The organism is Pseudoxanthobacter sp. M-2 (assembly GCF_046156265.1).
GTDB lineage: Bacteria > Pseudomonadota > Alphaproteobacteria > Rhizobiales > Segnochrobactraceae > CAMDHY01.
In genome coordinates, this window is the sequence record NZ_JAWDIR010000033.1 from 224,591 (window position 1) to 334,623 (window position 110,033).

Sequence of the window (110,033 nt, forward strand, 5' to 3'; positions counted from 1 at the left end):
GGGCAGGTTCACCACCGGCACGATGGCGCCGAAGGCGACCGGAAACTGCGCGTAGTCCTGCTTCTGGGCGTCTGTGGCTGCGAAGGGGACGTCGGTGAGGGCGAAGGCGACGGTCTCGTCGTCGAGGGCCTCGCGGCCGGCGGGCGAGCCGGTCGGCTGATAGGTGACGATGTCGCCACCGGGCTTCTGGAAGCCCTCGATCCACTGCTCGACGAGCGGGAAGACGGTGGTGGAGCCGGCGCCGGTGGCGACCGTCTGGGCGGCTGTGGGGAGGGTGAGGGCGGCGGTGATCGCGATGGTTCCGGCGATCGTTCCGGCCGAGGCGAGCGCGCGAAACATCTGATGTTCTCCCTGCCCCGACCGGGCGGCTCGATGGTTTGCAAATTCGCACGGCGGCGGCAAGCGAGAGATTCCCCTCCCCCCTCGTGGGGGAGGGTTAGGTCGCTGCTACCGTCCCCGTCGCCGACCGCCCGGCCGCGTGTTCGTCACGGCGAGGTCCGGGCGGCCTTTCGGGCGCTCGTCGCCCTCGCGCAGGGGGACGGTCCTGTCGGTGCCGGGACCCATGTCGTCGAGGGAGGGCTTGGCCGCCTTGCCGCGACCGAGGGCTTCCTTCGACGGCATGTTGCCGGTGGCGCCGTACTTGCGCTCGCCCTTGAAGCGGCCGGCGGTGCCCTCGACGTCGGACTGGCGGGCGAGCGGGTCGTCGGCGACGGCGAGCTCGGTCGCCTGCAGGCGCTTCAGCTCGTCGCGCAGGCGGGCCGCCTCCTCGAACTCGAGGTTGGCGGCGGCGTCGCGCATCCGCTTCTCGAGGTCGCCCATGTGGGCCTTGAGGTTGTGGCCGACGAGCGTGCCCGGCGCCGCCAGGCCCGCCTCGACGGTGACGTGGTCGCGCTCGTAGACCGAATCGAGGATGTCGCCGATCGAGCGCTTCACCGATTCCGGCGTGATGCCGTGTTCCTCGTTCCAGGCGAGCTGCTTGGTGCGGCGCCGCCCGGTCTCCGCCATCGCCCGCTCCATCGAACCGGTCATGCGGTCGGCATAGAGGATGACGCGGCCGTCGACATTGCGGGCGGCGCGGCCGATCGTCTGCACCAGCGACGTCTCGGAGCGCAGGAAGCCCTCCTTGTCGGCGTCGAGGATGGCGACCAGGGCGCACTCGGGAATGTCGAGGCCCTCGCGCAGGAGGTTGATGCCGACGAGGGCATCGAAGGCGCCGAGGCGGAGGTCGCGGATGATCTCGATGCGCTCCAGCGTGTCGATGTCGGAGTGCATGTAGCGCACCCGCACCCCGCGTTCGTGCAGGTACTCGGTAAGATCTTCGGCCATGCGCTTGGTCAGCACGGTGACGAGCGAGCGGTAGCCTTTCGCTGCCACCGCCTTGACCTCGCCGAGCAGGTCGTCGACCTGGCTCTTGGCCGGCCGTATGTCGATCGGCGGGTCGACGAGGCCGGTCGGGCGGATCACCTGCTCGACGAAGACGCCGCCGGACTGGTCGAGCTCCCACTGGGCCGGCGTCGCCGAGACGGCGATCGTCTGCGGCCGCATGGCGTCCCATTCCTCGAAGCGCAGCGGCCGGTTGTCCATGCAGGACGGCAGGCGGAAGCCGAACTCTGCGAGCGTCGCCTTGCGGCGGAAGTCGCCGCGGTACATGCCGCCGATCTGCGGCACGGTGACGTGGCTCTCGTCGACGAAGACGAGGGCATTGTCGGGCAGGTACTCGAACAGCGTCGGCGGCGGCTCGCCGGGCAGGCGGCCGGTGAGGTAGCGCGAGTAGTTCTCGATGCCGGCGCAGGAGCCGGTCGCCTCCATCATTTCCAGATCGAAGCGGGTGCGCTGCTCGAGCCGCTGCGCCTCGAGGAGCCGGCCGGCGCGGGTGAGCTCGACCAAGCGGCCCTTCAGCTCTTCCTTGATCGAGCGGATCGCCTGGGCGAGCGTCGGCCGCGGCGTGACGTAGTGGGAATTGGCGTAGATCTTCACCGACTTCAGGCTGTCGGTCTTCTGGCCGGCGAGCGGGTCGAACTCGACGATCGATTCGATCTCGTCGCCGAACAGCGTGACGCGCCAGGCGCGGTCCTCGTAGTGGGCGGGGAAGATCTCGATGGTGTCGCCGCGCACCCGGAAGGTGCCGCGGGCGAAGCCGATGTCGGCGCGCTTGTATTGCAGGGCAACGAGGTCGGCGAGGAGCTGGCGCTGGTCGACCGCCTCGCCGACCTCCACCGCGAAGGTCATCGCCGTGTAGGTCTCGACCGAGCCGATACCGTAGATGCACGACACCGACGCGACGATGATGACGTCGTCGCGCTCGAGCAGCGAGCGGGTGGCCGAATGGCGCATCCGGTCGATCTGCTCGTTGATCGAGGATTCCTTCTCGATATAGGTGTCCGTGCGCGGGACGTAGGCCTCGGGCTGGTAGTAGTCGTAGTAGGAGACGAAGTACTCCACCGCGTTGTCGGGGAAAAAGCTCTTGAACTCGCCGTAGAGCTGCGCCGCCAGCGTTTTGTTCGGCGCGAGCACGAGGGCGGGCCGCTGGGTGCGGGAGATCACCTGAGCGGCGGTGTAGGTCTTGCCGGAGCCGGTGACGCCGAGGAGCACCTGCATGCGCTCCTTCTGGTCGACACCGGCGACGAGCTCCTCGATCGCCTGCGGCTGGTCGCCCTTCGGCTCGAACGGCGAGACGAGCCGGAACGGGATGCCGCCTTCCGACTTCTCCGGCCGGACCGGCCGGTGCGGCGCCCACGAGCCGTCGCGGAATTCCGGGCGGCCCTTCTGGATGAGCTCTTCGAGCGCGGCGACGGTGGCGGTGACGGCGTTCGCCGGCAGGGTCCCGGCATCCTCGAGCGAGATGTCGAGGCCGGCGACGGGGTTGAGGCCGCCGGCGACGCGCTCCTTGGCCGTCTTGCCGCTGCCGCCCGTCGAGGTACCGCGGGCCGTGCGCGACGGGCCGGCCTTCGATGGCTTGGCCTTGCCGGCGGGTGTGGGCACCGCCGGTTCCGCCGGCAGCCGGTCGGCGTCGGCGATCTCGGCCGCCCAGTCGGCGATCGAGCCGCCGAGGGGGACGCCGGACAGTGGCGCCTGCGGCGCTTCGCCGAAGCCGTCGGGGCCGCGGTCGAGGATCGTCTCGGGGGTGCGGGGCCGGACCGAGGAGCGGGGGAGGGAGGGGCGCGCCATGGATCAAAAGTAGAACGCCGGCGCCCCCGGGAAAAGGGCGCCGGCGCGATTTTGTTCGGTGCGGGGTCCGCGGACGACCCCCGCGCTCACGCCGCGAGGCAGGTGCGGGCGATCGCCGCCACGTGGCGGTCGTCGGTGCCGCAGCAGCCGCCGAGGATGGTGAAGCGGCGGTGACGGGCGCGCAGCGCCGCGTAGTCTCGGCCGAGCGTGTCGGGATCGCCGGCGTCGAGATCGGTCGAGGAGTCGAGCTCGGCATGGCTGCGGGTCGAGGCGTTGGCCCGCACGCCGCGCAGCCGGGCGAGCCACGGCTCTCCGGCCTCCACCGCGGCGTCGATCATCGCGGCGAAGTGGGTCGGGTGGGCGCAGTTCACCATGTAGTAGGCCGGCGCGCCGTCGCTCTCGCGCTCGACGAAGCCGATCGCCTCGCCGAGGCTCTCGCCGCTCGGCAGGCGCGCGTCGGTCTCCAGGGTGAAGGAGATGCACGAGGGCAGCCCGGCCGCAGCGGCGGCGCGGGCGTAGCCGGCGGCCTCGGCGGCGTTGGTCATCGTCATCGCCGCCACCATGTCGGCGCCGGCCTCTGCGAAGAGCTCGGCCTGGAAGCGTCCGTAGGCCTCCGCCTCGGCCACGGACATCGCCGCCCCGGCGACATAGCCGTCGCCGCGCGGGCCGACGCAGCCGCCGACCACGACGGGCGTTGCTTCGGTCTCGAATTCCTGCCGCAGCGGGTGCAGCATCGCCACGGCGGCGCGGTTGAGATCGGCGAGCGTGGCGCGGTCGTAGCCGAGCTTTGCGCCCCAGTCGGGACTGGCCCGCCAGGTGACACTGTCGAGGACGAAGCCGACGCCATGGGCGCGGGCGATCTCGAGGTAGCGGCGATAGTAGGCCTCGAGGATCTCGCGCCCGCCGGGACGGTCGAGCATCGTCACCGAGGCGAAGTGCGGCAGCTCGAGGCCGTCGTGAAAGATCAGCGTCGTCTCGAGCCCGCCATCGGACAGGAAGGGCTTGTCGGCGAGCTGCGGCAGCGCGTGGCGCCAGCGGGGAGCGGCGGCGGCTCGGGCGGCGCCGGCCGCGTCGTCGTAGATTTTCATCAGCATTGGCTTCATCCAGCAATATCGCACAGTCATGGAGCCGCCGGCACCTCGCCCGGCGGCTGGAACACCGCCGAAACTGCCCGACGGCCGTCTCTCCGACCAGTCGACCCGTGGTACAGGTCGCAGAGATGCTTTTCGCCATGGCCACGATGCGCGAGCATGGTGGTGATCCGGTTCACATCCTCGTCCACTGCACCCGCGGTACACTGACACGATCGTGAAGGGACGCGAAGATGCACAGGGAGCCACGCCGCGGAGCCGAGACCCGCGAGAAGATCCTCGAGACAGCGGAGGCCGCCGTGCTGGCGAAGGGATTCGCCGCCACCTCGATCGAAGAACTGATCGCCGCCGTCGGCATCACCAAGAGCGGTTTCTTCTATCATTTCAGGGACAAGAACGCCCTCGCCCGGGCGATGATGCAGCGCTATCTCGAGCACGACAACGCCGTCCTCGACGAGCTCCTGCGCCGTGCCGACGAACTCGACGAAGACCCGCTGCACGGCATGCTGGTCGCCCTGAAGCTGTTCGCCGAGACGATGGCGAACCTGAAGGAGGCGCATCCCGGGTGCCTCGCCGCCTCCTTCTGCTACCAGGAACAGCTGTTCGACCGCGAGGTGCGCGATCTCAACGCCGCCGGCGTGCTCGCCTGGAGGAAGCGCTTTCGCGAGCGCTTCGCCGTCATCGCCGAGCGCTATCCGCCGCGACGCCCCGTCGACCTCGACGCGCTCGCGGACATGGCCGCCTCGACGGTGGAGGGTGGGCTTCTGCTCGGCAAGATGCTGCACGACCCGAAGATCCTGCCGGCGCAGATCCTGCTCTTCCGCGAGCTCGTCAAGGCGACGTTCGCGCCGGACTGAACGGCGCGGCGGCTCACAGCGTCGTCGCGGCGTTCCCCTTGAACAGGATCGGGCCGGTCGGGCGTCCGGTGGGCGAGCCGGTGGCAGGCTCGAGCGTGATCTCGAAGAGCTGCTCGGGTCGTGTCTCCGGCAGGCCGCCGGTGGAGAGCCGGACGGTGCGCGGGCGGTCGAGCAGGCCGATCGAGACGGGGCCGCGCTCGTCGCTCCACTTCGTCCACACCTCCAGCGCCCGGCCGCTCGGCACCGGGACGTTCTCGAGCGGCAGCAGCTCGGCCGTGCCGTCGGCGAAGACGTTGACGACGGCGCCGATCTCGCCGGTCTCAGCGACGAGCACGGCGATGTAGGTCGGCGGCGGCGGGGCCAGAGCCATGCGGCCGAGGCCGACGGCGAGCACGATCGCCGCGGCGGTGGCGACGGCGGCGAAGCCGCGCCACAGCGTCAGGCTGTGCCACCATTCGGCGAGGCCGCCGGTGCGCGGCGGAGGGGGCGCGGTCGGGGGCGCAGTGACCGGTCGCGGAGCCACGGCGGGGGTGCTCGTGACGGCGACGGTCGCCGCGGCAGCCTGCGGCGGCAGGTCGGGGGCGGTGGCGAGGGCCGTCTCGATGCGATGCCAGAAGGCCGCGTCGGGTACGACCGGGGCGGCGCTCGCGTCGATCTCGGCGAAGCGGGCGCGCCAGCGGGCGACGGCTTCCGCGAGCGCCGGTTCGGCGGCGAGCCGGGCCTCGAACGCGGTCTCGGCAGGCCCTTCCAGCAGGCCGGCGACGTACTCGCCGGCCAGCATGTCGTCCTCGGGGCCGATCGGGGTGCCGGCCGGGGGTGCGGGAGTGCTCATCCCATGCACTCCCTGAGCGCCAGCAGCGAGCGGCGGATCCACGTCTTCGTCGTGCCGAGCGGCACGCCGAGCTTTCCGGCGATCTCGCCGTGCGTCAGCCCGTGGGCGTAGGCGAGCAGGAGGACGCCGCGGCGGCGCTCGTCGAGGGTCTCGAGGCAGCGGCGCAGCAGGCTGGTGTCGGAGAGCAGCGAGACGACGGCCTCGGGATCGGGGGCGTCGTCGGCGACATCCGGCAGGTCGTCGTCGGGCGAGACCTCGCGGCCGGAGGTGCGCAGCAGCGTCAGGCAGCGGTTGCGCAGTATCACGTAGACCCAGGTGCGGCCGCCGCCGAGCTCCGGCCGGTAGCTCGCGGCACCCCGCCAGATGCGCAGGAAGGCGTCCTGGACGGCCTCCTCGGCAAGGTCGCGCCGGCGCAGCATGCGGGTCGCGACGCCGAGCATCGTCGCCGCCTCGACGTCGTAGAGCCGGCGCAGCGCCGTCCTGTCGCCGCCGGCACACAGCACGATCAGGCTGGCGTGTTCGTCCGCGTCTGATGCGCGCGCGGTCGTCCGCGTCTTGTCGGCCACGATCACGTCTCCCGTCCGGCGCCACGCGGGCACACCGATCCGCCTCGGACTACGCACCATCCGACGGTGTGGATGCAAGCGGACGAAAAAATCAGCCTCTCCCGCATCCGCCGGCGCCGCCGCCGGGTAGCCGCTTCAGGACGACCAAGGAGCGGTCGGCCGGATCGGGCGCGGCGGCATCGTCGCCGGGCCTCCCCCTCGCGGCGCACTGGCAGGCCGGAGCGCCGGCGACGACAAAATCCTGGAGGTGACCCATGTCTCATCGCAACGACAGCCCGGCCGCTCGGACCGCGACCCGCCCCGGCCGCCTGCACCCGCTCGTGCTCGGCGGCGTCGCCGCCACCGTCGCGGCCCTCGCCGCCTCCGCTGCGCCGGCCGGCGCCGCGACCGTGTTCGCGCTCGTCGGCGACGACCGGCTGGCGATGGTCGACCCGTCGACGCGCGTCGTCGCCGCCCCGGTGGCGATCGAGGGTGTCAAGGGCCGCATCCTCGGCATCGACGTCCGCCCGGCGGATGGCAAGCTCTATGCGCTCTATGCCGACGGCACGATCGCCGTCGTCGATCCGAAGCGCGGCCGCGCCGAAGCGAAGGCGAAGCTCGAGACGATGCTGCCCGACGGCGTGATGGCGACCGTCGACTTCAACCCGGCCGCCGACCGGCTGCGGGTGATCGGCTCGGACGGCACCAACCTCCGCGTCAACGTCGACGACGGCAAGGTCGTCACCGACGGCACGCTCGCCTTCGCCGAGGGCGACATGCACAAGGGCGAGGCGCCGATGATCGTCGCCGGCGCCTACACCAACTCGGTCGCCGGCACCAAGGAGACCGCCCTCTACGACATCGACGGCACCATCGGCGCGCTGGTGAAGCAGGCGCCGCCGAACGACGGCGTGTTGAACGCCGTCGGCAAGCTCGGCATCATGCCGAAGGCGGTGGCGTTCGACATCGTCTCGGACGGCAAGGGCGGCAACACCGCCTGGATGGTCGCCGACGGCCGGCTCTACACGGTCGACCTCGCCAGCGGCCGCGCCACCGAGACGGGGGCGCTGCAGGGCGTCGAGGCGGACGTGCGCGACATCGCCGTGATGCCTTGAACTCAGGCTGAAAGCGGTCGCGACCGCCTGCAAAAACGGCTTACGAATCACATCGATCGCACGTAAGCTTCGATTGTCGTCAACGAACTGAAAGGAGGTGATCCGGTGTCTCATTGTCACAAGCTGCGGTCGTCGGATCGCGCGGTCACGGTTCTCTCCTTCGGAGGTCCGGTCGCGTAAGTCGACGTTCGTCCGGCTCCGCCGGACCGCAGTTCGACAATGGAAGGGTCGTCCCTCGGGGCGGCCCTTCTTTGTTTCTGCGACGTAGCCCGGCCCGCTCCTGACGGCTGCGAGCCACCGCCGCAGGAACGCCGCATTGACAGCCGAGCGTCGGCCGTCACACACACGTGTCGCCGGTGGCGCCTCCCCCGCCTCCCGCTCTCAGGGCTCGTTCCATGTCGTTAGAGGTCGTCGAGGCGATCGGCTTCGTCGCCGCCTTGCTCACCACGCTGTGCTGGCTGCCGCAGGCCTTCAAGATCCTGCGCGAGCGCCAGACGGCGGGGATTTCGCTGCCGACGCAGATCGCCTTCACCTCCGGCGTCGCCTGCTGGCTCGTCTACGGCATCGCCCTCGGCAGCCCGTCGGTGACGATCGCCAACGCCGTCACCCTGATGACGTCGGGGGCGATCCTGGCCTTGAAGCTGCGCTACGGCTGATCGCCCGCGTGCCGCCACATCGGCGGCGTAGGGAACGATCGTCCCGGGCGTTGCTCGTCCGCCGGACCGCATGGGTCCTCGCGGCCCGGCGCCCGTGGAGACCGCCATGCCGTCCGATTCAGCCATCCGGGACGCCCACACCGCCCTCACCCGCTTCGGCCTCGGGCCGCGGCCGGGGGAGTGTGCGGCCATCGCCTCAGATCCGCGCGGCTTCGTGCTCGCCCAGTGCGACCGCCCCCAGGCGGCGCTGATCACCGCCGCCGGTCTGCGGTCGACGCCGGAAAACATGGCGCTCAACCTCAAGGATCGCCGTGAACGCCGGGTGGCGCGCAAGCTCGAGAACGAGCAGATCGAGGCGGCGAAGGCGGCCGCGAAGGCCTCCGGTGGCGGTGACATGGCGGGTGCCGGGATGGCCAGCGGAGATATGACTGGTGACATGGCAGCGGGCGACATGGCCGATGGTGGCATGGCCGGCGACCTCGCTGCCGTCGACGACGGCACCGTCAAGCGTGACGACGCCGCCCGGCCGGAGCGGCTTCGCCAGCCCGGATTTTCCCCGACGACGGTGCGGATGGAGGCGGCGGTCCGCTTCGATCACGGCCTCGCTGCGACCGACGGGCTGACGGAACGGCTGGTGCTGTTCTGGTCGAACCATTTCGCCGTTTCCACCGCCAAGGGCGGCACCGTGCCCTCGATCGTCGGCTCCTACGAGCGCGAGGCGATCCGCCCGCACGTCTATGGCCGCTTCCGCGACATGCTCGAGGCGACGGTCAAGCATCCGGCGATGCTCGTCTATCTCGACAACTTCAAGTCCGTCGGGCCGAACAGCCGGATCGGCGAGCGCAAGTCCATCGGCCTCAACGAGAACCTCGCCCGCGAGGTGCTGGAGCTGCACACGCTCGGCGTCGACGGCGGCTACACCCAGGCCGACGTGACGAGCTTCGCCAAGGTGCTGACCGGCTGGACGATCGACCGCAACGGCGGCCGCGTCGAGGGCACCGGGGCGATCTTCCTGCCGCGCCGCCACGAGCCCGGCGACTTCACGGTGCTCGGCAAGGTCTATGGCCAGAAGGGGCCGAAGCAGCTCGACGCGGTGCTCGACGATCTCGCCCGGCATCCGGCCACCGCCCGCCACATCGCCCGCAAGCTCGCCCGCCATTTCGTCGGCGACGCCGCGCCGCCCGAGATCGCCGAGGCGACGGCGCGCGCCTACCTCGACAGCGACGGCGACCTCGCCGTGACGACGCGGGCGCTGCTGTCGTCGGACGCCGCCTGGGCGGCACCGCCGGCGAAGCTCCGCGATCCCTACCTGTTCACGATGGCGAGCTTCCGGGTGCTTCGGATGACCACCGACAGCGAGAACGAGAAGGCGGCGTTCAACATGATGAACGCCCTCGGCCAGAAGATCTGGACACCGCCCTCGCCGGCCGGCTGGCCGGACGCCGACGACGCCTGGCTCGCCGGCGACGCGCTGCTGGAACGTCTCGACTTCGCCACCGTCATCGCCCGCCGCATCGATCCCGAGCTCGACGTGCCCGGTCTCGCCGCCGACGTGCTCGGCCCGCGCTACGACCAGCCGACGCGCGAGGCGGTGACGCGTGCCGAGAGCCGCGAGCAGGCGGTGTCGCTGATGCTGCTCAGCCCCGGTTTCCAGAGGATCTGATCATGGACCGTTCCTCCGCCGGCCTTCTCGTCCCGCACGCCGTCACCCGCCGCGGGCTGCTCGGCATCACCGCCACCTTCACCGCCTGGGCGGCGCTGCCGCGCTTCGCCCACGCCGGCGGCCGCGACCCGCGCCTCGTCGTGCTGGTGCTGCGCGGTGCCATGGACGGGCTGTCGACCGTCGCCCCGGTTGGCGATCCCGATCACGAGCGGGCGCGCGGCGGTCCGGTGCTCGGCTCCAGCGACCAGGCGCCGGGACTGGCGCTCGACTCCTTCTTCGCGATGTCGCCGCGCCTGCCGACGCTGGGGGCGATGTACCAGTCCGGCGAGGCGCTCGTCGTCCACGCAGTGGCGAGCCCCTACCGCGAGCGCTCGCACTTCGACGGCCAGGACGTGCTGGAGAGCGGCCTGCCGGCCGTCGGCGTCGCCGACACCGGCTGGCTCGGCCGCACGCTCGCCCTTTTGCCCGAAGGCGAGATGGTGCAGTTCACCAACGGCGAGGGCTTCGCCGCCGGCGCGCAGGTGCCGCTGATCATGCGCGGCCGCTCGAAGGTCGTCTCCTGGATGCCGGCCGGCTATCCGGAGGCGAGCGAGGACACCCGCGCCCGCCTCCTCTCGCTCTACCGCCACACCGGCGACGAGCGGCTGGCGATGACGCTCGAGGAGGGCCTGCAGCTCGGCATGGTGGCGGGCAGCGAGAAGGAGGCCAGAGCCGCCTCCCGCAGCGCCGCCGACGCCGACATCAAGGGCCGCAGCCGGCCCGCCGTGCAGGCGGCGCGGGTCGCCGGCCGGGTGCTCTCGAAGGAGGACGGGCCGCGCATCGGCACGCTCGACCTCTCGGGCTTCGACAACCACTCGCGCGGCGATCCCGTCGACGGCCAGCTCGGCGACAGCCTGGCGGTACTCGACGCGACGCTGGCAGCGCTGAAGGAATCGCTCGGCCCGGCCTGGCGCGACACGGTGGTGATGGTGGTCACCGAGTTCGGCCGCACGGTCGCCTTCAACGGCTCCGGCGGCACCGATCACGGCACCGGCACGGCGCTGTTCCTGCTCGGCGGCGGTGTCGCCGGCGGCCGCGTCGTCGCCGACTGGCCCGGCCTGTCGCCGGCGGCGCTGCTCGAGGGCCGCGACCTCCGCCCGACGACGGATCTGCGCAGCGTCGCCAAAGGCGTCCTGCGCGACCATCTCGGCGTCAGCGAGCGGGCGCTGGCGGAGAGCGTGTTCCCCGGCAGCGCCGACCTCAAGCCGGTGTCCGACCTGCTGCGCAGCTGAGCCTCCCGCGCCGTCCGACTCCTGCTGCGCGACGGATCGGCGGCGTCATCGTGCGATGCTGCCGATCACGTTATGGTGCGGCGTCTTCCGCAAGGCCGCGCGCGGTTTAGGGTCGACGCGGCAGGGCGACGAGGCGTTGGCGGGGAGGGTGCGATGGCGGTGACACGGGCGACGGCGTGGCGGGGATCGGCGCTCGCCGCGATCGTCGTGACGGGACTGGCGGCGCCGGCCGTGGCGATGAACGACGGGCCGATCACGCCTGCCCCGACGCCGGCGAGCTGCCCGCGCGGCCAGGCGCTCGATCCGCAGACGAAGACCTGCGTCAAGATCCAGGCGCTGCAGACCGCTCCGACGGAGCGCTTCGCCATGGCCTTCGCCTTCAACCGGGCGGGGCGCCATGCGGATGCGGTTGCGGTGCTCGACCCGATCGCCCACCGCCGCGACCCGCTGGTGCTGACGGAGCTCGGCTTCGCCTTCCGCAAGCTCGGCCGCTTCGACACCGCCGTCGGTTACTACCGCGCCGCGCTCGCCGTCGATCCCGCTGCGGCGCGGACGCGCTCCTATCTCGGCGAAGGCTACGTCGCGATAGGGCGCCTCGACCTCGCCCGGGTGGAACTCGCGGAGATCGAGCGTGAGGTCGGGACGGACGCGGCGCCGTATCTCGTGCTGGCCCGCGCGATCGCGGCGGCGGAGGGGCGGGGGTAGAGGCGCTCGCCGTTCTTCCTTCTCCCGCGGCGCGGAAGAAGGTGCCCGCAGGGCGGATGAGGCGCGCCGCGCAGCGGCGCGGCGTTGCCGCAAGCCGCAGCCTCCGGCGCACTTCGTGCGCCGGCCCTCATCCGGCGCTGCGCGCCACCTTCTCCCACCTCGCGGTGGGAGAAGGGTTAGACGCCGCGCGCCCCACCCGCCGATTGCGGCGGCGCCCCCGCCTCCCCACTTGACGGCGGTCCGATCTCTGCGCCGTCCGGCGCCGCATCCCCGGAGCCCCGATGCTCGCCGCCGCCAGCCAAGCCTTCGCCGACATCCTGACGCCGCCGTTCCGCTCCGTGCTGCTGAAGTCGCTGGCGCTGACCATCGGCCTGCTGGTGGTGATCTGGCTCGGACTGCAGGGGGCATCGGTCTACTTCATCGACGTCACCACCTACCCGTGGGTCGAGACGATCCTGGTGATCCTCACCGGCATCGGCTTCTTCATCGGCCTCGGCTTCCTCGTCGCGCCGATCACCTCGCTGCTCGCCGGCCTGTTCGCCGACGAGGTGGCGGAAGTCGTTGAGCGGACGCACTACCCGGACGATCCGCCCGGACGCGCCCTGCCGTTCGGCGAGCAGCTTGTGACGACGCTGAAGTTCACCGGCGTCGTCATCCTCGGCAACCTCGTGGCGCTGCTGCTACTGCTGGTGCCGGGCGTCAACATCGCCGCCTTCTTCGTGGTCAACGGCTATCTGCTGGGACGGGAGTATTTCGAGGGCGCGGCGATGCGCTTCCGGACGCCGGAGGAGGCGCGCACCCTGCGCAAGCGCCACGCCGGCACGGTGTTCGTCGCCGGGCTCTTGATCGCGCTGGTGCTGGCGGTGCCGATCCTGAACCTCGTGACGCCGCTGTTCGCCACCGCCTTCATGGCGCATTTGAACAAGCGGCTGTCGGCGCGCCCCGCCTGAAGGGCGCGCCGAAGCACGGGCGGGTGGGTCTCAGCCGATCGAGGCTGCCCGCCGCGGGGCGAACCCGCGCCGCAGCACGACGATGAGGAAGACCGCCATCGCGGAGATGGCACAGAGCGCGCCGGCGATCGTCACCGGCATGAGCGCTTCGTTGCCCTGCAGCATCAGGGTGAGGCCGCCGGTCATCAGCACGAGGCCCGAGACCGCGAGCGCGAAGTGGATGACGGCGAGAGCCGTTCCCTCGGCGGACGGCTCGACCCGGTAGTAGAGGCCATACAGAAACAGCGAGGCCCAGCCGAGCAGGTTCACGTGGGCGTGTACCGGCATCAGCGTGAAGTCGTGGGCGATCCCCATTTGGATGCCAAGCCCCATGCCAGCGAGGCCGGCGAGGATGGCGACGATGAAGAACCAGTAGGCGAGACGCATCATTTTCCTCGGGTTGCACGAGAGCGTCGGGGGCGTGCAACGGCACGGGTGCTCTCGGGCGTCCGGAGCGGTACCAGCCGGCGAGGACGAAGGCTGTGATCGTGGTCACAGGCGAAAATGGCGCGGCGCGGCTCCGGAAATGGCCCTTGTCGGACCCTGGCGGCGTCCTACCCTATACGTCAGCAGCTCGTATAATCGGATGCTGCACCTTACGTTTACGTCACTTTGACGAGGGGCGGTCGAGGGGCTAGAAGCCTTCCAGTGACGATCCCGGGCGCCTCGGCGCCGGCCCCGTCCCCATCGGAAGCGCGCTCCGAAGGCCGAAGGAAGATCATGACGCCGAACGCCAAGGCCAACCGGCCGCTCTCCCCGCACATCCAGATCTATCGCTGGACGCTGACGATGGCGATGTCGATCGTCCATCGCGCCACCGGGATCGCCCTCTATGCCGGCACGGTCCTGCTGGCGTGGTGGCTGGTGGCGGCGGCGATGGGGCCGGAGGCGTTCTCGTGGGTGGATGCCTTCTTCGGCTCGCTGATCGGCCGGCTGATCCTGTTCGGCTACACCTGGGCGCTGATCCAGCACATGCTGAGCGGCATCAAGCACTTCCTCTGGGACTTCGGCGCCGCCACCGATGCCGTCGGCCGCGAGCTCGTGACCCGCATCACCGTCATCGGCGCGGTGGCCCTGACGATGATCGTCTGGGTCGTCGCCCTCGTCGTCCGCTGAGCCGGGAGGACAAGATCATGATGCGCACCCCGCTCGGCCGCGTCCGCGGCCTCGGCTCCGCCAAGTCCGGCACGGACCATTTCTGGCGCCAGCGCCTCACCGGCCTCGCCATGGTGCCGCTCACCGTCTTCATGGTGCTGCTGATCGTCGGCGTGCAGGGCGACAGCTACGAGGCGACGCGCTCCGTGCTCGAGAGCCCCTTCGTCGCGGTGCCGCTGCTCGCTGTCGTGCTGGTCTCGTGCTGGCACATGAAGCTCGGCATGCAGGTGATCATCGAGGACTACGTGCACGGGGAGGGGACGAAGCTCGCCGCCCTGATCGCCAGCACCTTCTTCTGCGCCCTGGTGGCGCTCGCCGCCGCCTGGGCGGTGCTCAAGATCAGCTTCGGAGGCTGACGCAATGGCCGGAAACAATGGCACTGGCAACGGCGCCGCCAACGGGGCTGCGGCGCCCGGGGTGAACGGCCGCGCCTATCCCTTCACCGACCACACCTTCGACGTCATCGTCGTGGGCGCCGGCGGTGCCGGCCTGCGCGCCGTCGTCGGCTGCTCGGAAGCGGGCCTGCGCACCGCCTGCATCACCAAGGTGTTCCCGACCCGCTCGCACACGGTGGCGGCGCAGGGCGGCATCTCGGCGGCGCTCGGCAACATGGGGCCGGACGACTGGCGCTGGCACATGTACGACACCGTCAAGGGCTCCGACTGGCTCGGCGACCAGGACGCCATCGAGTACCTCGTCCGCGAGGCACCCGCCGCCGTCTACGAGCTCGAGCACTGGGGCGTGCCGTTCTCGCGCACCGAGGAAGGCAAGATCTACCAGCGGCCGTTCGGCGGCATGACCACCGACTTCGGCAAGGGCCGCGCCCAGCGCACCTGCGCCGCCGCCGACCGCACCGGCCACGCCATCCTGCACACCCTCTACGGCCAGGCGCTGCGCCACTCGGCGGAGTTCTTCATCGAATACTTCGCCATCGACCTGATCATGGAGGAGGGGGCCTGCCGCGGCGTCGTGGCGCTCTGTCTCGACGACGGCACGCTGCACCGCTTCCGCGCCCACAAGACGATCATCGCCACCGGCGGCTACGGCCGCGCCTATTTCTCGGCGACCTCCGCTCACACCTGCACCGGCGACGGCAACGCCATGGTGCTGCGCGCCGGCCTGCCGCTGCAGGACATGGAGTTCGTGCAGTTCCACCCGACCGGTATCTACGGCGCCGGCTGCCTGATCACCGAGGGCGCCCGCGGCGAGGGCGGCTACCTGACCAACTCCGCCGGCGAGCGCTTCATGGAGCGCTACGCCCCGTCGGCGAAGGACCTCGCCTCGCGCGACGTCGTCTCGCGCGCCATGACCATCGAGATCCGCGAAGGCCGCGGCGTCGGCAAGAACGCCGACCACATCTTCCTGCACCTCGACCATCTCGACCCGGCGATCCTGCACGAGCGCCTGCCGGGCATCTCCGAGAGCGCCAAGATCTTCGCCGGCGTCGAGGTGACGAAGCAGCCGATCCCGGTGCTGCCGACCGTCCACTACAACATGGGCGGCATCCCGACGAACTTCCACGGCGAGGTGCTGTCGAAGGTCGACGGCGATCCCGACCGCGTCGTCCCCGGCCTGATGGCGCTCGGCGAGGCGGCGTGCGTCTCCGTCCACGGCGCCAACCGGCTCGGCTCCAACTCGCTGATCGACCTCGTGGTCTTCGGCCGGGCCGCTGGCCTGCGCTGCGCCGAGACGGTGACGGCGGGCGAGAAGCAGCCGGAGTTCGCCAAGGGCGCCGGCGACTACGCCGTCCACCGCCTCGACAAGGCGCGCCATGCCAGCGGCTCGACGCCGACGGCGGAGCTGCGGCTCAGGATGCAGCGCACCATGCAGGCGAACTGCGCGGTCTTCCGCACCGGCGAGGTGCTGGAGGAGGGCCACAAGCTCATCCACGAGGTGTGGGGCGGCTCCGACGACGTGCGCGTCACCGACCGCTCGCTGATCTGGAACTCCGACCTCGTCGAGACGCTGGAGTTCGAGAACCTGATCTCCCAGGCCGTGGTGACGATGGATTCGGCGCGCAACCGCCAGGAGAGCCGCGGCGCCCACGCCCGCGAGGACTTCCCCGACCGCGACGACCGCGAGTGGATGAAGCACACGCTGGCCTTCGCCGACGAGGAGAAGCGGACGGTGTCGCTCGACTACCGCCCGGTGCACACCTACACGCTGTCGAACGAGATCGAGTATATTGCTCCGCAGAAGCGGGTGTACTGAGGTCTCTCTCCCTTCTCCCGCGCGAGCGGGAGAAGGTGGCGCGTAGCGCCGGATGAGGGCCCGCTCCGCGCAGCGGGGCGGGGGCGGCCTCACCCATAAATCTGCCCGTTACGCTTCAACATGTGGCACCGGCGCGCTGCGCGCCGGCCCTCATCCGCCCTTCGGGCACCTTCTCCCAGCAGGCTGGGAGAAGGGAGTAGAGACACAGCTGTCCCTGCTCGCGAAGCGGGAATCGCTCTTGCCGCACGTAGCGCTCCCCTGCAGAACTCTTCGGACCGAGTTCGGAGCACGAGCATGCGGCTCTTCCTTGTTGCAGTCCTTGCCGCGGCAGCCGTGCCGGCGTTCGCCACCGATCAGCCGTCTCAGCTGGCCGGGGATCCGCTGATGGGATGCTGGCTCGAGCGCCGCTTTGTCGATTCCGATTCACCGGGATGGACCAGCCTCTGCTTCAGCGGCGACGGCGTCGGCACGTACGCCGATTTCGACGGAGGGCATGGCGTCGAGGGGTCGTTCGGTTACGAGGCGAAGGACGGCGAATTGCGGCACTGGGAGCCGGATACTGCACAGGATTCCGCAACCTGTGCCTTCAGCATCTCCGGTAGCAGCCTGACCGTGAAGGGATGCGGCGTTCGCGGGACCTACCAACTGAAATGCACGGACGTCAGGGTCTCCGACGGCTACGTGTCGTGCCCACCCGTGGCGAAGTGAAAGCGGCAACCATGCCACTGAGGTCGATCATTTGTTCGATTGTTCACCTTCGGGCACCTCGATCCATGCTGCGCCGTCGCTCTGCCCTCAGAAGCTCGCTCCTCCCCGGCCTCGTGGTCATGGCGACGGGCGTCGGGCACGCCGGTGACGCCCCGGCCCCATCCGCCGCCGATCCGTTCATCGGCTGCTGGCAGGTCCACCCCTCCGGTTCCTCCGATCCCTCGGCCTTGATCAAGTACTGCTTCGGCGGCAATGGCGTCGGGACCTACATGGCTTTCGAGCACGGCGACGGATGGGACGGATACTTCGGATACGAGCCGCAGGGTGGCCGGCTGCGAATCTGGTTCCCCGGGTCCACGGATCTGCAGGACGCCGGAGACACCTGCGATGCGCGCTTCGACAGGACGAGCATGACCCTGTCAGAGTGCGGCCGGGAGGGGGTGTACGAGCTTCAGTGCAGGGACGTCCGGATCGGTGAAGTGGGTGACGTCTACTGCACGCCGCGGCCGCAGTAGTGGCGACGCATTGGTACCTGCGGGCGCGTTTCCCTTCTCCCGCGTTCGCGGGAGAAGGTGGCGCGCAGCGCCGGATGAGGGCCGCACCGCGGAGCGGGGCGGGGGCGGCGATCATGGCCTCCGCTCTCGGTCTTCCGGGCGCAACGCCGGCGCGCTACGCCCGCCGGCCCTCATCCGCCCTTCGGGCACCTTCTCCCAGCAGGGCTGGGAGAAGGGAAAACTCGGCGTCGCAGTCGCCGTTCTCCCTCGCCCCGAAAAGCCCCGCTTCTGCCGTCGCGCGTCCGCAAACCCGACCTTCGTCCGCCGCAACCCGCGCCTAGCGTCGCCTCCCGTCGTGCCCGCGTCCGCGGGGCGGCCGGTGCTTCTCGTGGCCTGCGGCGGTGGCTTCGGCCCGCCGGGGTGCGGAGACTTCCCCATGACGCCATCCGATCTGCCCGTCGCCGGCGAGCCCGCCCGGCCACCGAAACGCCTGTTCTCCATCGCCTCGCCGGCGGCGAAGTTCTTCCTCGTCGGCGGCCTGATCGTGCTCCTGCTCGTGCCGCTGATGCTGGTGAAGGGCCTCGTCGACGAGCGCGCCGCCTACGCCGACGGTGCGCGCGCCGAGATCGCCCAGGGCTGGGGCGGCACGCAGACCCTGATTGGCCCCTTCCTCGTCGTGCCCTACACCGTCGCCGAGACCGTCACCGTCGACGGGCGCGAGACGCGCCGCGAGGTGCCGCGCACCCTCGTCGCCCTGCCGCACCGCTTCGCGGCGACCGCCACCGCCGGCACCGAGGTGCTGAAGCGGGCGATCTACGCCGTCACCGGATATCGCGCCGAGGTGGCGCTCACCGGCGGCTTCGACGCGCTGACGCGGGCCGACTTCCCCGGCGATGTCGTCCGCATCGACTGGAACCGGGCGGTGCTGTCGCTGTCGCTGTCGGATCCCTCGGGACTGCGCGACGGCGTCGACCTCGAGCGGCCGGGCGCCGCCCCGCTCGCCTTCGAGCCCGGACTCGGCACCGGCGGTGGCAGCGGAATCCACGTCCGGCCCTTCCCCGGCCTCGATGCCACGGTCGAGGGCGTGCCGCCGCTGCCGTTCACCATTCCGCTGAAGCTCTCGGGCACGGACTGGCTGGCGATGGCCCCGGTCGGCCGCGACAGCACGGTGTCGATCGCCTCGGACTGGCCGCACCCGAGCTTCTTCGGCTCGTTCCTGCCCGAGAGCCGCACCGTCGAGAAGACCGGCTTCACCGCCGCCTGGACGGTGCCCGATCTCGCCCGGCCGGTGCCGCAGACGCTGTCCAGCGTCGAGGCCGTCCTCGACGGTTTCTCCGGGGCGACGCTCGGCGTCCGCTTCCTCGATCCCGTCGACTTCTACGCCCTGGTCGACCGGGCGGTGAAGTACGGCATCCTGTTCCTCGCCGTCGCCTTCGGCGGCGTCTTCGCCATGGAGCTCGCGAGCCGCGGGCGCTTCCATCCCGTCCAGTACGTCTTCGTCGGCGTCGCCTCGGTGCTGTTCTACGTGCTGCTTCTGGCGCTCGCCGAGGTGATCGGCTTCACACCGGCCTATGTGGTCGCCTCGACCGCCCTGGTGGCGCAGCTTGCGACCTATGTGGGCGTGGCGCTGGCGAGCCGCCGGGCGGGGCTGGCGATGGCGGTGATCCTTGCTGTCGCGCTCGCGCTCCTCTACGCGCTCCTGCAGACGCAGGCCTATGCGCTGCTCGTCGGCACCGTCGCCGCCTTCGTCGTGCTGACGGCTGCGATGTTCCTGACGCTCAGGGTCGACTGGTCGGGCGCACGGCTGGCGGTACCGGCTCCGCCGCCGCCGGACCCCTCTGAGGCGTCACGGGCGATGGCGCCACTCTAGCCTTCGCATCTGCGAAGACAGTGCGTCGCGCCGCATCGACGACGCGGCCCGAATGACCTAGAACCATTCCTGTCCGGCGCCTCTTCCAAGGGGCGCCGGGCGGTCCGAACCGCCCGTCGGAACATGCCGAGGAAGACGCGTTTCCATGGTTGAGCTCGCCCTGCCGAAGAACTCGCAGATGAAGCCCGGGAAGACCTGGGAGCGTCCCGCCGGCGCCAAAACGGTGCGCGAGTACCGCATCTACCGCTTCGATCCCGACACCGGTGAAAATCCCCGCATCGACACCTTCCAGGTGGACGTCGAGGATTGCGGGCCGATGGTGCTCGACGCCCTCATCTGGATCAAGAACAAGGTCGATCCGACGCTGACCTTCCGCCGCTCCTGCCGCGAGGGCATCTGCGGCTCGTGCGCGATGAACATCGACGGCGTCAACACGCTCGCCTGCACGCGCGGCATGGACGAGATCGACGGGGCGGTGAAGATCTACCCGCTGCCGCACCTGCCGGTGATCAAGGACCTCGTCCCCGACCTCACCAATTTTTACGCCCAGCACCGCTCGATCGAGCCGTGGCTGCAGACGGTGACGCCGACGCCGCAGAAGGAGTGGCGCCAGAGCCACGACGATCGCGCCAAGCTCGACGGCCTCTACGAGTGCATCCTCTGCGCCTGCTGCTCGACATCGTGCCCGAGCTACTGGTGGAACGGCGACCGCTATCTCGGCCCGGCGGTGCTCCTGCAGGCCTATCGCTGGCTGATCGACAGCCGCGACGAGGCGACCGGCGAGCGCCTCGACAACCTCGAGGACCCGTTCCGCCTCTACCGCTGCCACACCATCATGAACTGCGCCAAGACCTGCCCGAAGGGCCTCAATCCGGCAAAGGCCATCGCCGAGATCAAGAAGATGATGGTCGAGCGGCGGGTGTGAGCATCTTTCCTCCCCCCTTGGGGGGGAGAGCCTGCCCCGGACTTGATCCGGGGTGGCGGGCGAAGCACGCCGGAGGGGGCGCCGCGCGCAAGCGCGGCGTCTTTGCGTTTTGGGGGGTGAACGCGTCCCTCCCCTGCCAGGGGAGGGACAGCCGGCGAAGCCGGCAGGGTGGGGCCTGTCAATCCGAACACAGGTTCGCGTCGGGATTGACTGGCCCCCACCTGCCGCGCCTGACGGCGCGGCTGTCCTCCCCCCTGGCAGGGGGAGGACGCGTCAGCGCAGGGGTTGGGCTCTAACTCACGCCGCCTGTGACGCGATCTGGACACGCGCCGGCAGCGCCACGCGCCGCCCCGTCGCCGTCACCCGCCCTTCGGCGCCGTCCAGCGCACCGGCCGCGAACTCCCGCGCCAGGAATCGCCGGCGCTCGGTCGGGCCGGGCATGACGAGCCCGGTCGTGGCCTCGCCCGAGAAGCCGAAGCGAGCGTAGTACTCCGGGTCGCCGACGAGGATTACCGCCGCGTGGCCGGCCACCTCGGCCCGCGCCAGCGCGAGCCGCATCAGCGCCGCGCCGACACCGGCGCCGCGGCAGGCCTCGTCGACCGCGAGCGGCCCCAGCAGCAGCGCCGGCCGGCCGCCGGCCGAGACGTTCCACAGCCGCACGGTGCCGACGAGGCGGCCGTCGCCGTCCTCGGCGATCAGCGCAAGGCCCTCGGCCGGCGCACGGCCGGTGCGCAGCCGCTCCGACGACTTCAGGGTGCGCGCCGGACCGAGCGCGGCGTCGAGCAGCGCCTCGCGCGCCGGCACGTCGCTGGCCCGCTCGTCGCGCAGGACGATCGGCTGGCGGGTGTCGGAGACGGAAACCGAAACGGAAACGGCCGCGAGGCCGGCATCGGACAGTGCGTGAAACATGACGCAAACCCCCGCCGTCGGCCGCGCAAAGGCGGCGACGGGCATGCAGAACAGGTCGGGAGGGGGTGCCGCCCGGTCGCCCGGGCGGCGGTTTCTCAGAAGCCGTCGGCCTGGATGGCGCAGGCCCCGAAAACCGGGGCCTTTCCGCCGTCGGCCTGTCGACGGTCCGCCTAGATCACGTAGGCCTTGAGCGGCGGGAAGCCGTTGAAGGCCACCGACGCGTAGGTCGTCGTGTAGGCGCCGGTGCCCTCGATCAGCACCTCGTCGCCGATGGCGAGCGAGATCGGCAGCGCGTAGGGCGCCTTCTCGTAGAGCACGTCGGCCGAATCGCAGGTCGGGCCGGCGAGCACGCACGGGGCGGTCTCGTCGCCGTCGTGCAGGGTGCGGATCGGGTAGCGGATCGCCTCGTCCATCGTCTCGGCGAGGCCACCGAACTTGCCGATGTCGAGATAGACCCAGCGCGTGTCGTCGTCGGCGTGCTTCTTCGAGATCAGCACCACCTCCGCCTTGATGACGCCGGCACCGCCGACCATGCCGCGGCCGGGCTCGATGATCGTCTCGGGCAGGCGGTTGCCGAAGTGGCGACGCACCGAATCGAGGATGGCGCGGCCGTAGGCGTTCACCTGCGGCACGTCCTTCAGGTACTTCGCCGGGAAGCCGCCGCCGAGGTTGACCATCTTCAGGCCGATGCCGCGCTCGCCGAGCTCGCGGAACAGCGACGCCGCCGAGGCGAGCGCCTGGTCCCACGCCCCCGTGTTGCCCTGCTGCGAGCCGACATGGAACGACACGCCATAGGCCTCGAGGCCCGAGCGGTGCGCGTGCTCGAGCACGGTGGGCGCCATCGACGGGTCGCAGCCGAACTTGCGCGACAGCGGCCACTCGGCGCCGGCGCCGTCGCAGAGGATGCGGCAGAACACACGGCTGCCGGGGGCGGCGCGGGCGATCTTGTCGACCTCGGCCTCGCAATCGACCGCGAACAGGCGGATGCCGAGCTGGAAGGCGCGCGCCACGTCGCGCTCCTTCTTGATGGTGTTGCCGAAGGAGATGCGGTCGGCGGTGGCGCCGGCATCCATCGCCATCTCGATCTCGGCGACCGACGCGCAGTCGAAGCACGAGCCGAGCTCGGCCAGCATGCGCAGGATTTCAGGCGCCGGGTTCGCCTTCACGGCATAGAACACGCGGCTGTCGGGGAGCGCGCGGCGGAAGGTGGTGAAGTTCTCGCGCACGACGTCGAGGTCGACCACCAGGCAGGGGCCGTCGGGGCGTCGGGTGCGGAGGAACTCGGCGATACGGTCCGTCATGGTCGGAACTCCCGTACAGAGACGGTTGACCGTCCGGAGCGTCGCCCTCGACCGCCGCTGTGGAGACGGTGGCCGATTGCCGAGTCGATCCGGACCGCCGACGCCAAGAGCGTCGACGAGCGATAGGCGCCGTAGGCGAACGCGTGAACCTCAACGGGACAGATCCCGCAAAGGTTTCGTGTGAACGCCATCGCTTGGAACGGGAATTCCCGATCCGCACAGCCGGCAAGGATGTAGTCGCCTCTTTAGTAACGCCGACCTTTGGAGGGCCGACAGAGACCAAAAAAGCCCGCTACGTCGTTGCTTCAAGTCGCGTCCGCTGATGGAGGATCAGCTTAGACCCGGTTAATCCGGTCACCGGTCTGCCCAGTCGGGGTTTCCGACTGACCGGCACGCGACCACAGGCACGTGCGAAATTGGGCAATCGCGATTTAGTACCCTTCGCCCCCCTGCACAAGGGCTTTGCGACCCCCAGCGAAAATTTCATCGGATCGCCACATTTGGTCGTGCTGTCAGGGCTTCCGGTCTCTATAGCTAAAGCGCGGAAAAAACAGGGAAAACTACATCATGGAGACGCTCGTTTCCGAGACCGGCATGGTGGTGTCGCCGCACCGCGCAGCGACGCGCGCCGGCGAGGAGGTGCTGGCCGCCGGCGGCTCGGCGATCGAGGCGATGATCGCCGCCGCCGCGACGATCGCCGTCGTCTATCCGCACATGAACGCCATCGGCGGCGACGGCTTCTGGCTGATCGCCGAGCCCGGCCGGGCGCCGCTCGCCATCCTCGCCGCCGGCCGCGCCGGCTCGGGCGCCCACCACGACCGCTATGGCAAGCTCGGCCACGACGTCATGCCGACGCGCGGGCCGCTTGCCGCCGCCACCACCGCCGGCACCGTCGCCGGCTGGGCAATGGCCCACGAGATCTCGGCCGCCACCACCCGCCGCCGCCTTCCGCCGGCGGACCTGCTGGCGGCGGCGGTCCGCCATGCCCGCGAGGGCATCGTCGTGCCGGCGAACTTCGCTCGCGACGTCGCCGCCAAGCGCGGCGAACTTGCCGACGTGCCTGGCTTCGCGGCGACCTTCATGCCGGGCGGCGAGCCGCCCAAGGCCGGGTCGAAACTGGTCTTCGAGCGGCTGGCCGACACGCTGGAGCACCTCGGCCGGGCGGGCTTCGAGGACTTCTACCGCGGCGACGTGGGTGCTGCGCTCGCCTCCGACCTCGAGCGCCTCGGCAGCCCGGTGACGCGCGCCGACCTCGAGGCGACGCGGGCTGTCACGGCGGCGCCCCTGTCGGTGCGGCTGCGGCAGGCGACGCTCTACAACACGCCGCTGCCGACCCAGGGCTTCGCCTCGCTGATCATCCTCGGCCTGTTCGAGCGGCTGGGTGTCACGCGAGCCGAAAGCTTCGAGCACGTGCACGGCCTCGTCGAGGCGACGAAGCAGGCGTTCCTGCTGCGCGAGAAGGTGTGGACCGACCCGCTGCACGCGCCCGCCGACGTGGCGGCGGCGCTGGAGCCGGCGGCGCTGGAGCGGATGGCCGAGCGCATCGACCGCCGCCGCGCAGCACCCTGGCCGGCGAAGGCGAACCCCGGCGACACCGTCTGGCTCGGCGCCATCGACCGCACCGGCCTCGCCGTGTCGTTCATCCAGTCGATCTACTTCGAGTTCGGCTCGGGCTGCGTGCTGCCGCAGACGGGTGTGCTCTGGCAGAACCGCGCCAGCGCCTTCTCACTCGATCCACGACACCGGGCGCCGCTCTTGCCCGGTCGGCTGCCGCCGCACACGCTCAACCCGGCCCTCGCCCGCCTCGACAACGGCCGCGTGCTCGTCTACGGCACAATGGGGGGCGAAGGCCAGCCGCAGACGCAGGCGGCGGTGCTGACGCGCCACCTCGACTACGGCATGGACGCCGGTGCCGCCATCGCCGCGCCGCGCTGGCTGCTCGGCCGCACCTGGGGAGCGGAGTCCGTCAGCCTGAAGCTCGAGCCGCGCTTCGATCCGGACCTCGTGGCGGCGCTGGAGCGCGCCGGCCACGAGATCGAGATGCTGCCGGACGCCTATTCGGACACCGTCGGCCACGCCGGCCTGATCACCCGGCGACCCGACGGGCGGATGGAGGGGGCGCACGACCCGCGCGGGGACGGGGCGAGCGAGGAGGGGTAGCGGGCGCGAGCGGGCGGCGGGCCAGCACGACAGCTCTACCATCTCGTGCTGCTGAAGATCCCGTATAGTCTTCCATTATCGTCGGAGAAGCGGGACTTGCGAATCGGCGCCCCGATGAACACGTCGCCAAGATCGTCCTTGTCGAAGCTTCCGACGCCGGCAATCGAGTAGCCGGTTTCCTCGTAGAGAGCGGCTACGATGCGGAAACCCTCGCCGCGCTTCAAGGCGACAAGGTGAAGAAATGGGACCCATGGTTTCTTTCGGCCGAAAACGATGAAAGCTGTTGAACGGCCGTTCCCCCCAAATCCAGTACGCGCCAGGTAGCCCGGTGTGCCGACGACGAGGTCGTCGATGCCGTCGCTGTTGAGATCAGGGGCAATGCTCGCCTCGTCCATGCTGACGAGAGACGGGGAGAGCATCGGGGCCACGCCCTTTCTCGTGAGCTCGATACCGAATCCGTCGTCCACGCCAAGGTCGGCCAGCGCGAGATCGCCACTGCGCCGCTTGTTGGTCCCGAAAATGACGTGACCGATGCTCGAGCGCGCTTCGATGCCGAGGAAGGCTGTCGACAGCACGAGGTCGTCAATCTTGTCGCCGTTGACGTCGCCTCCCGTCGACACGCCCCCGATCGACGAACTGATCCCCGGCTCATGCTGAAGCCCCGAAATCGCAAAGCCCTCCGCGCGTTCCAACTTGCGCAAGTTGATCGTCTCGCCGAACTGCTCGCGGCCGTAGATCACGAAGGCCTCACCCGCCACCCGGCCGTCGCTTTTGGAGAAGGCCGGCGCCGTGACCACGACGTCTTCGAACCCGTCGCCATCCAAGTCCGACGCGTTCGACACAGAGAAGCCGAAGTGCGGTCCATCGCCGAGCAACTTCACCCCGTCCTGCGAACCAAGAAGGGCGAGATCAATCACGGGTGGAAATCCGCTTTCGCGGCCGAATATGACGAAGACCTGCTGCCGGCCGTTCAACCGGCCGAGATCGCCGGGCGCGATGACGATGTCATCATATCCGTCGCCATTGACGTCACCGCCGCCAGCCAGCGCACCGCCGATTCGCCGATCGGTGTCGCCCGTCAGTCGGAAGCCGTCTGTGCCATCGAGCTTCGAAACATCGACAATCCCTGGATTCTTGCGTCGACCGAAGACGACATATGCGTTTCCGCCTGTCGAATTTGGTTCTCCAACCAGAATGTCAGACAGGCCGTCACCATTCATGTCCCCCGCCGACGAGACCGCTGCTCCGAGCGTGCGCGATGTCGATCCACCGAAGATATGCAAGCTAAATCGTGGGTCGTCATAGGGCATCGGGAATTCTGAAGGGAAAAACCGCTTCGTCAGTCCCAGCAAAACGAAGGCAGATCCCGTTTCTGCTTTCTTTATCCGATCAGAGATTGGTGCTCCGACAATGACATCAGCGACATCATCGCCATTGAAGTCGCCAGCTGCAGCCACGTCGTAGCCGAAAAGACCGCCGGTCGTCATTCCCATGTAATCGAACGACGCGACACCTCCAGCCGGCAGATCGAGTTCTGGCGCCCTCGCGGAGACTATCAGCGTCACCGTATTCGATAGTTCGCTCTTGTTTCCGGCCAGATCGGTCAAAATGGCGGAAACCTGGAAGATGCCCGTCGTGGGATCGATCCCAGTCGACCAGCGGCTACCGTCGCCGCGGGCGACGGCCCGGTATCGCGGCTTTCCATCGAAGTAGACGGCAACCTCGCCGGCATCCTCCGTCACGCCGTGGATGGACACAAACTTGTCGATGAGCTCAGGGGGTTGGTCCACGGTCGGGGGGGACGGTGCCTGCGTGTCGATCGTGACTTTGATTTCCTCGTCAGCGAAGAGCCCAACTCCGGGCTCGAGGACTTGCGCTGCCTCGAAGCGGTAAAGGCCGTCCCGAAGCTTCGGCAACTTGATGCTGAATTTCCCGGACGAGGATGCCTTGCCTTGCGCGATGATCTGGCGATCCCGAGTGATCACGACGGTCGATCCTCGACCTGCCCGCCCCTCGAAGGTGGGCGTCGTGTCGCGCGTGTAGCCGTCATCTCGAAACGGACCCGTATCGGACGATTTCGAGAGTGCGACGGTCGGCCGTTGCGGTTGCGCTCCAACCCGATCCGCCGCCCCCGTCGCTGGCCCATCTGCCGCTGTAGCCTCGGGCGACCAGACACGCACTTCGCTCGAGGCCGCCGCCATTGCCAACTCAGGCTTAGGCATCAGCAACGATGCGGACAGAAGCGCTACCGCGACTGCGGGTACCGTCAAAAAAACGCGAGACATCTGAAAACAATAGCCCCGGAAGCCAGCTCAGTCCGAAAGGCTACACGCGAAGGTAGTGCCGATCAACAGGGTTGAATTGTCCCGCCGGCCCCTCCCGCCTCAGTGCACCCTTCGCCCGCCCCGGCCGCCCCCGCCCGCCTTCTCCTCGAACAGCGAGGCGAGCTGCTCCGTCATGGCCCCCGCCAGCTCGTCGGCGTCGACGATCGTCACGGCGCGGCGGTAGTAGCGGGTCACGTCGTGGCCAATGCCGATGGCGATGAGCTCAACGGGCGAGCGCGTCTCGATCTCCTCGATGACGGCGCGCAGGTGCCGCTCGAGATAGTTGCCGGCGTTCACCGACAGGGTGGAATCGTCGACCGGGGCGCCGTCGGAGATCATCATCAGGATGCGCCGCGCCTCGGGGCGGGCGAGCAGGCGATTGTGCGCCCAGGCGAGCGCCTCGCCGTCGATGTTCTCCTTGAGGAGCCCCTCGCGCATCATCAGGCCGAGGTTGCGGCGGGCGCGGCGCCACGGCGCGTCGGCGGCCTTGTAGACGATGTGGCGGAGGTCGTTGAGGCGGCCGGGGCCGGCCGGCTTGCCGGCCTGCAGCCAGGCCTCGCGCGACTGCCCGCCCTTCCAGGCGCGCGTCGTGAAGCCGAGGATCTCGACCTTGACGCCGCAGCGCTCGAGCGTGCGGGCGAGGATGTCGGCGCAGGTGGCGGCGACCGTGATCGGCCGGCCGCGCATCGAGCCGGAATTGTCGAGGAGCAGCGTCACGACGGTGTCGCGGAACGAGGTGTCGCGCTCGCGCTTGTAGGCGAGCGGCTGCATCGGGTCGGTGATGATGCGGGTAAGGCGGGCGCTGTCGAGCCAGCCCTCCTCCTGGTCGAACTCCCAACTGCGGTTCTGCTGCGCCATCAGGCGGCGCTGCAGGCGGTTGGCGAGCCGGGCCACGACGCCCTGCAGGTGGGCGATCTGCTTGTCGAGGAAGCCGCGCAGCCGGTCGAGCTCGGGGGCGTCGCAGAGGTCCTCGGCGCGCACCGTCTCGTCGAACTTCGCCGTGTAGACCTTGTAGTCGATCTCCGGGCGGCGGTTGGAGAAGGGCGTGTCGTTGCGCGGCGTCTCGCCGGCCTCGCGTGGATCGGCGCCATCGTCCTCCTGCGCCTCGCGCTCGACCGCCTCGGCGCCCTCGCTCTCGCCCTCCTGCTCCTCGACCTCGCCGGCCTCGCTCTCCTCGGCCGCGGCGGCTTCCGAGGATTCGCTCTCGCCGGACTGCGCCTCGCTCTCGTCGGCGTTGGTGTCAGAGTTGTCGTCGCTCTCGCCGTCGTCCTCGTCGTCCTCGCTCTGGTCGCCGAGCTCCTCGCCCATGTCGAGCGAGGTTAGGAGGTCGCGGATGACGCTCGCGAAGGCGCGCTGGTCCTCGAGCGAGCGCGGCAGCCGGTCGAGCACGCCGCCGCCCTTGTCCTCGATGAAGTCGCGCCACAGCTCGACGAGCTTGCTGGCGGCCGCCGGCGGCGCCATGCCGGTCAGCCGCTCGCGGACGATGAGGGCGACAGCGTCCTCAAGCGGCGCGTCGGCGCGGTCGGTGACCTCGGCATAGTTGCCGCGGTGGTAGCGGTCCTCGACCATCGCATCGAGGTTCTGGGCGACGCCAGCCATGCGCCTCGCGCCGACGGCCTCGCAGCGCGCCTGCTCCACCGCGTCGTAGACGGCGCGGGCGGCGCGGCCTTCCGGTGACAGCGTCCGGTGCAGCTTGGCGTCGTGGCAGGCAAGCCGCAGCGCGATCGAATCGCCGAGACCGCGCAGCACCGCGACGTCGCGCGCCGTCGGCCGGCGCGGCGGTTCGGGCAGCCGCGCACGGCCGCCCGACAGGCCCGGCCGGTCGGTGGCGAAGGTGACGTCGAGCTCCGGCGCGCGGGCGATCGCCCGCATGGTGGCCGTCACCGCCCGCTTGAAGGGCTCCGTCGGCGACTGGTCGCGTGAGGATGCCATCGCTTCAGACCTTCTCCTCGACAGTCACGTCCGTGCGCAGCCGGCAGGGCACGGAGAGCGCCGTGAGCTGCGCCACCGTCGGCGCGAGCCCGAGGTCCTCGCCGACGACGTCGCGCAGCAGGGGTGCCAGCAGCCCCGTCTTGCGCAGCACCGCCGCTGCGTTGTGGCCCGACGAACTCATGACCAGCATCTCGTCCCCCGGCTTCAGCCGTTCCTCGAAGCGGGCGATGTGCCAGGCGTCGGCGTCGCCGCCGAACACCAGGTGATGTTTCGCCGTCCCGACCCCGAAGTGCAGCGCATGATCGAGGGTGAATGCCTCGATCCGGCTGGTGAAGCGCTCGAAGCGCGTCTCGTTGCCGAGGGTGATCCGCGGCGTGACGGAAAACTGCGGCACGAAGGCGATGGTCGCCCGCACCCGCGGCAGCAGCCCGGCAAACAACAGGGCGCCGAAGCCGCCCATGCTGTTGCCGATGAGGCAGACGTCGTCGTGCTCGGCGAGCAGCGGCGCCAGCACGCGCACCACCTGTTCGTGGGTGCGCTCGTACCAGGTGCGCTGCTTGTCGATGACGAAGAGGCGCGTGCCGCCGTCGTCGATCTCGGCGAGCGTGCGGGCGAACTCCTCCACCGGCTGGCCGTGCATCTGCAGGCCGATGCCGGTGAAGGAGACGGTGGCGCGCCCGGTGGACCCGGGCACGACCGTCACCTTCAGGTGCTCGTCCTCGAAGATCGCCTGCATCGCCATCCCGGCGCCGAGCGTCCCGCGTGGGCCGGGGCTCAGCTCATCACGACGTTGGCGGACGACTCCGGCAGCTCGGTGCCGAAGCAGCGCTGGTAGAACTCCGCCACCAGCGGCCGCTCGAGCTCGTCGCACTTGTTGAGGAAGGTGAGCCGGAACGCGAAGCCGAGGTCGCCGAAGATCTCGGCGTTCTCCGCCCAGGTGATCACCGTGCGCGGGCTCATGACGGTGGAGATGTCGCCGTTCATGAAGGCGTTGCGGGTCATGTCGGCGAGGCGGACCATGCGCGAAGCCGTCTCGCGGCCGGGGCCGGTGCGCAGCTTCGGCGCCTTCGCCAGCACGATGTCGACCTCCTTGTCGTGCGGCAGGTAGTTCAGCGTCACGACGATCGACCAGCGGTCCATCTGGCCCTGGTTGATCTGCTGAGTGCCGTGATAGAGGCCCGAGGTGTCGCCGAGGCCGACCGTATTCGCCGTCGCGAACAGGCGGAACGCCGGGTGCGGGCGGATGACGCGGTTCTGGTCGAGCAGCGTCAGCCGGCCCTGCAGCTCGAGCACGCGCTGGATGACGAACATCACGTCCGGCCGGCCGGCGTCGTACTCGTCGAAGACCAGCGCGGTGTTGGTCTGCAGCGCCCACGGCAGGATGCCGTCGCGGAATTCCGTCACCTGCTGGCCGTCGCGGACGACGATGGCGTCCTTGCCGACGAGGTCGATGCGGCTGATGTGGCTGTCGAGGTTGACGCGCACGCACGGCCAGTTGAGGCGGGCGGCGACCTGCTCGATGTGGGTCGACTTGCCGGTGCCGTGGTAGCCGGTGACCATGACACGGCGGTTGTGGGCGAAGCCGGCGAGGATCGCGAGCGTCGTCTGGCGGTCGAACAGATAGTCCGGATCGAGGTCCGGAACGTGCCCGGCGGGCTCGGAATAGGCCGGCACTTCCAGGTCGGAATCGATGCCGAACACCTGGCGCACCGAGATCTTCATGTCCGGCAGGGTGGCGCTGTCGTGGGCGGTCGCGGTCGTCATCGGTCCTCCGTCGCGCCCGTCGCGAGGCGCGGGGGCTCGTCTTCCGTTTGCTGGCGGGCAGGGAGGTGCCCGACGGTTCAGCCTCTTAGCAGAATCCCGCGCCCTTGAGCACGCCGTAAGCCTGAATCACCTGTCGCAGCCGCTCCTCGGATGCACGGTCGCCGCCGTTCGCGTCCGGGTGGTGGCGCTTCACCAGGAGCTTGTAGCGCGCCTTGATCTCGACCGCCGTCGCCGACGCCTCGATGTCGAAGGTGTCGAGGGCGCGGCGAACGATGGCGCTGACCGGACGGGCGGCCTCCGCCTGCTCGGGCGGCGGCGCGCGGCCGCCACCGAACAGGTCGAACGGGTCCCGCGCCGCCGTTGCCGTCGCCCGTTTGGAGGCGGCCTCGCGGGAGCCGGCCTGGTCGACGCCGACCTTCCAGGTCGGCCGGTGACCCGTCAGGGCGTCGCGCTGGAAGGCCGCGACCGAGGCGTCGCTCATGCCGGCGAAGTAGTTGTAGGACTGATTATATTGCTTCACGTGCTCGAGGCAGAAGCGGTGGTACTCGCCCTCGCGGTGGCGGCCCACGGGCGCCCGGTGGGGCGCGCGCTCGCCGCAGCCCGGCCACTCGCACGGCGGCAGCCCGTCGCGCTCGAGGCGCGCCCGGTCCGGCTTGATGCGGATGCGGTCGAAGAGTTTTGAATCGAGCTTCATCGCGACGGCATTATGGGGAGACGGAGGGGGCCGAACAAGCGCGCCGCGGAGCCGCGTTCACGGTTTCGTGAGCTCTCACCGAGCCCCCGCCGCCAGCCGCGCGTCGAGGCGCTCGCGCACCGACGGCCACTCTTCCGCGAGGATGGAGAAGAACACCGAGTCCCGCCAGCGGCCGTCCGGCAGGCGCAACTGGTGTCGCAGCACCCCCTCACGTGTTGCACCGAGCTTCGTCATCGCCGCCTGCGACTGCTTGTTGCGCAGGTCGGTCTTGAGCTGCACCCGCTCGAAGCCGAGGTCGAAGGCATAGCCGAGCATGAGCCGCTTCGCCGCCGGGTTGACGAGCGTGCCGTGGGCCTCCGGCACGTACCACGTGTAGCCGATCTCCAGCGCGCCGTGCTCGGGGCGGATGTCGAACATGCGCGACATGCCGATCACGGCCTCGTCGCTGCGGCGGACGACGACGAACGGCACGTGCACGTTCGGAGCGGAAAGCGCGTAGGCGATGTCGAGATAGGCCGGCAGGCCGCCGGCCGGCAGTTGCACGATCCCCCACACCCGCTCGTCCTCGCCGAGCGCGAGCAGCGGAGCGCGGTGACGCTCCTCGAGCGGCTCGAGGCGCACGACGGCGTTCTCCAGCACGACGGGCAGCACGGGGCGGACGTCGAGGGGCGGGGGAGAGGCAGGGGAGGGGGCGGGCGTGGCGGAGGGCATGGTCGGGCAATCCGGTGACGGGATGGGCGGCGACGGCCGCGGTTAGGGTTCCTAGCCGCGCGAGCGGGGGGCGGACTTCAGGCGGCGCGGCTGAAGTGGGGCATCTCGAAGGGTTGCACAGCCGGGGCGAACTTGTCCGCCATTCTGGCGAGATCGATCTCGTCGGCGGCATAATAATAGTTGGTGAGCGCGTAGCGATGGCCGACCCGGATCGGCAGCCCGCTGTGGATCAGCGACGAATCGAACAGGACCAGCGTGCCGGCTGCGCCCTCGATCGGCACCACCTCGTCGCCGAGCCGCGCCAGGAAGGGCTCGATCTCGTCGTCGTCCCAGCGCACGTCGGGAAAGGCGAAGCTGGTCGCGGCGATGGCGTCGGTGAACGGCTCAGGCCGCGCGGACCGCCGGACGATGCAGAACGCACCGTTCCGGCGCACGCAGTCAGTGAGGTAGACGAGGCTCTTGAACTGGCGCCCTTTGCGATCCCGGTGCCAGCGGCCCCCCGATCGCGTCTTCTTGCCCGGAGTGGCGCGAAGCCGATTTGCGAGCGTGAACAGCGCCTTCTGCTCGCTGCCCATGTAGGCGGCGGCGATCCCCTCCAGGGCAGCGTCGTGCTTGAAGGCGGCGATGGCGGGCGAGATGTGTTCCGCGCCGAAGACGCGGTCGTCGCCCTTGTGCTGCACGCGGTCGCCGTGCCCATCGATCCACGTGTCCAGCAACGGCTGCAGGGCCTCGGCCTCCGCCCGGTCGAGCCAGTTCGGAACGACGGCAAACCCGTCGCGCTGCAGGTCTGCGAGAGCGTTCGCCGCGCGTGAGTTGCCCGCCAGTGTGGTCGGCATCGGCGTCATGGTGCCTCCAGTTCCTCAACGGCGCCACCGCCGAGGAGTCGACCCGCAAGCCTTCAAATCTGCGTGAGACTGTTGACCGGTCGGTGAGGTGTGGCAAGCGCCAACGAGCGGCTCAACTGAGCGCGAATGTGAAATTCGGTCCAAGGTTCGACGGTCGCGATGGCTGTCGCACGGATCGCCGGCCGTGACAACATCGTCCGTGTCGCGTGAATTCGAGGGAAACGTGGCCTGCGCGAGCGAGTGCGTGATACTCGGAGGGCTATCCCCCGCCCTTCCATTCGCCTCCGGGATGTTGCACCCTCTGCCCGCTTCCGGGTACAGCTTCTCTCTCTTCATGTTGCTCATGACGTCCACGTTGTTTCGCGGCCGTCGCGGAGATATTTCGTATGGCCAAGCCAAAGAGTGACGTTTCCAAGAAGGTCCCGACGATATTCAAGCACGTCGAGGCGCGGCTGCCGGGCTTCAAATTTCATACGGTTCTGGATGTGGGCGCAAACATTGGGCAGAGTTGCCTTTCGTTTGTTGAGCACTTGCCGGACGCGACGATATATTCGGTGGAGCCGGTGCCGGAGACGTATGCCGCGCTGTGCACGGCGGTTGCTTCGCATCCCCGAATTCGCACCTTCAACATCGCCCTCGGAGATGAACCCGGCGAGGCCCAGATGGCAGTTGCGGGCACATCGGCAGGCAACCGCATCGACGGCGGTACATCTCCGGCGGAATCGCATCTCGACGTCAAGGTCGATACCGGCGATGCGTTCTGTAGTCGGGAGCAGATCGACCACGTGTCGTTCTTGAAGATCGATACCGAAGGCTATGATCTCAAGGTATTACGCGGATTTGGCGATAAGATTCGGGATATTGATTTTATCCAGATCGAAGTCGCCATGAACGACTACAACAAGCTGCATGTTCCATTTTTCGAGGCGGATCAGTTCCTGCGATCCAAAGGGTTCTTGCTGTTCCACATCTATGCGCAGGCGTTCGAGTTCCACGGAGGAGGACGACCCGTCGTGCGTCGCGCCAACCCCGTCTACATCAATGAGAAGCTGGCGAGCGTCGAAACTCTGCCCCTCTAGGAGTTATAGTCCTAGGTAGCCACGATCGAAGTTCTCCTCCAGCTTCGCCGCTGAGAAAATCTCGTCCATCTTACCCCTGACACGCTCAATGTGCTCCTTGGAGACAGGGTCATGCACGTCTCTGTTGTCAAATTTTCTGAAGTACTCATCTGTGTGCCGCGGCAAGTCTTTTGAGGCCGACATCGCCCCTCTTCCCCGCAAGCGCTTTCCAGAGAATTCCTCGTAACTCTTGATACCGTAGTGATTGATGCAGGCGGGTCGGAAGTGCACTTCCGACCAGTCCTGATGCGGCTTGGTCTGCGTCAGTCGAGCGGGATAGGGCGTGCCGTCGGCGTATTGATAGTTGATCGCCTCGAGGTTCTTGTGCGTCGGAAAATGCGCCGAGAAGCCTTCGAGATCCTCATCGAATCGGAACATGGACTTCAGGGTTCTGTGTTCGCGCAGCCGGTCCTCCGCCCTGTGCTGGTAGTTCTCCATCACAAGGCCGCGCGGCCTCGTCTCGTGCCCATCGGAGCCGAAGAATTTCCAGTTGAACGAAATCGCCGGGACCCGGTCGAATCGTTCAATGTAATCTGAAACAGACGAGTCCTCGTGCAGGATCAAAAACTCGTCAGCGTCTGCAACATACACGTAATGGCCGGGCGAATTCGCTTCCAGCCATACTCTCGCAAGCCGGAAGGCATTGCGCTGCGGTACATTTTTGTCGGGAACCGTGTGTCCGATATAGTCAATGATGCCCGCAGCCTTCAAGTGGGAAAGCAGCAATATGCTCTCGTCACTATTATCGTTCGTGACGATCAGAACTTTGTCAAAACCAATTGCGATATAATGCGCTACGAACTCCAGGATGTACGGGCATTCATTCTTCATCGAGGAGATGATCGTGGAACGTGTCATGCGGAGCTCGCAACCCTTTCGCGAAACCGACTGCCCTCAGGCAGTCGGTAGATCGCCGCCGGGAACTTGCGCGGCGGGCGCTTCCCGTGTCAAGCCTAGCGGGCCGTACGCGAAGGCGCGCTACAGTCGTAAAAGCAGTCGGTTGGCGTCAGTTTTCTGAGGATGTCGGGACAATAAACGTGTTGCTGAAAGAACGCGACTGCGAGAACGTCTTGCTGAAGCCAGGTCGCAAGCCCGCTGGTCGCCTTCTGGTGGTCTTTGCTGCGGCGAACGCAGCCAAGTTTACTTTCTACAACAGTTGCCGAGACCTGGAGTCGGACGTCCTTTTCATCCGGGATCCAAACCTGAATCACTGGTTTCAAGGCGGCATATTCCCGGGCCGCGACCTTCTCGAATCGGTGGACGACCTGAAGGCGCTGTTCACGTCCTATGACTACGTGGCGACGTTCGGATCGTCGATGGGCGGGTACGCCGCGCTGGCTGTCGGTGCCTTGGCCGGGGTGCAGAGGATCGTGGCGATCGGCCCGCAGACGCTGCTCGACCCGGCGTTCTCCCGATCTCCCAAGTCCAGGGTGAAACTCGTCCTGCCGGACATCAGCGACATTCTCGTGGGAGTGGAGAGCACCGAGGCGACCGTGCTCGTCGGAATGCTCGACGGCGTCGACCTGTTCAATTCCGCGAGAATGGCCGACAGCCGAAATCTGCGCACCTGTCTCTTCCGCCGGGGTGACCACTTTCTGCCGAAGCAGCTGTCTCGATCGGGGGCGCTGGCGGAGATCCTGCACTTCGCGACCGAGCCTCGACTGCAGAAGCTCACCCTCGCGGCCGGCGGCTACGACGAGGGGCACGACGTCCAGAGTGAAGCGATGCAGGCGCTCATGAGCGCCCTCGAAAGGCTTCACCGGCGGCAGGATTATCACGGTGCACGGGTCGTATTGCGGCCACTGCTGAAGAAGCGGCCGGTCGCTCCGGTTTTGCGCTATACGTGGGCTGCAGCCGCCTTCAAGGACGAACTCTTCGATGCCGCGCTGCGGGAACTGACGCCGATCGCCCGGCGATATGATCACTGCATCGAGTACAATGCGCTGTGCGCCGAGGCGGCCCTGCGCTGCGGCGACCCCGAGCTGGCGGTGGAATGCGCCCGTCGCGTGCTGGCGGTGCGATCGAGCAACGAGAGGGCCCGGCAGATCGTGCTCGGTGCCGGCAACCTCGCGATCAACGCCTCGGACGTGCAGATCTCGGTTGGCCTGCCGCCGGTCGGATAGCCCCGTCGTCGCTCAGGCCGGGTGGCCGACGGGTCCGGCCGGGTCTGCCGGGCGCCGGCTTCTCGCCGCCGTCGTCGCTTTCGTGCTAGCTTCGCGCCAGGGTGCATCGGGGGATGCGCCTTCAAGAGACAGGCTCCGGTCGAGAGCCTGCGTCGGTCTTGGGGGAGACTGCCATTCGCCCGACACGGGGGAGCAGGGGGAGCACGAGGCCGCCGGCCTCGGGTCGCTCCCTCGGGGGTGGAGCGGAGAGCGTCGGCGCGCCGGGGGGTGACGAGCCGGCGGGCGCGGGAGGGGCCGGCGTCGACCGGCCGCGGACGGCGTCCGTGCAACCCGCCGAAGCGCCTTCGCTTCGGCCCCCGCGGATTTTCCGCATTGTCGATGTCGCCCGGACGGAGGTCGCCCAACCGGTCCGCAGGGACGACGAGGACGAGGATCCGACGCTGACGATTGAAGAAGAGGCCGAGGAAGACGCATTCGCATTTCTCGACGAGGACGACGACGAGGACGCGGTGCGCCCGCCGAGTCCCGCGCCCGCGCCGCCGGCGTCGAGGGCAGGCCCGTCGGAAAAGCCGCGCCGGGGCACGCCGCCGCCCGTGGTCGCGTCGGCAGCGCGTCCGTCGTCAGACCCGTCTGATGACCGGAAGGAGGCGGCGTCGCCACCGGAGGCCCCCCGCCGCAGCTTCCGGCGCGCCGCGCGGCTGGAGGACGAGCCGCCGGCCGTGGCGCCTTCTCCAGTAACGCCGTCTCCCCTGGCGGACCGTGAAGCCGAAGCGACGTCGCGCGCTCCGCGCGGCGAGATGGCACGGCGCGCCGAGGCGGGGCCGGCCGCGGGACTGCGGGCGCTGCGCGCCAGTGCGACCGAAGCTGCCGAACGGGGCGACGGTGAACGGCTGGCGGCGATCGTCGCCGACTACCTCGCTAGCCCCGGTCTCGACCTTGCCGATCGCGTCGAGCTCTCCCGCTCCCTCGCCGCGGCTGCCCTGACGACGGCGGCCGTGCGCAAGGTCTGGCTGAAGCTCCTGCGCGATCTCGACAAGCAGGTCGGCGGCAGCGAGGAGCAGGGGAAGGCGGCGGTGCCGGCGCTGTCGCCGGTGCTGCGGGCGCCGAACCTGTGGTCGCTCCCCGAGCCGCAGCGGCGCGAGGCCGTTCGGCTGCTCCTCGCCATCAACCCCTACACGGCGATCGCCAAGGCCCTGAGCGAGGACGATCGCGACCGGCTGGCGCTGTTCCCCCTCGTCCACGGCGAGGGCGAGAGCCTCGATCGGACCATCCGCTTCGCCCTGAAGCGCCGCCGGATCGGCCGCATCGCCGCCCTTGCGGTCCAGAAGGTCGCCGACGGCACGCTCACCGTCGAGGACGTGTTCGCCGTCGATGGCCGGCTGGGCGGCGACGAGCGCTTCCTCAAGGGCGTCGTCGCGGCGATCGTCTCGTCCGGCGCCTTCGAGGTCGCCATGCGGATGTTCGTCGATCCGGATGCCCCGGCATCGACGCCCAGGGTGCTGCGCAGCCTGGTGGAGCAGCTCTATGCCGCCGGCGAGCTGCCCCTGATCGAACGTGTTCTCGTGCGCTCCGCCGCCATGGGTGGCTCCGAAGCCGCTGCCGTGACGGCGGCCGCCGCGCGCCGCCTCGGCCTGCCGACACTCGCGCTCGCCCGGACGGTCGCGCGCAGCGGCGCCGCCCTCGATGCCGCCACCTGCGTCGCCCTGCATCACGATCTGCTGGCGGCCGGCCATGCCCGCGAGGCGCAGGCGGTGCTGGCCGCCCACGCCGGCACCGATGCCGACGCGGCCCACCGTGCCTGCAAGATGGCGGAGCGCCTCGACACCGCCGACGTCGCCCTCGCCCGCTGGTGCCAGGCCGAGGAACAGTGGCCGCAGCCGCGTTTCAAGGCGGGCGTCGGGCGCTGCCTCGCCTCCGCCCTGCGCCTGTCCGAAGCGGAGGACGTGCTGTGGGGGCTCGCCGACACCCAGCCCGGCCGTGCCGGCCACTGGCGCGACCTCGCGCGCGCCTTTCAGGAGATCGGCGACTGGGAAGCCTGGGGAGACTGCCTCGCCGAGGCGCGCCGGGCCAATCCCGACGACCCCTGGCTCGCCCACGCCGAGCGCTGGGCGGAGAGCGAGCGCGGCCGCGCGGTGGCGATCACCGACGACCCCGCCACCGCTCTCGACGACATCCACTCGGCCCGCATGCTCGCCGGCCGGCTGATGATCGAGGGCCGGACGGCCGACGCGGTGGCGCTGCGGCGCGCCGTGCTCGAGCGCACGCAGGACCGCCGGGATCACCACCACTACGCGCTCGCCCTGTTCCAGTCCGGCCGCTTCGACGACGCCGCGGCGGAGGTGGAGCGCTGCATCGCCCGCTTTCCCGGCGAGGCCGGCCTCTACGTCAAGCGCGGCCAGGTGCGCGAGCGCCGTCTCGACTGGGCCGCGGCCCTCGATGCCTATGTGCAGGCGCAGGCACTCGATCCCGCCAACGCCGAAGCCGCGCCGGGCGTGGCGCGCTGCCTCGCCTATCTCGGGCGGACGGACGCGCTCGAGACGTGGCTGCGCCGCTTTCCGAGCGGCGAGCCCCGCTTTGGCTGGATCCACGCCTTGCGGGCCTTCGGGGCGGCGATGGCCGGCCGCGCGGCCGACGCCCGGGCCGCGCTGGAGCCGCTCTACGCGTCGTTCCGCTCGCTCAGGACGGAGATCGAGGCGGCGATGCGCCAGCGCCCCGCCACCGTCTGGACCCCGGACGGACTGCGGGTGCATCCGCTGCGGCGGGCGGCCGACTGCAACGCCCGCTTCCTCGACATCCTCGCCCTCGTCGAGCGCGCGGCGAGCGTCGCCCTGGTCGGCAACGCGCCCACCGTGCTGGGCGCGAAGCTCGGGCGGAGGATCGACGCGCACGACTGCGTCATCCGCCTCAACGATTTCCGCACCACCGGCTTCGAGGCGGACGTTGGGCGCAAGACGTCGCTCTGGTACACGCGCGCGCACCGCCTGGCGCGGCCGGACCCCGGCAGCCTCGGCAGCGCCCACATCCTCGCCCAGAACGACACGCTCAACCAGTATCCGCCCGTCGACGAATATCTGAAGGGTCGCCTGCGCGTCGACGTGCCCTTCGCGCGCGCCACCTTCCTGCCGTCCTACGTCCTGATGGCCACCGACGGTGCTACCTATACCAAGCCGACGACGGGCTTCCGGATCATCCAGTTCCTCGAGTTCTTCTGCCAGCGCGAGTACGACATCGCCGGCTTCGCGTTCTTCAAGGGCTCGGGGATGCACTATTTCGACGTCGGGGAGGACCGCCTGCAGGTCGGCGAGATGCACGCGGTCGACTTCGAGCGCGACTTCGTCGAACGAGTGCTGTGCGAGGGGCGCTTCCTGAAGCGACTCTGACGCAGTGGCGGCCGGTTGGCCGCGAGGGCCTTCCCTCCGGCATGCCCGCTGTGGCAAGCCGCTTGCGTGGCCGGCTTCATCGCGGCCGGATGCGAAGGGTGTGACGGTTCATGCAGGGCGTGCCTCGGGGGGTCGTCGACCCCATGCCGACGTCTGACGGCGCCCGTGAGCCCGGTGCCGCCGTCGCCGCCGACCTTCGACGCTTCATCATCGAGGAGGCGCTGCCCCTGTGGGCGGGGCCCGGCCGGGACCGGCGCCATGGCGGCGTCCACGAGCGGCTGCATCTCGACGGAACGCCGGATCTCCTCGCCGCCAAGCGGCTGCGGGTGCAGGCGCGGCAGATCTACGTCTATGCCCACGCCGACGCCCTCGGCTGGTATCCGGGCGGACAGGCTGTCGCCTTCGACATCCTCGAGTTCATGCTGGCGGCGGGCCGGGCGCCCGACGGGCGGCCGGGCTACGTCCACCTGCTGACGCCCGACGGCTCCGTCGCCGATGCCCGCCGGGACGCCTACGATCACATGTTCGTGCTGCTTTCGCTCACCTGGCTCGCCCGGGCGAGCGGCGATGCCCAGGTCCACCGGCTCGTTGAGGAGACGCTGGGCCTGATCGAGGCGCTCTTCGACGACGGCGCCGGCGGGTTGATCGAGAGCGTGCCGCCGACGCTGCCGCGGCGGCAGAACCCCCACATGCACGCCTTCGAGGCGATGCTCGCGCTCCACGAGACCTTGTCCCATGAGGCGGCCCCGCCTCGGATCGCGCGGCTGCGCGAGCTGCTGGAGCACCACTTCCTGTGCGCCGAGACCGGGTTGCTGCTCGAGCACTTCGACGCGGCGCTCGGCCGTCTCGCGACGCCGGAGGGCGACGTGGTCGAACCCGGCCACATGGTCGAGTGGGCGTGGCTGCTCCGGCGCCACGAGGCGATGTTCGGCCTGCCGCGTGGCTCGCTGGCGAGCCGGATGCTCGACGATGGCCTGCGCTTCGCCGACCCCGCCACCGGCTTCCTGCCCGACGAGGCGCGGCGGGACGGCGCCACGCACCGCGCGACCCGCCGGTGCTGGCCGCAGACAGAACTCGCCAAGGCCTGGCTCGCCGAGGCGGAGGCCGGCCGCGATGGTGCCGCAGCGGCCGCCTGCGCGGCGCTCGAGCGACTGCGCGACGGCTATCTGGCCTCGCCCGTCGCCGGTGGCTGGATCGACCAGTTCGACGGCGCGGGCCGTCCCATTGCCGAGCACGTGCCGGCGAGCACGCTCTACCATGTGTTCGGCGCGGTGGTGGAAGCCGACCGTGTGATCGGCCGCGGGCCGTAGCGGCCGCCTACTCGGGAGGCGCCTCGTCCAGGGCGACGGCGCCGCTCTCGACGGCCGGCATCTGGCCCTCGACGATGGCGCGGGCCCGCGTGTTGTTCGACCGGACCGCGAGCACGCGCCGCGCGAAGGCCTGCGCCCTCGTCTGGTCGCCGGTATGCAGGGCCGCCTCCGCCGCGAGCATGTTGTAGTCGACGGAGTTGGGGAACATGTTCGCCGCCGTCTTCAGCTCCCGCATCGCCGGGCCGAAGAGGTCGTCCTTGAAGGCGGAGGCGCCCCAGAGATAGTGCGCGAGCGCCCACGGTGGCTCGGCTGCCAGGAAGGGCCGCACCAGGGCCCGGGCCGACCGATAGTCCCGCTTCTCGAACATCAGCGGGACGACGGCGCGGATCATCTCGCAGCGTGCCTGGTCGAGGCCGGCCCGTGTCACGTAGGCGTGCGGTGCCGGATCGAGAGCGGCGCCCGCCACCGCGGCGGCGAACAGCCGCGTCAGCGCCTCCGACTTCGCCAGCGACTTCGGCAGGAAATGGTCTTCGCCCTCGAAGCAGTAGACCTCGGCCCCGCCGAGATCGGCGAGGCGGATGACGTTGAAATAGTCGACAGCGTCGAGGACGCCCACCATCATGTGGATCTGTCCGGGCGGCGAGGCGGCGACCACGGCGGAGAGGTCCGGCTCGCGCAGGGTCACGTCGCGGCGCGGCGAGCGGCTGTAGCTGTGGTTGAGCTGCGTCTGCGGGCCGAGCGCGAGGATCAGCGAGGCGCCGATGCGGCTTCCGAACAGGATTGCGGCATAGCCGCCCATCGACGCACCGGAGACGACGACGCGCTCATAGGGCGCCGCCAGTTTGCGCAGGAACTCGACCGAGGCTTCGATCCCCGGCGGCTCCAGGAAGCCGTCCTGGAACCATGCGTTCTTCCGTGGATCGCGCACATACAGCACGTCGCACGGCAGCCCGTGCGTCGTGTTGTAGAAGGTGAAGGACCGGGCGTTGGCGGCGGCGAAGACGACCAGGAGCGTCGCTGACCCTCCGCTGCAGCGCTCCAGAAGGACGCACTCGGAGATTGCTTCTTGTGACTTTTCGGCGGCATCCATCGGCAGTCGAAAACCCTCTGGTCGGCGTGCGAGCAGGCTGCGCGGTCGGGGGATCCTCGAGGCCGTGTCTTGGGCGAGCACCGCGGTCGAACGGCGGTCATCGCCTGGGCTGACCGTGTCCGCACGATCGGGGGGCCCCCACCTCCCGTCGATGCGGATCGGCGCCACATCCGACGGGCACCGAGCGAGTGTCGATGCGCCGCCACAAGGCTGAACGCGCGCCCCGCGCGCGGGCCTTCCGCCGCATTGTCGTCAGTGCGCGCAACGCGCGCAAGCACCCGCGTGGCGAAGCGCGCGGCCGACCCGACGGCCGCCCGCCCGGCGGCTGCTCCGGTTGGCATGCTGCGTCGCGAAGAGCACCGCGGCGCTGCAATCAGTGATAGCGGCGAGGAGAGTCATGCCAAATCGCGAGCAATTCGGGGCTGCGCTCGCAAACACCTGATCGCGCGCCCTCTTGTCCCCCCGGCGCCTTCGTGGCAACGTCTCGCATCCGCGAAATGACTTCGTAGCGAACTGTGGATTTTTCAGATGGCCAAGCTCATTGCCGAAATTGGTTGTAATCACAAGGGCGATATGGACATCGCCAAGGAGATGATCAGCGTCGCGGCGAAGATCTGCCGAGTGGACGCTGTCAAATTCCAGAAGCGCAACAACCGTGAACTGCTGTCGCCGGCGGAATACGACACGCCGCATCCGGTGCCGTCGAACGCCTACGGACGAACCTATGGCGAGCACCGGGAATTTCTGGAGCTCTCCGTCGACCAGCACGCCGAGCTGAAGCGCTATTGCGAGGCCGAGGGCATCGTCTACTCCACCTCGGTCTGGGACCTCACCTCGGCGATCCAGATCGCGGAGCTGAAGCCCGACTTCATCAAGATCCCCTCGGCGACGAACCTGAATTTCGAGCTCCAGGGCTGGCTCTGCCGCAACTACCCCGGCGAGATCCACGTCTCCACCGGCATGACGACGCTCGCCGAGATCGAGAACGTCGTCGCCTTCTTCGAGGCCGAGGGCCGCGCCAAGGACGTGGTGCTCTATGCCTGCACGTCCGGCTATCCGGTCGCCTTCGAGGATCTGTGCCTGCTGGAGGTGAAGCGCCTCAGCGAGCTCTATGCCGATCGCGTCAAGACCATCGGCTTCTCCGGCCACCATCTCGGCATCGCCGCCGACGTCGCCGCCATGACGCTGGGTGCCACCTGGGTGGAGCGCCACTTCACTCTCGATCGCACCTGGAAGGGCACCGATCACGCCGCGAGCCTGGAACCGGATGGGCTGCGCCGGCTGAAGCGCGACCTCACCAACGTCGCCAAGGCCCTGCAGTTCAAGCACAAGGAAATCCTCGACGTCGAGGCGGTGCAGCGCGCCAAGCTGAAGCGCGAGCGGTCGCAGCCCACACGCAACGTCGCCTGACGGCCCGCGCCGTCGGGGAGAGCCGGTGAGCGTCGTCTGCATCGTTCCCGCGCGGGGTGGCTCCAAAGGCATCCCGCGCAAGAACCTTCGCCCTGTCGGAGGTGTTCCGCTCGTCGCGCGCAGCGTGGCGGCGGCGCGCGCGGCTGCGCGCGTCGACGATGTCGTCGTCTCGACGGACGATGCCGAGATCGCCGCCGTCGCCGAAGCCTACGGCGCCCGTGCCGTGATGCGTCCCGACGCACTGGCGACGGATACGGCGAGCTCGGAGGCAGCCCTCCTGCACGTGCTCGAGGTGCTCGCCGGCGAGGGCGCCCACCCCGATCTCGTCGTCTTCCTGCAGTGCACCTCGCCTTTCACGACCGCGGCCGAGATCGACCGCTGCGTGGCCGCCCTCGACGATCCCCGCGCGGCGGCGGCATTTTCCGTCACCGCCGATCACGGCTTCCTCTGGACACCGGGTCCGGACGGCTTCTTGGTCGGCATCAACCACGTCTGGACGGAGCCCCGGAAGCGGCGTCAGGACCTGCCGCCGCAGTTCCGCGAGACGGGCAGCATCTACGTGATGCGGACGGCGGCCTTCCTCGAGCGGCGCACCCGCTTCTGCGGCCCCGTCGTCGCCGTGCCGATCGACGTGCCGTGTGCCGAGATCGACAGTCCGCTCGATCTGCAGGTCGCCGAGGCCGTCGCGCGCGTCGTCGAGGCGGGGGACGACAAGCCGCCGGCTGCCGAGCGTGCCGCCGGCATCCGGGCTCTCATCATGGACTTCGACGGCGTCCACACCGACGACCGTGTCATGGTCGGTGTCGACGGCGACGAGTACGTGACCTGCAGCCGCTCTGACGGCATGGGCGTCGAGATGCTCCGCAAGAGCGGGCTGCACCTCCTCATCCTCTCCAAGGAGGTCTCGAGCGTCGTCGCGGCGCGCGGGCGCAAGCTCAAGGTCGAGGTGCGCCACGGCATCGAGGACAAGTTGCCCGAAATGACCCGCTGGCTCGCGGAAAAGGGCGTACCGTCTGCGCAGGCCTGCTATATCGGCAACGACATCAACGACGCCGCCTGCCTCGAGGCGGCCGGCCTCGCTGTGGTGCCGGCCGATGCCCACCCGGACGTCGTCGCGCTCGCCGACATCGTCACGCGCAAGCGTGGCGGGCGCGGCGCGATCCGGGAACTGGCGGAGCTGCTGCTGGCGTCGCGACCCGGTGCGCCGGGCCCATGAGGACCCGCCGCACGGCGGGCGCATAACAAGCCGCCCGCCAGGCGGATGAGGGGGAATGCACGTGGGTGGTCGGTCGACTGCGGCGGGTTCTCGCCGCGGGGCGGCTTCGGACGACAGGGATTTGGCTTCGGAGACGGCGATGAAGTCCGAGACGACGGCTGGCGAAGAGTTCTACCGCAAGGAACTGGCTGCGGAGTTCGCCCGCAACCAGGCGCTCGAGCACCAGGTCGAGCGGCTCCTCGCCGAGATCTCGAAGCTGAAGGACGAACTGGCGGCGCTGACGCGCGACGGCAAGGGCCGTTCGGCCGGTCCGAAGGACGCCGCCCGGGCGGCTCCGGAGATCACTGCAGCGCCGCCCCGGGCTGCGGACGCCGCACCCGCAGCCGCGCCGGCGCCGAAGACCCGCACGCGGACGGCCGCGGTGCCGCCCGCCCCGCCGGTGCCGCCCGAGGCCCCGCCTGCGGTTGCCGCGCCTGCTGCGGTCACGAAGGACGTCGACAAGACGAAGAAGGCGCGTCCCGACCGCGTCCTGGTGAGCAAGCTCGGCCGCTCGCACGTCAAGGAAAGCCGAAGCCCGGAGAAGCCGCCCTGCCGTCCCGCCGCGGACGGCGAGCCGCTGTTCCAGGGGACGCGGGAGTTCGCGCCGACCGAGGAACTCGCCCAGCACTCCTGGACAGTGGCGCTCGGGGCGCAGCCCACCGGCACAGCGTTCCGGCTGCGCTTCGCGGCCCGTGCGGTGGACGTCCCGGTGGTCTCGGTGCGCCTGCGCTACGCCGACGACGTGCAGCGCACGCTGCGCTTCCAGATCGACTTCCAGGCGGGCACGATCCGGCGCGCCGGCGGCCGCCTCGATGCCGAAGTCCGGGTCGCCGGGGTCAAGGCGCTCGAGGGTGGCTGGCTCCTCTGCGAGTTCGACTTCGTCGTCGGCCGCGACGAGCCGATCGGCTTCGTGCTGGTGTTCGTGGATCAGGCCAACAAGTCGCCCTGGCAGATGCAGGGCAAGCCCGGCCAGCGCTTGCTGATCGGTGCCGCCACAGTGTCGGCGCAGGCACCGGGCGGGGCCGCGGCGGATCCTTCCCCAACCGAAGACGACACCACTCCCCGCGCGCGCGTCGTCCGCCGCAAGTCGGCCGCCGCCGAGGCCGCCACGCCGGCCGGGCTGCAGATGTCCGAGCGCGACCGCACGATGACGCCGGAGACGCTCGGCGGCCGCGCGGTGACGCCCGCGCGCTGGCAGAAGCTCGCCGAGCAGCGCCTCGCCCACGAGCGCGACTTCGCCGCCTCCGGCGAGTGGGACAAGATCCTCGCGATGAAGGACATCTACAAGGGCAAGCGCGCCTTCATCCTCGGCAACGGGCCCTCGATCAACCAGCAGGACCTCACGCTGCTGCGCGACGAGATCACCTTCGTCGCCAACTGGTTCATCAACCACAAGCGGTTCCGGCGCATCAACCCGAAGTTCTACTGCGTGTCGTCGCACGAGATGTTCGGCGGATGGGGCAAGACGCCGGACCTGAACGCCGATTTCGCCCGTCTCGTGTCGGAGAAGCAGACGGAGCAGACGTTCTTCTTCTCCAATCGCTTCGCCTCCTACATGCGGGAGCTCGGTCTCGTCCCGGAGAACCGCCTGCGCAGCCTGATCTTCGATCGCCCGAAGTTCGTGATCGACGAGATCAAAACGCAGAACTACGAGCTCAACCGCTGCATGGACGACGGCTATACCGTCCTGCTGACGTTCTGCGTGCCGCTGTGCGTGCATTTCGGCATCACCGACATCTACCTTCTCGGCTGCGATTGCGACTACGGCCTGACGGCGCCGTCGGATCCGAAGGCCTACTTCTACCGCCCGGAGCAGCACACCAGCGCGACGACCTCGTTCGACAGCCTGGTGCGGATCTGGACCCCCGGCGGGCCGATCTTCCAGACCTACGAGATCGTCGCGAGAGAGGCCGAGATGCGCGGCACGCGGATGTGGAACGCCACGCGCGGCGGCCGGCTCGAGCTGCTGCCGCGCGTCGAGTACGAATCGCTGGTGTCGGGCTGATGCCGGGTCTGCGTCAGGGGTGGCGTCGGAGATGAGCACGACCGGCTCCCGCAAGGCGTCGCGCGGCCAGCGAAGCTGCGTCGCGACCGTCGTTTCAGATCCGTTCGTCTACGGCGCCATCGTCATGCTGGCGAGCTTCCGGCGCGAGAACCCGTGGTTCGACGGCGACTTCGTCATCCTGCACGACGACACCTATTCGCCGCTCTCCGCGAAGAATCGCGAGCTGATCAGCCGGGCAGCCGCCAACGTGACGTTCCACGCGGTCGATTCCAGCCGCTTCGAGCGCATCTTCCGCTTCGCCGAGGAGGTCGTGCACACGCCGAAGCGCCTGCGGGCGGCCTTCCTGATTTTGGAGGCGTTCACCCTCAGCGACTACGAGCGTGTCGTGACGCTCGACAGCGACATGATCGTGCTGGGTAGCCTGCAGCTGCTCTTCCAGCTCGAGCACGAGTTCTGCGTCGTCCGCGCCTATGACAACGTCCTCGACCTGCCGCTGCCCTACTTCAACACCGGCACGATGATGATCCGCGGCAACATGCTCGATGGCGACATGCTGGAGACGATCTCGCACTCGCTCGAAGGCGTCACCGTCAACCGCGACCACGGCAAGGCGGACCAGGCCGTCCTCAACGTCTTCTTCCGCGACAAGATCAAGACCTACCTCGACTCCCGCTACAACTTCAGCAAGCGGCTCGTGCCGACGAGCGACGTCGACGTGATGAAGTTCCTGCGCGAGCGCGACGTTCGCGTCCTGCACTTCCTCGGTGAGAAGCCTTGGAACCTGAAGATCAAGGACAGCGAGCGCGACTATCGTCGCCTCGAGGACGTCTGGCTGAAGTATTTCTTCAGCGTCGCCTCCGCCGATGCGCGATTCCGGTTCGCACGCGAGCTGATCTATCAGGAGCGGCTGCTGCGCGACCATCTCATCCAGAGCTTCGCGGCGGACAAGCCGAAGAAGGCCCTGTGGCGCGACCTCGAAGAGCAGCTCGTCCGGCGGACCTACGAGAAGCGGAGCTGATCTCTCGAGCCTGAGGGGTCGCGCCGGCCGCGCCGCTACGTCACGCTTTCGTCCCGGCGCCGCTACAGGGCGAAGGCGGTGGCGAAGGGGTGGAAGCGCACCGTCGCACCGACCTCGGCGTCGCCATCGTCGGCCGCAAGCTCCGCCAGCCCGTCGGCGGCGGCGAGCGGCAGGAGGCGCGCCGAGCCGCCGCGCCCGAGGCTCACGATACGCGGCCGTCCGTCCCCAGTGCGGCCGACGATCGCCGCCGGCAGGAATTCCGTCCGCCCCGGCCGGTGGCGGATCGGCTCGGCCGCCTCGGCCGGAAAGCCGCCACGCGACGGTGCCGCCGCCCCGGCGAGCCGGGCCACCAGCGGCCGTCCGAACAGCAGCAGCCCCACCATCGCCGCCACCGGATTGCCGGCCAGCGCCAGCACGGCGGTCTCGCCGAGGCGGCCGACGGCGATCGGCTTGCCGGGGCGGAGCGCCAGCTTGAGCGAGCGGCACGTGCCGCCGGCCTGCCGGATGGCGTCGGCGACCGCGTCCGCCTCGCTGCCGGCGACGCCGCCGGAGCTCACCACGAGGTCGAGATGGCGGGCGGCGCCGGTGAGAACGCCCGCCACCGCCTCGACGCGGTCCGCCACGGCGCCGAGATCGACGACCTCGAAGGCCGGGCCGGCGATCAGCGCCGTCAGCATCGGCCGGTTGCTGTCGACGATGCCGTTCGGTCCCGGCTCGACACCGGGCTCGACGAGCTCGTCGCCGGTCGACAGCACGCCGACGCGCAGGCGCCGCCGCACGGTCAGCCGTCCGATGCCGGCGGCGGCGAGGATGGCGAGATGCCGGGCGTCGAGCACGGTGCCGGCCCGCAGGATGACGGTGCCGGGGGCGACGTCCTCGCCGCGGCGGCGGATGTTGGCGCCGGGCTCCGGCGGCTGCGGCACCGTCAGCCGGTCACCGGTGCGGACGGTGCGTTCCTGCGCGATGACGGCGGCGACGCCCTCCGGTACCCGTGCGCCGGTCAGCACGCGGACCGCGGCGCCCGGTGCGGCGGCCACCTCGGCGGCGTGGCCGGCGGCGGCTCGGCCGATGACCCGCAGCGTTGCCGCGCCGCTGCCGAGGTCGGCGGCGTGCAGGCCGTAGCCGTCGACGGCGGCGTTGTCGAACCGTGGCAACGGCACCGTGGCAGTGATGTCGCCGGCGGCGACGCGGCCGCGGGCGGCGGCGAGCGGCACGTCGTAGACGCCGTCGACCGGCGCAACGCCGTCGAGGACGATCGCCGCGGCCGCCTCCGGCGACAGAAGCTCCGTGGCGGGAGTGAGAACACGGTGATCGTCGGCGCCGGCCGAAGGGGCGGGCGAGGCGTCGGGCGAGGCAGCGGACATCGGCGGGCTCCGGCGCACCGGCGAGACGGGGCGTCGCTCCGCTATAGTCCGGGCTTCGTGCTCGCGTCGAATCGGCTCGGCCGGGGGTGCCGCACGACCGGTCGGCGGGTGCGATTGACGAGCCTCGGCTGCCGGTGCCTGATGCCGCCGAACTCTCGATTCTACGGTGCCCGATGCCGACCCCGACCAGACAGAACCGCGTGCGGCTGCGCCGTATCCGGCACATGGACTACGACCTCGTCCGCAACGTCTCCTTCCAGTCGCTGTCGTTCTTCGGCACCATCGCGCTGCTCGTCGCCGTCGCCTTCAACATGGGCATGTTCGCCCGCTTCGGCATGCTGTTCATCTCCGTCCTCAACCCGCGGGACATGGTGATGACGGCGTTCGTGGTGATCGCCTTCCTGTCGATCTTCTACGGGGCCTCGCTCGCGCTCGTCTCCCAGGCGACGCTTGCCTACGAGATCCTGACGGTGCTGCGCCGCCGCCGGCCGAAAGGCATGATGTGGCACTTCCTCGTCGCCGCCGGGGCGAGCCTGATCATCGCCGTCCTGCTGATCGGCTTCTTCTACCGCTTCGCCACCTATCGCGGCATGACGGTACCGCCGGCCTTGCTGATCGTGCTGGCCCTCTCGCTGGTCGTCCTCGTGCTCTCGTCGGCCTTCATCACCGCGGCGAGCCGGCGGACGGTGATCGCGCTCGGTGCCCTGCACGTCGCCTCGCTCGCCTTCACCAGCGTGGTGTTCGGCAACATCGTCACCGTGATGCGCGAGAACTTCCCGAGCACCATCGTCTTCAACGACGGCAAGGAGGTGGTGGCCGGTGTAGTGCTCGTCACCAGCGACGCCGTGTTCTACCGGCTGCCGCTGGAGGGCGGCGGCTTCACCTCGCACTATGCCCGGTCGGCCGTCGTCGCCAACATTCGTCAGTGACGACCGTCTGCCGGCGGGCCGGTCCGTGGCGCAGCCGTGTTATGGCAGGCTGATGTGTAAGGCAGCGATTCGCTGCGGGCGGCCATGACCGAGCCGGCCCGCCTCATCTCGCCGGAGCGGCGCGGCGATGACGTCGACACGGCCCTGCGGCCGCAGCGTCTCGCCGACTTCGTCGGCCAGCGACGGGTCTGCGACAATCTCTCGGTGTTCGTCGAGGCGGCGCGATCGCGTGGCGAGGCGCTCGATCATGTGCTGCTGGTCGGACCGCCCGGGCTCGGCAAGACGACGCTCGCGCAGATCGTCGCGCGCGAGCTCGGCGCCTCCTTCAAGGCGACCGCCGGCCCGGTGATCGCCAAGGCGGGCGACCTCGCGGCGCTCCTGACCAATCTCGAGGACCGCGACGTCCTGTTCATCGACGAGATCCACCGGCTGTCGCCGGCCGTCGAGGAGATCCTCTATCCGGCGATGGAGGACTTCGTCCTCGACCTCATCATCGGCGAGGGGCCGGCGGCGCGTTCGGTGCGCATCGACCTCGCCCGCTTCACGCTGGTCGGCGCGACGACGCGGCTCGGCCTCTTGACGAACCCGCTGCGCGACCGCTTCGGCATCCCGCTCAGGCTCGAGTTTTACGGGATCGACGAGCTCGAATCGATCGTCCGGCGCGGCGCCGGGCTGCTCGGCATCGGCCTGTCGGACGATGGCGCCACCGAGATCGCCCGCCGCGCCCGCGGTACGCCGCGTATCGCCGGCCGGCTCTTGCGCCGCGTCCGCGACTTCGCCGCCGTCGCCGGCAGCACCGTCATCGACCGGCGGGTCGCCGATGACGCGCTGCTGCGGCTGGAGGTCGACGCCGCCGGCCTCGACACCCTCGATCGGCGCTATCTCAGGGTGATCGCCGAGAGTTTTTCCGGCGGGCCGGTCGGCATCGAGACGATCGCCGCGGCACTGTCCGAGCCGCGCGATGCGCTGGAAGAGATCGTCGAGCCGTTCCTGATCCAGCTCGGCCACGTGCAGCGGACGCCACGCGGGCGGCTGCTGACGCCTGCGGCGTTCCGCCATCTCGGGCTGACGCCGCCGGCGACCCTGCCGGCGGACCAGATGGGGCTGTTCGGCGCCGACGACTGAGGCGCGCACTTCGGCCGGGCCGGCGGCGCTGAAAGGTCCCAGGCGCGGCGCGCAACAATGGCGCGACCGCCGGCCTCAGTTGGCCGGCTCGGCCGCCCAGGCGGTGATCGCCTCGTCGATGGCGGCGGCGCCCGCCGAGCCCTTTTCGACCGTCAGGATGGCGCGGCGGCCGTTGTCGTAGAGCATCGGCAGGTCGATCCAGCCGCGGTCCTTCAGGAGCTCGAGATTGTGCGTGACGTCGGTCTCCGACGCCGACAGCGCGATCCAGAACAGACCGTCTGAGACGCGCGCCGAGGCGCCGATGAGGGCGTCGCCACGGGCGTTCTCCGTCACCTTCATGATCAGGCCGGGCAGGTTGGAGATGCCGCCGCCGGGGAACTCAACCGGCAGCTCGAAGGCGACCTCTATCAGGTGGCTCGCCGGCAGCGCGTCGTCGCGGTTGCGGCGGAAGATGATCGTCGTCGTCGCATCCCGCTCGGGCACGGCGATGGTCGCCCGCACGATCGGCTCGGGCGGCGCGCCGCCGATCGATTCGCGCACCATCTCCCACTTCACGTCGCCGTTGAGCGCCGCGCCCTTGGCACCGGCGGTCTCGCCCTCCTCGTAGAGGATGCCGCGCGACGGGCCGGTCATGCCGGCGGCCTCGGGTGTGGGCGCCGTCTCCGGCGCGTCGGCGGGTGGTGCGGTGCCGTCCGCGGGCGGGGTGCCGGCAGCGGGATCGCCAGCCGCCGAGGCCGCGGGATCGGAGGTCGGGGTCGTCTGCGGCGTGACGATGCGGGTGGTGGGAACGGCCCGGGTGTCGGCGGGGGTGTCGGTGGGCGTGCCCGCCGGGGTGCCGTTCTGGCCGTTCGCCGGCGGCAGGCGGTCCTCGTCCTTGGCGACGAGGGGCTCGCCGTTCGGCTGGGCCGGCGTCGTGGTGCGCCGCTGCACCGGCGGCTCCTCGGCGACCAGAGCCTCGACCTGGGCGAGCAGCGCGTCGCGGTAGACGTAGGCCAGCGCCGCGCCGCCGGCGACCAGCACCAGCACGACGAGGGCGGCGATCAGCGGGCCGTAGTTGCGGCGGCGCCGCTTCGGCAGCCGCAGCGGCGGCGTGTCGGCGGCGACCGGCGTCGGCCAGGCGCCATCATCGGGGTCGGTGTCCGTCGCCGGCACGACCGCGTCGCCGGTCGCTTCGTCGTCGCGATCCGCAGCCGCCTCGTCGGTGCGGCCGAGCCGCGCCAGCCGGCGCTTCTCCTTGCGGGCCTGACGCTCCTCGCGGCTGCGGCCGCGATCGTCGCCCTCGCCATCATCGGCATCGTCGCCCGTGAGCGGCGCCGCGGGTGCGAGCGGGGCTGCCGATGCGAGCGGCGGCACCGGTCGGGTCACGTCGAGGCGCGGGGCCGGCACGGCGGGGTCCGGCTCGCCGGCGCGGCGCACCGCGATGCGGGGCGCGTCGGAGCGCGTCGCGTCGTCGTCGCCGGTCGGCTCGCGGCGCATCGCCTCCAGCGGCGGTGCGCTCCTGGCGCTTGCCGGGACGTCGGCGCGAGGGGCGACAACCGGGGCGTCGCCGCGGGCTGGAACGTCGATGCGCGGCGCCGGACGGACCGGGTCGGCGCGCCGCGGCGGCGCCGGGACGCCGGCCTCGGTGGCCGGGGACTCCGATCGCGGCGGTGCCGGGGGACGGACGGGGTCCGGGCGCGGGGCAGGATCGGGGCGCGGGGCGGCGGACCGCACCGGCTCGCCGGCGTCGGCACCCGGCGCGTCGGCGCGGGGCGGCTCGGGACGATCCGGCTCGGGACGGGTGGGTTCCGGACGTGCGGGTTCCGGACGTGCGGGTTCCGGGCGGGGTGCCTCGGCGCGCGCCACGGGCGGGCGCGGCGGCTCGCGGCGCGGCTCTAGCGGAGCGGCCGGGGCCGTGGGACGCGGCGTGGCGGTGCGGGCGACGTCCGCCTCGATGCGGCGCACCGCTTCCTCGAGCGACAGGCGCTGCTTGGCGATCTCGGCCGCCGGCAACGGCGGCTGAATGGTCTCGAGCTGGCGGACGAGAGCCGCGCGCGCCTTGTCGTAGATCGCGCGCCGGCCAGCGCCGGTATTCTCGGGGAGCGCGGCCACGGCCCGCTGCAGCACGGTGTAGTAGTCTGCCATGCCCTGTCCGGTCGGTGCCCTATCGGTATCGTCCGTGCGCCGTGCCGCCTACGCGTGCCCGCCGGCTTTTTCGAGGCGGACCCATGTGAAGCGGACGACGGGTGAGGATGGTCCCGCGGCGACGGGCGCGATGCCCGGCCGAAGCAGTAACGCAGCCTAGCTCTTAGCTTTGAAACGGGTCCGCGACAAGGATGGTGTCCTCGCGCTCGGGGCTGGTCGACAGCATGGCCACCGGCGCGCCGATCAGTTCCTCGACGTGGCGGACGTACTTGATCGCCTGGGCCGGAAGTTCCGCCCAGGTGCGGGCGCCCTTCGTCGTCTCCTTCCAGCCGGCCATCGTCTCGTAGACGGGCTCGACGCGCGCCTGCGCCGACTGTTCGGCCGGCAGGAAATCGAGCTCGCGGCCGTCGAGGCGGTAGCCGACGCAGATCTTCAGCTCGTCGAGGCCGTCGAGCACGTCGAGCTTGGTCAGCGCGATGCCGTCGATGCCGGCGGTGCGCACGGTCTGGCGGACGAGGGCCGCGTCGAACCAGCCGCAGCGCCGCTTGCGGCCGGTGACGGTGCCGAACTCGTGGCCACGCTCGCCGAGGAAGTCGCCGATCGCGTCCTTCAGCTCGGTCGGGAACGGTCCCTCGCCGACGCGCGTCGTGTAGGCCTTGGTGATGCCGAGCACGTAGTCGAGCGCGCCGGGGCCGATGCCGGCGCCGGCGGCGGCCTGGCCGGCCACCGTGTTCGACGACGTCACGAACGGGTAGGTGCCATGATCGATGTCGAGGAGCGCCCCCTGGGCGCCCTCGAACAGGATGCGCCGGCCCTCGCGCCGGGCCTGGTCGAGGATGCGCCAGGTGGCGTCCATGAACGGCAGCACCTGGTCGGCGACGCTCGCGAGCTCGTCATAGAGAACGGCGGCCTCCACCTCGGGCTCGCCGAGCCCGCGCCGGAGCGCGTTGTGGTGGGCGAGCAGGCGGTCGATCTTGGCGGGCAGCGTCGAGAGGTCGGCGAGGTCGACGAGGCGGATGGCGCGGCGGCCGACCTTGTCCTCGTAGGCCGGGCCGATGCCGCGCTTGGTGGTGCCGATCTTCGTGCCGGTGGTGGCGTTCTCGCGCAGGGCGTCGAGGTCGCGGTGGACGGAGAGGATCAGCGAGACGTTGTCGGCGATCTTCAGGGTCGCAGGCGACACGGCGACACCCTGGGCCGCGAGCTTGGCGATCTCGCTGACGAGGGCGTGCGGGTCGAGGACGACGCCGTTGCCGATGACGCCGAGCTTGCCGGGCCGCACGACGCCGGAGGGCAGCAGTGACAGCTTGTAGCTGACACCGTCGATGACGAGGGTGTGGCCGGCATTGTGGCCGCCCTGGAAGCGCACGACGACGTCGGCGCGTTCCGACAGCCAGTCGACGATCTTGCCCTTCCCCTCGTCGCCCCACTGCGACCCGACGACGACGACGTTGCCCATGACGCTTTCCTCGGACGTTGCGCGCACAACGCAGCGCCGCCCGGGTGGCCGGGCGGCGTTGACGAGGCTCTATAGCGGAAAGAGGCGCGCGTTTCGAGGCGTCGTCGTCAGACCGTCGCAAACACCCGTTCCGACGGGTAGGGCTCGCGCCAGGCGTCGATGGCGTTCAGCCGGTCGTGCCAGCGCGCGACGGCCGGGTAGTCGCCGAGCGGGATCCGGGCCTCCTCGGCATAGGGCAGCGTCGCGGCGACGGCGAAGTCGGCGATCGTCGGGGCATCGCCGACGAGCCAGGCACGGCCGGCGAGATGGTCGTCGAGGACGGCTGCGAACGGACGCAGGCGGGTGGTCGCCTCCTCGACGGCGGCCCGGTCGGGGGCGCCGATGGCGAACTTCGCCTTGATAACGTGCTCGAAATATAGCGTGCCGGCGTGGCTGGAGAAGTGGTCGGCGTCCCAGCTGAGCCAGCGCATCACCTCGATCAGGCGGGCGTCGTCGGTCGGCAGGAAGTCCGATCCGGTCTTGCGGGCGAGGTAGGCCATGATGGCGTTCGCCTCCCACAGGCGGAACTCGCCGTCGGTCAGCACCGGCACCTTGCCATTGGGGTTGATGGCGAGGAATTCGGGCCGCTTGTGCTCGCCCTTGCCGAGATCGACCGGGACGAAGGTCACGGGGGCATCGAGATAGCGGGCGGCGGCGCAGGCCTTCCGCGGGTTCATGGTGTCGGAGAAGTAGAGCTTCATGGCGGGGTCTCCCTGACGGGTCGGGGGCCGACCGGGACAGTCGGTCCATTACTAAACCAAGTAGTAAAGTATGTGGCCTGAGCCACCCGAGTCAAGGACGCCTGTCGAGGGCTCGCACCGACAGCCAAAGGCAGGGGCGAACCCTCCCCCCTCGCGGGGGAGGTCGGCGGCGCAGCCGCCGGGAGGGGGGTGCCGCGCGGGAGCGCGGCGGAAAGAACCTCTGCCCCGAGCGAGCGCCGAGTTCGGGGCTCCCCCCCTCCCTATCCTCCCCCGCGAGGGGGGAGGGTTTGCGCCGTACCTTGGTCGCGCGCGCCGGACTTCGTCGCCCCGTCGTTCCGCACACTTGACCTCCGGGGCCGACCGCACCATAGTTAACTCTATGGTTAATCAAACCCACCCTTCGCTCGACCGCACGTTCGCCGCGCTCGCCGATCCGACACGGCGCGCCATCGTGGCGCGCCTCGGCGCGGAGGACGCGCTCAGCGTCAGCGAGCTCGCCCGCCCCTTCGCGATGTCGCTGCCGGCGGTGATGAAGCACCTCGACGTGCTCGGCGATGCGGGGCTGGTGTCGCGGACGAAGGTCGGCCGCACCGTCACCTGCCGGCTGGAGGCGGAGCCGATGCGCGAGGCGATGGCCTGGCTCGAGCGCTACGAGCGCTTCTGGACCGCGGGTCTCGACCGCCTGGTCGCCTTGGTCGAGGCGGACGCCGCCGCGGATCGTGCCGCCGCGCTGGCGCCCCCCGCCACCGAACCGCCAAAGGACGAGACGCCATGAGCCCTTCCCGCACCTTTGCCAGCACCTCAGCCGGCGGCCGCACCGCTTCCGGCATGCCCACTGGAGGGACGGTCGCCGACGCCAGCGCGGCCGCGGCGGGCAAGCCCAGCCTGATGCTGCGGCGTCACATCAAGGCACCGCCGGCCAAGGTCTACGACGCGTGGACGAGGCCGGAGCAACTCGCGAAGTGGTGGGGGCCGGAGGGCTCGGAGGTTGGCACCGCCGAGCTCGACGTGCGCGTCGGCGGCCGCTTCCGCATCCGCTTCGCCACGCCGGACGGCGAGCGGCACGGCGTCGGCGGTGCCTACCGCGAGGTGGTGGCGGGCGAGCGCCTCGTCTTCGACTGGGCCTGGCAGTCGACGCCGGAGCGGGTGTCGCTGGTGACGCTGCGCTTCGCCCCGGACGACGACGGCACGCTGTTCACGCTGATCCACGAACAGTTCTTCGACGAGCAGGCCCGCACCGGACACGAGCGAGGCTGGACCAGCAGCCTCGACCGGCTGGCGGCCCATCTCGAGGCCGCATCCTAGGGCGACGCGGGTCGCGCGCCGGGCCGGGCGGAACCGGCGCGGCGGCATTTACATTCCGACGACGGCGGGGATTATGGCGTCCCCGCCGGGCACCCGTGCCCGCCCGACGTCAGCGGTTCCCCGCGCAAGCCGCTGGGTGCCGCCAGAATCAGCGCCGCCCATGACCTCTCCGGCGATCGCGCGCGTGCGGCGTGCCTTCGACAATCCCTACCTGCTCCTGACGATCCCGCCGCTCTGCTGGGGCTCCAACATCGTGCTCGGGCGCTACATCGCCGGCCACGTGCCGCCGGTGGCACTGTCGGAGGTCCGCTGGATCGGCGCCTTCCTCATCCTCCTGCCGTTCACCCTCGGCCACATGCGGCGCGACTGGCCGGCGATCCGCCGCCACCTGCCGATCATGCTGCTGCTCTCGCTCACCGGCATCACCCTCTACAACACGCTCGCCTATGCCGCGTTGCAGGAGACGGCGGCGCTCAACGGCCTGCTGATGCAGTCGGTGATGCCGCTGATGATCGGCGCCTGGTCGCTGATCCTCTACGGCGACCGGCTGACCCGCTTCCAGCTCGCCGGCATCCTGTGCTCGCTCGCCGGCGTCGTGGCGATCGTCACCCGCGGCGATCCGGCGACGATCCTGACGCTGACGGTCAACCGCGGCGACGCGATCATGGTGGGGGCGGTGGCGATCTACGCGCTCTACTCGGCGCTCCTGAAGCGCCGGCCGGCGATCCACCCGATGTCGTTCCTCACCGTCACCATCGGCTTCGGCGCGGTGATGCTCGCCCCGGCCTATGTCTGGGAGATCTCCACCGGATACGTCTTCCGGGCCGACTGGCTGACGGTGGCGACGATCGTCTTCGTCATCCTGTTCCCGTCGCTGCTCGCCTATTTCGCCTTCAACCGCGGCGTCGGGATGATCGGGCCGAACCGCGCCGGGCCGTTCTTCCACCTGATCCCGGTGTTCGGCTCGGCGATGGCGATCGCCTTCCTTGGCGAGGCGCCGGCCTGGTATCACGGCGTCGGCTACGCCCTCGTGCTCGCCGGCGTGGCGCTGGCGCAGCGGCGGGCGCGGCCGACGAAGCCTGCTGGATGAGTCTGCCGGCTAGGCCTGCCGCTCGGCCGTGAAGCGGGCGGCGGCGACGAGCACCGCGGCGCGCTCGCCATAGGGCGCCAGCGTGTCCGCCGCCTGCTCGACCAACTCGGCGAGCCGCCGGCGGGCCCACGCCTCGCCGTTCAGTGCCACCAGTGTCGCCTTGCCGCGCTCGGCGTCCTTGCCGGTGCGCTTGCCGACGGCATCCGCCGAGGCGGTGACGTCGAGGAGGTCGTCGGCGAGCTGGAAGGCGGACCCGACCAGGGCGGCGAAGCGGGCGATGCGGCGGCGGTCCTCGTCCGGGGCGCGGGCGACGATCGCCCCCATCTCGGCGCTGGCGACGATCAGGGCGCCGGTCTTCATCGCCTGCAGGCGCTCGACCTGCGCCGCGTCGAGATCCTCTTTCTCGGCGGCGAGGTCGAGGGCCTGGCCGCCGACCATGCCGTCGGCGCCGGCAGCGCGGGCGAGCGCCTGCACCAGGGCGATGCGCACCTCGGCATCCGGATGCACGGCGGGGTCGGCGAGCGCCTCGAAGGCGAGCGTCAGCAGGCCGTCGCCGGCGAGGATGGCGGTCGCCTCGTCGAAGGCCTTGTGGACGGTCGGCCGGCCGCGGCGAAGGTCGTCGTCGTCCATCGCCGGCAGGTCGTCGTGGACGAGGCTGTAGGTGTGCAGGCACTCGACCGCGGCGCCCGCGGCCGCCGCCCGCGCCTCGTCGCCGCCGAACAGCCGCGCCGCCTCGATCGTCAGGAACGGCCGGAAGCGCTTGCCGCCGCCGAGCAGCGCATAGGCCATCGAGTCCCGCACGCGGCCGGGCACGCGCGCGCCGAGCGCCGGCCCCACCAGCACGGCGAGCCGTGCGTCGGTCAGCCGCACGGCGGCGGCGAGACGATCCTCGAACGACGGGTCGGTCGGCACGGACGCTCCTCGGTGCGCCGGAACGGCGCTGTCGGCGTCCGCATGCGACGGCGCATCGCCGCCGTCAAGCCACGGCCGCACGCGGGGCGCATTCCGCCCACTCGCGAGCGGCCGTCGTGCGCGTCAGTCTTTCGTCACGATGGGCACGCAGAAGAGAGGTCGGCAAGCGCCGATCCGCCCGCGTCTGCGGGCCGCGACGCTCGCCGCTGGCCGGCCGGCGCCGGGCGGCGTAGCATTCGGCGGTGCCGCGGCGAGGAGCTGAGACAACGTGAGCCAGGTCGATCTGCAGACGGGACGGGTGGCGCGGGCGGAGCGCCGGCCGCCGCCGCCGCCGCTGCTGCCGCCGCACCCGGTCGCCCGCTGGCTGCTCGTCATCGTGCTCGTCGCCGGAGCCTACTTCTTCCGCGGCTTCCTCGTGCCGGTGCTGGCGGCGCTGATCATCGGCTTCGCCAGCTGGCCGCTCTATGCGCGGCTGGTGCGGGCGGTCGGCGGCAACACGACCCTCGCCGCCACCCTCGCGCTGACGATCATCATCGCGGTGCTGGTGCTGCCGATCGTCATCGCGATCTCCTACGCCATCGAGGAAGGGCGGATCTGGACGCAGTGGCTGCTCGAGGCCAACCGCCTCGGCGCGCCCGTCCCGGACTGGATCCAGGCGCTGCCGTTCTTCGGCGACTGGCTCGCCGAGCAGTGGAACACCTACCTCAACCGCCCGCACGCGCTGGGCGAGCTTGTCACCATCACCAGCGGCGAGAACATCGGCAACATCTACCGGCTGGCGCTCGCTGCCGGCGGCCAGACGTTCCACTTCCTGCTGTCGATGCTGTTCATGCTGATCGCGCTGTTCTTCGTCTACAAGGACGGCCTGCTGCTGGCGGCGCAGCTCGACCGGGTCGGCGAGCGCATCCTGCCAGGCCGCTGGCAGACCTTCTCGCGCGTCGTGCCGGCGACGATCAGCGCCACCGTCGTCGGCATGGGCATCATCGCCATCGGCGAGGGCATCGTGCTCGGCATCGCCTACTGGATCGCCGGCATCCCCTCGCCGGTGTTCTTCGGCGTCATCACCGGCGTCATGGCGCTCATCCCCGGCGGCGCGCCGACGGCCGTCATCATCGCCACGCTCTATCTCGTCGGCAGCGGCAAGCTGATCGCCGGCCTCGCGCTGCTTGCGTGGGGCTCGATCGAGCTGTTCATCGTCGACAAGACGCTTCGCCCGCACCTCGTCGGCGGCCCGATCAAGCTGCCGTTCCTCGCCACCTTCTTCGGCCTGATCGGCGGCGTGTCGACGCTCGGCCTCGTCGGGCTGTTCGTCGGCCCGGTGCTGATGGCGCTGCTCGTCGGCATCTGGCGCGAGTGGCTGCGCGGCAACGAGGACGCCCGAGCCCGCGAGGAGGCCGGCGGACGCGACGGCGGTGCCCGGGTGGGGCGCGATCAGACCACCGACGTCTCCGATTCGGCCGCATAGGCGCGCTCGAGCATCCGGCGGCACTCCTCGGCGAGCACGCGCCCGGCGTCGTCGCAACGCTCGGCGATGTCGCGCAGGTCCCGGATCGCCACGTCCACCGCCGTGTAGAGATCGATGTCGAGATCGTCGGGCGGCGGCACGGCACGGCGGCGAAACGGGATCACGTTGGGCATCTGCGGTCTCTCGTCGGCGAATCGGGACGATCCGCCCGCGCCGATGGGAACCGCCAAAGGTTAATGCCCTCCCACCGGCGGCGCCGACAGGCGCATTGTGCGTCCGTCGGCGGTCGTCGATAGCCTCCGCGTCAGGTCAGGCGGCGGCCGCCTGGGCCGCGGCTTCCGTCGCCAGCATGCGCTGCACCGCCGGACGCGCCAGCATGCGCTCGCCGTGGGCGCGGTAGTTCGTGTAGGCGGAGACGTCGAGCCCGAGGTGGTTCGCCCAGCGCAGGAAGATGAAGGCGTAGGCATCGGCCACCGAATAGTCGCCGAGCAGCCAGTCCTTGCCGTCGAGCATCGCCTCGATGCCCTTGAAGGCCTGCGCCGTGCCCTCGCCGGCAAGGCGCTTCACCGCATCCTCGGAGCCCGGCAGGTCGCAGTAGGCGGACGGGCGGAAGAAGCGACCGATCATCGGGTGGACACCGGAGGAGAACCAGGCGAGCAGCGACAAGGCCTCGGTCGCCTCCCACGTCCCCGGCGCCGGCATCAGCTTCGCCTCCGGCTTCGACCAGCCGAGCCATGACAGGATGGCGACGTTCTCCGTCAGCCGCTTGCCGTCGACCTCGAGCGCCGGGACCTTCTGCTTCCAGTTGATCGCGGTGTAGGCGTCGGTCTTGTGCTCGCCCTTGCGCAGCATCACCGGCACCGCCTCGAAGGGCAGGCCGAGTTCCTCCAGCACGATGTGGGGAGCCATCGAGCAGGCGCCGGGCGAGAAATAGAGTTTGGTCATGGCAAGGGCCTCGGAGGAGAGGAACAGGCGGGCGACCGCGATCAAGCCGCGGCCGTGCGGGCGGAGAGGTCGTGCGCGCAGGGGCGACGCGCAAGGTCGCGGGGTGTGAATACAGTGGAACCCGAGGGGCCGCCGTTCACGTCGCTGGCAACGCCTTCTCGACGAGGCGGACCCAGTAGGAGGCGCCGGCCGGGATGGCGGCGTCGTCGAAGTCGTAGGCGGGGTGGTGCAGCTGCGCGCTGTCGCCGTTGCCGACGAAGATCATCGCGCCGGGGCGCTTTTCGAGCATGAAGGAGAAATCCTCCGCCCCCATCTCCGGCGGCCGGTCGGCGTCGACGTTGGCGGCGCCCGCCACCTCCCCCGCCACTTCGGCGGCGAAGGCCGTCTCGCGCGCGTGGTTCACCGTCACCGGATATTCGCGGCGGTAGGTGACGCGGGCGGTCGCGCCATAGGCCGCGGCCGCCGCCGGGACGACCTCGTTCAGCCTCTTCTCCAAGAGGTCGCGGACGCCCGGGTCGAGCGCGCGGACGGTGCCGAGGAGCCTCGCCGTCTGCGGGATGACGTTGTCGGTGAAGCCGGCGTTGAAGCAGGTGATCGAGATCACCGCCGACTTCAGCGGGTCGACGTTGCGGGCGACGATCTGCTGTACCGCCTGCACGACGGCGGCACCGGCGAGAACCGTGTCCGTGCAGTCGTGCGGGAAGGCGGCGTGGCCGCCGACGCCTTCGATCTCGACCTCCAGCGTGTCGGCCGAGGCGAGCAGGCCGCCGGCGCGGATGGCGAAGCTGCCGACCGGTATCCCCGGCATGTTGTGCATGCCGTAGACCGCGTCGATGCCGAAGCGTTCCATCAGGCCATCGTCGATCATCGCCTTGGCGCCGCCGCCGCCCTCTTCGGCGGGCTGGAAGATCACCACGGCGGTGCCGGCGAAGTTGCGGGTTTCGGCGAGGTGCTGGGCGGCGCCGAGCAGCATCGCCGAGTGCCCGTCATGGCCGCAGGCGTGCATCTTTCCCGCGACCGTCGACGACCAGGCGCGGCCGGTCGCCTCCTCGATCGGCAGGGCGTCCATGTCGGCGCGCAGGCCGATCGTCTGCCCGGTCCCCCGGCCGCCGCGGATGACGGCGACGACGCCGGTGCGCCCGATCCCGGTCACAACCTCGTCGACGCCGAACGCGCGCAGCCGGTCCGCGACGAAGGCGGCGGTCAGATGGGTGTCGTACTGGAGTTCGGGGTGGGCGTGCAGGTGGCGGCGCCAGAGGGCGATCTCGTCGGAGCGGTCGGCGATCCGGTTGAGGATCGGCATGGGCGGCCTCGTGGCGCGGGAGGGACACGCCGGAGGCTAGGCACCCGCGGCCGCCGCGGCAAGGGCGGCCGGTCACACTGGGGGAACGCCCGCCTCAGATGTCCGGGTCGGCATCGCGCCGGCGCTGGCGGGGGGTGATGTCCAGCGGTCCGGGATCCTCCACCTCGTCGAGGCGCAGCATCTCGCGGAAGCCGCGCCAGGAGGCGGCGACGACCACCACCATGCCGGCGAGGATCGCGGTCGCCGCCCCGGCGCCAAGCACCACGTCGCCCGCGGCCGCCTGCATGGCGGCGCTGTCGAGATGGCCCATGCCGGATCCGGAACCGGGCGCCGCGAGGGCCGGAACGGTGGCGGCGAGCAGGAGGATGGCCGGGAGGGCGGTCCGCCGCAGCACACCGCCGAGACGAGGCGAGATGCGATCGCCGATAAGGGTCATGGCCGACACTCCCACTGCACGGCCCCCTGCCGCATGGACATTTCGTCATGTGACTGCGACGTCGGCGTGCAGGGATGCGGGCGGGCGGCCATCTTTTTCGTGGCGATTCCGGGACCACGTTCACGATTGCGGCAGCGCAGCAGCGGGGGTGCGTCGCGCGCGGGGCTTGCGCCGGCACGGGCGATGCCGAATGGTTGGAACGCTTCGAAGGTTCGGGCCGGCGGGCGACGGTCCTGAGAGAGACGGGAGAGTGGGTATGGGGATGCGGATCGGTGCGGCGCAGCCGCGGTTCGGAGTTCGGGCCGCGGTGCGCGGCACGGCACTGGGCACGGCGCTGTTCGGTGCGATGGTGCTGGCGAGTGCGGCGGCGAGCGCCCAGGAAGGCACCGGCGCGCCGGGCGCCGACCTCGTCGCCAAGGGCAAGTACCTGACCGACGCGGCCGACTGCATGCCCTGCCACACCGGCCCGGGCGGCAAGCCCTTCGCCGGCGGCCTGACGCTGAACACGCCCTTCGGCGGCATCACCTCGCCGAACATCACCCCCGACAAGGAGACCGGCATCGGCGCCTGGACGGACGAGCAGTTCTACCGCGCCCTGCACGACGGCTTCGGCAAGGACGGCGAGTACCTCTATCCGGCGATGCCGTTCACCTCCTACACGAAGATGCCGCCGGACGACGTCAAGGCGATCCGCGCCTATCTCAACACCGTCACCCCGGTGAACGCGCCGCGCCAGCCGAACACGCTGGAGTTCCCCTTCAACGTGCGCGCCTCGCTGTCGGTGTGGCGGGCGATGTTCTTCACGCCCGGCACCTTCGTGCCGAACGACAAGGCGTCGGCTGAGATCAACCGCGGGGCCTATCTCGTCGAGGGCCCCGGCCACTGCGCCGAGTGCCACACGCCGCGCAACATCATGGGGGCGATGGAGCCGTCCAAGCAGTATGCCGGCGCCCGCATCGACACCTTCTTCGCGCCGAACATTTCCTCCGACCTTCGCGACGGCATCGGCGGGTGGACCGAGCAGCAGGTGTTCGACTACCTGAAGACCGGTGCCGCATCCGGCAAGGGCACGGTGTTCGGCCCGATGTCCGAGGTCGTGCACGACAGCCTGTCGAAGCTCGAGGATTCCGACATCCACGCCATCGTCGCCTACCTGAAGGCGACGCCGGACCAGCTGCCGCCGAAGCCGGTCGCCGATCCGCGCAAGGAGCAGGGCGCCACCGTCTATCTCAACGTCTGCGCCCAGTGCCACCAGGCCGAAGGCCAGGGCATCGCCAACGCCATCCCGCCGCTCTCGGGCAACGACGCTGCCGCGGCGACCGGGCCGGAGAACGTCATCTCCGCCGTGCTCGGCGGCCTGCCGGGCCAGGGCGACTACGGCCCGATGCCGGCCTTCGCCGACGCTCTCGACGACCAGCAGGTCGCCGACGTCGCGAACTACGTGCGCACCGCCTGGGGCAATCCCGGCACGCCGGACGCAACGCCGGCCCTCGTCGCCTCGCTGCGCGGCCAGCTCGCCACGACCGACCTCGGCTCCGAGGCGGCGAAAGCACTCGACTGCCCGGCGGTGAGCTCCACCGGCGCCTCCGGAACGCTGACCGATCCGGGCTCGGGCATCCTCGAACTGATGCAGGGCGTCACCCCCGAGACCCTCGACAACCGCGTCACCGAGATCATCGCGCAGGTGCGCGCAGCCAATCCCGGCGTCTCCGACGGCGAGCTCTCCGATGACCTCGTCGCCGCCTACTGCCCGATCCTGGCGACCGACGCGCAGCTCTCCGTCGAGCAGAAGCAGAGCCGTCTGTCGGCCTTCCTGTCCTCGGTGACGAACATCCTCGCCCAGGGCCAGATGCCGACGGGGTCGAAGGTGCTGCTGCAGGTCGGCGTGCCGCAGTCGGTGGTGACCGAGGTCGACGCCGCCGCCCGCGCGGCGAAGCAGACCCGCGACCAATGGATCGAGAAGGCCCTCGAGGCCGCGGTGAAGGCGGCGCCCAAGCCCGCGCAGTAGCGCGCGGGCACCGCTCAGGACGCCGGCGCAGTACGCCGTACACGTCCGAACGGCTGGCGCAATTGGCGCCAGCCGCAACGGGCCCCAGCGGCCGCCGCGACGCTGCGGCGGTTGCCTCCGCCCGCCCCGGGCGGCTATCGCTCGTCGGCCGCCGAACCCCCGGCGGCGGATGAGCGAGCGACATCATGCAGGGACTGACGGCGACGCTGCTGCGCGGCACCTGGTACATGGCGCTGCCGGGCAGCAGGGTGAAAGCCGGCACCACGGTGGCGCGGACGCTGCTCGGCGAGCCGCTCCTGATCGGCCGCGACAAGGCCGGAGCCGTGTTCGCCCTGCGCGACGCCTGCCCGCACCGCGGCATCCCGCTGCGCTACGGCTCCTTCGACGGCGAGACCGTCACCTGCTGCTATCACGGCTGGCGCTTCGACCGCACCGGCACCTGCGTCGAGATCCCGTCGCTGCGCGAGGACCAGCAGGTCGACCTCTCGAAGATCCGCTGCGGCGCGCTGCCGTGTGTCGAGCGCAACGGCCTCGTCTGGATCTACTTTGCCCGCGCCGGTGAGGCGCCGTCCGGCGACCAGGCCGAGCCGCCGGCGATGCCGGTGTTCGCCGACGTCGACGCGCCGACGCTCGGCATCGTGCTGCCGTTCCCGTGCTCGACCGACCATGCCGCCTTCGGGCTGATGGACCCGACCCACGCTGCCTTCGTCCACACCTCGTGGTGGTTCAAGAAGAAGGCGAGCAAGCTGCGGCCGAAGGAGAAGGCGTTCGAGCCGTCGCCCTTCGGCTTCCGCATGGCCCGCCACGCTTTGCCGCCGCAGAACATCGCCTACAAGCTCCTCGGCGCCGACGTCACCACCGAGATCTCCTACCGCCTGCCGGGCCTGCGCATCGAGGAGATCCGCGGCGACCGCAACTCCGTCGTCGGCCTCACCGCGATCACCCCGGTGAGCGAGGGCGAGACGGAGGTCCACCAGCTGTTCTGGGTGTCGATGGGCTGGGCGAAGGCTCTGCGCCCGCTCTTGCAGCACCTGATGACGGTGTTCCTCGACCAGGACCGCGTCGTCGTCGTGCAGCAGCGCGAGGGCCTCGTGCACGATCCGAAGCTGATGCTGATCAACGACGCCGACACCCAGGCGCGCTGGTGGATGCGGCTGAAGTCCGAGTGGCAGGAGGCCGAGGCCGCCGGCCGCCCCTTCGAGAACCCGCTGAAGCCGATGGTCCTGCGCTGGCGGAGCTGAGGGCGACTTCAGCCTGACGCTGCCGGGTCCTCGGAGGGGGTAACGTCGGCTGGCTTGGCGTCCGAAGGCGGCAGCTTGACGATCTTGACGATCGGCTTGCCGCGCCGGGTCAGGACGACGTCGCTGCCGGACGCTTCGACCTCCGCGATGAGGCGCGCCCAGTGAGCCTTCGCGTATCGGATGCCGACAACGTCCGCCATGATCGCCAAGGTAGTAGAGAGCGGCCCGCCCGGCAACTGGTCGACCTTGCACCCCGCCCTTCCGCCTCTGTCGATTTCTGCTAAAACGCGGCGCTTCCCCGACCGTCCGGGGCCCTGTTCTCCGTCCGACCGGACCGCTCGCCGATGACCGACACCCTCGCTCCCGACACCGACGCGCTGAAGCGCGACCTGATCGACCGCATCTCCGCGGCCGCCGACGAGGCGGCGCTGGAAGAGGCGCGGGTGTTCGCGCTCGGCAAGAAGGGCGTCGTCACCGAGCAGATGAAGCGCCTCGGCGGCCTGTCGGACGCCGAGCGCCGCACCGTCGGCCCCGCCCTCAACGGCCTCAAGAATGATGTTGCGGCAGCGATCGAGGCGCGCCGCGCCGTGCTCGCCGAGGCGGCACTCACCGAGCGGCTCGCCCGCGAGCGCCTCGACCTGACGCTGCCGGTCCGCCCCGGCCCGCTGTCCGCCGGCCGCATCCACCCGGTGTCGCAGGTGACCGAGGAACTCACCGCCATCTTCGCCGACCTTGGCTTCGCGGTCGCCGAGGGGCCGGACATCGAGACCGACCACTACAACTTCACCTCGCTCAACTTCCCGCTCGGCCATCCGGCCCGCGAGATGCACGACACGTTCTTCTTTAATCCGAAGCCGGACGGCTCGCGGATGCTGCTGCGCACCCACACCTCGCCGGTGCAGATCCGCACCATGGAGACGACGCAGCCGCCGATCCGGGTAATCTGCCCCGGCCGCACCTACCGCAACGATTCCGACCAGACCCACACGCCGATGTTCCACCAGGTGGAGGGCCTCGTCGTCGACGAGACGGCGACGATCGGCCACCTGAAGTGGGTGCTGGAGGAGTTCTGCAAGGCCTTCTTCGAGGTGCCGAAGGTCGAGATGCGCTTCCGGCCGTCGTTCTTCCCGTTCACCGAGCCGTCGATGGAAGTCGACATCCGCTGCAAGCGTAGCGGCTCGGAAATTCGCATCGGCGAGGGCGAGGACTGGCTGGAGATCCTCGGCTGCGGCATGGTCCACCCGAACGTGCTGCGCGCCGGCGGCATCGACCCGGACAAGTACCAGGGCTTCGCCTGGGGCATGGGCATCGACCGCATCGCCATGCTGAAATACGGCATGCCGGACCTGCGCGCCTTCTTCGACGCCGACGCCCGCTGGCTCGCCCACTACGGCTTCCGCCCCCTCGACCTGCCGACCCTGTTCGGCGGGCTGAGCGCGTGATGGAGCGTTTGCTGCCGTGTCGGTAAACCTCTCGCGTGCTGTATTCGCGGCGGCCCCCCCTCCCTGCCCTCCCCCGCGAGGGGGGAGGGTTTGCGCCGCGTTTTTGGGGGGCGCTCACCTACCCAAGAATCTTTCTTGTTCCCGTTTTGTTTCTGGAATAACCTTCCCCCATGCACAACGCGAACCCTCCCCCCTGGCGGGGGAGGGTAGGGAGGGGGGGATGCCGCGAACTCGGCTTCCGACGCACCGCCGCGACCTCGCCAGGCGTCTGCGCCGGGATATGACCGATCCCGAGCGGCTCTTGTGGGGGCAACTGCGGGCGCACCGACAGGCAGGCCTAGCCTTCCGACGGCAGGTGCCAATGGGGCCCTACGTCGTGGATTTCGTGTCCCATGCGGCTCGGCTGGTCGTCGAGCTGGATGGTGGCGGGCATTCGTGGACCGCCCAGTCGCGGCGGGACGAGGCGAGGGACGCCTGGCTCGCCGATTGCGGCTATCGCGTGCTGCGCTTCTGGAACGACGAGGTCGTTCGAAATCTCGTCGGCGTCGTCGAGACGATCCTCGCGGCGGCCGCCGAGCGCACTATCCCCGTCAGCACCCGTGGCGGCCCCCCCTCCCTACCCTCCCCCGCGCGGGGGGAGGGTTCACGTGCCCGAAGCGACCGGGCGGACGCTCTGGTCGCGGGAGACGACGCATGAAGTTCACCCTCACCTGGCTGAAGCAGCATCTCGAGACGGAGGCGTCGCTGGACGCCATTCTCGACAAGCTCAATGCCATCGGCATGGAGGTCGAGAAGGTCGACGATCCCGGCAAGGCCCTGGCGCCGTTCGTCATCGCGAAGGTGATCTCCGCCGAGAAGCACCCGAACGCCGACAAGCTGCGGGTCTGCATCGTCGACACCGGCTCGGGCGACCCCGTGCAGGTCGTCTGCGGCGCGCCGAACGCCCGCACCGGCATGACCGGCGTGTTCGCAGCCCCCGGAACCCACGTCCCCGGCACCGGCGTCGATCTCAAGGTCGGCACCATCCGCGGCGTCGAGAGCCGCGGCATGCTCGTCTCCGAGCGCGAGCTGATGCTGTCCGAAGACCATGACGGCATCATCGACCTGCCGGACGGCGCCCCCGTCGGCACGCCCTACGCCGCCTGGTCGGGCCTGACCGACCCCGTCGTCGAGGTGGCGGTGACGCCGAACCGGCCGGACTGCCTCGGCATCTCCGGCATCGCCCGCGACCTCGCCGCCGCGGGTCTCGGCCGGGTGAAGACGCCCGAGGTCGAGCCGGTCGCCGGAGAGGGCGACTGCCCGGTGTCGGTGACGCTCGCCTTCGAGGGAAGCGCGCCGCTCTGCCCGATGTTCGGCCTGCGCCTCATCCGCGGTGTGAAGAACGGCCCCTCGCCGGCGTGGCTGCAGGCGCGGCTGCGCGCCATCGGGCTGCGCCCGATCAACGCGCTGGTCGACATCACCAATTTCCTCACCCACGATCGCAACCGGCCGCTGCACGTCTTCGACGCCGCCAAGGTGAAGGGCGACCTCGTCGTCCGCCGCGCCCGCGCCGGCGAGAGCCTGCTGGCGCTCGACGGCAAGACCTACGCGCTGGACGAGACGATGTGCGTCATCGCCGACGACGCCGGCGTCGAATCGCTCGCCGGCATCATGGGTGGCGAGGCCTCGGGCTGCACCGAAGAGACCACCGACGTGCTGGTGGAATCGGCGCTGTGGGATCCGCTCAACATCGCCCAGACGGGCCGCAAGCTCGGCGTCAACTCCGACGCGCGCTTCCGCTTCGAGCGCGGCGTCGACCCGGCCTTCGCCGTGCCCGGCCTCGAACTCGCGACGCGGATGATCCTGGAGCTCTGCGGCGGCACGCCGACGGCGATCACGGTGGCCGGCGCCGTGCCGGACACGCGCCGCGTCGTCGCCTTCCCGCTCGCCGAGGTGAAGCGCCTGTCGGGGCTGACGCTCGATGACGGCGCCATCGTCGACACCCTCGGCCGTCTCGGCTTCGAGGTGACCGGCGCCGGCCCGATGCGCGCCGTCGTGCCGCCGAGCTGGCGGCCCGACGTCGACGGCAAGGCCGACCTCGTCGAGGAGGTCGTCCGCATCACCGGCCTCGACCAGATCGTTTCGACGCCGCTGTCGCGCCTGCCCACGGTGGCGCCGCGGGTGCTGACGCCTGGTCAGATACGCGCCCGCAACGCCCGCCGCACGCTCGCCGCCCGCGGCCTCGTCGAGGCGATGACGTGGTCGTTCGTGCCGAAGTCCCACGCGGAAGCCTTCGGCGGCGGACAGCCGGAGCTGGCGCTCGCGAACCCGATCGCGAGCGACCTCTCCGACATGCGCCCGAGCCTGATTCCGGGGCTTGCCGCCGCCGCCCAGCGCAACGCCGACCGCGGCACGCCCGACACGGCGCTGTTCGAGGTCGGCCAGATCTTCCGCGGCGACCGGCCGGATGACCAGAAGCGCGCCGCCGCCGCCGTCCGCCGCGGCACCGCCGGGCTAATCGGCGCCGGCCGCCACTGGTCCGGCGCAGCACCTGCGGTCAGCGCCTACGACGCCAAGGCCGATGCGCTCGCCATCCTGGAGGCCGCCGGCGCGCCGGTCGACCGCGTGCAGGTGACGGCCGATGCGCCGGCGTGGTTCCACCCCGGCCGCTCCGGCACGCTCCGGCTCGGACCGCTCGTGCTCGGCCACTTCGGGGAACTGCACCCGAAGACGCTTGCTGCCCTCGACGTCGAGGGGCCGCTGTCGGTCTGCGAGATCATCCTCGACGCCGTGCCGGCGCAGAAGCCGCGGCCGACCAAGGCGAAGCCGGCGCTGTCGCTGCCCGAGCTGATGGCGGTGTCGCGCGACTTCGCCTTCATCGTCGATCGCGGCGTCGCGGCGGCCGACGTGCTGAAGGCCGCCGCCGGCGCCGACAAGGCGCTGATCGACCGCGTCGGCGTCTTCGACGTCTACGAGGGCAAGGGCATTCCCGACGGCGCCAAGTCGGTGGCGATCGAGGTGGTCCTGCAGCCGCGCGAGCGGACGCTGACCGACGCCGAGATCGACGCCGTCGGCAAGCGCGTCGTCGAGGCGGTGGCCAAGGCGACCGGCGCCACGCTCAGGGGCTGATGGGGCGCGAGGCGCGCCGCTCGCCGTAGCGGCCGCAGCGGCTGAGCGTCTCGCGTCGCGACGGTCTCACTGCACTCTCAACCTCTCTCGTGGTCATTCCCGGCCTTGTGCCGGGAACCCATGCAACGCTCGCGCCGACCTCCTTCGCCGCGAGGTGTCGATGTGCCGATGGCAATGGGTTCCCGGCACAAGGCCGGGAATGACTGCGGAGAGATACAGATGCGAGGACCGGGGGTGAGGACGAGCGATAGGCTCGCCGCCGCCGCCGCGACCGCGCCGCGCCTTGCGGGGGCGGGGTCAGACCGCTACATCACGGGTCGCCACACGCCGTCGCCCCACGGCGTTCCGTGCCGGAGCCTTCATGCGCGCGATCCTCGACGTCATCCTGCTGGTGCTCGATCTCTACATCTACGTGCTGATCGCGTCGGTGATCTTCTCCTGGCTCTACGCCTTCAACGTCGTCAATCCGCGCAACCAGATCGTCGGTACCATCGGCAACGCCCTCTACGCGCTGACCGAGCCGGTGCTGCGGCCGATCCGCAACCGGCTGCCGCAACTCGGCGGGCTCGATCTGTCGCCGATCGTGGTCTTCCTGGCGATCTTCCTGATCCAGCGCGTGATCGTGATGTACCTCTATCCGAGCGTCTTCTGAGGCCATGGCGGGCGGAGCCCGGCGAGCTGAAACCCTGCCGGGCGGAGCCCGGCGGCCGCACTCCATGCGCGGCGCAGCCCGGCAACCCGAAACACCGACCGGCCCCGCTGCGTCGCCGGCGGGAGCGAACACTGCCACGCCCTGGACCGTCGGCCTCTCCGGGCTCAGCCTGCGTCTGCGCGTGACTCCGCGCGGCGGTGCCGACGCCCTGGAAGGCATCGCCATGCTCTCCGACGGTCGCCCCGTGGTTCTGGCGCGCGTGCGCGCGCTGCCGGCCGACGGGGCCGCCAACGCCGCCGTCGAGGCGCTGGTGGCGACGGCGGTGGGCGTGCCGAAGCGGGACGTGCGGGTCGCGGCCGGCCGGACCCAGCGGACGAAGACGGTGGAGATCGACGGCGACGGAGCCACCCTGGCGTCCGCCATCGCCGCGGCATTGGCGAGCGCCGGCCTCGGCCGGCGGGGCAAGGGGGATCGGGCATGACCGCCACTCTCATCGACGGCAAGGCACGCGCCGCGCGCCTCAAGGCGGATGTAGCGACCGCCGTGGCCGAGCTTGCGGCCGGCCCGGGCGTGCAGCCGGGCCTCGCCGTCGTCCTCGTCGGCAACGATCCGGCGAGCGAGGTCTATGTCGCGAGCAAGGTGCGCGACACGGCCGCCGCCGGCATGCGCTCCTTCGAGCATCGCCTCGCCGCCGACACGCCCGAGGCCGAGCTGCTTGCCCTCGTCGAGCGCCTCAACCGCGACGACGCCGTCGACGGCATCCTCGTGCAGATGCCGCTGCCGCGCCACATCGATACGGACCGCGTGGTCAGCGGCATCGACCCCGCCAAGGACGTCGACGGCCTGACGCCGTGGAATGCCGGCCTCTTGGTGCTCGGCAAGCCGGGCCTCGTCCCGTGCACGCCGCAGGGCTGCGTGATCCTGGCGAAGGAGGCCGTCGGCTCGCTCAGCGGGCTCAACGCCGTGGTCGTCGGCCGCTCCATCCTCGTCGGCAAGCCGGTGGCGCTGCTCTTACAGTCGGCCGACGCCACCGTGACGATGGCGCACTCGCGCACCCGCGACCTTCCCGCCGTCTGCCGCGCGGCCGACGTGCTGGTGGTCGCGGCCGGCCGGCCGGAGCTCGTGCGCGGCGACTGGGTGAAGCCCGGCGCCTGCGTCATCGACGTCGGCATCAACCGCGTGCCGGCGCCCGACAAGGGCGAGGGCAAGACGCGCCTCGTCGGCGATGTCGCCTTCGAGGAGGCCCGCGCCGTCGCCGGTTCGATCACGCCGGTGCCAGGCGGCGTCGGCCCGATGACGATCGCCTGCCTGCTCGCCAACACCGTCGTCGCCGCCTGCCGCCGCCGCGGACACGCCGTACCGGCGGTGCTCGGGCGCTGAGCGCCCCCGGCAGACGCGGTCAGTCCGGCAGCTTGCGGGCCTCGTCGGGCAGCATGATCGGGATGCCGTCGCGGATCGGATAGGCGAGGTGGGCGGCGCGGGAAATCAGCTCCTGCGCCGCCGCGTCGTATTCGAGCGTCGTCTTGGTCAGCGGACAGACCAGGAGCTCGAGCAGCTTCGGGTCCGGCCGCCGCGCCGCCTTGGCCTCGCCCGTGTGGGCCCCGCTCGTGTCGACGTCGCCCATGCCCGTTCCCCTCAGTTCAGCCGTGCCGGGCCGTCGCCCTCGGTGCGGGCGAGCGCCATCTCGGTCAGAGCGATCAGCGTCTCGGCCCGCGCCTCGAGGTTCTCCGCCTCCAGCAGCGCCTGCTTCTCGGCGGGGCCGTAGGGGCTCATCATCGACAAAGCGTTGACCAGCGTCTCGTTGGACGCGCGCTCGACGCTCTGCCAGTCCGCCTCGAGCTTGTTGGCGTCGAGATAGCGCCGGAAGGTCGCGAGCAGCATGGCGCGGTCGACGCCGGTCTCGCCGGCGTCGGCGCGGAAGTCCTCCTCATAGGCCGCGGCCGTGACGCGGCAGAGACGATAGGGCGCCGGTCCGGGCAGCTCCTCGATGATGCGGAAGCGCGAGATGCCGTTCAGCGTCACGAGGTAGCGGCCGTCGCCCGTCTCCTGGTGGGCGGTGAGGCGGCCGGCGCAGCCGATCTCGCACAGCGGCGGCGTGCCGCCGAGGTCGAGCTGGCCGACGTCGAAGCGCGGCTGCACCATCCCGATGACGCGCTCGGTGCGCAGCGCCGCGTCGATCATCGCCATGTAGCGCGGCTCGAAGATGTTGAGCGGCATGTGCCCGCGCGGAAGCAGCAGCGCCCCGGGCAGCGGGAACACGGGGATCACCGCCGGCAGGTCCGCCGGTCCCCGATAGTCATGATTTCCGACCCGCATTGCCGGTCTCCTTTGCCGTCGTCCGTTCCCCGACCCGGTAGATAGGTCAGGAGAACAGCACCGACGACAGGCGACGTCGACCTTCCTTCGTCATCGGCTCCGTCGGACCCCACGCCTCGAAGAACTGCAGGAGCTGCTTGCGGGCCGCGTCCTCGTTCCAGGTGCGGTTCCGGCGGAGGATGTCGATGAGGTGATCGACCGCCGCGGCGCGGTCGCCGATGGTGCCGAGCAGCACCGCGAGGTCGAAGCGCGCCTGCAGATCGCCGGGGTTCTCGTTGACCGCCCGCTCGAGCTGGCCGCGATCGCCGAGGGAGGCCGCCTGCTCGGCGAGGTCGAGGGCGGCACGCGCCGCCGCCACCGCGGCATCCGAGGCCTTGGCGGCCGGGACGGCGTCGAGCAGTTCGCGGGCATAGGCGAGGTCGCCGGCGGCGATCGCCACCTGGGCGAGGCCGGCGGTGGCCCGCACCACCTCCGAGTCCGCCTCGGCGACGGCGCGATAGCGCTCGGCGGCGCCCTCGAGGTCACCTGCGGTACGCAGCTGGTCGGCCTCGTCGAGGATCTCGGTGATGTCCGGGCCGCCGTTCGGCCCGATCAGGCGCTCGACGAAGCCCGCCACCTGGCTCTCCGGCAGCGCCCCCATGAAGCCGTCGAGGGGGCGGCCGTCCTTGAAGGCGATGACGGCGGGGATCGACTGGATACCGAGCTGCCCCGCCACTTCCGGGTGCTTGTCGATGTCCATCTTGACGAGCTTGACCTTGCCCTTCGCCGCCTTGACGACCTTCTCGAGCACCGGGGCCAGTTGCTTGCAGGGCCCGCACCAGGTCGCCCAGAAGTCGACCAGCACCGGCACCTGCCGCGAGGGCTCGATGACGTCCTTCACGAAGGTGGCCGTGGTGGTGTCGACGACGGCGTCGCCGCCCGCAGGCGCCCCGGGGGTCGGACGTCCGTTTGCGCCGAGCAGGAGATCGCTCATGGTGATCTGTCCTCGATGTTCGTCATGGCCGCGCGAGCGTGGCCCGGGTTCTTCTCGGCCGCGCGGGCGCGGTCCGGATCGTTCACCTCGCCGCGTCGGGCGCGGCCTGGACTATTCGCCCTGCCGCGCCGGCGCTGCCTGTCGGCGCAGAAAATGGCGCGTCCGCGGAAGAATTACAAACCCGCGTCGATGGCTTCCTGCGACACCGCCAGAATGCGCGGCGGATGGCCCACCGCCTCCAGGAAGGCCATCAGCCCGTCGCGGGCGATCGTGGTGGTGGCGGTGTTGACGAGCGGGTGGAAGTTCAGCGTCTCGGCCTGCATCAGCCGGGCGTCGAGCACCACCGAAACGCGGTGGCCCTCGTCGTTGATCGCGCCGAACGGCGTCACCGACCCGGGCTCGACGCCGAGGACCTCCATCAGAAGCTCCGGCTTGCCGAAGCTCACCTTGCCGCTCGCGCCGATGCGCTCGTGGATGCGCTTCAGGTCGATCGTCGCGTCTTCCAGCGCGACCACCAGGAACAGCGCGTCCTTGCGGTCCTTGAGGAAGAGGTTCTTCGAGTGCGCGCCGGCGATCTCGCCACGCAGCGCCTGGGAGTCCGCCACCGTGTAGAGCGGCGGGTGGTCGACCGTCGGGGCGTCGATCCCGAGGGCGGCGAGGCGGGCGAGGAGATCGGCGCGGGCGTGCGGCATGGGGCTGCGGGCTCGGGATTCTGGGCCGGGCGCCGGATCGTCGGCGCGGTGGCGGCGTTGTAGCCCGGAGTTCCGGCGCCGCCAACGGGCGGCCGCCGGTGGGCGCCCCGCCCTCGCGCGACGCGCGGACAGACTGCACTGGCCGACCCGCGCCGCCGGCCTATATCGGCCGGCACAACGGGATGGGCGGGGCCAGACATGATCGGGAGACAGATGATGACCGCCGCACGCCTCGCCCTTTCCGCCTCGCTCGCCGCGCTGCTCACCGCGCCGGCCCTCGCCGAGGTCGTCGAGACCGAGCACCACAGCATGACTGTCGAGCGCCTCGCCGGTCCGCTCGAGCACCCCTGGAGCGTCGCGGTGCTGCCGGACGGCGCCATGCTCGTCACCGAGCGGCCGGGGCGCCTTCGGCTCATCGTCGATGGCGAACTGCAGTCGGAGCCGGTCTCCGGCGTGCCCGACGTCCGCGCTGGCGGCCAGGGTGGCCTGCTCGACGTCGTCCTCGATCCCGACTTCGCGGGCAACCGCATGATCTACCTCGCTTTTTCCGAGGCTGGCGAAGGTGGCGCCGGCACCGCAGTGGCGCGTGGCCGGCTGACGCGCGACGGCGCCACGGCGCGCCTCGATGACGTCGAGGTGATCTTCCAGCAGGTGCCGAAGGTCAGCGGGACCTCGCATTTCGGTGCGCGCCTCGTCTTCGCGCCGGACGGCAAGCTGTTCATCGGGCTCGGCGACCGCCAGCAGCGCGAGCGCGCCCAGGACCTGTCGACGACGATCGGCAAGCTCGTGCGCATCAACGCCGACGGCAGCATCCCCGACGACAACCCGTTCGTCGGCCAGGAGGGCGCGCTGCCGGAGATCTGGTCCTACGGACACCGCAACATCCAGGCCGCGGCGCTCGACCCGTCGACCAGCGACGTCGTCGCCATCGAGCATGGCGCCCGCGGCGGTGACGAGATCAACTATCCCGAAGTGGGCAAGAATTACGGCTGGCCGGTGATCACCCACGGCGTCGACTATTCCGGCGAGCCGATCGGCGTCGGCAAGGCGGCCGAGGGCATGGAGCAGCCGATCTACCAGTGGACGCCGTCGATCGCCCCGTCGGGGATGGCCTACTACACCGGCACCGCGTTCCCCGAGTGGAACGGCGACCTCTTCGTCGGGGCCCTGCGCGGCCAGATGCTGGTCCGCCTCGACATCGAGGGTGACCGCGTCGTCGGCGAGGAGCGGCTCCTGGAGGGCACCATCGGGCGCATCCGCGACGTCCGCCAGGCTCCCGATGGCTCGCTCCTCGTCCTCACCGACGCCGGCGACGGCGCCCTCTGGCGCCTCACCCCGGCCGTGACGGACTGAGGTCGGTCTCTACTTCTGGAAGATCAGCGCGGCGCCGGCGGCGATCAGCACGAAGCCGGCGCCCTGCTTCCACGTCACCGCCTCGCCGAGATAGGTGGCCGAGAACACCGCGAAGACGATGAGGGTGATCACCTCCTGCATCGTCTTCAGCTGCGCGGGCGAGTAGACGTTCGAGCCAATGCGGTTCGCCGGCACGGCGAAGCAGTACTCGATGAAGGCGATGCCCCAGCTGACCAGCACGGCGAGCAGGATCGGCGCCGACTTGTATTTGAGGTGGCCGTACCAGGCGAACGTCATGAAGACGTTCGAGCAGATCAGCATGACGACGGGCAGGAGATAGGCCGGCAGGCCGCCGGTCGGCAGCAGGGCGTTGAGCGACATCGGCTGGACCCTCGGGACGCGACCGGCGCGTGCCGGCGCACGCGCTTAGCGGGGCGTCGGGGCAGTGGCAAGGTGGAGGCCCCTCCACCAGCCGCTGCGCCTGCGTCTGCCGCGCGGCTCTCGCGTCAGCCGAGGATGCGGCCGACGACCTTCGCCGTGTAGTCCACCACCGGCACGACCCGCGCATAGTTGAGCCGCGTCGGCCCGATGACGCCGAGCACGCCGACGATGCGGCCCTCGCGGTCGCGGTAGGGGGAGACCACCACCGAGGAGCCCGACAGCGAGAACAGCTTGTTTTCCGAGCCGATGAAGATGCGCACGCCCTCGCCGCCCTCGGCGAGCCCGAGGAGCTGGATGAGGTCGCGCTTCTGCTCGAGGTCCTCGAACAGGAGCCGCACCCGCTCGAGGTCCTCGCGCGCCTTGACGTCCTCGAGCAGGTTGGCGCGGCCGCTGACGATCAGCCGGTCGGGGCTGTCGCCCTCCGCCCCGGACCAGACGCCGAGGCCGTCCTCGACGACCTGTCGGGCGAGCGCATCGAGCTCGGCAGCCTCCTCCGCCTGCAGGCGCTCGAGCTCGGCGCGGGCTTCCGACAGCGTCATGCCGCGCAGGTGGGCGTTGAGGTAGTTCGTCGCCTCGGTCAGCGCCGAGGTCGGCAGGCCGGGCGGCAGGCCGACGACGCGGTTCTCCACCGTGCCGCTCTCGCCGACCAGCACGACGAGGGCGCGGGTCGGCTCGAGGCGCACGAACTCGATGTGCTTCAGCCGGAGATCCGCCTTGTGGGTGAGGACGACGCCGGCACCACGCGATAGGCCGGAGAGGAGCTGGCTGGCCTCGCCGAGCACGCTGTCGACGGTGCGGGCGCCGCCGGACATGGCGACCTGCGCCTCGATGCGGCGGCGCTCGTCCAGGCCGAGGTCGCCGAGCTCCAGCATGGCGTCGACGAACAGGCGGAGGCCGCGCTCGGTCGGCAGGCGGCCGGCGCTGGTGTGGGGCGAATAGATGAGACCGAGCTGCTCGAGGTCGGCCATGACGTTGCGCACCGAGGCCGGCGACAGCGACACCTGCAGCAGCCGCGACAGGTTGCGCGAGCCGACCGGCTCGCCGGTGTTGAGATAGGCGTCGACCAGCCGCCGGAAGATCTCGCGCGAGCGCTCGTCGAGATCGACGATCCCCGACGGGAGCGACGGCATTGCGTCGAGGTCCATGATCTGCTCCAGGCTCCTCCCGTGGCATGGCGGATGCGGCCGCGGGAGGCGGCCGCGGCGGGGGCGCGCCCTCAGAGTATGGGGGCTCGCCGCGCCGCAGCAAGGGGATCGATCCGGTGCGGCTTGCTGTGGAGCGGCCCGGAAGGCTAATGAGGCGGCTCGGCGGCGCGTGTCGCACCGATTTCCGTGCCCTTTTGTGTGAAAGTACCGCCGATGAGCTTCGTGCGACCCTCCAAGCGTGCCGCCGACGAGCTGCGCGCCGTCTCCCTCGAGCGTGGCGTCGCCCGTCACGCCGAAGGCTCGTGCCTGGTCCGCTTCGGCGACACCCACGTCATCTGCACGGCGAGCCTGGAAGAGAAGGTGCCGCCGTGGCTGCGCGGCGGCGGCAAGGGCTGGGTGACGGCGGAGTACGGCATGCTGCCGCGCGCCACCCACACCCGCAACCGCCGCGAGGTCACCGCCGGCAAGGCGTCGGGCCGCACCCAGGAAATCCAGCGCCTGATCGGCCGCTCGCTGCGGGCCGTCGTCGACCTGCCGGCGCTCGGCGAGCGCCAGATCTCCATCGACTGCGACGTACTGCAGGCCGACGGCGGCACCCGCACTGCCTCGATCACCGGCGCCTGGGTGGCGTTGCGCGACTGCGTCGAGTGGATGCGCAGCCGCGGCATGATCACCGCGCCGGTGCTGACCGACCATATCGCCGCCATTTCCTGCGGTATTCTCGAAGGCACGCCGGTGCTCGACCTCGACTATGCCGAGGACAGTCGCGCCGAGACGGACGCGAACTTCGTCATCACCGGCGCGGGCGGCATCGTCGAGGTGCAGGGCACGGCGGAGGGCAAGCCGTTCAGCCGCGCCGACCTCGACACCCTGCTCGATCTCGCGGCCGGCGGCGTCTCGCGCCTGGTCGAGCTGCAGAAGCTCGCGATCTCCTGAGGGTTTCGATGGACGCTCCCGCCCGCACCGCCCGTCGCCTGACCGAGCCCAAGCTCGTCGTGGCGAGCCACAACAAGGGCAAGATCTTCGAGATCCGCATGCTGGTGGCGCCGTTCGGCATCGAGACGGTGTCGGCCGGCGAGCTCGGCCTGCCGGAGCCGGAGGAGACCGCCACCACCTTCGAGGGGAACGCGACGCTGAAGTCGCTCGCCTCGGCCACCGCCTCCGGCCTGCCGGCGCTCGCGGACGATTCCGGCCTCGTCGTGCCGGCGATCGGTGGCGACCCCGGCATCTATTCCGCCCGCTGGGCCGGCGAGAGCAAGGACTTCGGCCTCGCCATGCGCAAGGTCGAGGACGCGCTGCAGGCGGTGGGGGCGACGACACCCGACCAGCGCCGCGCCTTCTTCGTCGCGGTCCTGTCGCTCGCGTGGCCGGACGGCCACGTCGAGGAGTTCCGCGGCGAGGTGCACGGCACGCTGATCTGGCCGCCGCGCGGCGACATGGGCTTCGGCTACGACCCGATGTTCCTGCCCGATGGCCACGACCGCACCTTCGGCGAGATGAGCGGCGAGGAGAAGCACGGGCTCGGCGCCGCCACCGGCCCGCTGTCGCACCGCGCCCGCGCCTTCGAACTGTTCGCCCGCGAGTGCCTGGAGGGGTGAGCGCGATGGCGGCCGCGGCCGCACCGAGGGCTGCCACCGCGTCGCAGAGCCACGCTCCGGCGGAGGGCGCCGGCGCCGAAGGCGGCTTCGCGATCTACGTGCACTGGCCGTTCTGCGCCTCGAAGTGCCCCTATTGCGACTTCAACAGCCACGTCCGCCACGGCGGCGTCGACGAGCCGCGCTTCGCCGCCGCCCTCGTCCGCGAGCTCGAAACGGCGGCGGACCGCACCGAGCGCCGCCGGCCGGATAGCGTCTTCTTCGGCGGCGGCACGCCGTCGCTGATGTCGCCCGCCACCGTCGGCGCGGTGCTGGACGCCGTCGACCGCCTGTGGGGGCTCGACGCCTCCGCCGAGGTGACGCTCGAGGCGAACCCGACCAGCGTCGAGGCCGGCCGCTTCGCCGGTTATCGCGCCGCCGGCGTCGGCCGTGTCTCGCTCGGCGTGCAGGCGCTGGACGACGCCGCGCTGGCGGCTCTCGGTCGCCGTCATACCGCCGACGAAGCGCTCAAGGCCGTGGCGCTGGCGCAGTCGATCTTCCCGCGCGTCACCTTCGACCTCATCTACGCCCGCCCCGCCATGACCGCCGAGGTGTGGGCTGCGGAGCTCAAGCGGGCGCTGGCGATCGGCACCGACCACCTGTCGCTCTACCAGCTCACCATCGAGGAGGGCACGCCGTTTGCGGCGCTGCACGCGGCGGGCAAGCTGCACGTCCCCGACGACGACACCGCCGCCGACCTCTACGAGCTGACCCAGGCGCTGACCGAAGCCGCCGGGATGCCCGCCTACGAGGTCTCGAACCACGCCCGCCCCGGCCAGGAGTCGCGCCACAACCTCGTCTACTGGCGCGGCGGCGGCTATGTCGGCGTCGGCCCCGGCGCCCATGGCCGCCTGGAGCAGGACGGCGTGCGCCGCGCCACCGCCGCCGAGCGCAACCCGGAGCGCTGGCTCGCCGCCGTCGAGGCGGCCGGCCACGGCCTCGTCGTCGATGAACCGGTCGACGCGGCGGAGCGCGCCGACGAGCTGCTGCTGATGGGGCTGCGCCTGTCGGAGGGCGTCGACCTCGCCCGCCACGCCCGCCATGCCGGACGGCCGATCGAACCGGCACGGATCGCGCCCCTCGTCGCTGACGGCCTCCTCGCCTGGACGCCGGCAGGCCGGCTCGCTGCCACGCCGCGCGGCCGCCTCGTGCTCAACACGCTGATCGCCGCGCTCGCGGCCTGAGTTCCGGCCAGCCTGAGCGGCGGGTGGCGGTTTCCGGGCGCGACGGCGAGGTGCCCTATCCGTGCTGCTGGCGCCTGTTGCACGTGAAATGCGATGGGCATTTGCTCGGAGTCACAGGGCGCGCGGTGCGCCTTTGCAGGAGTTCCGTACATGCCCGACCCGTCCGATTCGAACGGCCACGCCGGCATCCTCGATCACATCGGCATTCCGGTCAGCGACTTCGCCCGCGCCAAGGCCTTCTACAGCCAGGCGCTGGCGCCGCTCGGGATCTCCGTCGTCATGGAGGTTACGGCCGAGATGACCGGGAACGGCGCCGCCGCCGGCTTCGGCCGCGGTCACAAGCCCGATTTCTGGATCGGCGAGGACGAGCGCGTCGGCCGCACCCACGTCGCCTTCGCGGCGCAGAGCCGGGCCGAGGTCGACGCCTTCTACGCCGGAGCCATCGCCGCGGGCGGACGCGACAACGGCCCGCCGGGCCTGCGCCCGCACTATCACCCGGACTATTACGGCGCCTTCGTCCTCGACCCCGACGGCCATAACGTCGAGGCCGTCTGCCACCGTCCGACGTAACCGCCCGGCACCGTCACATCCTCGTCGGCTTCCGCGCCTAGAGGGGCGTCGCCGAGCCGGCGACGATTCGGCCGGGGCGAGGGGAACGACCGAGAGGGAGCCGAGAATGGACGCGACGACGGTGCTGTTCGTGTGCGCCCGCAACGCCGGGCCGAGCCCAATGGCGGAGGCCTATCTGAACGAGGTCGGCGGCCCGAATCTGCGCGCCTTCAGCGCCGGGCTGGACCCGGACGAGCGCGTCGATGCCTCGGTGCTGCGAACCCTGCAGGCGGCGGGCCTGCCGGTCGACGGCCTGGCGCCGAAACCGCTCGAGATCTTCACCCTTCCGCACGCGCCGCGGCCGGATGTGGTGGTGACGCTGACGCCGCGGCCGCTCGCCCAGCCGGCGCCGGCCTGGTGGCCGCCGAAGCGCCATTTCATCTGGAGCGTCGCCGATCCCGGCCCGGCCGGCGGCCGCGCCGCCTTTGCGGAGATGTTCCTCGCCCTCACCGAGCGGATCGACAGGGCGCTCGCCGACGGCAGCTTCGCGCGCGAGCCGCAGTCGGTGCCGGCCGTCTGACGGCGGGCCGCGCGCGCCCGACGCCCGCTGCGGCGTTCAGGCGGCGCGGTCGGGCAGGTTCGCGAGGAAGAGGCGGGCCTGCCGCTCGACGTTTTCTGCCGCGAGGTCGAAGCCGTCGCTGACCGCTACCCGCAACAGCCGGAGCGGCGTCGCGGCGGGTGTCGTCAGGTGGCCGGTGGTCTCGGTGCCGACGATCTCGAGACGCGCGTCGAAGTGGCCGGCGAGCCGCCGCATCATCCGGTTCGAGCTCTGGCAGACGACGACGACGCGGCGGATGCCGCGCGCGGTCGCGGCCGACAGCACGCGGCGCATCAACTTGCTGCCGATGCCGCGTCCCTGCCAGCCGGCCTCCACCGAGAACGCCGCCTCGCCGGCCGACGGCGACGAGCCGGGCTGGTCGTGCAGTTCGCCGACGCCGCGCAGGACGCCGTCCTCGACGTAACCGAGCACCACGGCGCCGCCGGCGAGTGCCAGCAGCGCATGGTCGTGCAGGGCCTTGTCGGAGACGAGGCCGCCGAAGCGAGAGGCCCGCGCCTCGGCATCGAGCCGGAGGAGGTGGGTCGTGAAGCCGTCGGCATCGCGTGGTCCGAGACGGCGAATGAGCCCGGGAACCAGACCGGGGGCTGTGCTGTTCGATGAGCGGGTCATGCTCGTTCCTCTCGGAGTGAGCCTCTCCCGCGCTTCTTCCCTTTGACCGGGCAACACCTCACCGAAATCTGTGGCGACAGCATGTCGACGGACGTTGACGCGGGGGCCCGCCGCTGTCCTATTGCCCCGAACCTTACAAGGCGCCCTGCGCCGCTGGAGAACGAGACCCCGATGAACCGGCCCACCCCGCTCGCCGCCGCCGTCCTTGCCCTGCTGGCCGTGGGCGGCTGCTCGCGGTTCGGCGCCAACGAACCGATGCCGCTGCCGGCCGTGCCCGCCGCGCCGGTCGCCACCGTCGCTTTGCCGCCGCCGCCGGTGGCCCCGCCGCCCGTCGAGGAGGAGCCGGTTCCGATCACGCCGGTGGCCCTGCCGACCGCCGAGACGCAGCTGCCCGTGCAGCGCAACGAGCTCGTCGGCGGCTGGGTGATCGAGTCGGGCGGCGAGCGCTGCCAGCTCTTCGTCAACCTCACCGGCTGGACGGGCGGCTACCGCGCCTCGACGCGCGGCTGCACGTCCGAGCAGCTGAAGGGCGTGTCGGCGTGGGATCTCGCCGGCAAGGAGATCACGCTGAAGGACTCGGCCACCGCGCCGATCGCCACCCTCGTCTCCGTCGAGCCCGGCCGCTTCACCGGCCGCCTGTCGACCGGCGCCGCAGTCACCGTCTACCGCTGAGGCGGGTGATTTCTGCGAGACCCGTCGGCCGGATCACTTCTGGCAGACGGGGCAGAAGAAGCTCGACCGCCCCGATTGCACGACGCGCGTGACGATGCCGCGGCAGCCGGGCTTCGGGCAGGGCTCGCCCTCGCGGTCGTAGACGGCGAAGCGGTGCTGGAAGTAGCCGAGGGAGCCGTCGGCCTGCATGTAGTCGCGCAGTGACGACCCGCCCGCGACGATCGCCTCGGCGATGACGTCGCGGATGGCGGTGGCAAGCCGCTCGGCGCGCACCGTCGCCCCGCCGCCGGCCCGGGCGATGGTGCCGGCCGCGCGCAGCGGTGACAGGCCCGCCCGCCACAGCGCCTCGCAGACATAGATGTTGCCGAGACCGGCGACGACGCTCTGGTCGAGCAATGCCGCCTTCAGCGGCGCCGCGCGCCCGGCGAAGGCGCGCGCCAGCAGCGCGCCCGACAGCGCATTGCCGGTCGGCTCGATGCCGAGGCCGGCGAGGTGCGGGTGCTCGTGCAGCGTCGCGGCATCGGCGAGCGTCATGAAGCCGAAGCGGCGCGGGTCGTTGTAGACGACGCGGCCACCGCCCTCGAGGTCGAAGACGACGTGGTCGTGGGCGGCATCCTTCGAGCGCGCCATCGCGAAGACGCCGGGCGTCTCGCCATCGTGCGCGTCCTCGGCAGCGTGGATGCGGAAGGAGCCGGACATGCCGAGGTGCATGATCGCCACCTCCGGCCCGTCCGTGCGCAGCAACAGATACTTGGCGCGGCGATCGACGCTCTCGATGCGCCGGCCGGTGAGGCGCTCGGCGAAGCGCTCCGGCAGCGGGAAGCGCAGGTCCGGCCGGTTCAAGGTGACGGCGGTGAGCCGGCGGCCGGCCATCGCCGGCTCGAGGCCGCGCCGCACCGTTTCGACCTCGGGTAGCTCGGGCATGGAGGATCCGTGAGGCCGGGCGCGACGACGCGCGCGGGGGCCGGACGATAGCGTGGGCGGGCGGCCTTCGCTATGGTCCGCCCGGTCGGCCGAACCATATGTGGCCAGAGCGTGAGCCGCGAGGAGCGAGATGGCGACGAACCGAGAAGCCGAGGGCGCCACCGTCGACTACGGCTTCCGCACGGTGCCGCTCGCCGAGAAGCAGCGCCTCGTCGACGACGTCTTCGCCAGCGTCGCCAAGCGCTACGACCTGATGAACGACCTGATGTCGGGCGGCCTGCACCGGCTGTGGAAGGACGGGCTTGTCTCCTGGCTCGCCCCGCCGCGCTCGGGCAAGCGGCCGTGGTCGGTGATCGACGTCGCCGGCGGCACCGGCGACGTGGCGACCCGGATCGTCGAGCGCTCCGGCGGCCACGCCAAGGCGACGGTCGCCGACATCAACAGCGAGATGCTGGCGGTCGGTCGCGAGCGCGCCGCCAAGCACAAGCTGCCGATCGAGTTCGTCGAGGCGAACGCCGAGGCGTTGCCGTTCCCCGACGCCTCCTTCGACGCCTATACGATCGCCTTCGGCATCCGCAACGTGCCGCGCCGCGAGGTGGCGCTCGCCGAGGCCTTCCGCGTGCTAAAGCCGGGCGGCCGCTTCCTCTGCCTCGAGTTCTCGGCCGTCGACGTGCCGATGCTCGACCGCGTCTACGACGCCTATTCGTTCCGGGTGATCCCCTGGCTCGGCGAGCGCGTCGCCGGTGATGCGGAGTCCTATCGCTACCTGGTCGAGTCCATCCGGGAGTTCCCGAACCCCGCCCGCTTCGCGGCGATGGTGACGCGCGCCGGCTTCTCGCGCGTCGACCACCGGCTCTATTCCGGCGGCATCGCGGCGCTCCACTCCGGCTACAAGCTCTGATGCGCGGCGCCGTCTGATGGGCCGCGTCATCGTTCCGCTCGCCCGTCTCGCCCATGCCGGCTGGGTCATGGCCCGCGAGGGCGTGTTCGCGCTCGTTCCGACGGTCGACCTGCCGGCCTCGGCGCGGCTCGGTCTCGCGCTCGCCCGCTCCATCGAGCGGCGCTCGCGCTCGGACACCGACGCCGCCGGCCGGCTCACCGCCGCCTTCAACCGCCTCGGCCCGTCCTATGTGAAGCTCGGCCAGTTCCTGGCCACCCGCGCCGACGTCGTCGGCCGCGAGGCCGCCGCCGATCTGGCAAGGCTGCAGGACCAGGTCCCGGCGGCCCCGGAGGAGGCGGCCCGCGCCGCCGTCGCCGAGGCGCTCGGCCGGCCGGTCGACGAGATGTTCGTGTCGTTCGGCCCGGCGGTCGCCGCAGCCTCGATCGCGCAGGTCCACAAGGCGGTGGTGCGCGACGCCGACGGCAGCGAACATCCCGTCGCGGTCAAGGTGTTGAAGCCCGGTGTCGCCCGCAGGTTCGCCCGCGACCTCGAGAGCTTCTATCTGGCAGCCCGGCTGATCGAGCGCTTCTCGCCCTCGGCACGACGGCTCAGGCCGATCGCCGTCGTCGACACCCTCGCCCGCTCGGTCGTGCTGGAGATGGACCTCCGGCTGGAGGCCGCCGCCCTCTCGGAGATGGCCGAGAACACGCAGGACGACCCCGGTTTCCGCCTGCCGGTGGTCGACTGGCGCCACACCGCCAAGTCCGTGCTGACGATGGAGTGGATCGACGGCATCAAGCTCTCGGAGGTCGAGCGCCTGCGCGAGGCCGGCCACGACCTCGTGGCGCTGTCGGAGACGATCATCCAGTCGTTCCTGCGCCACGCCATGCGCGACGGCTTCTTCCACGCCGATATGCACCAGGGGAACCTGTTCGTCGTTGCGGACGGCACGCTGGTCGCGGTCGACCTCGGCATCATGGGCCGCCTCGACGCCGCCGAGCGGCGCTTCCTCGCCGAGATTCTCTACGGCTTCATCCGCCGCGACTATCGGCGCGTCGCCGAGGTGCACTTCGAGGCGGGCTATGTGCCGGCCGGACAGGACGTCGAGGTGTTCGCCCAGGCGCTGCGCGCCATCGGCGAGCCGATCCGCGGCCAGACGGCGGCCGACATCTCGATGGCGCGGCTTTTGACGCAGCTCCTCGAAGTCACCGAGATGTTCGCCATGCGGACGCAGCCGCGGCTGATCCTCCTGCAGAAGACGATGGTGGTGGTGGAGGGCGTCGCCCGCACCCTCGACCCGCAGCTCGACATCTGGCGGACGGCCGAGCCCGTGGTGTCCTCGTGGATCGCCGGCAATCTCGGCCCGGCCGGGCGGCTCGCCTCGGCGGCTGGCGGCCTCGGCAGCCTGCTTCGCCTCGCCGGCGAGCTCCCGGCGCTCGCAACCCGCGCCGAGGCGATGTCGGCGGGGTTCGCCCGCATGGCCGAAAAGGGCCTCGATCTCTCCGACGAATCGGTGCGGCGCGTCGCCGCCGCCCGCCGCGACTGGACGGTGCGCCTGCCGCTGTGGGTCGGCGCCGGCGCCCTGGTGGCGATCGCCATTTCCCTGCTCTGAGCGCCCCTCGACGCAACCGCCGTCCTCGCAGCGCGTTAGTCGGTGGAGCCTCGCGCTCCGCCGCATGCGCGCGCGGGGCGTCGTTGTTTTGTCAGAAGGGAGACCGGCCCATGCGCGTGCTGTTGTCCGCGGCGGTCGTCCTCGGCCTCGCCGCCGCCCCCGCCGTCGCCCAGCAGGACCCGGCCGTCCCGCCGGCCGTCCAGTCAGACCCGGCCGTCCCGCCGGTGGTACTGCCGTCGATCCCCCCGATTCCGACCGAACCGGTCGTCGAGGAGAAGCCGGCCGGCCCCAATGCGGGCCTCGTCACCGAGGTGGCGGACCGGGCGGAGATGATGATCGGCAAGCCGCTGGCCGCCGAGGACGGCGAGGATGTCGGCACCGTCGTCGGCGTCGTCCGCGACCCGGATGGCAGGCTGCGGGAGATCCACGCCGACATCGGCGGCGGCCTGTTCGGCTTCGGCGCGCAGCGCATTTCGCTCGAGCCCGAGGTCGTCACGGTGACGCCCGACGGCGAGAAGCTGCTCGCCCGCAAGAGCGCCGACGCCCTGCGCGAGCGCGCCGACGGCGGCTGAGCCTCAGGCGACGGCCTCGACCGCCGCGATCAGGCGCGCGAGGTCCTGCGGCCGCGACAGGCTGTGGTCGCCGTCCTTGACGAGCGTCAGCACGACGTCGTCGGTGGCGAGGCGGCTCACCGTCTCCACCGCATGGCCCCACGGCACGTCGACGTCGCGCACCCCCTGCAGGATGTGGACGGGGCAGCCGACGTCGATCGACCCGCCGAGCAGCAGATGCGCGCGTGATTCTTCCAGCAGGGTGCGGGTGATCGGATAGGGGTCGCCGTAGGCGGACGGGCGGTAGTAGACGCCGTCGCGGGCGAGCGCCGCCCGCGCCTCGTCCGAAAAGGCCGGCTCCATCAGTCTCTCCGTGAAATCCGCCGCCGGCGCCACCAGAACGAGGCCGGCGACGGCCCGCTCGGCCTTCAGCTTCTGTGCCAGCAGCAGTGCGATCCAGCCGCCGAGCGACGAGCCGACGAGAATGACGGGCTTGCGGCAGACGCGCGCCACCACCGCCTCCGCTTCCTCGAGCCAGCGGCCGATAGTGCCGTCCTCGAAGCGCCCGCCGGAGCGTCCGTGGCCGGAATAGTCGAAGCGCACCACCGCCCGGCCCGTCTCGGCGCCCCAGGCATCGAGCGCGGTCGCCTTCGAGCCGGCCATGTCCGAGCGGAAGCCGATCAGGAATACGACGTCGGGGCCTGTTCCCTCTCGCCGCAGCACAGCGATGTCGCGCGCCTCCGCGCCGATGCCGACGGTGAGCGTTTGCAGCGTCGCCTCGTCCATCCTAAGAGCCATCCTCTGCCGTCGCCCGCCGATCGCGCGCAGGTGATGACACGACCCGCCGCGCCGGCAAAGCGCCGAGACACAGCTGAGGGATCCGTTGAGCGCGTCTCCGCCACCCCGCCGCACTGTGCTGCAGATCCTGCCGAGCCTCGAGACGGGCGGGGCGGAGCGCACCGCGGTCGATGTCGCGGCAGCGCTGGTGATGGCGGGACACCGTGCCATCGTCGCGAGCGAAGGCGGCCGCATGGTCGCCGAACTGGAGGCGGCGGGCGCCGAGCATCTCGTCTTCCCGGCGGCGACGAAGAACCCGCTCGCCATGGCGCTGAACATCGGCCGCCTCGCGGCAATCGTCCGGCGCGAGAGCGTCGACCTCCTCCACGCCCGCTCGCGAGCACCGGCCTGGGTGGCGCTCGCCGCGGCGCGCCGCACGGGCGTCCCCTTCGTCACCACCTACCACGGCGCCTACCGCGCCGGCTCGCGGCCAAAGGTGCTCTACAATTCCGTGATGGCGCGCGGCGACGCGGTGATCGCGAATTCCGCCTGGACGGCGGGCGAGATCGCCGCGCACTACCCGTTCGCGGCATCCCGCATCGTCACCATCGCCCGCGGCAGCGACCTCTCGGCCTTCGCGCCCGGGGGCGTTTCGCCAGAGCGGCGTGCGGCGGTGGCGGTGCAGTTCGGTCTCGCCCCCGAGGACGGGCGGCCGGTGCTGCTGCACCTCGCCCGCCTCACCGGCTGGAAGGGCCAGCGCGTGCTCATCGACGCGGCGGCGGCGCTCGCCGCGGAAGGCCGCGACCTCGTCACCATCCTCGCGGGCGACGCCCAGGGCCGCGACGGATATGTCGACGACCTCCGCGGACGCATCGCCGCGGCGGGCCTCGGCGAGCGAGTGCGCCTCGTCGGCCACTGCGGCGACGTCCCGGCGGCGCTTTCGCTCGCCACCGTGGCGGTGGTGCCGTCCACCGAGCCGGAGGCGTTCGGGCGGGTGGCGGTGGAGGCGCAGGCGGCCGGCGTGCCGGTGGTGGCGAGCGACCACGGCGCCGCCGCCGAGACGGTGCTCGCCCCGCCGACGACGCCGGCGGAGCGGCGCACCGGCTGGCGCGTGCCGCCCGGAGACGCTGGCTCCCTCGCCCGGGCGGTGGCGGAAGCGCTGACGCTCGATCCGGCGGAGCGGCTGGCGCTGGCCGACCGCGCCCGAACCCACGTCGCCGGCGCCTATGGGGTGGCGACGATGACGGCGGCGACACTCGCCGTCTATGAGCGGGTGCTGGCCGGCCGAACTGGCTGAGCGGGCTGGCGGGCTGAGCGGCCGGCTTTTCGCCCGAATCGGCGTCCTTGATCGTGGCTGCGCGGGTTCATTCTGCCGCGAGCCCCGACGCCACCGCGTCCGGGGCTTGCCGCGTTATGCAGCTTTTGTTGTATTGCGCGCCCGCCGATGCGATATGGTTGGGGATCGGACCCGATCGTGCCCCGTGGCACGTCGAGCCGACGGCAATCCGTGTCGCCTGGGAGGGGGCCGGGTTCGCCGCAGCACCTGTCGCCAACGATCGAGGAGTCTCGACCATTCGTCGTCCGTTCCGTGCGCCGCCCACCGTCAAGGACGGGCCGCGCGTCAACCGCGAGATCCGTGTTCCGGAAGTCCAGCTGATCGACGCCGAAGGCGCCAACCTCGGCGTCGTCGCGATGCCGGAGGCTTTGGCACTGGCCGAGGCCGCAGGGCTCGACCTCGTCGAGATCGCGCCCAATTCCGAGCCGCCTGTCTGCAAGATTCTCGACTTCGGTAAGTTCAAGTACCAGTCGCAGAAGAAGGCGTCCGAGGCTCGCAAGAAGCAGAAGACCGTCGAAGTCAAAGAAATCAAGATGCGCCCGAACATCGACACCCACGATTACGAGGTGAAGATGCGGGCCATGCTGCGCTTCTTTGAAGAAGGCGACAAGGTCAAGGTGACGCTGCGGTTCCGCGGGCGCGAAATGGCGCATCAGGACCTCGGCGTGAAGCTCCTCGACCAGGTGCGCGCTGAGACGATCGAGATCGCCAAGGTGGAATCCGAGCCCAAGCTCGAAGGCCGCCAGATGGTCATGGTGCTGGCGCCGCGCTGAGCGCGGCCCGACACCCGCCGTCATCCAGCATCTCCTTCGGCGCCCGTCCGGACGGGCGCCTACAGTTCGTTGCGCCAGCGCAGGTCGGCGAGGAGCCCGTTCGACAGGACGGCGGGCACCGGCGAGACCCTGAGGCCGGCGGCCGCGAAGAGGTCCGCGACCCAGTGGTTGCAGGTGGCGAACAGGCTGTAGCGGCCGTTCGCCGAGAAAAAAAGGCTCTGCCCGTAGAGGCCGGGCCCGAGCGCTTCTGGCTGTCCGGCGGCATCGGGCGCAAAGGCCGCCGCGAGGCGGACGGCGAGGGCGTCGAAGCCCACCTCCGATAGCCGTAGGGTCTGCGCGTCGGCCGCCGGGAAGCTCGCCGCCGGCCCGCCCATGAGCCCGACGACGTGCAGCACGCTGCCGTCGTTGCTGCCCGACAGCGCTGCCATCGCCATGCCGACGGTGACGTCCGAGAGGCGAGGGGCGAAGCGGTAGAAGGCGCTGTCACCCCAGCCGATCTCCAGCCATGGATAGGCGCCGAAGCGCGCCGCCAGCGCCGACAGCGCGGGCAGGCCCCGTTCCGAACCGGCGCGGGCGACGTCCGCCGTCCGGACGACCAGGCCGGCATGATAGCCGTGGTCGACGACGGCGACCTCGACCGTCGCCGCCCCCGGCGCCGGCGGATAGAGCCGCGGGTCGCCCGTCCCCGCGATCGCCCAGGCGAGAACCGCGGCGGAGACCGCCGTCACCGCCAGCAGGGCGGCCGCGACGGCTGCGAGAACCTTGAGCCCTCTGAACCCGGCGACGACTACGGCCCGCACCATCGACTCCAGCGCCCCTGCCTCGGGAAAATCCATGTCGGCGGCGATTGCGCCGCTCTCGTGGCGCGGATCGGACGGCGCAGATCAATGGCCCGCGTCTCGTGGCTGCTCCCGGCACCGCCGCCCGTCCTCGCCCGCGGGAAGCACGTGCAATTCCTCCGCGAACCGGCTAACCACGATGGCCGCGCCACCCACCCCGTTCGAGGGTCGGCCGCGGTGGCCGGCGGCCTCGCTCGAGGTCGCCGGAGGGGCTGGAAACGGAGAGATCGCCGATGCTGTTCGTCGCCGTCTGCTCGGACAAGCCGGGCATGCTGGACACCCGCGTTTCGAACCGGCCGACGCACGTCGCCTGGATGGAGGGCACCGGCGGTGCCGTGAAGCTCGCGGGCCCGTTCCTCGACGACACCGGCCAGAACCCTATCGGCTCGATGCTGATCGTCGAGGCGGCGGACCTCGCCGCGGCCAAGGCGATGCTGGCCGAGGACCCCTACGCCAAGCTCGGCATCTTCGCCTCCGTCGACGTGAAGCCCTGGCGGGTCGGCATCGGCAAGCTCGGCTGAGCCGGAGCCTCTCCCGGGCGGCTGTCGCCGCGGGAACCGCGTGCAAAGCCGGCCGGAACCGGCTAACCACGGGGGCCGCAAAGGCACGCGCAGAGGCAGCCGCGGGCGACATCGCCGTCGCCCGGAACGGCCGCCCAAGGGATGGAAACGGAGAGATCGATGCTGTTTGTCGCCATCTGCCTCGACAAGCCGGACATGCACGAGACCCGTGCCGCCACCCGTCCGGCACGCGACGCCTGGCTGAAGGGCCACGGCGAGGCGCTCAAGCTCACCGGACCGTTCCTCGATTCCACCGGCCAGAAGCCGGTCGGCTCGATGCTGATCGTCGAGGCGGCCGATCTCGACGCCGCGAAGACGATGCTCGCCGGGGATCCCTATGAAGAGGCTGGTATGTTCGCGTCCATCGACGTGAAGCCCTGGCGGGTCGGCATCGGCAAGCTCGGCTGACGGCGAGGAGGGCGGGGTGGCGCACTGGCTCTACAAATCCGAGCCGTCGGTCTGGTCGTGGGACGACCAGGTGAAGGCCGGCGCCAAGGGGACGCACTGGGACGGCGTGCGCAACCACGCCGCCAAGCTCAACCTGATGGCGATGAAAAAAGGTGAGCGCGGCTTCTTCTACCACTCCAACGAGGGCAAGGAGATCGTCGGCATCGTCGAGGTCATCAGCGAGGCCTATCCCGACCCGAAGGACGAGAAGGGCGTGTTCGTCATGGTCGACCTCAAGGCTGTGAAGCCTCTGGCGCGGCCGGTCAGCCTCGAGGTGATCAAGACGGAGCCGCGCCTGAAGGAGATGGCGCTGATCAAGTTCTCGCGCCTCTCGGTCCAGCCCGTCACCGACGCCGAATGGGCGCTCGTCTGCGAGATGGGCGGCATCGCCCCGTGAGCGGGGCGGCGCCGATCGACCGCGCCGCCTTCGTCCGCGACAACACCCGCGTTCTGGCGCCCCCGCACGTCCCGGAACTCCGCCTGCACCTCGCCGACGAGGCGACGGCGCTGTGGGAGAAGACCGAGGAAGAGCTCGGTGCCATGGGCCTGCCGCCGCCCTACTGGGCCTTCGCCTGGGCCGGCGGCCAGGCGCTGGCGCGCTACGTCCTCGACAATCCCGGCATCGTGGCGGGCCGCTCGGTGCTCGATTTCGCCGCCGGCTCCGGCGTCGTCGGCATCGCAGCGATGCGGGCCGGCGCCGCCTCCGCCGTCTCCACCGAGATCGACGGCTTCGCGCTCGCCGCGATCACCGCCAATGCGGCGCTGAACGACGTCGCTGTCACCGCCCGCGACGAGGACACGACGGCCGAGCCGGCCGGCCGCTTCGACGTCGTGCTGTGCGGCGACGTCTTCTACGAGAAGCCGATGGCCGAGAAGGTGCTCGCCTGGCTCGAACGCGAGCGCGCCGCCGGCGCCACGGTGCTCGTCGGCGATCCCGGCCGCTCCTACCTGCCGAAGGAGCGCCTCGAGGCGGTCGCCGAATACCGCGTGCCGGTGACGCGGGCGCTGGAGGATTCCGAGATCAAGGTGACCCGGGTCTGGCGCTTCGCCGGCTGAGGCCGCTCGGGCGGCGGCGCCGGTGCCGTCCCTCGGCCCCGACCGGCTATGCCGGGGGCCGCCCGTCTCCCTGTGGCCGCGTGGGGCGGGACCCTTAGTAGAGCCGGCCCCCGATCGGCACGTCCAGATCGGGCCGCACCAGCACGACGGCCCCGTTCTCGTCGGGCACGCCGAGCGTCAACACCTCCGACATGAACTTGCCGATCTGGCGCGGCGGAAAATTCACCACCGCCAGCACCCGCCGCCCGACGAGGTCCTCCGGCGTGTAGTGGACGGTGATCTGAGCCGAGGACTTCTTCACGCCGATCTCGGGCCCGAAGTCGATCTCGAGCTTGTAGGCGGGCTTGCGCGCCTCCGGGAACGGATGCACGGCGCGGATGATGCCGACGCGCACGTCGACCTTCAGGAAATCGTCGAAGGTGATGGGCGCGGCGGGGGCGGTGTCGGACATGGGCGGCCTCGGCAGTCGTTGGGCGCCGGACGCTATCCGCCCACGCCCGCGCTGCCAACCACATCGGCCGCGGTGAGCCGGAGCCCGCCGCGGAGCCGATCGTCACCCGTCCAGCGCCACCCGTTCACTCCCGGAACAGGGGGCTCGTCACACCGCCCCGGCGTCGGCCGCGGCTGCGTCGGCGCCCGGATCGCGCGTGGCGGTGCGTTCGCGGCGGGCGGCGCGGCCGCGCTCGCGCATCTTGTCGAGGAAGCTGACGACGCGGCAGCCGACCGTCTCGGCGCGCTTCAGCATCGCCTCGCCGCGGGCGAGCGTGCGGTCGAGGGCCGCCATGGTGCGGCCGAGGCCGGGATCGTCGTCGTCGAGCCAGACCGGCATGATCCGCGCCATCACCACGGCGAGGCCGGCGGCGCGCAGGCGCCCGAGCGGGCTCGAAGCCTCGATGCCGGCAGCGGCGAGCGTCCACGGCTGCGCGCTGAGGCCGATGCCGGCGAGGCAGGCGGCGAGCCCCGGGTCGCGGCGGGCGGCCCTGGCGAGGCCGCGGATCGCCGGCTTATACGGGGTCAGGAGATCGAGGCGGCGCATTACCACGTCGAGCAGGCGGTCGCGGGCCGGCTGCCCCGCCTCGCCGTCGCCCAGCCCCTCGTCGCTGGCGCGATCCTTCTCGGCCTCGTCGAGGAGCTTGGCGTCGATGCGGGCGACGAAGTCGGCGAGGATGGCGCGCCGGCCGGCGTAGGCGCCGCGCAGGGTGGCCAGCGGCAGGTCCGCTCGCGCGGCGACGTCGGGGAGCGAGATCGTGTCCCAAGCGCGTTCGCCGGCGAGGGCCATCAGGGCCTCGACGATGCGCTGACGCTGCTTCTCGGTCGCCATGGTGGCCTCCTTGCGGGCTTCGTCCGAACTCTCTCCAACAGAGCTAGGAACGCCCGGGCGCGCTGCAAGGCGTCCGCGACGTTCAGGCGCCGACGGCGCGTGTCCGGATGCCGGCGCCGAGCGCTCGGGCGGCTGGGCGGCGGCCGGCGTTCAGCCGTCCGACAGCGCGCGGGAGCGGGCCGCGGCGGCGCGCACAGCGTCGTGCACCAGCCGCGGGATGCCGCGCTCGGCCATCAGCACCTCGAGCGCCGCGGCGGTGGTGCCGCCGGGGGAGGTGACGTTGCGCCGCAGCGTCTCCGGGTCGTGGCCGGAGCGGACGAGCAGTTCGCCGGCGCCGGCGACAGTGTCGCGGGCGAGGCGGAAGGCGAGGTCGGGCGGCAGCCCCGCCTCCTCGCCGGCCGCCGCCATCGCCTCGGCGAGCAGGAACACATAGGCCGGGCCGGAGCCGGACACGGCGGTGACGGCGTCGATCAGCCCCTCGTCCTCCACCCACTCGACGCGGCCGACGGCAGCCATCAATGCGGTGGCGGTGGCGCGCTGTTGCTGCGTCACACCCTCGCCGGCGACGCAGACGGTGACGCCGCGGTGCACCTGCGCCGGCGTGTTCGGCATGGCACGAACGACGGCATTGGCGCGCAGGTCGCGCTCGAAGCGGGCGATCGGCGTGCCGGCGGCGATCGACACCACCAGCGTGTCGGCCGACAGCACGGCGGCGAGCGCCGGCAGCGCCGCGCCCATCGTCTGCGGCTTCACGGCGACGACGGCGACGCGGGGCGTGATGTCGGCGGGGATGGCGTTCTCGTGGCGGATGCCATGGGTGCGCAGGAAGGCCTGCATCTCGGAGGCCGGCATCGGGTCGACGACGATGACGTCGGCCGGCGCGAGGCCGCCCTCGATCCAGCCGGCGAGGAGCGCGCCTCCCATCTTGCCGGCACCGAGGAGCAGGAGGGGCGCAGCGGCGGTCAGCGACATCGTTCACTCCAGCATCAGCGAGGCGGTGGGCGGGAAAAGCCGAAGGCCGAACCCGTCGGGGTCCGGCCTTCATTCTACAGCAAGCCCCGCCGCCGGTGGGGCGGCAGCGCGGTCGGGCCCTCGGGCCCCTGATCTTCAGGCCTGTCCGGCCGTCTCGAACAGCACCGTCTCCAGCGCCTCGCCGGCGCTCTTGCCGGCCCAGACGACGAACTGGAACGCCTGGTAGTGCTGCTCGCAGGTCTCGAGCGCGTGCGCCAGCATGCCCTCGATCTGCGCCGGCGAGGGCTCGAGGTCGCCGGCGAGCAGCAGCGACTGCCGGTACATGACGACGCCTTCCTCGTTCCAGAGGTCGAAGTGGCCCATCAGCATGCGCTCGTTGACGAGGGCGAGCAGCCGGCAGATTTCGGTGCGGCGCGGCGGCGGCACCTTGAGGTCGAAGGCGCAGGCGAGGTGCAGAGCCTCGAAGCTGTCGAGCCAGGAAAACGACAGGTGGTAGTCGCTCATGTTGCCGGCGACGGAGATGGTGATCTCGTCGTCGCCGTCGCGCTCGAACGTCCAGTCGTTCGTCAGCGCCACCCGTTCGATCGCGTCGACGGGATTGCTCTGCTGCTCGATCTCGAAGTCGATGAGTGACATGACCGTTCCTCTCGGTTCCGAGGAATGCGGGCGCGACACCGGGAGGGTGCGCCGCCCCCACACGTTACCGACCGGCCGGTCCGCCGGACGGAGCCAGGAAGCGCTCGGAGGCCGAAGCCTCATCAGCCGACGCACGCAGCGTCCGCGAGCGCGAATCTCCGTTTGATCGGAAGTCTAGCAGGTCGGATGCGGGCGACGAGTGCGAAAGTGACGACGCGGCAACCCGTTCCGGTCGCCGCGCCCGTGCGCGCGAACTCGGCCCGGCTCAGCCGACGGAGCTGTCCATCGGCCCCGGCGGCTCATGCGCCGCGACCTCGAGCGCCGCCACGCGGCTCTCGAGAGCGGCGAGAGCGAGCTTGAGGGCATCCGCCTCGGCACGCGCCTTCACGGCCATTTCCTTGACGGCCTCGTGCTCGTCGCGGTGGACGACGTCCATGTCGGAGAGGAACCGCTCGGCCTGGGCGCGGAAGGCGGTCTCCGCCTCGCGGCGAACCCCCTGGGCGACGGCGGCGGCATCGGTCGCGAGCTTGGCGAACTCGTCGAGCAGGCGATTGTTGGTCTGTGTCATCGGCATGTCCTCCGGACGCGAGCCGTCTCCGGCAGACTATGGGGACGGCACCCGACGTTCACAAGACGACCGGGGGCGGCCCTTCCGCCGCAGCCCCCGCGAGGCCGCGAAGCCGCGGGCGATTGACCCGCCCGCGCCCGCCGGTGCAGGGTCCGGCCGCCCCCGGAGACGCCCCGACCGATGCTGTTCGCCCTGCCGTTTCCCGCCATTAACCCTGTCATCGTCGAGCTCGGGCCGTTCGCGCTGCGCTGGTACGCCGTCGCTTACGTCGCCGGCATCCTGCTCGGCTGGTGGTACATGCGGTCGCTGGTGCGCACCGAGCGGCTGTGGGCGCCGGGGCAGCCGCGGCCGAGCCTCGCCGATGTCGACGATGTCGTCCTGTGGGCGACGCTCGGCATCGTGCTGGGCGGCCGTCTCGGCTACGTGCTGTTCTACAACCCGTTGTATTTCCTGCAGAACCCCGCCGAGATCCTGGTCCTCTGGGAAGGCGGCATGTCCTTCCACGGCGGCTTCCTCGGCGTCGTCCTCGCCGTCGCGCTGTTTTCCTGGCGCCGGCGCGTGCCGCTCGGCTCGCTGTCGGACATCGTCGCCGTCTCGACGCCGTTCGGCCTCCTGTTCGGGCGGCTTGCGAACTTCGTCAACGGCGAGCTGTGGGGCCGGCCGACCGACGTGCCGTGGGCCTTCGTCTTCCCCCGCGCCGGGCCGGAGCCGCGCCATCCGAGCCAGCTCTACGAGGCGGCCCTCGAGGGCCTCGTGCTGTTTCTCGTGCTGCGACTGCTCACCCACCGCTTCCACGTGCTGAAGCGCCCGTGGTTCGCCACCGGCGCCTTCGTCTGCGGCTACGGGTTGGCTCGCACCTTCGTCGAGTTCTTCCGCATGCCCGATGCCCATATCGGCTTCTTCGCCGGCTGGCTGACGATGGGCATGCTGCTGTCGATCCCGATGGTGCTCGTCGGGGCGCTCGTGATGGCGTGGGCGGCGCGGCGGCCGGCGGTGGCGGCCGGCACGGCGCCGTGAGCGACACCCCGCTCGGCCGCCGTCTCGCCCGTCTGATCGCCGAGACGGGGCCGATCACGGTGGCCGACTACATGGCCCACTGCCTCGGCGACCCCGAGCACGGCTACTATCTCGCCCGCGAGCCGTTCGGGCCGAAGGGCGACTTCGTAACCGCGCCTGAAATCTCGCAGATGTTCGGCGAGCTCGTCGGTGCCTGGCTCGCCGAGGCGTGGCACGCCGCCGGCCGACCGACGGAGGTGCGCCTGGTCGAGCTCGGTCCCGGTCGCGGTACGCTTTCCGCCGACATCCTGCGGACGCTGCGGCTGGTGCCGGATCTGGTCGCCGCCGCGACGCTCCACCTCGTCGAGACGAGCCCCCGCCTGCGCGCCATCCAGGCGGAGACGCTGGCGGCCGCTCCGGTCGCGGCGCACTGGCACGACCGGCTCGACGACGTGCCGGCGGGCTTCACCCTGGCGGTGGCCAACGAGTTCTTCGACGCCCTGCCGGTGCGCCAGTTCGTGCGTACCGATACCGCGTGGCAGGAGCGCGTCGTCGGGCTCGATGCCGACGGCAGCCTCGCCTTCGGCCTCGGCCCGGGCGCGCTCGCCGCCTGTGAGCTGCCGCCGCGGCTGCGCGCGGCGCCGACCGGCGCGATCCTCGAGGTCTCGCCGGCCTCGATCGCGGTGATGCAGACGCTCGCCGGCCGCATCGCCGGCCACAGTGGCGCCGCGCTCGTCATCGACTACGGCCATGCCGAGACCGGCCTCGGCGAGACGCTGCAGGCGGTCGCCGCTCACGCCTACGCCGATCCGCTCGCCGCCCCCGGCGAGGCCGACCTCACCGCCCACGTCGACTTTTCCGCGCTGGCCCGCGCCGCGCGCTCCGCCGGCGCCGCAGCGCACGGGCCGATCGGCCAGGGTGCGTTCCTCTCGGCGCTCGGGCTCGCACAGCGGGCCGCCCGGCTCTCCCGCGACGCCGATGCGGCGACCCGGGCCGCCATCGCTGCCGCCGCCGACCGCCTCGCGGCGCCGGGCGAGATGGGCACGCTGTTCAAGGTGTTGGCGGTGACGCCGCAGGGGGATGCCCCGCCGCCGCCGTTCGCGGTTTGACAGGTCCGTCGGCCGCACCCACCTTCGACGCACCCGCCGAATCCCTCGGCCCGCGCTTTCTCCGACAGGTTCCCGGACGCCGATGATCCGTGCCCCCGCCCTCGACGCCATGCCCGCCGTCCGCCACGCCTTCTTCACCCGCGAGGGCGGCGTCTCCGACGGCGTCTATGCGAGCCTCAATGTCGGGCTAGGCTCCTCCGACCGGCCGGAGAACGTCCACGAGAACCGTGCCCGCGTCGCCCGGGCGCTGGGGGTCGCGCCGGTGGCGCTGGCGCTGCCCTACCAGGTGCATTCCCCTGATGCCGCCGTGGTGCGGGCGCCGTGGGGCGAGGGAGAGCGGCCGCGCGTCGACGCCGTCGTCACCGACGTGCCGGGCCTCGCGATGGCGGTGACGACCGCCGATTGCACGCCGGTGCTGTTCGCCGACCCGGTCGCCGGCGTCGTCGGTGCCGCCCACGCGGGCTGGCGCGGCGCGCTCCGCGGCGTGCTCGAATCGACCGTGACCGCGATGGAGGGGCTCGGTGCCGGGCGCGAGCGCATCGTCGCGGTCATCGGCCCGACGATCTCCGCCGACGCCTACGAGGTCGGCCCGGAGTTCGTCGCCCGCTTTCTCGAGGAGGACGAGGCCAGCGCTGCCTTCTTCGTGCGCGCCGAGCGGGCCGGCCACTCGATGTTCGACCTGCCGGGCTATGTGGCGATGCGGCTCGGCAAGGCGGGGCTCGGCTCCGTCGAGGACCTCGGCCTCTGCACCTACCACGACGAGGCACGGTTCTTTTCCTATCGCCGCATGACGCACCGCGGCGAGGCGGATTACGGCCGGCTCGTGGCCGGCATCGCGCTGGCCGGCTGAGGTCCTCGCCCGGCCGTCCACAGCGATGTGAATCGCGTTCGCAATTCCGTCACAATCGGCTCGTCGTGTGCGCTGACCCGCGTCGGGGGTCGCGGCATACTGCGAGACCCTGACGATGAATGCCGGACTGATGCACCGAGCCCCTGCCTTTCCCCTCGGCGCCCTGACGCGCCGCCGTCTCGCGGCGCTGCTCGCGGTGATCGCCGGTGTGGTGATCGTCTGTCTGGCGGTCGTCGCTATGGCCGACCTGGATATTGCCGCGATCAGTGCCGAAAACGGACCGGTGGAGTGGCTGCAGGTCGCCTTCTACAGCACCGCGGCGGTCTGCTTCTTCGCCGCGGCGACGATGACGGAAGAGCGGCTGCACAGACTGGCGTTCGCCGGCTTCGGGCTGTTTATCGTCGTGCTGACGCTGCGGGAGCTCGACTTCACCCGCTCCGGCACACCCACCCTGGCGCTCGTCTTCAACAGCCGCGGCACCATTGCCGTGATGGCCCTGGCATGGCTCGGCCTCGCCGCAGTGTCCTGGCGGGACCCTCTCGGCCTCTTCGCCTCCGGCCTGCGCTGGTTGGGGGGACGGGGCGGCCGACCGCTGCTCGCCGCGGCGGTCCTGCTCCTCTGCGCCTGGGTGTTCGATCAACACCTCCTGCCCGTGGGGCGAACCGTCGACCTCGTCGGCGAGGAGGCGCTGGAACTCGCCGCGGCGTCGCTGGTGCTGTTGTCGGCGTTCGCGGCGGTTCACGTCTCGCGCTCCGCCGCCACGGCCTGAAGGCGCGCCGTTCGCCCACCGGCCAGGCGGCGCGCCGTCTCCACCCTCCGACCGTTGAGCCCGGGTGCTTCGGCCGTGTTCCGCGCGCCGTTGCCGGCCGGCGAACGATCGCCTAGGGTCCGGCCCGCCTGCGAGGAGACCGCCGTGAGCCTCATCATCGAGGAGGCGCCGCGACCCGGCGTCGTCCTGCTCCGCCTCAACCGTCCCGACGCCCTCAACGCCCTCAACATGGAGATCCGGCGCGAACTCGCCGAGATCCTGGCACGACTCGTCGACGACCCGGCGGTGCGCGTCGTCGTCGTCACCGGCGACGACAAGGCGTTCGCCGCCGGCGCCGACATCAAGGCGATGGCCGAGGCCTCCCCGACCGAGATGCACCGGCGCGGCCTGCACCGGCTGTGGGCGGCGGTGGCCGAGTTCCGCAAGCCGATGATCGCCGCGGTGCGCGGCTTCGCGCTGGGTGGCGGCTGCGAGCTCGCGCTGCACGCCGACATCATCGTCGCCGGCCGGGGCGCGAAGTTCGGGCTGCCGGAGGTGCGCGTCGGCATCATGCCCGGCGCCGGCGGCACCCAGCGGCTGGTGCGCGCCGTCGGCAAGTACAAGGCGATGAAGCTCCTGATGACCGGCGAGCAGATCGACGGCGAGACCGCCGAGCGCTGGGGGCTCGCGAGCGAGGTCGTCGACGACGACGCCGTGCTCGAGCGGGCGCTGGAGCTCGCCACCCGCATTGCGGCGGGCCCGGCGGTGGCGCTCGAGCACATCAAGGAGACGGTGCTGCTCGGCGCCGACCTGCCCTTGCAGTCGGCGCTGGCGCTGGAGCGCCGGTCGTTCCAGTTGCTGTTCGACACCGACGACCAGCGCGAGGGCATGGCGGCCTTCATCGAGCGGCGCAAGCCGGCGTTCAAGGGCGAGTGACGCAGAGATGAGTGACGCGAGCGTGAGCACGATGAGCGACAGTGGACCAGCGGTCATCGGCGTCGTCGGCGCCGGCGCGATGGGCGCCGGCATCGTGCAGTGGGCGGCCGAGGCCGGCCACACCGTGATCGCCTTCGACGCCCGGCCCGGCGCCGTCGTGGCGGCGAAGGAGAAGATCGCCGACCTGTTCGACCGCATCGTCGCCAAGGGGCGGATGACGGCGGAGACGGCTTCGGCGGCCCTCGCCCGCATCACCCCGGCCGAGACGCTCGCCGACTTCGCCCGCGCCGATCTGGTGATCGAGGCGATCGTCGAGGATCTCGAGGCGAAGCGCGGCCTGTTCCGCGACCTCGAGGAGATCGTGCGGCCGGACGCGGTGCTCGCCACCAACACCTCGTCCTTGTCGGTGACGGCAGTCGCCGCCGCTGCTCGCCGGCCGGAGCGCGTCGCGGGCCTGCACTTCTTCAATCCCGTGCCGCTGATGAAGGTGGTCGAGGTGATTCCGGGCCTGCGCACGGCACCAGCGGTGGCGGACACGCTCGCAGCCCTCGTCGCCGCCACCGGCCACCGGGCGGTCACCTGCCGCGACACGCCGGGCTTCCTCGTCAACCACGCCGGCCGCGCCTTCTCGACGGAAGGGCTGAAGATCGTCCAGGACGGCGTCGGCGAGCCGGCCGACGTCGACCGCGTGATGACCGAGGCGGCGGGCTTCCGCATGGGCCCGTTCGAGCTCTTCGACCTCACCGGCCTCGACGTCTCGAACCGGGTGATGGACGAGATCTACGGCCAGTTCTACCAGGAGCCGCGCTACCGCCCGTCGCCGATCGCCGGCCGCCGCGTCGCCGGCGGGCTCTACGGCCGCAAGAGCGGCGAGGGCTTCTATCGCTACGACGACGGCCGCAAGGCCGCCCCCGCCGAAATCGCGCCGCCCAATGGACCGGCGCCGACGGTCTGGCTCGGCGCCGTCGCGGCGGAGGTCCGTGACGCCGTCGCCGCGGCGCTCGCCGAGGGCGGTGCGACCGTGCAGGATGGGACGGACGCTCCCGCCGGCGCGGCCCTGATCGTCACGCCGCTCGGCCTCGACACCACGCACGCCGCGCTCGCGGCCGGGCTCGACCCGCGGCGGACGGTGGCGCTCGATCCGCTGTTCCCGGCTAGCTTCGCGAGCGGCGGGCGGGTGACGCTAATGACGAGCCCGGCCACCGATGCCGGCCTTGCCGACGGCGTGCACCGCGCGCTGCTTGCGGCCGGCCGCAAGGTCACCCGCATCGCCGACAGCCCGGGCTTCATCGCCCAGCGCATGCTGGCGATGGTGGTGGCGACCGCCTGTGAGATCGCCCAGCAGAAGATCGCCTCCCCGGCCGACATCGACGCCGCGGTCCGGCTTGGCCTCGGCTATCCGCAGGGGCCGCTCGCCCTCGGCGATGCCATCGGCCCGGTGCGGATCCTCGAGATCCTGTCGGGGCTTCATACGCTGACGGGTGATCCGCGTTATCGTCCACCGCTCTGGCTGCGGCGCCGGGCGGCGCTTGGGCTGTCGCTGGCGACGCCCGATCGCTGACGACCGCGGTTCTGCGGCGGCGGCGGTTGAAAGCCGGCCGGCGGTTGACCAATGTCAACGACAAGGCGGTGCCCGGCCCGGAAGGATCGGCGCCACCGTCCGGCCGCCAAGGCCCAACGACAGGGAAGACCCCGCGCAATGTCAGAGCTGAAGAAGATCCGCCTCAATCTCGCCCGCACGCGCGAGTTCCCGAACGGCTCCAACCGGCATGGCTACGAGTTCGCCGCCCCGCTCAACGCCGAGGGCCACATCGACGTCGAGGGCTGGAAGCGGCTGCGCGCCAATTGCCGCGTCCGCCGCTTCTGGGCCGACGAGGAGGAGGACCTCGGCCACCTCATTCACCGGCCGGGCGGCAGCTGGGCGTTCCGCTACGACATCGCCGGCGACGAGGACGACGAGGCCGGCTACCGCCTCGGCGACCACGCCTTCGTGCCGGGCGAATATGTCTCGATCCGCGACGAGGACGGCGACCTACACACCTTCCAGGTCGTGACCGTCACGGAGCCATGAGCTCAGTCGTTAGCCGGCATTCTCAGCGAGAAGCCGGCTAACGATCCACGCTACGTCTAGAGCAACGGCAACTTTACCGCGGCTTAGTGCGCCATCAGCACCGGGACCGTCATCATCTCCAGCATGTCGCGCGTGGTGCCGCCGAGCACGAACTGGCGGAAGCGGGAGTGGCCGTAGGCGCCCATCACCAGCATGTCGAAGCCCTCGTCGCTGACGACGTTGAGCATGGCAGCGGCGACGTCGCGCTCGACCGGGGGCACGCGCAGGATCGTCACCGACAGGCCGTGGCGGGCGAGGAAGAGGGCGAGGTCGGCGCCGGGCTCGCCGACGAAGCGGCTGCCGTCGTCGACGACGATCACTGACACGCTCTCGGCCGCCTTCAGGAACGGCATGGCCCCGCGGACGGAACGGCCGGCGGGCCGGCCGCCATCCCAGGCGACGGCGATCTTGGCGCCGCGATGCTGCCCGCCGGCGATGTAGGGCACCACCAGCGTCGGCGCCCCGGCCGAGAACAGCAGCGTCTCGATGACGGCGCGCCGATCGCCTTCCGGCCGCTCGGGATCTTCCTGACCGACGATGGCGACGTCGCAGAGCCGCGCGCGGGCGGCAAGCTCCTCGAACTCGCCCTCGCCGCCGTCGAAACGCGCGGCCTCGAAGCTGATGCCGGCGGCGGACGCCATCGTCTCGAACGCTTTCATCGCCTCCCGCGCCGGCTGCTCGGCGCTGGCGCGGATATCGGCGAGCACGCTCGCCGGGATGCCGCCACCGATGACGGAGGGCGTCAGATAGTCGAACACCGGCACGAGGCCGGTGAGGTGCGCACCCGTCTGGGCGGCGAGGTCGATGGCGTGCGCCGCGGCGGGACGCCGGCCGGCGAGATCGACCACCGTCAGCACGTCCCGGATCTCTGCTGGCTTGCCGTGTGTCATGGCTGCCGTCCTTCCCTGTCTGCACGGCTTCGCGCCCGTGCGCCGGCGGCTCGCGGCCGCCCATCCCGGGCAGGAGAACACAGGCGCCGGCGGCGGCGCCTTGCGCCACGTCAACTCGCGCGGACGGTCGTGCGTGGGCGTGCGGGTTAGAGGTGCGCGCGGCTCAGGCCGGGAGTTCCGCCGGCACGGCGGTGGCAAACCGCACGGCGACCGTGCCGGCGCGGCCACGGACCGCGACCGCCGACGGTGGCCCGAAGCCGGCGGCACCGCCCGCCTGCCGCTCCGTCGGCAGCGCGGCGAACACTGTCTCGGCCGCCGCCACCTGCGCCCGGTTTGCCTTGGCGATTTCGAGCAGGCGGCTCGCGACGTTGACGGTGTCGCCGGTGGCGGTGATGTGCTGGTGGGCGGCGGCGCCGAGGCGCGAGACGACGACGGGGCCGTAGTGCAGGCCGAAGCGCACCGTCATCGCCGCCCCCGGTGCGGCGGCTGCGATGAAGGTCGCAAGCGCCGCGGCGAGTTCACGGACGCTCGTGAGCGCCCGCTCCGCCTCGTCGCCGCGCCGCTCCGGGAAGCCGTAGACGATCATCGCGCCGTCGCCCATGAAGGCGACGATGAGGCCGTCGTGGGCGGTGGCGACGCGGCCGACCGCCTCGTGGAAGCCCTTCAGGAAAGCGCGCGTTTCCGCCGGGCCGAGCCGTTCGCTGAGGCCGGTGAAGCCCGACAGGTCGAGGAACAGCACCGCGGCCTCGCAGGCAGACGGCTCGGCGAGGAAATCCGGATCGTCGAGCCGGTCGGCGAGCAGCGGCGACTGCATGCGGGCGAGTGCTGCCCGCGTCTCGCCGAGGCGGGCGTTGAGCCGGTGCTCGAACAGGTAGCGCGCGATGCCATAGGCGACCGCCGTCGGGACGGCGGCGGCGAGCGGCAGGGCGATGCTCAGCCAGAGGCCGGCGTCGAAGGCGACGACGACGCCGGCGAGCCAGGCCGCCGCGAGGACGCCGGCGAGCGCCAGCCCGAGCGCCGGGCTCGCGACCGCCATCAGCACGACGATCACCGCGGGCATGGCGATCGTGGTGGCAGCGTCGATGCGGCGCACGCCCTCGTCGCGCACGAGGCCGGTGCCGGTGACGAGGTTGCCGATCGCGGTCGCCAGAACCTCGACGCCCGGCACGTCGGCGTCGAAGGGGGTGGCGAAGCGGTCGCCGCTGCCGAGCGCGGTGGTGCCGAGGACGACGGTGCGACCGGCGAGCGCCGCGAGCGCCTCCGGGTCGCCCGCCAGCACCCGCTCGGCGCTGATCGTCGCGATCGTGCCTTCCGGTCCGTAGTAGGTGAGCGGCAGGTGATGGCCGAGGTCGAGGGGCTGGCGGACGGCACCGAGCGTGACGCTGTCGGCGCCGAAGCGCGGCTCGGCGGCGAGTGCGGCGGCCGCGACGACCAGCACGAATCCGGGGGCGACACCACCGTCGGCCGCCACCAGCAGCGGCACGTGGCGCGGCGTGCCGCCGGCATCGACGGAGACGTTGACGAGCCCCGGCCGGGCGCGTCCGAGGAAGATCCCCGCCGGCCACGTCACCGTTGTTGCACGCGGGATTGGGCCGATGCCGAGGTCGACAGCCGTGCCGCCGGCGGCTTCCGGCGGCGGTGCGTCGTCGCCGCTGTCGAACACTGCCGCCGCGCCGATCACGGCCGTCGCCTCCGCGAGAGCGTCGGCGAGCGCCCGGTCGGCGCCGGAGCGGCTGTCCTCGAGGAACAGGAAGTCGAGGGCGAGGACGCGCGGCCCGGCGGCGGAGATCCGCGCGACGATGTCGGCGAGGACGCCGCGCGACAGCGGGTAGCTGCCGACGGCGCGGATCGTCGCCTCGTCGACGGCGACGATGACGACGTCGTCCGGCGCGGGGCGCGGGCCCGCGAGGCGGAAGCGCAGGTCGAGCGCCAGCGCCTCGATGCGGTCGAGCGACGAGGCGGCGCCGGTCAGTTGCAGGCGGGCGAGCCAGGTGCCCCAGAGCGCGCCCGCGATCGCGAAGGCGAGCGTCAGGACGAGGAGGGTGCGGCGACCGGCCGCCGGTCTCATCGCCCGAAGCGCGCGAGGAGGGCTGCCGCTCTGGCCGCGCCCCAGCGGATCGCCCGCTGCTGGCCGGGTCCGCGGACGTCGACGCCCTCGCCGGCCTGGAGGACGACGCCGCTGCCGCCGCCGCGCGGCGCGACGGCGACGCGGCCGGAGACGACGAAGACGGAGGTCACGTCCGAGGCTGCGTCGACGGCCCATTCGGTGCCGCGCACGGAGGCGACGGCGCGCGGCGTCAGGATCTGGAAGCCGCGGCCGGCACCGGGATCGACCTTGACGAGGGCGGCGCCGCGGTCGAGGCGAAGCGCCTCGGGCCGGCCGTCACTGTTGCCGTCGACGACGGCATAGGCGGCCGAACGCTCGACGGTGATCCTGAGGCCGTGGCCGCAGTCGAGGGTGATGGCAGGCCCCGTCGCGGCCGGATCGGGCCTGCAGCCGGCGTTGGACTGGGCGGCGGCGGGGGTCGCCAGGGCGGCGACCGCGGCGACGACCGCGAGGAGACCGGAAGCGGCGTGCCGGGAGGAGCGGATCATGGGGTCGACCTCGTCTTGCTGGGCAGCCGGGCGCGCGAAGTCTACTCTGGCACGCTCGGGGACGTCACCGCCAACGTGGTGGTGCCGGCCGGTTGAAACAGGGGTCGCAAGGCCGGTCGGGGAACCGGCCGGTTCGTCGTCCGGCCGGTCGCAGCGACCGGCTGGGGCGAAGGTCAGGGACGGGAGCCGTGCCGATGCCGACCGTGGACACCGCCGACATCGCTGCGCAGCTCGGCCGCGCCAGCCTGTTCACCGGCCTGTCGGAGGCGCAGCTCAAGCGCGTCGCGGCGATCACGCGCACCGTGCGCCTGTCGGCCGGAGCGTCTCTGTTCACCGTCGGCGATCCGGCCGACGGGCTGTACTGCGTGTCGGCCGGCGTCGTCCGCATCTTCCTCGACAATGCCGACGGCCGCGAACTGACGATCACGCTCTGCGAGGAAGGCGAGGTGATCGGCGAGGTGGCGCTGCTCGACGGGCTGAGCCGCTCCGCCAATGCCGCAGCGCTGACCGACGTCGAGCTCCTGTTCGTCGGCCGGCGCGTCTTCCTCGAGCTGTTCGACGAGGAGCCGGGGCTGTCGAAGGCGATCGTGCTGGCGCTCTGCGAACGTCTCAGGCTCGCCACCGACAAGATCAACCGCGCCGCCTTCCTCGACCTGCGCGACCGGCTGCTGGTGCTGCTGCGCGAGCTCGCCATCGTGCACGGCCACATCGAGCCGGATGCGGCGGTCGTCGATCTCGACCTCACCCAGGGGATGCTGGCGCAGATGCTGGGCGCGACCCGCGAGGCGGTCAACAAGCAGCTCCGTCTGCTGCAGAAGGAAGGGCGGATCAAGGTGGAGGGCGGGCGCATCGCGGTCGCCCGCCTCCGCCCGTCCCCGCACTGAGCTCGCTCACGGCCGGCGGCGCATCCGGCCCTCGGCGATGCGGTCGGCGAGGCCGTTGATGTCGGTCCGTTCGAGGCCGATGTCGGCGAGGATGCGGTCGTCGAGGTCACCGAGGACCCGGCGGGTCCGCGCCGCGGCGAACCGCGCCAGGAGGTAGGCCGACAGGTGCCGGCAGGCGCCGAAGGCCCGGCGGGCGGCGAGGCCGCCGGCCCGGCCGGCGGAAAGGGTGGTCTGCATGTCGAGTGCTCCGAGTGGGGAGCCCGCCGGTCACGGACGGGCTTCCAGGATCATGTTGAAGGGCGTTTCCGCCGCCCGGCGGACCCGCGAGAAGCCGGCCTCGGCGAGAACCTCCGCCAGCCGCGCCTCGCCGGCCTGGGCGCCGAGCGCGAGCCCGACCTCCTGGGCCATCGAGACGGGCGTGCAGATCATCGTCGAGGAGGCGTAGTAGAGGCGGCCGACGGCGTTGAGGTTGTCCTCCAGCCGGTCGCCGGCCATCGGCTCCACCAGCATCAGGACGCCGTCGGCCGACAGCGTCGTGCGCAGGTGCGACGCCGCGCCGACGGGATCGCCCATGTCGTGCAGGCAATCGAACATCGTCACGAGGTCGAAGCCGCGGACGGGCACGTCGGTCGCCGCGAGCGCGGCGAAGCGCGTGTTGGCCGAGACGCCGGCCCGCTCCGCCGCCACCCGTGCCCGCTGGATCGAGCCGGCGTGGTAGTCGAAGCCGGCGAAGTTCGAGCGCGGAAAGGCCTGCGCCATCAGGATGGTGGAGGCGCCGTGGCCGCAGCCGACGTCGGCGACGCGGCCGCCCTGCTTCAGCTTCTCGACGACGCCGTCCAGCGCCGGCAGCCAGTCGCGGACGAGGTGCTCGTGGTAGCCCGCGCGGAAGAAGCGCTCGACGCCGGAGAACAGGCAGTCGCAGCGCTCGTGCCAGCCGAGGCCCTTGCCGCTGCGGAAGGCTTCCGCGACGCGGGGGGCATCGACGACGCTGGAGGCGATCACCTCGAAGCCGCCCAGCATGTTGACGGGGCTCTCCGGGTCGGCGAACACCGCCGCCTGCTCCGGCGTCATCTCGAAGCTGTCGTTGATCGGATCATAGTCGAGGTAGCCGGCGGCGGCGTGGGCCGCGAGCCACTCCCGGATGCAGCGCTCGTGGGTGCGGGTGCGTTCGGCGAGCGCCCTTGGCGTCGTCGGTCCCGCATCGCGCAGGGCAGCGTAGAGACCGAGTTCGTCGCCGATCCGCACCAGCGGCACGATCGATGCGGCGCCGAGTTCGCCCAGCATCCTGCCGACGAAGGCGTCGAGCCGCGCCTGGTCGAGTGTCATGGTCGTCCCCTTTTGCTCTGAGACGCCACCGGCTCGCCGGTGGCGGTCCGACCGGGCGACATCACCCGTCGGACGAGCAGGGGAATAGGCCTTCGCGGCCGGCGGGGATGTGAAGTGCGTCACAAGCCGGCCGAATCCGCCATTGGACGCGTGCGCGATCCTCTCGGCGGGCGGGGCTGACGGGAATTGGCGGCAGGGCGGTCGGTGACCGCCCCGCCGCATCGTCTCACTTGGCCGACAAGAGCTCCGGCACGGCGAGCAGGATGAGCTCGTTGTCGTCCTGCTTCTGCGGCTCGCGGCCGGCCGAGAACGGCAGGTTGTTGTCGTTGCCGACGATGATGTGGCGCTCATCGACCACGGCGACGTCCTCGATCGTCACGAACGGGAAGTCGAAGGAGCCTTCCGAGCCGCCCTGGCGGGCCTTGCCCTCGGGATCGGCGATCTTCAGGAGGTCGATCGAGCCGATCTTGCGGGCCTTGCCGTCGTCCGTGAGCTCGATCTTGAAGACGCGCTTGAAGGCGGCCGGGGCGACGAAGCAGTCGGGGCCCTTGTCACCCTCGGCGCAGGCGCGGGCGGCGATGCCCTCGTTGTTGTCGCGCTCGATGACGAGGGCCGTCTTCTCATCGATCATGTTGAAGTCGCCGATGTTGTTGCCGGCGACGTCGAGCGGGTAGGTCCAGGAGCGGCCGGTCCAGGCGGCCTTCTCGACGTCGAACTCGAGGACGCGGAGAACTTCCTTGCCGTCGACCGTCTCCCACGCGCCGGCGGCCTCGACCCACAGCGGCCCCTCGAGCAGGGGATAGAGGAAACGGCCATCCGGCGACGCGGCGATGCCCTCGAAGCCGCGCGAGCGGCGGACGGTGAAGGCGAGCTTGCCGCCGGGGACGGCCGGGGTCGTCAG

Annotated in this window: 109 protein-coding genes (2 of these 109 running past the window's edge); 61 read left to right on the forward strand and 48 right to left on the reverse strand. The window is 71.1% G+C overall.

Going from position 1 to position 110,033, the window contains the following annotated elements; translation table 11 throughout:
- The 3 genes from pstS to RUR49_RS16120 all read right to left on the reverse strand — a co-directional run.
- A protein-coding gene (gene pstS / locus RUR49_RS16110) for a phosphate ABC transporter substrate-binding protein PstS (protein WP_409147406.1) crosses the window boundary here: on the reverse strand, positions 1 to 339 show its beginning. 723 nt of this gene lie to the left of the window's left edge; only the first 339 of its 1,062 coding nucleotides appear in the window; the start codon lies at positions 337 to 339; the stop codon falls past the left edge of the window.
- Positions 340 to 447: 108 nt separating this feature from the next.
- Positions 448 to 3,168 carry an excinuclease ABC subunit UvrB gene (uvrB, locus tag RUR49_RS16115; protein WP_409147407.1) on the reverse strand — a complete coding sequence of 907 codons (2,721 nt, stop codon included), beginning with the start codon at positions 3,166 to 3,168 and terminating at the stop codon, positions 448 to 450.
- Positions 3,169 to 3,254: 86 nt separating this feature from the next.
- A complete protein-coding gene (locus tag RUR49_RS16120; protein WP_409147685.1) occupies positions 3,255 to 4,256 on the reverse strand; it encodes a homocysteine S-methyltransferase family protein in 1,002 nt (333 codons plus the stop codon).
- A 236-nt stretch (positions 4,257 to 4,492) separates the two neighbouring features.
- Here RUR49_RS16120 and RUR49_RS16125 point away from each other — a divergent pair, with 236 nt between their 5' ends.
- Entirely contained in the window at positions 4,493 to 5,116 is a 624-nt protein-coding gene (locus tag RUR49_RS16125; RefSeq protein ID WP_409147408.1) for a TetR/AcrR family transcriptional regulator, read from the forward strand.
- A gap of 13 nt (positions 5,117 to 5,129) precedes the next feature.
- On the opposite strand, the gene RUR49_RS16130 is transcribed toward RUR49_RS16125, so the two are convergent.
- Both RUR49_RS16130 and RUR49_RS16135 read right to left on the reverse strand, forming a co-directional pair.
- Positions 5,130 to 5,948 carry an anti-sigma factor domain-containing protein gene (locus tag RUR49_RS16130; protein WP_409147409.1) on the reverse strand — a complete coding sequence of 273 codons (819 nt, stop codon included), beginning with the start codon at positions 5,946 to 5,948 and terminating at the stop codon, positions 5,130 to 5,132.
- On the reverse strand, positions 5,945 to 6,514 hold the full coding sequence (locus tag RUR49_RS16135) for a sigma-70 family RNA polymerase sigma factor (RefSeq protein ID WP_409147410.1): 570 nt from the start codon (positions 6,512 to 6,514) through the stop codon (positions 5,945 to 5,947). The genes RUR49_RS16130 and RUR49_RS16135 overlap by 4 nt, the downstream gene beginning before the upstream one ends.
- A gap of 254 nt (positions 6,515 to 6,768) precedes the next feature.
- On the opposite strand from RUR49_RS16135, the gene RUR49_RS16140 reads away from it, so the two are divergent.
- The 6 genes from RUR49_RS16140 to RUR49_RS16165 all read left to right on the forward strand — a co-directional run bounded on the left by RUR49_RS16140 (position 6,769) and on the right by RUR49_RS16165 (position 12,853).
- Complete coding sequence (locus RUR49_RS16140; protein WP_409147411.1) at positions 6,769 to 7,608, forward strand: DUF4394 domain-containing protein; 840 nt, start codon at positions 6,769 to 6,771, stop codon at positions 7,606 to 7,608.
- A 395-nt stretch (positions 7,609 to 8,003) separates the two neighbouring features.
- Positions 8,004 to 8,264 (forward strand): SemiSWEET family sugar transporter, encoded by a 261-nt coding sequence (locus tag RUR49_RS16145; protein WP_409147412.1) that lies wholly within the window; start codon positions 8,004 to 8,006, stop codon positions 8,262 to 8,264.
- A 106-nt stretch (positions 8,265 to 8,370) separates the two neighbouring features.
- On the forward strand, positions 8,371 to 9,927 hold the full coding sequence (locus RUR49_RS16150) for a DUF1800 family protein (protein ID WP_409147413.1): 1,557 nt from the start codon (positions 8,371 to 8,373) through the stop codon (positions 9,925 to 9,927).
- A 2-nt stretch (positions 9,928 to 9,929) separates the two neighbouring features.
- A complete protein-coding gene (locus tag RUR49_RS16155) occupies positions 9,930 to 11,198 on the forward strand; it encodes a DUF1501 domain-containing protein (protein WP_409147414.1) in 1,269 nt (422 codons plus the stop codon).
- Positions 11,199 to 11,351: 153 nt separating this feature from the next.
- On the forward strand, positions 11,352 to 11,903 hold the full coding sequence (locus RUR49_RS16160) for a tetratricopeptide repeat protein (RefSeq protein WP_409147415.1): 552 nt from the start codon (positions 11,352 to 11,354) through the stop codon (positions 11,901 to 11,903).
- 281 nt (positions 11,904 to 12,184) lie between these two features.
- Positions 12,185 to 12,853: a sulfate transporter family protein gene (locus RUR49_RS16165; RefSeq protein ID WP_409147416.1), complete on the forward strand. Its 669-nt coding sequence runs from the start codon at positions 12,185 to 12,187 to the stop codon at positions 12,851 to 12,853.
- A 30-nt stretch (positions 12,854 to 12,883) separates the two neighbouring features.
- On the opposite strand, the gene RUR49_RS16170 is transcribed toward RUR49_RS16165, so the two are convergent.
- Entirely contained in the window at positions 12,884 to 13,279 is a 396-nt protein-coding gene (locus RUR49_RS16170) for a hypothetical protein (protein WP_409147417.1), read from the reverse strand.
- A gap of 333 nt (positions 13,280 to 13,612) precedes the next feature.
- On the opposite strand from RUR49_RS16170, the gene sdhC reads away from it, so the two are divergent.
- The 7 genes from sdhC (at position 13,613) to RUR49_RS16205 (ending at position 20,255) form a co-directional block, all read left to right on the forward strand.
- The gene (gene sdhC / locus RUR49_RS16175; RefSeq protein WP_409147418.1) at positions 13,613 to 14,008 is read left to right on the forward strand and encodes a succinate dehydrogenase, cytochrome b556 subunit; all 396 of its coding nucleotides are present in this window, start codon (positions 13,613 to 13,615) and stop codon (positions 14,006 to 14,008) included.
- Between the two features lie 17 nt (positions 14,009 to 14,025).
- Positions 14,026 to 14,403 (forward strand): succinate dehydrogenase, hydrophobic membrane anchor protein, encoded by a 378-nt coding sequence (sdhD, locus tag RUR49_RS16180; RefSeq protein WP_409147419.1) that lies wholly within the window; start codon positions 14,026 to 14,028, stop codon positions 14,401 to 14,403.
- Positions 14,404 to 14,407: 4 nt separating this feature from the next.
- Complete coding sequence (sdhA, locus tag RUR49_RS16185) at positions 14,408 to 16,258, forward strand: succinate dehydrogenase flavoprotein subunit (protein ID WP_409147420.1); 1,851 nt, start codon at positions 14,408 to 14,410, stop codon at positions 16,256 to 16,258.
- A gap of 294 nt (positions 16,259 to 16,552) precedes the next feature.
- On the forward strand, positions 16,553 to 16,966 hold the full coding sequence (locus RUR49_RS16190) for a hypothetical protein (protein ID WP_409147421.1): 414 nt from the start codon (positions 16,553 to 16,555) through the stop codon (positions 16,964 to 16,966).
- Between the two features lie 119 nt (positions 16,967 to 17,085).
- Complete coding sequence (locus RUR49_RS16195) at positions 17,086 to 17,481, forward strand: hypothetical protein (RefSeq protein ID WP_409147422.1); 396 nt, start codon at positions 17,086 to 17,088, stop codon at positions 17,479 to 17,481.
- Between the two features lie 415 nt (positions 17,482 to 17,896).
- Complete coding sequence (gene creD / locus RUR49_RS16200) at positions 17,897 to 19,330, forward strand: cell envelope integrity protein CreD (protein WP_409147423.1); 1,434 nt, start codon at positions 17,897 to 17,899, stop codon at positions 19,328 to 19,330.
- Between the two features lie 145 nt (positions 19,331 to 19,475).
- Entirely contained in the window at positions 19,476 to 20,255 is a 780-nt protein-coding gene (locus RUR49_RS16205; RefSeq protein WP_409147424.1) for a succinate dehydrogenase iron-sulfur subunit, read from the forward strand.
- A gap of 297 nt (positions 20,256 to 20,552) precedes the next feature.
- Here the strand turns inward: RUR49_RS16205 and RUR49_RS16210 are convergent, their stop codons facing one another.
- Both RUR49_RS16210 and RUR49_RS16215 read right to left on the reverse strand, forming a co-directional pair.
- Entirely contained in the window at positions 20,553 to 21,164 is a 612-nt protein-coding gene (locus tag RUR49_RS16210; protein ID WP_409147425.1) for a GNAT family N-acetyltransferase, read from the reverse strand.
- Positions 21,165 to 21,334: 170 nt separating this feature from the next.
- Positions 21,335 to 22,465 carry a type III PLP-dependent enzyme gene (locus tag RUR49_RS16215; RefSeq protein WP_409147426.1) on the reverse strand — a complete coding sequence of 377 codons (1,131 nt, stop codon included), beginning with the start codon at positions 22,463 to 22,465 and terminating at the stop codon, positions 21,335 to 21,337.
- Positions 22,466 to 23,032: 567 nt separating this feature from the next.
- Here RUR49_RS16215 and RUR49_RS16220 point away from each other — a divergent pair.
- On the forward strand, positions 23,033 to 24,625 hold the full coding sequence (locus tag RUR49_RS16220) for a gamma-glutamyltransferase family protein (protein WP_409147427.1): 1,593 nt from the start codon (positions 23,033 to 23,035) through the stop codon (positions 24,623 to 24,625).
- Positions 24,626 to 24,660: 35 nt separating this feature from the next.
- Here the strand turns inward: RUR49_RS16220 and RUR49_RS16225 are convergent, their stop codons facing one another.
- The 7 genes from RUR49_RS16225 to RUR49_RS16255 all read right to left on the reverse strand — a co-directional run bounded on the left by RUR49_RS16225 (position 24,661) and on the right by RUR49_RS16255 (position 32,895).
- Positions 24,661 to 26,910, reverse strand: coding sequence for an Ig-like domain-containing protein (locus RUR49_RS16225; RefSeq protein WP_409147428.1), 2,250 nt, complete (start codon positions 26,908 to 26,910; stop codon positions 24,661 to 24,663).
- 99 nt (positions 26,911 to 27,009) lie between these two features.
- The gene (gene cobT, locus RUR49_RS16230; RefSeq protein ID WP_409147429.1) at positions 27,010 to 28,881 is read right to left on the reverse strand and encodes a cobaltochelatase subunit CobT; all 1,872 of its coding nucleotides are present in this window, start codon (positions 28,879 to 28,881) and stop codon (positions 27,010 to 27,012) included.
- Positions 28,882 to 28,885: 4 nt separating this feature from the next.
- A complete protein-coding gene (locus tag RUR49_RS16235) occupies positions 28,886 to 29,623 on the reverse strand; it encodes a hypothetical protein (RefSeq protein ID WP_409147430.1) in 738 nt (245 codons plus the stop codon).
- Between the two features lie 32 nt (positions 29,624 to 29,655).
- The gene (gene cobS, locus RUR49_RS16240; RefSeq protein ID WP_409147431.1) at positions 29,656 to 30,645 is read right to left on the reverse strand and encodes a cobaltochelatase subunit CobS; all 990 of its coding nucleotides are present in this window, start codon (positions 30,643 to 30,645) and stop codon (positions 29,656 to 29,658) included.
- An 85-nt stretch (positions 30,646 to 30,730) separates the two neighbouring features.
- Positions 30,731 to 31,339, reverse strand: a complete 609-nt coding sequence (locus tag RUR49_RS16245; RefSeq protein ID WP_409147432.1) for a J domain-containing protein — start codon at positions 31,337 to 31,339, stop codon at positions 30,731 to 30,733.
- A gap of 75 nt (positions 31,340 to 31,414) precedes the next feature.
- Complete coding sequence (locus RUR49_RS16250; RefSeq protein ID WP_409147433.1) at positions 31,415 to 32,050, reverse strand: GNAT family N-acetyltransferase; 636 nt, start codon at positions 32,048 to 32,050, stop codon at positions 31,415 to 31,417.
- Positions 32,051 to 32,127: 77 nt separating this feature from the next.
- Positions 32,128 to 32,895, reverse strand: coding sequence for a phytanoyl-CoA dioxygenase family protein (locus RUR49_RS16255; RefSeq protein ID WP_409147434.1), 768 nt, complete (start codon positions 32,893 to 32,895; stop codon positions 32,128 to 32,130).
- Positions 32,896 to 33,281: 386 nt separating this feature from the next.
- Here RUR49_RS16255 and RUR49_RS16260 point away from each other — a divergent pair, with 386 nt between their 5' ends.
- Entirely contained in the window at positions 33,282 to 33,974 is a 693-nt protein-coding gene (locus RUR49_RS16260; protein ID WP_409147435.1) for an FkbM family methyltransferase, read from the forward strand.
- Between the two features lie 3 nt (positions 33,975 to 33,977).
- Here the strand turns inward: RUR49_RS16260 and RUR49_RS16265 are convergent, their stop codons facing one another.
- Positions 33,978 to 34,871, reverse strand: coding sequence for a glycosyltransferase family 2 protein (locus RUR49_RS16265; RefSeq protein ID WP_409147436.1), 894 nt, complete (start codon positions 34,869 to 34,871; stop codon positions 33,978 to 33,980).
- Between the two features lie 179 nt (positions 34,872 to 35,050).
- Between RUR49_RS16265 and RUR49_RS16270 the strand changes: the two genes are divergently transcribed.
- The 3 genes from RUR49_RS16270 (at position 35,051) to RUR49_RS16280 (ending at position 40,826) form a co-directional block, all read left to right on the forward strand.
- Positions 35,051 to 36,136: a tetratricopeptide repeat protein gene (locus tag RUR49_RS16270; protein ID WP_409147437.1), complete on the forward strand. Its 1,086-nt coding sequence runs from the start codon at positions 35,051 to 35,053 to the stop codon at positions 36,134 to 36,136.
- A gap of 797 nt (positions 36,137 to 36,933) precedes the next feature.
- The gene (locus RUR49_RS16275; RefSeq protein WP_409147438.1) at positions 36,934 to 39,516 is read left to right on the forward strand and encodes a glycosyltransferase family 29 protein; all 2,583 of its coding nucleotides are present in this window, start codon (positions 36,934 to 36,936) and stop codon (positions 39,514 to 39,516) included.
- A gap of 143 nt (positions 39,517 to 39,659) precedes the next feature.
- Positions 39,660 to 40,826: an AGE family epimerase/isomerase gene (locus RUR49_RS16280; RefSeq protein ID WP_409147439.1), complete on the forward strand. Its 1,167-nt coding sequence runs from the start codon at positions 39,660 to 39,662 to the stop codon at positions 40,824 to 40,826.
- A gap of 7 nt (positions 40,827 to 40,833) precedes the next feature.
- Here RUR49_RS16280 and RUR49_RS16285 read toward each other — a convergent pair whose 3' ends face one another.
- Positions 40,834 to 41,916: a tetratricopeptide repeat protein gene (locus RUR49_RS16285; protein WP_409147440.1), complete on the reverse strand. Its 1,083-nt coding sequence runs from the start codon at positions 41,914 to 41,916 to the stop codon at positions 40,834 to 40,836.
- Positions 41,917 to 42,444: 528 nt separating this feature from the next.
- Here RUR49_RS16285 and RUR49_RS16290 point away from each other — a divergent pair.
- From RUR49_RS16290 to RUR49_RS16305, 4 genes are all read left to right on the forward strand, one after another.
- Entirely contained in the window at positions 42,445 to 43,326 is an 882-nt protein-coding gene (locus RUR49_RS16290; RefSeq protein ID WP_409147441.1) for an N-acetylneuraminate synthase family protein, read from the forward strand.
- A gap of 25 nt (positions 43,327 to 43,351) precedes the next feature.
- Complete coding sequence (locus tag RUR49_RS16295) at positions 43,352 to 44,542, forward strand: cytidylyltransferase domain-containing protein (protein WP_409147442.1); 1,191 nt, start codon at positions 43,352 to 43,354, stop codon at positions 44,540 to 44,542.
- 139 nt (positions 44,543 to 44,681) lie between these two features.
- The gene (locus tag RUR49_RS16300; protein WP_409147443.1) at positions 44,682 to 46,586 is read left to right on the forward strand and encodes a hypothetical protein; all 1,905 of its coding nucleotides are present in this window, start codon (positions 44,682 to 44,684) and stop codon (positions 46,584 to 46,586) included.
- A gap of 31 nt (positions 46,587 to 46,617) precedes the next feature.
- The gene (locus RUR49_RS16305; protein WP_409147444.1) at positions 46,618 to 47,604 is read left to right on the forward strand and encodes a glycosyltransferase family 8 protein; all 987 of its coding nucleotides are present in this window, start codon (positions 46,618 to 46,620) and stop codon (positions 47,602 to 47,604) included.
- Between the two features lie 62 nt (positions 47,605 to 47,666).
- Here RUR49_RS16305 and glp read toward each other — a convergent pair whose 3' ends face one another.
- Entirely contained in the window at positions 47,667 to 48,968 is a 1,302-nt protein-coding gene (gene glp, locus RUR49_RS16310; protein ID WP_409147445.1) for a gephyrin-like molybdotransferase Glp, read from the reverse strand.
- 173 nt (positions 48,969 to 49,141) lie between these two features.
- Between glp and RUR49_RS16315 the strand changes: the two genes are divergently transcribed.
- Entirely contained in the window at positions 49,142 to 49,897 is a 756-nt protein-coding gene (locus tag RUR49_RS16315) for a hypothetical protein (protein ID WP_409147446.1), read from the forward strand.
- An 84-nt stretch (positions 49,898 to 49,981) separates the two neighbouring features.
- Positions 49,982 to 51,022, forward strand: a complete 1,041-nt coding sequence (ruvB, locus tag RUR49_RS16320) for a Holliday junction branch migration DNA helicase RuvB (protein WP_409147447.1) — start codon at positions 49,982 to 49,984, stop codon at positions 51,020 to 51,022.
- 75 nt (positions 51,023 to 51,097) lie between these two features.
- Here ruvB and RUR49_RS16325 read toward each other — a convergent pair whose 3' ends face one another.
- The 3 genes from RUR49_RS16325 to RUR49_RS16335 all read right to left on the reverse strand — a co-directional run bounded on the left by RUR49_RS16325 (position 51,098) and on the right by RUR49_RS16335 (position 55,342).
- Entirely contained in the window at positions 51,098 to 53,146 is a 2,049-nt protein-coding gene (locus tag RUR49_RS16325; protein WP_409147448.1) for a hypothetical protein, read from the reverse strand.
- Positions 53,147 to 53,309: 163 nt separating this feature from the next.
- A complete protein-coding gene (locus tag RUR49_RS16330) occupies positions 53,310 to 54,602 on the reverse strand; it encodes an adenylosuccinate synthase (RefSeq protein WP_409147449.1) in 1,293 nt (430 codons plus the stop codon).
- A gap of 107 nt (positions 54,603 to 54,709) precedes the next feature.
- Positions 54,710 to 55,342 (reverse strand): glutathione S-transferase family protein, encoded by a 633-nt coding sequence (locus tag RUR49_RS16335; protein ID WP_409147450.1) that lies wholly within the window; start codon positions 55,340 to 55,342, stop codon positions 54,710 to 54,712.
- 379 nt (positions 55,343 to 55,721) lie between these two features.
- On the opposite strand from RUR49_RS16335, the gene RUR49_RS16340 reads away from it, so the two are divergent.
- The 3 genes from RUR49_RS16340 to RUR49_RS16350 all read left to right on the forward strand — a co-directional run bounded on the left by RUR49_RS16340 (position 55,722) and on the right by RUR49_RS16350 (position 57,737).
- Positions 55,722 to 56,117: an ArsR/SmtB family transcription factor gene (locus tag RUR49_RS16340; RefSeq protein ID WP_409147451.1), complete on the forward strand. Its 396-nt coding sequence runs from the start codon at positions 55,722 to 55,724 to the stop codon at positions 56,115 to 56,117.
- Complete coding sequence (locus RUR49_RS16345; protein WP_409147452.1) at positions 56,114 to 56,647, forward strand: SRPBCC domain-containing protein; 534 nt, start codon at positions 56,114 to 56,116, stop codon at positions 56,645 to 56,647. Before RUR49_RS16340 ends, RUR49_RS16345 begins: the two co-directional genes overlap by 4 nt.
- Positions 56,648 to 56,807: 160 nt before the next feature.
- Complete coding sequence (locus RUR49_RS16350) at positions 56,808 to 57,737, forward strand: DMT family transporter (RefSeq protein ID WP_409147453.1); 930 nt, start codon at positions 56,808 to 56,810, stop codon at positions 57,735 to 57,737.
- Between the two features lie 9 nt (positions 57,738 to 57,746).
- On the opposite strand, the gene RUR49_RS16355 is transcribed toward RUR49_RS16350, so the two are convergent.
- Positions 57,747 to 58,649: a polyprenyl synthetase family protein gene (locus RUR49_RS16355; protein ID WP_409147454.1), complete on the reverse strand. Its 903-nt coding sequence runs from the start codon at positions 58,647 to 58,649 to the stop codon at positions 57,747 to 57,749.
- Between the two features lie 283 nt (positions 58,650 to 58,932).
- Here RUR49_RS16355 and RUR49_RS16360 point away from each other — a divergent pair, with 283 nt between their 5' ends.
- Positions 58,933 to 60,114, forward strand: a complete 1,182-nt coding sequence (locus RUR49_RS16360) for an AI-2E family transporter (protein ID WP_409147686.1) — start codon at positions 58,933 to 58,935, stop codon at positions 60,112 to 60,114.
- Here the strand turns inward: RUR49_RS16360 and RUR49_RS16365 are convergent.
- The 4 genes from RUR49_RS16365 to RUR49_RS16380 all read right to left on the reverse strand — a co-directional run bounded on the left by RUR49_RS16365 (position 60,081) and on the right by RUR49_RS16380 (position 62,798).
- Positions 60,081 to 60,287: a hypothetical protein gene (locus RUR49_RS16365; protein WP_409147455.1), complete on the reverse strand. Its 207-nt coding sequence runs from the start codon at positions 60,285 to 60,287 to the stop codon at positions 60,081 to 60,083. The genes RUR49_RS16360 and RUR49_RS16365 overlap by 34 nt on opposite strands.
- Positions 60,288 to 60,423: 136 nt before the next feature.
- A complete protein-coding gene (locus RUR49_RS16370) occupies positions 60,424 to 61,059 on the reverse strand; it encodes a glutathione S-transferase family protein (protein WP_409147456.1) in 636 nt (211 codons plus the stop codon).
- 136 nt (positions 61,060 to 61,195) lie between these two features.
- Positions 61,196 to 62,362 carry a M20 aminoacylase family protein gene (locus RUR49_RS16375; RefSeq protein WP_409147457.1) on the reverse strand — a complete coding sequence of 389 codons (1,167 nt, stop codon included), beginning with the start codon at positions 62,360 to 62,362 and terminating at the stop codon, positions 61,196 to 61,198.
- Positions 62,363 to 62,456: 94 nt separating this feature from the next.
- Positions 62,457 to 62,798, reverse strand: coding sequence for a hypothetical protein (locus RUR49_RS16380; protein WP_409147458.1), 342 nt, complete (start codon positions 62,796 to 62,798; stop codon positions 62,457 to 62,459).
- A gap of 256 nt (positions 62,799 to 63,054) precedes the next feature.
- Between RUR49_RS16380 and RUR49_RS16385 the strand changes: the two genes are divergently transcribed.
- Together RUR49_RS16385 and RUR49_RS16390 are read left to right on the forward strand one after the other, a co-directional pair.
- Entirely contained in the window at positions 63,055 to 64,806 is a 1,752-nt protein-coding gene (locus RUR49_RS16385) for a c-type cytochrome (RefSeq protein WP_409147459.1), read from the forward strand.
- A 185-nt stretch (positions 64,807 to 64,991) separates the two neighbouring features.
- Entirely contained in the window at positions 64,992 to 66,047 is a 1,056-nt protein-coding gene (locus tag RUR49_RS16390) for a Rieske 2Fe-2S domain-containing protein (protein ID WP_409147460.1), read from the forward strand.
- A gap of 8 nt (positions 66,048 to 66,055) precedes the next feature.
- Here the strand turns inward: RUR49_RS16390 and RUR49_RS16395 are convergent, their stop codons facing one another.
- Positions 66,056 to 66,247 carry a type II toxin-antitoxin system Phd/YefM family antitoxin gene (locus RUR49_RS16395; protein ID WP_409147461.1) on the reverse strand — a complete coding sequence of 64 codons (192 nt, stop codon included), beginning with the start codon at positions 66,245 to 66,247 and terminating at the stop codon, positions 66,056 to 66,058.
- Between the two features lie 144 nt (positions 66,248 to 66,391).
- Between RUR49_RS16395 and pheS the strand changes: the two genes are divergently transcribed.
- The 6 genes from pheS to folD all read left to right on the forward strand — a co-directional run bounded on the left by pheS (position 66,392) and on the right by folD (position 72,629).
- A complete protein-coding gene (gene pheS / locus RUR49_RS16400) occupies positions 66,392 to 67,489 on the forward strand; it encodes a phenylalanine--tRNA ligase subunit alpha (protein ID WP_409147462.1) in 1,098 nt (365 codons plus the stop codon).
- A 220-nt stretch (positions 67,490 to 67,709) separates the two neighbouring features.
- Positions 67,710 to 68,186, forward strand: a complete 477-nt coding sequence (locus RUR49_RS16405; protein WP_409147463.1) for an endonuclease domain-containing protein — start codon at positions 67,710 to 67,712, stop codon at positions 68,184 to 68,186.
- Positions 68,183 to 70,597, forward strand: coding sequence for a phenylalanine--tRNA ligase subunit beta (pheT, locus tag RUR49_RS16410; protein WP_409147464.1), 2,415 nt, complete (start codon positions 68,183 to 68,185; stop codon positions 70,595 to 70,597). The genes RUR49_RS16405 and pheT overlap by 4 nt, the downstream gene beginning before the upstream one ends.
- A gap of 361 nt (positions 70,598 to 70,958) precedes the next feature.
- Positions 70,959 to 71,249, forward strand: coding sequence for a YggT family protein (locus RUR49_RS16415; protein ID WP_409147465.1), 291 nt, complete (start codon positions 70,959 to 70,961; stop codon positions 71,247 to 71,249).
- A gap of 64 nt (positions 71,250 to 71,313) precedes the next feature.
- Positions 71,314 to 71,730, forward strand: coding sequence for a DUF167 family protein (locus tag RUR49_RS16420; protein ID WP_409147466.1), 417 nt, complete (start codon positions 71,314 to 71,316; stop codon positions 71,728 to 71,730).
- A complete protein-coding gene (folD, locus tag RUR49_RS16425) occupies positions 71,727 to 72,629 on the forward strand; it encodes a bifunctional methylenetetrahydrofolate dehydrogenase/methenyltetrahydrofolate cyclohydrolase FolD (protein WP_409147467.1) in 903 nt (300 codons plus the stop codon). Before RUR49_RS16420 ends, folD begins: the two co-directional genes overlap by 4 nt.
- Positions 72,630 to 72,648: 19 nt before the next feature.
- Here folD and RUR49_RS16430 read toward each other — a convergent pair whose 3' ends face one another.
- From RUR49_RS16430 to RUR49_RS16445, 4 genes are all read right to left on the reverse strand, one after another.
- Positions 72,649 to 72,873, reverse strand: a complete 225-nt coding sequence (locus RUR49_RS16430; RefSeq protein WP_409147468.1) for a Trm112 family protein — start codon at positions 72,871 to 72,873, stop codon at positions 72,649 to 72,651.
- An 11-nt stretch (positions 72,874 to 72,884) separates the two neighbouring features.
- Positions 72,885 to 73,565 (reverse strand): LON peptidase substrate-binding domain-containing protein, encoded by a 681-nt coding sequence (locus RUR49_RS16435; protein WP_409147469.1) that lies wholly within the window; start codon positions 73,563 to 73,565, stop codon positions 72,885 to 72,887.
- Positions 73,566 to 73,611: 46 nt separating this feature from the next.
- Positions 73,612 to 74,538 (reverse strand): thioredoxin, encoded by a 927-nt coding sequence (gene trxA, locus RUR49_RS16440; RefSeq protein WP_409147470.1) that lies wholly within the window; start codon positions 74,536 to 74,538, stop codon positions 73,612 to 73,614.
- Positions 74,539 to 74,711: 173 nt separating this feature from the next.
- Positions 74,712 to 75,230 carry a prolyl-tRNA synthetase associated domain-containing protein gene (locus RUR49_RS16445; RefSeq protein WP_409147471.1) on the reverse strand — a complete coding sequence of 173 codons (519 nt, stop codon included), beginning with the start codon at positions 75,228 to 75,230 and terminating at the stop codon, positions 74,712 to 74,714.
- A 216-nt stretch (positions 75,231 to 75,446) separates the two neighbouring features.
- On the opposite strand from RUR49_RS16445, the gene RUR49_RS16450 reads away from it, so the two are divergent.
- Complete coding sequence (locus RUR49_RS16450) at positions 75,447 to 76,583, forward strand: PQQ-dependent sugar dehydrogenase (RefSeq protein ID WP_409147472.1); 1,137 nt, start codon at positions 75,447 to 75,449, stop codon at positions 76,581 to 76,583.
- Between the two features lie 9 nt (positions 76,584 to 76,592).
- On the opposite strand, the gene RUR49_RS16455 is transcribed toward RUR49_RS16450, so the two are convergent.
- Both RUR49_RS16455 and hrcA read right to left on the reverse strand, forming a co-directional pair.
- The gene (locus tag RUR49_RS16455) at positions 76,593 to 76,964 is read right to left on the reverse strand and encodes a DMT family protein (protein ID WP_409147473.1); all 372 of its coding nucleotides are present in this window, start codon (positions 76,962 to 76,964) and stop codon (positions 76,593 to 76,595) included.
- 125 nt (positions 76,965 to 77,089) lie between these two features.
- Positions 77,090 to 78,169, reverse strand: coding sequence for a heat-inducible transcriptional repressor HrcA (gene hrcA / locus RUR49_RS16460; protein ID WP_409147474.1), 1,080 nt, complete (start codon positions 78,167 to 78,169; stop codon positions 77,090 to 77,092).
- A 222-nt stretch (positions 78,170 to 78,391) separates the two neighbouring features.
- Between hrcA and rph the strand changes: the two genes are divergently transcribed.
- The 5 genes from rph to RUR49_RS16485 all read left to right on the forward strand — a co-directional run bounded on the left by rph (position 78,392) and on the right by RUR49_RS16485 (position 82,116).
- Positions 78,392 to 79,105, forward strand: coding sequence for a ribonuclease PH (gene rph / locus RUR49_RS16465; protein WP_409147687.1), 714 nt, complete (start codon positions 78,392 to 78,394; stop codon positions 79,103 to 79,105).
- An 8-nt stretch (positions 79,106 to 79,113) separates the two neighbouring features.
- The gene (locus tag RUR49_RS16470; RefSeq protein ID WP_409147475.1) at positions 79,114 to 79,767 is read left to right on the forward strand and encodes a non-canonical purine NTP pyrophosphatase; all 654 of its coding nucleotides are present in this window, start codon (positions 79,114 to 79,116) and stop codon (positions 79,765 to 79,767) included.
- A gap of 5 nt (positions 79,768 to 79,772) precedes the next feature.
- Positions 79,773 to 80,987: a radical SAM family heme chaperone HemW gene (hemW, locus tag RUR49_RS16475; protein WP_409147476.1), complete on the forward strand. Its 1,215-nt coding sequence runs from the start codon at positions 79,773 to 79,775 to the stop codon at positions 80,985 to 80,987.
- 186 nt (positions 80,988 to 81,173) lie between these two features.
- Positions 81,174 to 81,557, forward strand: a complete 384-nt coding sequence (locus tag RUR49_RS16480; RefSeq protein WP_409147688.1) for a VOC family protein — start codon at positions 81,174 to 81,176, stop codon at positions 81,555 to 81,557.
- 106 nt (positions 81,558 to 81,663) lie between these two features.
- Positions 81,664 to 82,116, forward strand: coding sequence for a low molecular weight phosphatase family protein (locus RUR49_RS16485; RefSeq protein WP_409147477.1), 453 nt, complete (start codon positions 81,664 to 81,666; stop codon positions 82,114 to 82,116).
- A gap of 36 nt (positions 82,117 to 82,152) precedes the next feature.
- Here RUR49_RS16485 and RUR49_RS16490 read toward each other — a convergent pair whose 3' ends face one another.
- Complete coding sequence (locus RUR49_RS16490; protein ID WP_409147478.1) at positions 82,153 to 82,764, reverse strand: GNAT family N-acetyltransferase; 612 nt, start codon at positions 82,762 to 82,764, stop codon at positions 82,153 to 82,155.
- Positions 82,765 to 82,935: 171 nt separating this feature from the next.
- On the opposite strand from RUR49_RS16490, the gene RUR49_RS16495 reads away from it, so the two are divergent.
- Positions 82,936 to 83,436 carry an AprI/Inh family metalloprotease inhibitor gene (locus RUR49_RS16495; protein ID WP_409147479.1) on the forward strand — a complete coding sequence of 167 codons (501 nt, stop codon included), beginning with the start codon at positions 82,936 to 82,938 and terminating at the stop codon, positions 83,434 to 83,436.
- 33 nt (positions 83,437 to 83,469) lie between these two features.
- Here RUR49_RS16495 and mutM read toward each other — a convergent pair whose 3' ends face one another.
- The gene (gene mutM / locus RUR49_RS16500; RefSeq protein ID WP_409147480.1) at positions 83,470 to 84,360 is read right to left on the reverse strand and encodes a bifunctional DNA-formamidopyrimidine glycosylase/DNA-(apurinic or apyrimidinic site) lyase; all 891 of its coding nucleotides are present in this window, start codon (positions 84,358 to 84,360) and stop codon (positions 83,470 to 83,472) included.
- Positions 84,361 to 84,490: 130 nt separating this feature from the next.
- Between mutM and ubiE the strand changes: the two genes are divergently transcribed.
- From ubiE to RUR49_RS16515, 3 genes are all read left to right on the forward strand, one after another.
- Positions 84,491 to 85,261, forward strand: coding sequence for a bifunctional demethylmenaquinone methyltransferase/2-methoxy-6-polyprenyl-1,4-benzoquinol methylase UbiE (gene ubiE, locus RUR49_RS16505; protein WP_409147481.1), 771 nt, complete (start codon positions 84,491 to 84,493; stop codon positions 85,259 to 85,261).
- A 16-nt stretch (positions 85,262 to 85,277) separates the two neighbouring features.
- A complete protein-coding gene (gene ubiB / locus RUR49_RS16510; RefSeq protein ID WP_409147482.1) occupies positions 85,278 to 86,852 on the forward strand; it encodes a 2-polyprenylphenol 6-hydroxylase in 1,575 nt (524 codons plus the stop codon).
- A 110-nt stretch (positions 86,853 to 86,962) separates the two neighbouring features.
- Positions 86,963 to 87,424, forward strand: a complete 462-nt coding sequence (locus tag RUR49_RS16515; RefSeq protein ID WP_409147483.1) for a PRC-barrel domain-containing protein — start codon at positions 86,963 to 86,965, stop codon at positions 87,422 to 87,424.
- Between the two features lie 3 nt (positions 87,425 to 87,427).
- On the opposite strand, the gene RUR49_RS16520 is transcribed toward RUR49_RS16515, so the two are convergent.
- Positions 87,428 to 88,201, reverse strand: a complete 774-nt coding sequence (locus tag RUR49_RS16520; protein WP_409147484.1) for an alpha/beta hydrolase — start codon at positions 88,199 to 88,201, stop codon at positions 87,428 to 87,430.
- 85 nt (positions 88,202 to 88,286) lie between these two features.
- On the opposite strand from RUR49_RS16520, the gene RUR49_RS16525 reads away from it, so the two are divergent.
- Together RUR49_RS16525 and infC are read left to right on the forward strand one after the other, a co-directional pair.
- Complete coding sequence (locus tag RUR49_RS16525) at positions 88,287 to 89,477, forward strand: glycosyltransferase family 4 protein (protein ID WP_409147485.1); 1,191 nt, start codon at positions 88,287 to 88,289, stop codon at positions 89,475 to 89,477.
- A 275-nt stretch (positions 89,478 to 89,752) separates the two neighbouring features.
- Positions 89,753 to 90,289: a translation initiation factor IF-3 gene (infC, locus tag RUR49_RS16530; RefSeq protein WP_409147689.1), complete on the forward strand. Its 537-nt coding sequence runs from the start codon at positions 89,753 to 89,755 to the stop codon at positions 90,287 to 90,289.
- A gap of 59 nt (positions 90,290 to 90,348) precedes the next feature.
- Here the strand turns inward: infC and RUR49_RS16535 are convergent, their stop codons facing one another.
- The gene (locus tag RUR49_RS16535) at positions 90,349 to 91,125 is read right to left on the reverse strand and encodes a DUF2459 domain-containing protein (RefSeq protein WP_409147486.1); all 777 of its coding nucleotides are present in this window, start codon (positions 91,123 to 91,125) and stop codon (positions 90,349 to 90,351) included.
- Between the two features lie 236 nt (positions 91,126 to 91,361).
- Here RUR49_RS16535 and RUR49_RS16540 point away from each other — a divergent pair, with 236 nt between their 5' ends.
- The 4 genes from RUR49_RS16540 to RUR49_RS16555 all read left to right on the forward strand — a co-directional run bounded on the left by RUR49_RS16540 (position 91,362) and on the right by RUR49_RS16555 (position 93,191).
- The gene (locus RUR49_RS16540) at positions 91,362 to 91,649 is read left to right on the forward strand and encodes a YciI family protein (RefSeq protein ID WP_409147487.1); all 288 of its coding nucleotides are present in this window, start codon (positions 91,362 to 91,364) and stop codon (positions 91,647 to 91,649) included.
- A gap of 159 nt (positions 91,650 to 91,808) precedes the next feature.
- Positions 91,809 to 92,096, forward strand: a complete 288-nt coding sequence (locus RUR49_RS16545; RefSeq protein WP_409147488.1) for a YciI family protein — start codon at positions 91,809 to 91,811, stop codon at positions 92,094 to 92,096.
- 16 nt (positions 92,097 to 92,112) lie between these two features.
- Positions 92,113 to 92,532 (forward strand): EVE domain-containing protein, encoded by a 420-nt coding sequence (locus RUR49_RS16550; RefSeq protein ID WP_409147489.1) that lies wholly within the window; start codon positions 92,113 to 92,115, stop codon positions 92,530 to 92,532.
- Positions 92,493 to 93,191, forward strand: coding sequence for a class I SAM-dependent methyltransferase (locus tag RUR49_RS16555; RefSeq protein ID WP_409147490.1), 699 nt, complete (start codon positions 92,493 to 92,495; stop codon positions 93,189 to 93,191). The genes RUR49_RS16550 and RUR49_RS16555 overlap by 40 nt, the downstream gene beginning before the upstream one ends.
- A gap of 94 nt (positions 93,192 to 93,285) precedes the next feature.
- On the opposite strand, the gene RUR49_RS16560 is transcribed toward RUR49_RS16555, so the two are convergent.
- The 5 genes from RUR49_RS16560 to RUR49_RS16580 all read right to left on the reverse strand — a co-directional run bounded on the left by RUR49_RS16560 (position 93,286) and on the right by RUR49_RS16580 (position 96,688).
- On the reverse strand, positions 93,286 to 93,642 hold the full coding sequence (locus RUR49_RS16560) for a tRNA-binding protein (RefSeq protein WP_409147491.1): 357 nt from the start codon (positions 93,640 to 93,642) through the stop codon (positions 93,286 to 93,288).
- A 147-nt stretch (positions 93,643 to 93,789) separates the two neighbouring features.
- Positions 93,790 to 94,512 carry a TetR/AcrR family transcriptional regulator gene (locus RUR49_RS16565; RefSeq protein WP_409147492.1) on the reverse strand — a complete coding sequence of 241 codons (723 nt, stop codon included), beginning with the start codon at positions 94,510 to 94,512 and terminating at the stop codon, positions 93,790 to 93,792.
- Between the two features lie 150 nt (positions 94,513 to 94,662).
- Entirely contained in the window at positions 94,663 to 95,484 is an 822-nt protein-coding gene (proC, locus tag RUR49_RS16570) for a pyrroline-5-carboxylate reductase (protein WP_409147493.1), read from the reverse strand.
- A gap of 135 nt (positions 95,485 to 95,619) precedes the next feature.
- On the reverse strand, positions 95,620 to 96,120 hold the full coding sequence (locus tag RUR49_RS16575; protein WP_409147494.1) for a YbjN domain-containing protein: 501 nt from the start codon (positions 96,118 to 96,120) through the stop codon (positions 95,620 to 95,622).
- Between the two features lie 265 nt (positions 96,121 to 96,385).
- Positions 96,386 to 96,688 carry an accessory factor UbiK family protein gene (locus RUR49_RS16580; RefSeq protein ID WP_409147495.1) on the reverse strand — a complete coding sequence of 101 codons (303 nt, stop codon included), beginning with the start codon at positions 96,686 to 96,688 and terminating at the stop codon, positions 96,386 to 96,388.
- A gap of 180 nt (positions 96,689 to 96,868) precedes the next feature.
- Here RUR49_RS16580 and lgt point away from each other — a divergent pair, with 180 nt between their 5' ends.
- The 7 genes from lgt to RUR49_RS16615 all read left to right on the forward strand — a co-directional run bounded on the left by lgt (position 96,869) and on the right by RUR49_RS16615 (position 103,398).
- The gene (lgt, locus tag RUR49_RS16585; RefSeq protein ID WP_409147496.1) at positions 96,869 to 97,705 is read left to right on the forward strand and encodes a prolipoprotein diacylglyceryl transferase; all 837 of its coding nucleotides are present in this window, start codon (positions 96,869 to 96,871) and stop codon (positions 97,703 to 97,705) included.
- Positions 97,702 to 98,793: a class I SAM-dependent methyltransferase gene (locus tag RUR49_RS16590; RefSeq protein ID WP_409147497.1), complete on the forward strand. Its 1,092-nt coding sequence runs from the start codon at positions 97,702 to 97,704 to the stop codon at positions 98,791 to 98,793. Before lgt ends, RUR49_RS16590 begins: the two co-directional genes overlap by 4 nt.
- 82 nt (positions 98,794 to 98,875) lie before the next feature.
- Complete coding sequence (gene pgeF / locus RUR49_RS16595; RefSeq protein ID WP_409147498.1) at positions 98,876 to 99,643, forward strand: peptidoglycan editing factor PgeF; 768 nt, start codon at positions 98,876 to 98,878, stop codon at positions 99,641 to 99,643.
- Between the two features lie 115 nt (positions 99,644 to 99,758).
- Positions 99,759 to 100,412 carry a hypothetical protein gene (locus RUR49_RS16600; RefSeq protein WP_409147499.1) on the forward strand — a complete coding sequence of 218 codons (654 nt, stop codon included), beginning with the start codon at positions 99,759 to 99,761 and terminating at the stop codon, positions 100,410 to 100,412.
- A 153-nt stretch (positions 100,413 to 100,565) separates the two neighbouring features.
- Entirely contained in the window at positions 100,566 to 101,327 is a 762-nt protein-coding gene (locus tag RUR49_RS16605; RefSeq protein WP_409147690.1) for an enoyl-CoA hydratase-related protein, read from the forward strand.
- A 7-nt stretch (positions 101,328 to 101,334) separates the two neighbouring features.
- Positions 101,335 to 102,888: a 3-hydroxyacyl-CoA dehydrogenase gene (locus tag RUR49_RS16610; protein WP_409147500.1), complete on the forward strand. Its 1,554-nt coding sequence runs from the start codon at positions 101,335 to 101,337 to the stop codon at positions 102,886 to 102,888.
- Positions 102,889 to 103,026: 138 nt separating this feature from the next.
- Positions 103,027 to 103,398: a hypothetical protein gene (locus RUR49_RS16615; protein WP_409147501.1), complete on the forward strand. Its 372-nt coding sequence runs from the start codon at positions 103,027 to 103,029 to the stop codon at positions 103,396 to 103,398.
- Between the two features lie 83 nt (positions 103,399 to 103,481).
- Here RUR49_RS16615 and RUR49_RS16620 read toward each other — a convergent pair whose 3' ends face one another.
- From RUR49_RS16620 to RUR49_RS16630, 3 genes are all read right to left on the reverse strand, one after another.
- Entirely contained in the window at positions 103,482 to 104,327 is an 846-nt protein-coding gene (locus RUR49_RS16620; RefSeq protein ID WP_409147502.1) for a universal stress protein, read from the reverse strand.
- Positions 104,328 to 104,490: 163 nt separating this feature from the next.
- Positions 104,491 to 106,395 (reverse strand): CHASE2 domain-containing protein, encoded by a 1,905-nt coding sequence (locus RUR49_RS16625; RefSeq protein ID WP_409147503.1) that lies wholly within the window; start codon positions 106,393 to 106,395, stop codon positions 104,491 to 104,493.
- Positions 106,392 to 106,922: a FecR family protein gene (locus RUR49_RS16630; RefSeq protein ID WP_409147504.1), complete on the reverse strand. Its 531-nt coding sequence runs from the start codon at positions 106,920 to 106,922 to the stop codon at positions 106,392 to 106,394. The genes RUR49_RS16625 and RUR49_RS16630 overlap by 4 nt, the downstream gene beginning before the upstream one ends.
- Before the next feature lie 194 nt (positions 106,923 to 107,116).
- Here RUR49_RS16630 and RUR49_RS16635 point away from each other — a divergent pair, with 194 nt between their 5' ends.
- Entirely contained in the window at positions 107,117 to 107,806 is a 690-nt protein-coding gene (locus RUR49_RS16635) for a Crp/Fnr family transcriptional regulator (protein WP_409147505.1), read from the forward strand.
- A 6-nt stretch (positions 107,807 to 107,812) separates the two neighbouring features.
- Here RUR49_RS16635 and RUR49_RS16640 read toward each other — a convergent pair whose 3' ends face one another.
- The 3 genes from RUR49_RS16640 to RUR49_RS16650 all read right to left on the reverse strand — a co-directional run.
- Entirely contained in the window at positions 107,813 to 108,043 is a 231-nt protein-coding gene (locus RUR49_RS16640; protein WP_409147506.1) for a DUF1127 domain-containing protein, read from the reverse strand.
- 30 nt (positions 108,044 to 108,073) lie between these two features.
- Positions 108,074 to 109,132 (reverse strand): class I SAM-dependent methyltransferase, encoded by a 1,059-nt coding sequence (locus RUR49_RS16645; protein WP_409147507.1) that lies wholly within the window; start codon positions 109,130 to 109,132, stop codon positions 108,074 to 108,076.
- Between the two features lie 226 nt (positions 109,133 to 109,358).
- Positions 109,359 to 110,033, reverse strand: partial view of an esterase-like activity of phytase family protein gene (locus RUR49_RS16650; RefSeq protein ID WP_409147508.1) — the end only. It continues 708 nt past the right edge of the window; only the last 675 of its 1,383 coding nucleotides appear in the window; the start codon falls outside the window, past its right edge — the gene reads right to left on this strand; the stop codon is at positions 109,359 to 109,361.

Coding starts and splice junctions, on each gene's coding strand:
- uvrB (WP_409147407.1), bottom strand. CDS start 3,168: ATGGCGCGCCCCTCCCTCCCCCGCTCCTCGGTCCGGCCCCGCACCCCC.
- RUR49_RS16120 (WP_409147685.1), bottom strand. CDS start 4,256: ATGAAAATCTACGACGACGCGGCCGGCGCCGCCCGAGCCGCCGCCGCT.
- RUR49_RS16125 (WP_409147408.1), top strand. CDS start 4,493: ATGCACAGGGAGCCACGCCGCGGAGCCGAGACCCGCGAGAAGATCCTC.
- RUR49_RS16130 (WP_409147409.1), bottom strand. CDS start 5,948: ATGAGCACTCCCGCACCCCCGGCCGGCACCCCGATCGGCCCCGAGGAC.
- RUR49_RS16140 (WP_409147411.1), top strand. CDS start 6,769: ATGTCTCATCGCAACGACAGCCCGGCCGCTCGGACCGCGACCCGCCCC.
- RUR49_RS16145 (WP_409147412.1), top strand. CDS start 8,004: ATGTCGTTAGAGGTCGTCGAGGCGATCGGCTTCGTCGCCGCCTTGCTC.
- RUR49_RS16150 (WP_409147413.1), top strand. CDS start 8,371: ATGCCGTCCGATTCAGCCATCCGGGACGCCCACACCGCCCTCACCCGC.
- RUR49_RS16155 (WP_409147414.1), top strand. CDS start 9,930: ATGGACCGTTCCTCCGCCGGCCTTCTCGTCCCGCACGCCGTCACCCGC.
- RUR49_RS16160 (WP_409147415.1), top strand. CDS start 11,352: ATGGCGGTGACACGGGCGACGGCGTGGCGGGGATCGGCGCTCGCCGCG.
- RUR49_RS16165 (WP_409147416.1), top strand. CDS start 12,185: ATGCTCGCCGCCGCCAGCCAAGCCTTCGCCGACATCCTGACGCCGCCG.
- RUR49_RS16170 (WP_409147417.1), bottom strand. CDS start 13,279: ATGCGTCTCGCCTACTGGTTCTTCATCGTCGCCATCCTCGCCGGCCTC.
- sdhC (WP_409147418.1), top strand. CDS start 13,613: ATGACGCCGAACGCCAAGGCCAACCGGCCGCTCTCCCCGCACATCCAG.
- sdhD (WP_409147419.1), top strand. CDS start 14,026: ATGATGCGCACCCCGCTCGGCCGCGTCCGCGGCCTCGGCTCCGCCAAG.
- sdhA (WP_409147420.1), top strand. CDS start 14,408: ATGGCCGGAAACAATGGCACTGGCAACGGCGCCGCCAACGGGGCTGCG.
- RUR49_RS16190 (WP_409147421.1), top strand. CDS start 16,553: ATGCGGCTCTTCCTTGTTGCAGTCCTTGCCGCGGCAGCCGTGCCGGCG.
- RUR49_RS16195 (WP_409147422.1), top strand. CDS start 17,086: ATGGCGACGGGCGTCGGGCACGCCGGTGACGCCCCGGCCCCATCCGCC.
- creD (WP_409147423.1), top strand. CDS start 17,897: ATGACGCCATCCGATCTGCCCGTCGCCGGCGAGCCCGCCCGGCCACCG.
- RUR49_RS16205 (WP_409147424.1), top strand. CDS start 19,476: ATGGTTGAGCTCGCCCTGCCGAAGAACTCGCAGATGAAGCCCGGGAAG.
- RUR49_RS16210 (WP_409147425.1), bottom strand. CDS start 21,164: ATGTTTCACGCACTGTCCGATGCCGGCCTCGCGGCCGTTTCCGTTTCG.
- RUR49_RS16215 (WP_409147426.1), bottom strand. CDS start 22,465: ATGACGGACCGTATCGCCGAGTTCCTCCGCACCCGACGCCCCGACGGC.
- RUR49_RS16220 (WP_409147427.1), top strand. CDS start 23,033: ATGGAGACGCTCGTTTCCGAGACCGGCATGGTGGTGTCGCCGCACCGC.
- RUR49_RS16225 (WP_409147428.1), bottom strand. CDS start 26,910: ATGTCTCGCGTTTTTTTGACGGTACCCGCAGTCGCGGTAGCGCTTCTG.
- cobT (WP_409147429.1), bottom strand. CDS start 28,881: ATGGCATCCTCACGCGACCAGTCGCCGACGGAGCCCTTCAAGCGGGCG.
- RUR49_RS16235 (WP_409147430.1), bottom strand. CDS start 29,623: ATGGCGATGCAGGCGATCTTCGAGGACGAGCACCTGAAGGTGACGGTC.
- cobS (WP_409147431.1), bottom strand. CDS start 30,645: ATGACGACCGCGACCGCCCACGACAGCGCCACCCTGCCGGACATGAAG.
- RUR49_RS16245 (WP_409147432.1), bottom strand. CDS start 31,339: ATGAAGCTCGATTCAAAACTCTTCGACCGCATCCGCATCAAGCCGGAC.
- RUR49_RS16250 (WP_409147433.1), bottom strand. CDS start 32,050: ATGCCCTCCGCCACGCCCGCCCCCTCCCCTGCCTCTCCCCCGCCCCTC.
- RUR49_RS16255 (WP_409147434.1), bottom strand. CDS start 32,895: ATGACGCCGATGCCGACCACACTGGCGGGCAACTCACGCGCGGCGAAC.
- RUR49_RS16260 (WP_409147435.1), top strand. CDS start 33,282: ATGGCCAAGCCAAAGAGTGACGTTTCCAAGAAGGTCCCGACGATATTC.
- RUR49_RS16265 (WP_409147436.1), bottom strand. CDS start 34,871: ATGACACGTTCCACGATCATCTCCTCGATGAAGAATGAATGCCCGTAC.
- RUR49_RS16275 (WP_409147438.1), top strand. CDS start 36,934: ATGGCACGGCGCGCCGAGGCGGGGCCGGCCGCGGGACTGCGGGCGCTG.
- RUR49_RS16280 (WP_409147439.1), top strand. CDS start 39,660: ATGCCGACGTCTGACGGCGCCCGTGAGCCCGGTGCCGCCGTCGCCGCC.
- RUR49_RS16285 (WP_409147440.1), bottom strand. CDS start 41,916: ATGGATGCCGCCGAAAAGTCACAAGAAGCAATCTCCGAGTGCGTCCTT.
- RUR49_RS16290 (WP_409147441.1), top strand. CDS start 42,445: ATGGCCAAGCTCATTGCCGAAATTGGTTGTAATCACAAGGGCGATATG.
- RUR49_RS16300 (WP_409147443.1), top strand. CDS start 44,682: ATGAAGTCCGAGACGACGGCTGGCGAAGAGTTCTACCGCAAGGAACTG.
- RUR49_RS16305 (WP_409147444.1), top strand. CDS start 46,618: ATGAGCACGACCGGCTCCCGCAAGGCGTCGCGCGGCCAGCGAAGCTGC.
- glp (WP_409147445.1), bottom strand. CDS start 48,968: ATGTCCGCTGCCTCGCCCGACGCCTCGCCCGCCCCTTCGGCCGGCGCC.
- RUR49_RS16315 (WP_409147446.1), top strand. CDS start 49,142: ATGCCGACCCCGACCAGACAGAACCGCGTGCGGCTGCGCCGTATCCGG.
- ruvB (WP_409147447.1), top strand. CDS start 49,982: ATGACCGAGCCGGCCCGCCTCATCTCGCCGGAGCGGCGCGGCGATGAC.
- RUR49_RS16325 (WP_409147448.1), bottom strand. CDS start 53,146: ATGGCAGACTACTACACCGTGCTGCAGCGGGCCGTGGCCGCGCTCCCC.
- RUR49_RS16330 (WP_409147449.1), bottom strand. CDS start 54,602: ATGGGCAACGTCGTCGTCGTCGGGTCGCAGTGGGGCGACGAGGGGAAG.
- RUR49_RS16335 (WP_409147450.1), bottom strand. CDS start 55,342: ATGAAGCTCTACTTCTCCGACACCATGAACCCGCGGAAGGCCTGCGCC.
- RUR49_RS16340 (WP_409147451.1), top strand. CDS start 55,722: ATGGTTAATCAAACCCACCCTTCGCTCGACCGCACGTTCGCCGCGCTC.
- RUR49_RS16345 (WP_409147452.1), top strand. CDS start 56,114: ATGAGCCCTTCCCGCACCTTTGCCAGCACCTCAGCCGGCGGCCGCACC.
- RUR49_RS16350 (WP_409147453.1), top strand. CDS start 56,808: ATGACCTCTCCGGCGATCGCGCGCGTGCGGCGTGCCTTCGACAATCCC.
- RUR49_RS16365 (WP_409147455.1), bottom strand. CDS start 60,287: ATGCCCAACGTGATCCCGTTTCGCCGCCGTGCCGTGCCGCCGCCCGAC.
- RUR49_RS16370 (WP_409147456.1), bottom strand. CDS start 61,059: ATGACCAAACTCTATTTCTCGCCCGGCGCCTGCTCGATGGCTCCCCAC.
- RUR49_RS16375 (WP_409147457.1), bottom strand. CDS start 62,362: ATGCCGATCCTCAACCGGATCGCCGACCGCTCCGACGAGATCGCCCTC.
- RUR49_RS16380 (WP_409147458.1), bottom strand. CDS start 62,798: ATGACCCTTATCGGCGATCGCATCTCGCCTCGTCTCGGCGGTGTGCTG.
- RUR49_RS16385 (WP_409147459.1), top strand. CDS start 63,055: ATGGGGATGCGGATCGGTGCGGCGCAGCCGCGGTTCGGAGTTCGGGCC.
- RUR49_RS16390 (WP_409147460.1), top strand. CDS start 64,992: ATGCAGGGACTGACGGCGACGCTGCTGCGCGGCACCTGGTACATGGCG.
- RUR49_RS16395 (WP_409147461.1), bottom strand. CDS start 66,247: ATGGCGGACGTTGTCGGCATCCGATACGCGAAGGCTCACTGGGCGCGC.
- pheS (WP_409147462.1), top strand. CDS start 66,392: ATGACCGACACCCTCGCTCCCGACACCGACGCGCTGAAGCGCGACCTG.
- RUR49_RS16405 (WP_409147463.1), top strand. CDS start 67,710: ATGCCGCGAACTCGGCTTCCGACGCACCGCCGCGACCTCGCCAGGCGT.
- pheT (WP_409147464.1), top strand. CDS start 68,183: ATGAAGTTCACCCTCACCTGGCTGAAGCAGCATCTCGAGACGGAGGCG.
- RUR49_RS16415 (WP_409147465.1), top strand. CDS start 70,959: ATGCGCGCGATCCTCGACGTCATCCTGCTGGTGCTCGATCTCTACATC.
- RUR49_RS16420 (WP_409147466.1), top strand. CDS start 71,314: ATGCGCGGCGCAGCCCGGCAACCCGAAACACCGACCGGCCCCGCTGCG.
- folD (WP_409147467.1), top strand. CDS start 71,727: ATGACCGCCACTCTCATCGACGGCAAGGCACGCGCCGCGCGCCTCAAG.
- RUR49_RS16430 (WP_409147468.1), bottom strand. CDS start 72,873: ATGGGCGACGTCGACACGAGCGGGGCCCACACGGGCGAGGCCAAGGCG.
- RUR49_RS16435 (WP_409147469.1), bottom strand. CDS start 73,565: ATGCGGGTCGGAAATCATGACTATCGGGGACCGGCGGACCTGCCGGCG.
- trxA (WP_409147470.1), bottom strand. CDS start 74,538: ATGAGCGATCTCCTGCTCGGCGCAAACGGACGTCCGACCCCCGGGGCG.
- RUR49_RS16445 (WP_409147471.1), bottom strand. CDS start 75,230: ATGCCGCACGCCCGCGCCGATCTCCTCGCCCGCCTCGCCGCCCTCGGG.
- RUR49_RS16450 (WP_409147472.1), top strand. CDS start 75,447: ATGACCGCCGCACGCCTCGCCCTTTCCGCCTCGCTCGCCGCGCTGCTC.
- RUR49_RS16455 (WP_409147473.1), bottom strand. CDS start 76,964: ATGTCGCTCAACGCCCTGCTGCCGACCGGCGGCCTGCCGGCCTATCTC.
- hrcA (WP_409147474.1), bottom strand. CDS start 78,169: ATGGACCTCGACGCAATGCCGTCGCTCCCGTCGGGGATCGTCGATCTC.
- RUR49_RS16470 (WP_409147475.1), top strand. CDS start 79,114: ATGGACGCTCCCGCCCGCACCGCCCGTCGCCTGACCGAGCCCAAGCTC.
- hemW (WP_409147476.1), top strand. CDS start 79,773: ATGGCGGCCGCGGCCGCACCGAGGGCTGCCACCGCGTCGCAGAGCCAC.
- RUR49_RS16485 (WP_409147477.1), top strand. CDS start 81,664: ATGGACGCGACGACGGTGCTGTTCGTGTGCGCCCGCAACGCCGGGCCG.
- RUR49_RS16490 (WP_409147478.1), bottom strand. CDS start 82,764: ATGACCCGCTCATCGAACAGCACAGCCCCCGGTCTGGTTCCCGGGCTC.
- RUR49_RS16495 (WP_409147479.1), top strand. CDS start 82,936: ATGAACCGGCCCACCCCGCTCGCCGCCGCCGTCCTTGCCCTGCTGGCC.
- mutM (WP_409147480.1), bottom strand. CDS start 84,360: ATGCCCGAGCTACCCGAGGTCGAAACGGTGCGGCGCGGCCTCGAGCCG.
- ubiE (WP_409147481.1), top strand. CDS start 84,491: ATGGCGACGAACCGAGAAGCCGAGGGCGCCACCGTCGACTACGGCTTC.
- ubiB (WP_409147482.1), top strand. CDS start 85,278: ATGGGCCGCGTCATCGTTCCGCTCGCCCGTCTCGCCCATGCCGGCTGG.
- RUR49_RS16515 (WP_409147483.1), top strand. CDS start 86,963: ATGCGCGTGCTGTTGTCCGCGGCGGTCGTCCTCGGCCTCGCCGCCGCC.
- RUR49_RS16520 (WP_409147484.1), bottom strand. CDS start 88,201: ATGGCTCTTAGGATGGACGAGGCGACGCTGCAAACGCTCACCGTCGGC.
- RUR49_RS16535 (WP_409147486.1), bottom strand. CDS start 91,125: ATGGATTTTCCCGAGGCAGGGGCGCTGGAGTCGATGGTGCGGGCCGTA.
- RUR49_RS16540 (WP_409147487.1), top strand. CDS start 91,362: ATGCTGTTCGTCGCCGTCTGCTCGGACAAGCCGGGCATGCTGGACACC.
- RUR49_RS16545 (WP_409147488.1), top strand. CDS start 91,809: ATGCTGTTTGTCGCCATCTGCCTCGACAAGCCGGACATGCACGAGACC.
- RUR49_RS16555 (WP_409147490.1), top strand. CDS start 92,493: ATGGGCGCTCGTCTGCGAGATGGGCGGCATCGCCCCGTGAGCGGGGCG.
- RUR49_RS16560 (WP_409147491.1), bottom strand. CDS start 93,642: ATGTCCGACACCGCCCCCGCCGCGCCCATCACCTTCGACGATTTCCTG.
- RUR49_RS16565 (WP_409147492.1), bottom strand. CDS start 94,512: ATGGCGACCGAGAAGCAGCGTCAGCGCATCGTCGAGGCCCTGATGGCC.
- proC (WP_409147493.1), bottom strand. CDS start 95,484: ATGTCGCTGACCGCCGCTGCGCCCCTCCTGCTCCTCGGTGCCGGCAAG.
- RUR49_RS16575 (WP_409147494.1), bottom strand. CDS start 96,120: ATGTCACTCATCGACTTCGAGATCGAGCAGCAGAGCAATCCCGTCGAC.
- RUR49_RS16580 (WP_409147495.1), bottom strand. CDS start 96,688: ATGACACAGACCAACAATCGCCTGCTCGACGAGTTCGCCAAGCTCGCG.
- lgt (WP_409147496.1), top strand. CDS start 96,869: ATGCTGTTCGCCCTGCCGTTTCCCGCCATTAACCCTGTCATCGTCGAG.
- pgeF (WP_409147498.1), top strand. CDS start 98,876: ATGATCCGTGCCCCCGCCCTCGACGCCATGCCCGCCGTCCGCCACGCC.
- RUR49_RS16600 (WP_409147499.1), top strand. CDS start 99,759: ATGAATGCCGGACTGATGCACCGAGCCCCTGCCTTTCCCCTCGGCGCC.
- RUR49_RS16610 (WP_409147500.1), top strand. CDS start 101,335: ATGAGTGACGCGAGCGTGAGCACGATGAGCGACAGTGGACCAGCGGTC.
- RUR49_RS16615 (WP_409147501.1), top strand. CDS start 103,027: ATGTCAGAGCTGAAGAAGATCCGCCTCAATCTCGCCCGCACGCGCGAG.
- RUR49_RS16620 (WP_409147502.1), bottom strand. CDS start 104,327: ATGACACACGGCAAGCCAGCAGAGATCCGGGACGTGCTGACGGTGGTC.
- RUR49_RS16625 (WP_409147503.1), bottom strand. CDS start 106,395: ATGAGACCGGCGGCCGGTCGCCGCACCCTCCTCGTCCTGACGCTCGCC.
- RUR49_RS16630 (WP_409147504.1), bottom strand. CDS start 106,922: ATGATCCGCTCCTCCCGGCACGCCGCTTCCGGTCTCCTCGCGGTCGTC.
- RUR49_RS16635 (WP_409147505.1), top strand. CDS start 107,117: ATGCCGACCGTGGACACCGCCGACATCGCTGCGCAGCTCGGCCGCGCC.
- RUR49_RS16640 (WP_409147506.1), bottom strand. CDS start 108,043: ATGCAGACCACCCTTTCCGCCGGCCGGGCCGGCGGCCTCGCCGCCCGC.
- RUR49_RS16645 (WP_409147507.1), bottom strand. CDS start 109,132: ATGACACTCGACCAGGCGCGGCTCGACGCCTTCGTCGGCAGGATGCTG.